This is a genomic window from Donghicola sp. (assembly GCF_025210255.1).
Classification (GTDB): domain Bacteria; phylum Pseudomonadota; class Alphaproteobacteria; order Rhodobacterales; family Rhodobacteraceae; genus Donghicola; species Donghicola eburneus.
In genome coordinates this window covers 1-112955 of record NZ_JAOARZ010000015.1, presented here as the reverse complement: position 1 = coordinate 112955, position 112955 = coordinate 1, and the positions used below count along the sequence as shown (strand labels likewise).

Annotated in this window: 110 protein-coding genes and 1 tRNA gene (1 of these 111 running past the window's edge); 67 read left to right on the top strand and 44 right to left on the bottom strand. The window is 58.4% G+C overall.

The genetic code is table 11. From position 1 onward, the window contains the following. Positions 1 to 93, bottom strand: partial view of an Hpt domain-containing protein gene (locus tag N4A58_RS05315; protein ID WP_293708265.1) — the 5' end (the start) only. Its footprint begins 240 nt before the window's first position; the window shows 93 of its 333 coding nt (coding positions 1–93); the start codon lies at positions 91 to 93; its stop codon lies beyond the left edge, outside the window. 152 nt (positions 94 to 245) lie between these two features. Here N4A58_RS05315 and N4A58_RS05310 point away from each other — a divergent pair, with 152 nt between their 5' ends. After that, the gene (locus N4A58_RS05310) at positions 246 to 1559 is read left to right on the top strand and encodes a PP2C family protein-serine/threonine phosphatase (RefSeq protein WP_293708264.1); all 1314 of its coding nucleotides are present in this window, start codon (positions 246 to 248) and stop codon (positions 1557 to 1559) included. Here the strand turns inward: N4A58_RS05310 and N4A58_RS05305 are convergent. After that, positions 1503 to 1943: an NUDIX hydrolase gene (locus N4A58_RS05305; RefSeq protein ID WP_293708263.1), complete on the bottom strand. Its 441-nt coding sequence runs from the start codon at positions 1941 to 1943 to the stop codon at positions 1503 to 1505. The two genes, N4A58_RS05310 and N4A58_RS05305, sit on opposite strands and share 57 nt — an antisense overlap. A 120-nt stretch (positions 1944 to 2063) precedes the next feature. Here N4A58_RS05305 and N4A58_RS05300 point away from each other — a divergent pair, with 120 nt between their 5' ends. The 5 genes from N4A58_RS05300 to N4A58_RS05280 all read left to right on the top strand — a co-directional run bounded on the left by N4A58_RS05300 (position 2064) and on the right by N4A58_RS05280 (position 8549). Further along, positions 2064 to 3077 carry an Hsp33 family molecular chaperone HslO gene (locus N4A58_RS05300; protein WP_072708890.1) on the top strand — a complete coding sequence of 338 codons (1014 nt, stop codon included), beginning with the start codon at positions 2064 to 2066 and terminating at the stop codon, positions 3075 to 3077. Next, positions 3061 to 3663, top strand: coding sequence for a CoA pyrophosphatase (locus N4A58_RS05295; RefSeq protein ID WP_293708262.1), 603 nt, complete (start codon positions 3061 to 3063; stop codon positions 3661 to 3663). The genes N4A58_RS05300 and N4A58_RS05295 overlap by 17 nt, the downstream gene beginning before the upstream one ends. Further along, positions 3660 to 4811, top strand: a complete 1152-nt coding sequence (locus N4A58_RS05290; protein ID WP_293708261.1) for a CCA tRNA nucleotidyltransferase — start codon at positions 3660 to 3662, stop codon at positions 4809 to 4811. The genes N4A58_RS05295 and N4A58_RS05290 overlap by 4 nt, the downstream gene beginning before the upstream one ends. Positions 4812 to 4872: 61 nt before the next feature. Next, a complete protein-coding gene (locus N4A58_RS05285; RefSeq protein ID WP_293708260.1) occupies positions 4873 to 6726 on the top strand; it encodes an ABC transporter ATP-binding protein in 1854 nt (617 codons plus the stop codon). Beyond that, positions 6723 to 8549: an ABC transporter ATP-binding protein gene (locus tag N4A58_RS05280; protein ID WP_293708308.1), complete on the top strand. Its 1827-nt coding sequence runs from the start codon at positions 6723 to 6725 to the stop codon at positions 8547 to 8549. Before N4A58_RS05285 ends, N4A58_RS05280 begins: the two co-directional genes overlap by 4 nt. A gap of 40 nt (positions 8550 to 8589) precedes the next feature. Here the strand turns inward: N4A58_RS05280 and N4A58_RS05275 are convergent, their stop codons facing one another. Both N4A58_RS05275 and N4A58_RS05270 read right to left on the bottom strand, forming a co-directional pair. After that, a complete protein-coding gene (locus tag N4A58_RS05275) occupies positions 8590 to 9981 on the bottom strand; it encodes an aspartate aminotransferase family protein (RefSeq protein WP_293708259.1) in 1392 nt (463 codons plus the stop codon). An 82-nt stretch (positions 9982 to 10063) separates the two neighbouring features. Continuing rightward, a complete protein-coding gene (locus N4A58_RS05270) occupies positions 10064 to 10744 on the bottom strand; it encodes a GntR family transcriptional regulator (protein WP_293708258.1) in 681 nt (226 codons plus the stop codon). A 161-nt stretch (positions 10745 to 10905) separates the two neighbouring features. Between N4A58_RS05270 and N4A58_RS05265 the strand changes: the two genes are divergently transcribed. The 6 genes from N4A58_RS05265 (at position 10906) to N4A58_RS05240 (ending at position 17123) form a co-directional block, all read left to right on the top strand. Next, the gene (locus N4A58_RS05265) at positions 10906 to 11991 is read left to right on the top strand and encodes a polyamine ABC transporter substrate-binding protein (protein ID WP_293708257.1); all 1086 of its coding nucleotides are present in this window, start codon (positions 10906 to 10908) and stop codon (positions 11989 to 11991) included. A gap of 72 nt (positions 11992 to 12063) precedes the next feature. After that, positions 12064 to 13200: an ABC transporter ATP-binding protein gene (locus N4A58_RS05260; protein ID WP_293708256.1), complete on the top strand. Its 1137-nt coding sequence runs from the start codon at positions 12064 to 12066 to the stop codon at positions 13198 to 13200. Positions 13201 to 13203: 3 nt separating this feature from the next. Next, positions 13204 to 14094, top strand: coding sequence for an ABC transporter permease subunit (locus tag N4A58_RS05255; protein WP_293708255.1), 891 nt, complete (start codon positions 13204 to 13206; stop codon positions 14092 to 14094). Next, positions 14091 to 14906, top strand: coding sequence for an ABC transporter permease (locus tag N4A58_RS05250; RefSeq protein ID WP_293708254.1), 816 nt, complete (start codon positions 14091 to 14093; stop codon positions 14904 to 14906). The genes N4A58_RS05255 and N4A58_RS05250 overlap by 4 nt, the downstream gene beginning before the upstream one ends. Further along, positions 14906 to 16207, top strand: coding sequence for an FAD-binding oxidoreductase (locus N4A58_RS05245; RefSeq protein ID WP_293708253.1), 1302 nt, complete (start codon positions 14906 to 14908; stop codon positions 16205 to 16207). The genes N4A58_RS05250 and N4A58_RS05245 overlap by 1 nt, the downstream gene beginning before the upstream one ends. 94 nt (positions 16208 to 16301) lie before the next feature. Continuing rightward, positions 16302 to 17123, top strand: a complete 822-nt coding sequence (locus N4A58_RS05240) for an alpha/beta hydrolase (protein ID WP_293708307.1) — start codon at positions 16302 to 16304, stop codon at positions 17121 to 17123. On the opposite strand, the gene N4A58_RS05235 is transcribed toward N4A58_RS05240, so the two are convergent. The 6 genes from N4A58_RS05235 to N4A58_RS05210 all read right to left on the bottom strand — a co-directional run bounded on the left by N4A58_RS05235 (position 17080) and on the right by N4A58_RS05210 (position 22900). Beyond that, positions 17080 to 17367 (bottom strand): 4a-hydroxytetrahydrobiopterin dehydratase, encoded by a 288-nt coding sequence (locus N4A58_RS05235; protein ID WP_293708252.1) that lies wholly within the window; start codon positions 17365 to 17367, stop codon positions 17080 to 17082. The two genes, N4A58_RS05240 and N4A58_RS05235, sit on opposite strands and share 44 nt — an antisense overlap. Next, positions 17364 to 18548: a GNAT family N-acetyltransferase gene (locus N4A58_RS05230; protein WP_293708251.1), complete on the bottom strand. Its 1185-nt coding sequence runs from the start codon at positions 18546 to 18548 to the stop codon at positions 17364 to 17366. Before N4A58_RS05230 ends, N4A58_RS05235 begins: the two co-directional genes overlap by 4 nt. A 43-nt stretch (positions 18549 to 18591) precedes the next feature. Then, positions 18592 to 19344, bottom strand: a complete 753-nt coding sequence (locus N4A58_RS05225) for a glycerophosphodiester phosphodiesterase family protein (protein WP_293708250.1) — start codon at positions 19342 to 19344, stop codon at positions 18592 to 18594. Beyond that, complete coding sequence (locus N4A58_RS05220; protein WP_072708859.1) at positions 19341 to 19805, bottom strand: RidA family protein; 465 nt, start codon at positions 19803 to 19805, stop codon at positions 19341 to 19343. Before N4A58_RS05220 ends, N4A58_RS05225 begins: the two co-directional genes overlap by 4 nt. A gap of 66 nt (positions 19806 to 19871) precedes the next feature. After that, positions 19872 to 21170: an HlyD family type I secretion periplasmic adaptor subunit gene (locus N4A58_RS05215; RefSeq protein WP_293708249.1), complete on the bottom strand. Its 1299-nt coding sequence runs from the start codon at positions 21168 to 21170 to the stop codon at positions 19872 to 19874. After that, positions 21167 to 22900, bottom strand: a complete 1734-nt coding sequence (locus N4A58_RS05210; RefSeq protein ID WP_293708248.1) for a type I secretion system permease/ATPase — start codon at positions 22898 to 22900, stop codon at positions 21167 to 21169. Before N4A58_RS05210 ends, N4A58_RS05215 begins: the two co-directional genes overlap by 4 nt. A gap of 158 nt (positions 22901 to 23058) precedes the next feature. Here N4A58_RS05210 and N4A58_RS05205 point away from each other — a divergent pair, with 158 nt between their 5' ends. The 3 genes from N4A58_RS05205 to N4A58_RS05195 are packed head-to-tail and all read left to right on the top strand — an operon-like array spanning position 23059 to position 24963. Beyond that, a complete protein-coding gene (locus N4A58_RS05205; protein ID WP_293708247.1) occupies positions 23059 to 23841 on the top strand; it encodes a VacJ family lipoprotein in 783 nt (260 codons plus the stop codon). Continuing rightward, the gene (locus N4A58_RS05200; RefSeq protein ID WP_072708850.1) at positions 23831 to 24433 is read left to right on the top strand and encodes a phospholipid-binding protein MlaC; all 603 of its coding nucleotides are present in this window, start codon (positions 23831 to 23833) and stop codon (positions 24431 to 24433) included. The genes N4A58_RS05205 and N4A58_RS05200 overlap by 11 nt, the downstream gene beginning before the upstream one ends. Beyond that, positions 24433 to 24963 (top strand): hypothetical protein, encoded by a 531-nt coding sequence (locus N4A58_RS05195; protein WP_293708246.1) that lies wholly within the window; start codon positions 24433 to 24435, stop codon positions 24961 to 24963. Before N4A58_RS05200 ends, N4A58_RS05195 begins: the two co-directional genes overlap by 1 nt. Here N4A58_RS05195 and N4A58_RS05190 read toward each other — a convergent pair. Continuing rightward, positions 24960 to 27137 carry a transglycosylase domain-containing protein gene (locus tag N4A58_RS05190; protein WP_293708245.1) on the bottom strand — a complete coding sequence of 726 codons (2178 nt, stop codon included), beginning with the start codon at positions 27135 to 27137 and terminating at the stop codon, positions 24960 to 24962. The two genes, N4A58_RS05195 and N4A58_RS05190, sit on opposite strands and share 4 nt — an antisense overlap. 250 nt (positions 27138 to 27387) lie before the next feature. Here N4A58_RS05190 and N4A58_RS05185 point away from each other — a divergent pair, with 250 nt between their 5' ends. Both N4A58_RS05185 and N4A58_RS05180 read left to right on the top strand, forming a co-directional pair. Then, positions 27388 to 27726: a P-II family nitrogen regulator gene (locus tag N4A58_RS05185; RefSeq protein WP_072709413.1), complete on the top strand. Its 339-nt coding sequence runs from the start codon at positions 27388 to 27390 to the stop codon at positions 27724 to 27726. A 26-nt stretch (positions 27727 to 27752) separates the two neighbouring features. Further along, complete coding sequence (locus N4A58_RS05180; RefSeq protein WP_293708244.1) at positions 27753 to 29087, top strand: ammonium transporter; 1335 nt, start codon at positions 27753 to 27755, stop codon at positions 29085 to 29087. Between the two features lie 73 nt (positions 29088 to 29160). Here N4A58_RS05180 and N4A58_RS05175 read toward each other — a convergent pair whose 3' ends face one another. The 5 genes from N4A58_RS05175 to smpB all read right to left on the bottom strand — a co-directional run bounded on the left by N4A58_RS05175 (position 29161) and on the right by smpB (position 33181). Next, positions 29161 to 29535, bottom strand: a complete 375-nt coding sequence (locus N4A58_RS05175) for a rhodanese-like domain-containing protein (protein ID WP_293708243.1) — start codon at positions 29533 to 29535, stop codon at positions 29161 to 29163. 13 nt (positions 29536 to 29548) lie between these two features. After that, positions 29549 to 30445, bottom strand: a complete 897-nt coding sequence (locus tag N4A58_RS05170) for an MBL fold metallo-hydrolase (protein WP_293708242.1) — start codon at positions 30443 to 30445, stop codon at positions 29549 to 29551. A 76-nt stretch (positions 30446 to 30521) separates the two neighbouring features. Beyond that, positions 30522 to 31706: an amino acid aminotransferase gene (locus tag N4A58_RS05165; RefSeq protein WP_293708241.1), complete on the bottom strand. Its 1185-nt coding sequence runs from the start codon at positions 31704 to 31706 to the stop codon at positions 30522 to 30524. Then, complete coding sequence (sseA, locus tag N4A58_RS05160) at positions 31706 to 32557, bottom strand: 3-mercaptopyruvate sulfurtransferase (RefSeq protein ID WP_293708240.1); 852 nt, start codon at positions 32555 to 32557, stop codon at positions 31706 to 31708. The genes N4A58_RS05165 and sseA overlap by 1 nt, the downstream gene beginning before the upstream one ends. Positions 32558 to 32698: 141 nt before the next feature. Beyond that, on the bottom strand, positions 32699 to 33181 hold the full coding sequence (gene smpB / locus N4A58_RS05155; protein ID WP_293708239.1) for an SsrA-binding protein SmpB: 483 nt from the start codon (positions 33179 to 33181) through the stop codon (positions 32699 to 32701). Positions 33182 to 33303: 122 nt separating this feature from the next. Here smpB and N4A58_RS05150 point away from each other — a divergent pair, with 122 nt between their 5' ends. Next, on the top strand, positions 33304 to 33867 hold the full coding sequence (locus N4A58_RS05150; RefSeq protein WP_293708238.1) for an rRNA large subunit pseudouridine synthase E: 564 nt from the start codon (positions 33304 to 33306) through the stop codon (positions 33865 to 33867). Here N4A58_RS05150 and dapA read toward each other — a convergent pair. Next, a complete protein-coding gene (gene dapA / locus N4A58_RS05145; protein ID WP_293708237.1) occupies positions 33864 to 34736 on the bottom strand; it encodes a 4-hydroxy-tetrahydrodipicolinate synthase in 873 nt (290 codons plus the stop codon). The genes N4A58_RS05150 and dapA overlap by 4 nt on opposite strands. A gap of 147 nt (positions 34737 to 34883) precedes the next feature. Here dapA and N4A58_RS05140 point away from each other — a divergent pair, with 147 nt between their 5' ends. Beyond that, positions 34884 to 36833: a lytic transglycosylase domain-containing protein gene (locus N4A58_RS05140; RefSeq protein ID WP_293708236.1), complete on the top strand. Its 1950-nt coding sequence runs from the start codon at positions 34884 to 34886 to the stop codon at positions 36831 to 36833. A 76-nt stretch (positions 36834 to 36909) separates the two neighbouring features. On the opposite strand, the gene N4A58_RS05135 is transcribed toward N4A58_RS05140, so the two are convergent. Then, a complete protein-coding gene (locus tag N4A58_RS05135) occupies positions 36910 to 37785 on the bottom strand; it encodes a DMT family transporter (RefSeq protein ID WP_293708235.1) in 876 nt (291 codons plus the stop codon). Further along, positions 37782 to 38459, bottom strand: coding sequence for a tRNA (5-methylaminomethyl-2-thiouridine)(34)-methyltransferase MnmD (gene mnmD, locus N4A58_RS05130; protein WP_293708234.1), 678 nt, complete (start codon positions 38457 to 38459; stop codon positions 37782 to 37784). Before mnmD ends, N4A58_RS05135 begins: the two co-directional genes overlap by 4 nt. Positions 38460 to 38515: 56 nt before the next feature. Here mnmD and N4A58_RS05125 point away from each other — a divergent pair, with 56 nt between their 5' ends. From N4A58_RS05125 to N4A58_RS05115, 3 genes are all read left to right on the top strand, one after another. After that, the gene (locus tag N4A58_RS05125) at positions 38516 to 39556 is read left to right on the top strand and encodes an FAD-binding oxidoreductase (RefSeq protein ID WP_293708233.1); all 1041 of its coding nucleotides are present in this window, start codon (positions 38516 to 38518) and stop codon (positions 39554 to 39556) included. A gap of 223 nt (positions 39557 to 39779) precedes the next feature. Continuing rightward, positions 39780 to 40985, top strand: a complete 1206-nt coding sequence (locus tag N4A58_RS05120; protein ID WP_293708232.1) for a M24 family metallopeptidase — start codon at positions 39780 to 39782, stop codon at positions 40983 to 40985. Between the two features lie 66 nt (positions 40986 to 41051). Continuing rightward, a complete protein-coding gene (locus tag N4A58_RS05115) occupies positions 41052 to 41702 on the top strand; it encodes a DUF1523 family protein (RefSeq protein ID WP_293708231.1) in 651 nt (216 codons plus the stop codon). On the opposite strand, the gene N4A58_RS05110 is transcribed toward N4A58_RS05115, so the two are convergent. The 3 genes from N4A58_RS05110 to N4A58_RS05100 form a co-directional block, all read right to left on the bottom strand. Next, positions 41699 to 42157, bottom strand: coding sequence for an Lrp/AsnC family transcriptional regulator (locus tag N4A58_RS05110; protein ID WP_072708818.1), 459 nt, complete (start codon positions 42155 to 42157; stop codon positions 41699 to 41701). The two genes, N4A58_RS05115 and N4A58_RS05110, sit on opposite strands and share 4 nt — an antisense overlap. A 243-nt stretch (positions 42158 to 42400) precedes the next feature. Beyond that, entirely contained in the window at positions 42401 to 42832 is a 432-nt protein-coding gene (mscL, locus tag N4A58_RS05105; protein ID WP_072708816.1) for a large conductance mechanosensitive channel protein MscL, read from the bottom strand. Positions 42833 to 42917: 85 nt separating this feature from the next. Further along, on the bottom strand, positions 42918 to 43562 hold the full coding sequence (locus N4A58_RS05100; protein WP_293708230.1) for a pyridoxamine 5'-phosphate oxidase family protein: 645 nt from the start codon (positions 43560 to 43562) through the stop codon (positions 42918 to 42920). Positions 43563 to 43616: 54 nt separating this feature from the next. On the opposite strand from N4A58_RS05100, the gene N4A58_RS05095 reads away from it, so the two are divergent. Beyond that, a complete protein-coding gene (locus N4A58_RS05095; protein WP_293708229.1) occupies positions 43617 to 45062 on the top strand; it encodes a PLP-dependent aminotransferase family protein in 1446 nt (481 codons plus the stop codon). 31 nt (positions 45063 to 45093) lie between these two features. On the opposite strand, the gene parC is transcribed toward N4A58_RS05095, so the two are convergent. Then, complete coding sequence (gene parC / locus N4A58_RS05090; protein ID WP_293708228.1) at positions 45094 to 47349, bottom strand: DNA topoisomerase IV subunit A; 2256 nt, start codon at positions 47347 to 47349, stop codon at positions 45094 to 45096. Between the two features lie 167 nt (positions 47350 to 47516). Here parC and N4A58_RS05085 point away from each other — a divergent pair, with 167 nt between their 5' ends. From N4A58_RS05085 to N4A58_RS05055, 7 genes are all read left to right on the top strand, one after another. Further along, positions 47517 to 48050 carry an SH3 domain-containing protein gene (locus N4A58_RS05085; protein WP_293708227.1) on the top strand — a complete coding sequence of 178 codons (534 nt, stop codon included), beginning with the start codon at positions 47517 to 47519 and terminating at the stop codon, positions 48048 to 48050. Positions 48051 to 48110: 60 nt separating this feature from the next. Continuing rightward, complete coding sequence (locus tag N4A58_RS05080; protein WP_293708226.1) at positions 48111 to 48941, top strand: SDR family NAD(P)-dependent oxidoreductase; 831 nt, start codon at positions 48111 to 48113, stop codon at positions 48939 to 48941. Between the two features lie 67 nt (positions 48942 to 49008). Then, positions 49009 to 49221: a twin transmembrane helix small protein gene (locus N4A58_RS05075; protein WP_072708804.1), complete on the top strand. Its 213-nt coding sequence runs from the start codon at positions 49009 to 49011 to the stop codon at positions 49219 to 49221. Further along, positions 49221 to 49793: a cob(I)yrinic acid a,c-diamide adenosyltransferase gene (locus N4A58_RS05070; protein WP_293708225.1), complete on the top strand. Its 573-nt coding sequence runs from the start codon at positions 49221 to 49223 to the stop codon at positions 49791 to 49793. Before N4A58_RS05075 ends, N4A58_RS05070 begins: the two co-directional genes overlap by 1 nt. Positions 49794 to 50058: 265 nt before the next feature. Then, entirely contained in the window at positions 50059 to 50817 is a 759-nt protein-coding gene (locus N4A58_RS05065; protein WP_293708224.1) for an electron transfer flavoprotein subunit beta/FixA family protein, read from the top strand. Next, the gene (locus tag N4A58_RS05060; RefSeq protein WP_293708223.1) at positions 50817 to 51743 is read left to right on the top strand and encodes an FAD-binding protein; all 927 of its coding nucleotides are present in this window, start codon (positions 50817 to 50819) and stop codon (positions 51741 to 51743) included. The genes N4A58_RS05065 and N4A58_RS05060 overlap by 1 nt, the downstream gene beginning before the upstream one ends. A 214-nt stretch (positions 51744 to 51957) precedes the next feature. Next, complete coding sequence (locus N4A58_RS05055; RefSeq protein WP_293708222.1) at positions 51958 to 52833, top strand: 3-hydroxybutyryl-CoA dehydrogenase; 876 nt, start codon at positions 51958 to 51960, stop codon at positions 52831 to 52833. Between the two features lie 60 nt (positions 52834 to 52893). On the opposite strand, the gene N4A58_RS05050 is transcribed toward N4A58_RS05055, so the two are convergent. Next, on the bottom strand, positions 52894 to 53892 hold the full coding sequence (locus tag N4A58_RS05050) for an asparaginase (RefSeq protein ID WP_293708221.1): 999 nt from the start codon (positions 53890 to 53892) through the stop codon (positions 52894 to 52896). A gap of 172 nt (positions 53893 to 54064) precedes the next feature. On the opposite strand from N4A58_RS05050, the gene N4A58_RS05045 reads away from it, so the two are divergent. The 7 genes from N4A58_RS05045 (at position 54065) to N4A58_RS05015 (ending at position 60337) form a co-directional block, all read left to right on the top strand. Beyond that, positions 54065 to 54595 (top strand): invasion associated locus B family protein, encoded by a 531-nt coding sequence (locus tag N4A58_RS05045; protein WP_072708793.1) that lies wholly within the window; start codon positions 54065 to 54067, stop codon positions 54593 to 54595. Positions 54596 to 54707: 112 nt separating this feature from the next. Next, positions 54708 to 55895 carry a 23S rRNA (adenine(2503)-C(2))-methyltransferase RlmN gene (gene rlmN / locus N4A58_RS05040; protein ID WP_293708220.1) on the top strand — a complete coding sequence of 396 codons (1188 nt, stop codon included), beginning with the start codon at positions 54708 to 54710 and terminating at the stop codon, positions 55893 to 55895. A 72-nt stretch (positions 55896 to 55967) separates the two neighbouring features. Next, a complete protein-coding gene (locus N4A58_RS05035) occupies positions 55968 to 56930 on the top strand; it encodes an amidoligase family protein (RefSeq protein ID WP_293708219.1) in 963 nt (320 codons plus the stop codon). An 8-nt stretch (positions 56931 to 56938) separates the two neighbouring features. Further along, the gene (locus N4A58_RS05030; protein ID WP_072708787.1) at positions 56939 to 57664 is read left to right on the top strand and encodes a gamma-glutamyl-gamma-aminobutyrate hydrolase family protein; all 726 of its coding nucleotides are present in this window, start codon (positions 56939 to 56941) and stop codon (positions 57662 to 57664) included. A 78-nt stretch (positions 57665 to 57742) separates the two neighbouring features. Continuing rightward, a complete protein-coding gene (locus N4A58_RS05025) occupies positions 57743 to 58960 on the top strand; it encodes a class I SAM-dependent RNA methyltransferase (protein WP_293708218.1) in 1218 nt (405 codons plus the stop codon). A 24-nt stretch (positions 58961 to 58984) separates the two neighbouring features. Beyond that, positions 58985 to 59758 carry an ion transporter gene (locus N4A58_RS05020; RefSeq protein WP_293708217.1) on the top strand — a complete coding sequence of 258 codons (774 nt, stop codon included), beginning with the start codon at positions 58985 to 58987 and terminating at the stop codon, positions 59756 to 59758. Between the two features lie 84 nt (positions 59759 to 59842). After that, positions 59843 to 60337, top strand: a complete 495-nt coding sequence (locus tag N4A58_RS05015; protein WP_293708216.1) for a L,D-transpeptidase family protein — start codon at positions 59843 to 59845, stop codon at positions 60335 to 60337. Between the two features lie 15 nt (positions 60338 to 60352). Here N4A58_RS05015 and N4A58_RS05010 read toward each other — a convergent pair whose 3' ends face one another. After that, positions 60353 to 60892: a CAP domain-containing protein gene (locus N4A58_RS05010; RefSeq protein WP_072708779.1), complete on the bottom strand. Its 540-nt coding sequence runs from the start codon at positions 60890 to 60892 to the stop codon at positions 60353 to 60355. 167 nt (positions 60893 to 61059) lie between these two features. Here N4A58_RS05010 and N4A58_RS05005 point away from each other — a divergent pair, with 167 nt between their 5' ends. Both N4A58_RS05005 and N4A58_RS05000 read left to right on the top strand, forming a co-directional pair. Next, on the top strand, positions 61060 to 61683 hold the full coding sequence (locus tag N4A58_RS05005) for a L,D-transpeptidase (RefSeq protein WP_293708215.1): 624 nt from the start codon (positions 61060 to 61062) through the stop codon (positions 61681 to 61683). A 149-nt stretch (positions 61684 to 61832) separates the two neighbouring features. Continuing rightward, positions 61833 to 62018 (top strand): hypothetical protein, encoded by a 186-nt coding sequence (locus N4A58_RS05000; protein WP_072708775.1) that lies wholly within the window; start codon positions 61833 to 61835, stop codon positions 62016 to 62018. Positions 62019 to 62164: 146 nt separating this feature from the next. Here N4A58_RS05000 and hemH read toward each other — a convergent pair whose 3' ends face one another. After that, positions 62165 to 63226: a ferrochelatase gene (gene hemH / locus N4A58_RS04995; RefSeq protein ID WP_293708214.1), complete on the bottom strand. Its 1062-nt coding sequence runs from the start codon at positions 63224 to 63226 to the stop codon at positions 62165 to 62167. A gap of 60 nt (positions 63227 to 63286) precedes the next feature. Then, positions 63287 to 64108 (bottom strand): methyltransferase domain-containing protein, encoded by an 822-nt coding sequence (locus N4A58_RS04990; RefSeq protein ID WP_293708213.1) that lies wholly within the window; start codon positions 64106 to 64108, stop codon positions 63287 to 63289. On the opposite strand from N4A58_RS04990, the gene N4A58_RS04985 reads away from it, so the two are divergent. Genes N4A58_RS04985 through N4A58_RS04970 form a run of 4 tightly spaced genes read left to right on the top strand, consistent with a single transcriptional unit; the run spans position 64109 to position 66439 of the window. Beyond that, positions 64109 to 64852, top strand: a complete 744-nt coding sequence (locus N4A58_RS04985) for a ComF family protein (protein WP_293708212.1) — start codon at positions 64109 to 64111, stop codon at positions 64850 to 64852. 32 nt (positions 64853 to 64884) lie between these two features. Beyond that, positions 64885 to 65145, top strand: coding sequence for a glutaredoxin 3 (grxC, locus tag N4A58_RS04980; RefSeq protein WP_072708768.1), 261 nt, complete (start codon positions 64885 to 64887; stop codon positions 65143 to 65145). Then, complete coding sequence (locus N4A58_RS04975; RefSeq protein WP_293708211.1) at positions 65142 to 65978, top strand: carbon-nitrogen hydrolase family protein; 837 nt, start codon at positions 65142 to 65144, stop codon at positions 65976 to 65978. The genes grxC and N4A58_RS04975 overlap by 4 nt, the downstream gene beginning before the upstream one ends. Before the next feature lie 14 nt (positions 65979 to 65992). Then, positions 65993 to 66439 carry a MarR family transcriptional regulator gene (locus N4A58_RS04970; protein WP_177218586.1) on the top strand — a complete coding sequence of 149 codons (447 nt, stop codon included), beginning with the start codon at positions 65993 to 65995 and terminating at the stop codon, positions 66437 to 66439. Between the two features lie 44 nt (positions 66440 to 66483). Here N4A58_RS04970 and ubiG read toward each other — a convergent pair whose 3' ends face one another. Further along, on the bottom strand, positions 66484 to 67230 hold the full coding sequence (gene ubiG, locus N4A58_RS04965; protein ID WP_072708762.1) for a bifunctional 2-polyprenyl-6-hydroxyphenol methylase/3-demethylubiquinol 3-O-methyltransferase UbiG: 747 nt from the start codon (positions 67228 to 67230) through the stop codon (positions 66484 to 66486). A gap of 72 nt (positions 67231 to 67302) precedes the next feature. Here ubiG and pip point away from each other — a divergent pair, with 72 nt between their 5' ends. The 6 genes from pip to infB all read left to right on the top strand — a co-directional run bounded on the left by pip (position 67303) and on the right by infB (position 74905). After that, positions 67303 to 68283 carry a prolyl aminopeptidase gene (pip, locus tag N4A58_RS04960; protein ID WP_293708210.1) on the top strand — a complete coding sequence of 327 codons (981 nt, stop codon included), beginning with the start codon at positions 67303 to 67305 and terminating at the stop codon, positions 68281 to 68283. A 56-nt stretch (positions 68284 to 68339) separates the two neighbouring features. Further along, positions 68340 to 69350, top strand: coding sequence for an SDR family NAD(P)-dependent oxidoreductase (locus N4A58_RS04955; RefSeq protein ID WP_293708209.1), 1011 nt, complete (start codon positions 68340 to 68342; stop codon positions 69348 to 69350). A 135-nt stretch (positions 69351 to 69485) separates the two neighbouring features. Beyond that, a complete protein-coding gene (gene rimP, locus N4A58_RS04950; RefSeq protein ID WP_293708208.1) occupies positions 69486 to 70070 on the top strand; it encodes a ribosome maturation factor RimP in 585 nt (194 codons plus the stop codon). 1 nt (position 70071) lies between these two features. Continuing rightward, positions 70072 to 71688 carry a transcription termination factor NusA gene (gene nusA / locus N4A58_RS04945; protein ID WP_072708750.1) on the top strand — a complete coding sequence of 539 codons (1617 nt, stop codon included), beginning with the start codon at positions 70072 to 70074 and terminating at the stop codon, positions 71686 to 71688. A gap of 25 nt (positions 71689 to 71713) precedes the next feature. Beyond that, entirely contained in the window at positions 71714 to 72334 is a 621-nt protein-coding gene (locus N4A58_RS04940; RefSeq protein WP_072708747.1) for an RNA-binding protein, read from the top strand. 9 nt (positions 72335 to 72343) lie between these two features. Next, a complete protein-coding gene (infB, locus tag N4A58_RS04935; protein ID WP_293708207.1) occupies positions 72344 to 74905 on the top strand; it encodes a translation initiation factor IF-2 in 2562 nt (853 codons plus the stop codon). Positions 74906 to 75030: 125 nt separating this feature from the next. Here infB and N4A58_RS04930 read toward each other — a convergent pair whose 3' ends face one another. From N4A58_RS04930 to N4A58_RS04915, 4 genes are all read right to left on the bottom strand, one after another. Next, positions 75031 to 75162 carry a hypothetical protein gene (locus tag N4A58_RS04930; RefSeq protein WP_092464157.1) on the bottom strand — a complete coding sequence of 44 codons (132 nt, stop codon included), beginning with the start codon at positions 75160 to 75162 and terminating at the stop codon, positions 75031 to 75033. Between the two features lie 195 nt (positions 75163 to 75357). Continuing rightward, positions 75358 to 75762 (bottom strand): (deoxy)nucleoside triphosphate pyrophosphohydrolase, encoded by a 405-nt coding sequence (locus N4A58_RS04925; protein WP_072708742.1) that lies wholly within the window; start codon positions 75760 to 75762, stop codon positions 75358 to 75360. After that, complete coding sequence (argJ, locus tag N4A58_RS04920) at positions 75759 to 76985, bottom strand: bifunctional glutamate N-acetyltransferase/amino-acid acetyltransferase ArgJ (RefSeq protein WP_072708739.1); 1227 nt, start codon at positions 76983 to 76985, stop codon at positions 75759 to 75761. The genes N4A58_RS04925 and argJ overlap by 4 nt, the downstream gene beginning before the upstream one ends. Continuing rightward, complete coding sequence (locus tag N4A58_RS04915) at positions 76986 to 77834, bottom strand: peptidylprolyl isomerase (RefSeq protein WP_072708736.1); 849 nt, start codon at positions 77832 to 77834, stop codon at positions 76986 to 76988. A 171-nt stretch (positions 77835 to 78005) separates the two neighbouring features. Here N4A58_RS04915 and secA point away from each other — a divergent pair, with 171 nt between their 5' ends. The 3 genes from secA (at position 78006) to N4A58_RS04900 (ending at position 83423) form a co-directional block, all read left to right on the top strand. Continuing rightward, positions 78006 to 80708, top strand: a complete 2703-nt coding sequence (gene secA / locus N4A58_RS04910) for a preprotein translocase subunit SecA (protein ID WP_293708206.1) — start codon at positions 78006 to 78008, stop codon at positions 80706 to 80708. A 193-nt stretch (positions 80709 to 80901) separates the two neighbouring features. After that, positions 80902 to 81837 carry a hypothetical protein gene (locus N4A58_RS04905; RefSeq protein ID WP_072708731.1) on the top strand — a complete coding sequence of 312 codons (936 nt, stop codon included), beginning with the start codon at positions 80902 to 80904 and terminating at the stop codon, positions 81835 to 81837. 104 nt (positions 81838 to 81941) lie between these two features. Further along, positions 81942 to 83423: a phosphate ABC transporter substrate-binding/OmpA family protein gene (locus N4A58_RS04900; RefSeq protein ID WP_293708205.1), complete on the top strand. Its 1482-nt coding sequence runs from the start codon at positions 81942 to 81944 to the stop codon at positions 83421 to 83423. Here the strand turns inward: N4A58_RS04900 and radC are convergent. The 3 genes from radC to dnaK form a co-directional block, all read right to left on the bottom strand. Further along, a complete protein-coding gene (radC, locus tag N4A58_RS04895; RefSeq protein ID WP_293708204.1) occupies positions 83395 to 84150 on the bottom strand; it encodes a DNA repair protein RadC in 756 nt (251 codons plus the stop codon). The two genes, N4A58_RS04900 and radC, sit on opposite strands and share 29 nt — an antisense overlap. 83 nt (positions 84151 to 84233) lie before the next feature. Beyond that, complete coding sequence (gene dnaJ, locus N4A58_RS04890) at positions 84234 to 85385, bottom strand: molecular chaperone DnaJ (RefSeq protein ID WP_072708723.1); 1152 nt, start codon at positions 85383 to 85385, stop codon at positions 84234 to 84236. Between the two features lie 76 nt (positions 85386 to 85461). Further along, positions 85462 to 87387 carry a molecular chaperone DnaK gene (gene dnaK, locus N4A58_RS04885; RefSeq protein WP_293708203.1) on the bottom strand — a complete coding sequence of 642 codons (1926 nt, stop codon included), beginning with the start codon at positions 87385 to 87387 and terminating at the stop codon, positions 85462 to 85464. A 188-nt stretch (positions 87388 to 87575) separates the two neighbouring features. On the opposite strand from dnaK, the gene N4A58_RS04880 reads away from it, so the two are divergent. Beyond that, a complete protein-coding gene (locus N4A58_RS04880) occupies positions 87576 to 88187 on the top strand; it encodes an alpha-ketoglutarate-dependent dioxygenase AlkB (protein WP_293708202.1) in 612 nt (203 codons plus the stop codon). On the opposite strand, the gene N4A58_RS04875 is transcribed toward N4A58_RS04880, so the two are convergent. Beyond that, positions 88184 to 89008 (bottom strand): ABC transporter permease, encoded by an 825-nt coding sequence (locus N4A58_RS04875; protein ID WP_177218594.1) that lies wholly within the window; start codon positions 89006 to 89008, stop codon positions 88184 to 88186. The two genes, N4A58_RS04880 and N4A58_RS04875, sit on opposite strands and share 4 nt — an antisense overlap. 123 nt (positions 89009 to 89131) lie before the next feature. Between N4A58_RS04875 and cysQ the strand changes: the two genes are divergently transcribed. From cysQ to N4A58_RS04835, 8 genes are all read left to right on the top strand, one after another. Then, positions 89132 to 89926, top strand: coding sequence for a 3'(2'),5'-bisphosphate nucleotidase CysQ (cysQ, locus tag N4A58_RS04870; RefSeq protein ID WP_293708201.1), 795 nt, complete (start codon positions 89132 to 89134; stop codon positions 89924 to 89926). A 1-nt stretch (position 89927) separates the two neighbouring features. Next, a complete protein-coding gene (locus N4A58_RS04865) occupies positions 89928 to 91178 on the top strand; it encodes a glycosyltransferase (protein ID WP_293708200.1) in 1251 nt (416 codons plus the stop codon). Positions 91179 to 91272: 94 nt separating this feature from the next. Next, complete coding sequence (gene galU / locus N4A58_RS04860; RefSeq protein WP_072708709.1) at positions 91273 to 92166, top strand: UTP--glucose-1-phosphate uridylyltransferase GalU; 894 nt, start codon at positions 91273 to 91275, stop codon at positions 92164 to 92166. 14 nt (positions 92167 to 92180) lie between these two features. Further along, positions 92181 to 93164, top strand: coding sequence for a UDP-glucose 4-epimerase GalE (gene galE / locus N4A58_RS04855; protein ID WP_293708199.1), 984 nt, complete (start codon positions 92181 to 92183; stop codon positions 93162 to 93164). Beyond that, on the top strand, positions 93118 to 94329 hold the full coding sequence (locus N4A58_RS04850; protein ID WP_293708198.1) for a glycosyltransferase family 1 protein: 1212 nt from the start codon (positions 93118 to 93120) through the stop codon (positions 94327 to 94329). The genes galE and N4A58_RS04850 overlap by 47 nt, the downstream gene beginning before the upstream one ends. Positions 94330 to 94362: 33 nt before the next feature. Next, positions 94363 to 95373 carry a glycosyltransferase family 2 protein gene (locus N4A58_RS04845; RefSeq protein ID WP_072708703.1) on the top strand — a complete coding sequence of 337 codons (1011 nt, stop codon included), beginning with the start codon at positions 94363 to 94365 and terminating at the stop codon, positions 95371 to 95373. Next, a complete protein-coding gene (locus N4A58_RS04840) occupies positions 95370 to 97070 on the top strand; it encodes a beta-1,6-N-acetylglucosaminyltransferase (RefSeq protein ID WP_293708197.1) in 1701 nt (566 codons plus the stop codon). Before N4A58_RS04845 ends, N4A58_RS04840 begins: the two co-directional genes overlap by 4 nt. Before the next feature lie 6 nt (positions 97071 to 97076). Then, entirely contained in the window at positions 97077 to 98519 is a 1443-nt protein-coding gene (locus N4A58_RS04835) for a nodulation protein NodH (protein ID WP_293708196.1), read from the top strand. Here N4A58_RS04835 and N4A58_RS04830 read toward each other — a convergent pair. From N4A58_RS04830 to N4A58_RS04800, 7 genes are all read right to left on the bottom strand, one after another. Continuing rightward, entirely contained in the window at positions 98507 to 98971 is a 465-nt protein-coding gene (locus tag N4A58_RS04830) for a PTS sugar transporter subunit IIA (protein WP_072708695.1), read from the bottom strand. The two genes, N4A58_RS04835 and N4A58_RS04830, sit on opposite strands and share 13 nt — an antisense overlap. A 31-nt stretch (positions 98972 to 99002) precedes the next feature. Continuing rightward, positions 99003 to 99584 (bottom strand): ribosome-associated translation inhibitor RaiA, encoded by a 582-nt coding sequence (gene raiA, locus N4A58_RS04825; protein WP_072708692.1) that lies wholly within the window; start codon positions 99582 to 99584, stop codon positions 99003 to 99005. 223 nt (positions 99585 to 99807) lie between these two features. Next, the gene (gene lptB / locus N4A58_RS04820; protein WP_293708195.1) at positions 99808 to 100569 is read right to left on the bottom strand and encodes an LPS export ABC transporter ATP-binding protein; all 762 of its coding nucleotides are present in this window, start codon (positions 100567 to 100569) and stop codon (positions 99808 to 99810) included. Further along, positions 100566 to 101069 (bottom strand): lipopolysaccharide transport periplasmic protein LptA, encoded by a 504-nt coding sequence (gene lptA / locus N4A58_RS04815; RefSeq protein ID WP_293708194.1) that lies wholly within the window; start codon positions 101067 to 101069, stop codon positions 100566 to 100568. The genes lptB and lptA overlap by 4 nt, the downstream gene beginning before the upstream one ends. Then, positions 101069 to 101692: an LPS export ABC transporter periplasmic protein LptC gene (gene lptC, locus N4A58_RS04810; RefSeq protein ID WP_072708684.1), complete on the bottom strand. Its 624-nt coding sequence runs from the start codon at positions 101690 to 101692 to the stop codon at positions 101069 to 101071. The genes lptA and lptC overlap by 1 nt, the downstream gene beginning before the upstream one ends. A 24-nt stretch (positions 101693 to 101716) precedes the next feature. Continuing rightward, positions 101717 to 102328, bottom strand: coding sequence for a ribonuclease D (locus N4A58_RS04805; RefSeq protein ID WP_293708193.1), 612 nt, complete (start codon positions 102326 to 102328; stop codon positions 101717 to 101719). Between the two features lie 31 nt (positions 102329 to 102359). Then, a tRNA-Leu gene (locus tag N4A58_RS04800) sits at positions 102360 to 102446 on the bottom strand. Positions 102447 to 102593: 147 nt separating this feature from the next. On the opposite strand from N4A58_RS04800, the gene N4A58_RS04795 reads away from it, so the two are divergent. Beyond that, positions 102594 to 103571: a complex I NDUFA9 subunit family protein gene (locus tag N4A58_RS04795; protein WP_293708192.1), complete on the top strand. Its 978-nt coding sequence runs from the start codon at positions 102594 to 102596 to the stop codon at positions 103569 to 103571. Between the two features lie 64 nt (positions 103572 to 103635). Here N4A58_RS04795 and N4A58_RS04790 read toward each other — a convergent pair whose 3' ends face one another. Further along, positions 103636 to 104442, bottom strand: a complete 807-nt coding sequence (locus tag N4A58_RS04790; RefSeq protein WP_293708191.1) for an undecaprenyl-diphosphate phosphatase — start codon at positions 104440 to 104442, stop codon at positions 103636 to 103638. A gap of 229 nt (positions 104443 to 104671) precedes the next feature. Between N4A58_RS04790 and N4A58_RS04785 the strand changes: the two genes are divergently transcribed. From N4A58_RS04785 to N4A58_RS04765, 5 genes are all read left to right on the top strand, one after another. Further along, a complete protein-coding gene (locus N4A58_RS04785; RefSeq protein WP_293708190.1) occupies positions 104672 to 106105 on the top strand; it encodes an NAD(P)-dependent oxidoreductase in 1434 nt (477 codons plus the stop codon). Positions 106106 to 106227: 122 nt separating this feature from the next. Further along, positions 106228 to 110760 carry a glutamate synthase large subunit gene (gltB, locus tag N4A58_RS04780; RefSeq protein WP_293708189.1) on the top strand — a complete coding sequence of 1511 codons (4533 nt, stop codon included), beginning with the start codon at positions 106228 to 106230 and terminating at the stop codon, positions 110758 to 110760. 81 nt (positions 110761 to 110841) lie between these two features. After that, positions 110842 to 111318, top strand: coding sequence for a pyridoxamine 5'-phosphate oxidase family protein (locus N4A58_RS04775; protein WP_293708188.1), 477 nt, complete (start codon positions 110842 to 110844; stop codon positions 111316 to 111318). Between the two features lie 95 nt (positions 111319 to 111413). Next, positions 111414 to 112145, top strand: coding sequence for a monofunctional biosynthetic peptidoglycan transglycosylase (gene mtgA, locus N4A58_RS04770; protein ID WP_072708665.1), 732 nt, complete (start codon positions 111414 to 111416; stop codon positions 112143 to 112145). Positions 112146 to 112201: 56 nt separating this feature from the next. Continuing rightward, a complete protein-coding gene (locus N4A58_RS04765) occupies positions 112202 to 112867 on the top strand; it encodes a glutathione S-transferase family protein (RefSeq protein WP_293708187.1) in 666 nt (221 codons plus the stop codon). The last annotated feature ends 88 nt before the right edge of the window (positions 112868 to 112955 follow it).

Genomic DNA, 112955 nt, shown 5'->3' with positions numbered 1-112955 from the left:
ATCTACCTCTGAAACGAACATTTCCGCCACTTCGGCAAAATCCTCGGCTCCGATCTCGTCGCGCAGTTCTTTGATGCGATCCCAATCAATCATTTATAGTTGCCCCTATACACCTGTTCCAAAGCTGGCACGACGTCTCTTACTTTCAAGTAAATAATCGACCCAAACCCGCAGAATTTTACGTTTTACCTCTGATTAAGACGGCTCTGCGAGTGCTGAGTCCTGTGGGTAATGGGACAACCGATATGATTTCAGATGATCGCCCCTTGGGCACATCGCAGGGTAGCATGGGCCGTCCGTTCAAAATCCTTGTGGTGGACGACAGCGCGTTGCAGCGGCGCATCCTGCGAGTGATGCTGACAAAACGCGGATACGAGGTGTCAGAGGCAGAGTGTGGTGCGACCGCGCTACGGATGTGCGCCGCAGACTCGCCGGATATTATTTTGAGTGATTGGATGATGCCAGGCATGGACGGTATCGAGTTTTGCCGCGCGTTTCGGCAGATGTCAGCAGACCGCTACGGATATTTTATTCTGCTGACATCGCGCAGCGAAAAGGGCGCAGTTGCCGAGGGACTGAACTGTGGTGCCGATGACTTTTTGACCAAGCCCGTCAATATCGAGGAGCTGGAGTCGCGTCTTTTGGCCGGAGAGCGCATCTTGCAGATGCAAGAGCAACTGCGGGAGAACAATTCTCGTCTGTGCTCTGCGCTAAGTGAGCTTAAGGGGCTCTATGAAGCGCAAGAGCAGGAACTCACTGAGGCGCGCCAGTTGCAGCAGTCACTGGTCCCAGAGAGATTCAAGGACTTTGGGGTTGGACAAATTGCCTTGATGCTGCGGCCTTCGGGGCATGTTGGCGGTGATCTGGTTGGTTTTGTGCCGTCCGGTCCCGAGCAAGTCCTGATGTACGCGATTGATGTTTCGGGGCATGGGATCAGCAGTGCGCTGATGACGGCGCGGCTTGCAGCGTACCTCTCGCCGGGGCATCTGGGGTCAAACGTCGCCTTCGAAAGGACCTCAGAGGGATATCGTCCATGTGCCCCGCACATCGCCGTTGCACGCCTGAATGAGCGTCTGCTCAAGGAAATATGCACGGATCATTACGCTACAATGGTTCTGGCGCATATGGATCTGCGGACCGGTGCCTTGTCGCTCTGTCAGGCTGGACACCCTCATCCCATCGTATTGCGCGCCAGCGGACAAACAGAATTTTTGGGCGAAGGCGGGATGCCCGTTGGGCTCATTTCAGGCGCAGAATACGAGACTGTGGAGACGACCTTGGCGCCCGGCGACCGATTGTGGATTTTGTCTGACGGAATTTCCGAGAGCGAGGATGCCACAGGGGTTATGCTCGGAGAGCAAGAGACAAGCACGATTCTGGGTGACCTAGCGGATCATGGGCCACGGGCGGCGCTTGATGCGCTTATGTGGCATCTCGCCGACCGCACAGGTACCGAAGATTTCGAGGACGATATCTCTGCAATCCTCTGGCACGTCTCGGGATCACAAAGTGGCCAGAACCCGATCGAGGAAGAACCGATCCCCGCTGTTGGCCAGTAGCGCTGGAGCCTCGGCCAAGGGCAGCCAAAACGCGAAATGCCCATCTTCGGTCGGGGGCCCGACGCGTTGGGTTGGACGTGCAACGTAGATCGAGCAGATTTTTTCGGCGTGGATGTCGTAGTCGGGCATGTAGCAGAACCGCTTGTACGTCCCGATTTTCTGAGGGGTCGAGATTTTCCAACCGGTTTCTTCGTAAACTTCGCGGTGTAGGGCAGGGATCGCGGTTTCGCCCGCGTCGATCCCGCCGCCGGGCAGCTGAAATTCTGGCTCTGGGCTTTGTTGAAATGTCAGCAGAATTTGCCCGTCGCGGATCAGGATCGCATAAGCTCCGGGGCGTCTGGTGTAAGCAACAGTCAGGTCGCGGGGCTCGCCAAATCTACGCATTTCAAATCCATGTGTTTTTGCAAATCGGGGATGCATCAGGACCATCCCTCTTGGACAGACGCTTGTAGCCCTTATATGGGCGCGGTATGCCATCCCCCAAGCGCGTAAGGATACCCCGAAATGATTGCAAACAAAATCGCATGGGACGACACGGTATTGCCGTTCCAGTTGGACAACGCTGATGTCCGTGGCCGTGTCGCCCGTTTGGACGGCGTTCTCGATGGCATTCTGAAACAGCACAACTACCCACCTGTGGTCGAAGCCTTGGTCGCGGAGATGGCGTGTCTGACCGCTTTGATCGGCCAGACCATCAAACTGCGCTGGAAACTGTCTCTGCAGGTGCAGTCCAAGGGTCCCGTGCGGATGATCGCGACGGATTATTATGGTCCGACAGAAGAGGGCGAGCCTGCACGCATTCGTGCCTATGCCAGCTATGACGAAGATCGGATCGATAACGCCTTGGCGCCGATTGATCACATCGGGCAGGGCTACTTTGCCGTTCTGATTGACCAAGGCCCCGATATGCAGCCTTACCAAGGCATTGCTCCCTTGAACACGACTTCGCTGTCTGCGGCCGCCGAAGGGTACTTTGCCCAGTCTGAACAGCTGCCGACCCGCTTTTCGATTAACTTTGGCCGTTCGGTCGAACCCGGAGGTCGTGGCGAGTATTGGCGTGCTGGCGGCGTGATGCTGCAGCACATGCCCAAAGCGTCGCCCTTTGCCAGTGGCGAAGGCGGCTCGGGCGAAGGCGGCACCCTGACGGCCAACGATCTGGTCCACGGGGACGACGAAGAGAACTGGAACCGCGCGAACATCCTTCTCGACAGTGTCGAAGAGATGGAACTGATCGGCCCGACTGTTTCGCCCACCGATCTTCTGATCCGACTGTTCCACGAAGAGCAGCCGCGCGTGTTTGACTCTCAGGTCGTGAAGTTTGGGTGCACCTGCTCTGAGGAACGCGTGCGTCAAACCCTGTCGATCTATTCGGCCAAGGATCTGACACACATGCTGACAGACGATGGCCGGATCACTGCGGACTGCCAGTTCTGCGGCGCGCATTACGATCTGGACCCCGCGACAGTCGGCAAGGATGCGGTGCAGCCCGAAGGCGGCTCTGATGAGCAGCAGGACTGATCTGATCACAACATTGACGGCGGCGTTGGCCAAAGAGGCCGCGCCGTCCTCTGATTTCGACCTCAACCCAGAGGTCGTCTTGCCCGAAGGTCGCAAACTGCGCCCCGCCGCCGTTTTGCTCGCGTTCGAGGCGTCTCCTTCGGGTGCACGGCTTTGGCTGACCAAGCGGTCCTCGGCCCTAAAACACCATCCCGGTCAGATCGCAGCCCCTGGGGGCAAGCAGGACGAAACAGATGCCGATCTTGTCGCCACTGCTCTGCGTGAGGCGCACGAAGAAATCGGATTGCCTCGGAACTCTGTCGAGGTTTTGGGCGCGCTGCCCCCGCACGAGACCGTGACAGGGTTTACCATGACGCCAATTATCGGAGTGCTAAGAAGCGGGTTCACTCCGGTGCCCGAACTGGGCGAAGTGGCAGAGGTTTTCCACGTGCCAATGCAGCACGTGACCAATCCCGAGAATTTCATGGTCCATGGTCGACGTTGGCGCGGGTCTCGCCGCTATTACTTTGCCGTACCCTACGGGCCCTATTATATCTGGGGCGCGACAGCGCGCGTTCTGCGCGGCTTGGCGGAGCGTTTCACATGAAACTTTCCGGCGCGTGGCTAGAGCGTCCCGCGACCCAAGCGGTGTGCGCGATGTTGGTTGAGGCCGGCTATCAGGCATGGTTCGTCGGAGGCTGTGTCCGCAACGCTCTGATCAATGCGCCGGTGGATGACATCGACATTTGCACCGATGCGCGACCCGAAACCGTCATGGAACTGGCGCAGAAGGCAGGGCTCAAGCCTGTCCCCACCGGTATTGAACACGGCACCATCACAGTTGTTTCCGATGGGATCGGTCACGAGGTCACGACCTTTCGCCGCGATGTCGAGACCTTTGGCCGTCATGCGGTCGTCGCTTTTGCTGACACAATGGACGATGACGCCGCGCGCCGCGATTTTACGATGAACGCGCTTTATGCGGATCGGAAAGGCGTGATCGCGGACCCCTTGGGCGGATTGCCAGATTTAAAAGCGCGGCACGTTCGGTTCATTGGTGACCCGTATCAGCGCATCCAAGAGGACTACCTGCGCATCTTGCGCTTCTTCCGCTTTACGGCGTGGTACGGGAATCCAGATTTGGGAATCGACCCTGACGGCTTGGCGGCCTGTGCCGAACTGTCTGACGGAATCTTGAAATTGGCGGCGGAGCGGCTTGGCGCTGAGATGCGCAAACTGTTGACGGCAGCGGAGCCGACACGCGCAGTCGCGGCAATGGCGCAATCTGGTGTGCTGATGCAAGTTTTGCCAGGCGCGGATGCGACCGCGTTAGGGCCGCTCGTCCATCTGGAGGCCGAGGCAGGGTTGGCCCCCGATCCGATGCTCCGTCTCGCATCGCTGGGAAATTGCGAGGCGGCCACCCGCTTGCGCTTGTCCAAGGCCGAGGCGCGAGCCCTCGCTGAATTGCGGGACTCCGCGACAGAGGGCGCACCAGCACACGAAATCGGATATCGCTTGGGCGCAGAGCGGGGCCTGCAGACGATGATTTTGCGGGCGGCGCTCATGGGGGTGCCGATGACGGATGGCCCCGCCGTCGCCGCAGGCGCCGCAGCCAAATTCCCTGTCAAAGCGGCTGATTTGATGCCTGCCTATAAGGGCGCACAACTAGGTCTGCGTCTGAAGCAACTTGAAAAACGCTGGATAGAGGCGCAATTTTCGCTCACGCGCGAAGAGCTCTTGAACAGCCCCGAATAATCGACATGTGACCATCAACTTTGGGCGCTACATCCTCGCATAACAGCAAGGCGGTGACCCGATGATGCGGTTTTTTGAAAAACTCGTAGATCCCTATGCTCCGTATACGGAGCCTGACCAGCCCCCACGGAGGGTGCGGGATTACCTGTGGTGGCTGTCTGGGCCGTTTAGGGCGGTGTTCGCATGGGCCGCGCTGACGGCGATCATTGTGGCGGGGGTCGAGGTCTGGCTGATCTATTATATGGGGCATCTCGTAGATGCGCTGTCCGGTGATCCCGCCACGTTTTGGCAGACCCAAGGGCTGCAAGTCTTGGCGGTCGCGGCCTTTATTCTGATCCTTCGGCCCCTGCTTCAGTTTCTGGACGTCGCGCTGCTGAACAATGCGATCCTGCCGAATTTCGGGACTGCCTTTCGGTGGCGGGCGCACAAGCATGTTTTGCGCCAGTCGGTCGGCTGGTTCGAGAATGATTTCGCGGGCCGGATTGCGGGCCGGATCATGCAGGCACCCCCCGCGGCGGGCGAGGCTGTTTTCCAGATCTTTGATGCGATCGCGTTTGCATTGGCATATGTTGTCGGTGCAGCGATCCTGTTGGCTGACAGTGATGGCCGTTTGGTGTTGCCACTTCTGGCGTGGGTCGGGCTGTTTCTGCTACTGGTCCGCTGGGTGATGCGTCGGGTTGCGCCTGCGTCGAAATACTCTGCCGACATGCGCACGCGAATTTCGGGCCGCGTTGTGGACACCTACACAAACATCCAGTCGGTCAAGCTGTTCGCCCATCAGGATCAAGAACTCGACTACGCCAAAGAGGTGATCGAAGAAGGGCGACAAGCGTTTTTCAAAGAAATGCGGCTCTACACGCTCATGGATCTGATGCTGATGACCCTGAATGGCCTGCTGATCGTCGGGGTGGTCGGATGGGCGCTGTATTTATGGACGGTGGGATCCGCCTCGGTCGGGATCGTGGCAGCGGCGACGGCGTTAACCCTGCGGCTCAACGCGATGACGGGTTGGATCATGTGGGCGATCAGTAGTTTCTTCCAGCAACTCGGCGTCGTGGACGAAGGGCTGGAGACGATCGCGCAGCCACTAGCTTTGCGAGATGCGAAGGGTGCGCAGGACCTGCAAATGCACAGTGGCCGGATCGAGGTTCAATCCCTGAGCCATCACTACGGCAAAGGGCAGGGTGGCCTTGACCACGTGTCCCTTCAGATCAAAGCGGGAGAAAAGGTAGGGATCGTCGGCCGTTCGGGTGCGGGCAAATCGACCCTGATCAAGTTGCTCTTGCGGTTCTACGATATCGAAGGGGGGCGCATTCTGATCGACGGTCAGGATATCGCGCAGGTCACCCAAGACAGTCTGCGCCGACAAATCGGGATGGTCACGCAGGACAGCAGCCTGATGCACCGCTCGGTCCGCGACAACATTCTGTACGGGCGCCCCGATGCGACTGAAGAGCAGATGATTACGGCCGCGCAACGGGCCGAGGCGCATGAGTTTATTCTTGGCCTTCAGGATGCCGAAGGCCGCACCGGTTACGACGCCCACGTAGGCGAGCGCGGCGTAAAACTGTCAGGCGGTCAGCGCCAACGCATTGCTCTGGCTCGCGTCATCTTGAAGGATGCGCCGATCCTCGTGCTGGACGAAGCGACAAGCGCCCTAGATAGTGAGGTCGAAGCCGCCATCCAGAGCACGCTGTATCAGCTGATGGATGGCAAGACCGTGATCGCGATCGCACATCGGCTTTCGACAATTGCGCAAATGGACCGGATTATTGTTCTGGATCAGGGGCGTATCCATGAACAAGGCTCGCACGACGCGCTTCTGGCGCAAGGCGGGCTCTATGCCAGCCTCTGGGCGCGCCAATCGGGCGGGTTCCTAGCCAGCGATCCGAAGACAAAGGACAGTGAATGCTGAAATTATCTCAGTGGATCGATTCATTTAAACCCGCGGGTGGGCCGCCTCCCCGAACCTTGGGCGCGTTCATGAAGTGGGCGCTGGCCGGAGCGTGGCCTGCTGTATTCGGTGCGTTTGCGCTGTCCGCTTTGGCGGGCGCAACCGAGGCTGGGTCTGCTCTGGTTCTGGGGATGCTGGTCGACACGGCTGCAGCCTCTGGTGACATCTTCCAGCCGGTTAATTTAGCGGTTATCGCTGGTGCGCTCCTGTTTTTCTTGGCGTTGCGGCCGATCACGTTTGGTCTGTCGGCTGCGGCAAACAGTATTGTCATTCAGCCTAATGTCATGCCCTTGGTGCTCTCGCGCCTGAACCGCTGGGTGCTGGGGCAAGAGGTGTCATTCTTTGATGACGACTTCGCAGGGCGGCTGGCGCAAAAGCAGATGCAGACCGCCCGTGCCACGACCGAAGTGGTGTCAGAGTTTATCAACGTGGTGGCCTTTGCATTGGCATCCCTGTTCGGGTCGGTGGCCTTGTTAGGGGCCATAGACTGGCGCGTTGCCAGCCTGCTGACAGTCTGGCTGATCGGGTACTTTGCCCTGATCCGCTATTTCATCCCGCGCGTGCGGGCCATGTCTAAGGACCGCGCCAATGCGCGCGCGATGGTGACGGGGCAGGTGGTCGACACGATCACCAACGTAAAAACGGTCAAGCTCTTCGCCCACGACCATCACGAAGATCGGGCGGCCCTGTCGGCGATGGAAGTGTTTCGCGGCAAGGCGCTGGATATGGGGTACTTGTCTGCGAAATTCCGGTTGGTCCTGATGTCGTGGGCCGGTGTGCTCCCCGTCCTGCTGATTGGTGCGTCGCTGCTGCTGATGCGGTCGGGGCAGGCTTCGGCGGGGGATATTGCCGCGGCCGGGGCGATTTCACTGCGGATTGCGCAGATGACGGGCTGGGTCAGCTTCACGCTAATGGGCATGTACGGCAACATCGGCGAGGTTGAGGACGGCATTCGCACGCTGACCCCGCACCGCCGGATTGAGGATGCGCCTGACGCGCAAGACCTGTCTGTGACGGGCGGAGAAATCCGCATTGATGGCCTGAAATACGCCTACGGCCGTGAACGAGGCGGGGTGCAGGGAATCGATCTGACCATCAAAGCGGGCGAGAAGATTGGCGTTGTCGGGGCCTCTGGCGCGGGGAAATCAACGCTCGTGTCACTGCTATTGCGGCTTTACCAGCCCGAAGGCGGGCGCATTTTGATCGACGGTCAGGACATCTCGCACGTCACGCAGCAGAGCCTGCGCAGCCAGATCGGGATGGTCACGCAGGACACGGCGATGTTCAACCGGTCTGCCCGCGAGAACATCAAATATGGTCGCCCCGATGCCAGCGACGCTGAGATGAAGCTGGCTGCCGAAGCTGCCGAGGCGGATGGGTTTATTCAGCACCTACAGGACTTCGCAGGGCGCAAGGCCTATGACGCTTACCTTGGCGAGCGCGGGGTGAAGCTGTCGGGTGGTCAGCGCCAGCGAATTGCTCTGGCTCGGGCTATTCTCAAGGACGCGCCGATCCTGATTTTGGATGAGGCGACCAGTGCGCTGGATAGCGAGGTTGAGGCCTCGATCCAGAACGCTCTCGATCACGCGATGGAGGGCAAGACCGTTCTGGCGATTGCCCACCGCTTGTCGACCATCGCACGGATGGACCGGATCATCGTCATGGATGATGGCAAGGTGATCGAGCAAGGCTCCCACTCCGCATTGCTGGCCCGCAACGGGGCCTATGCGCGGCTTTGGGCGCGGCAGTCGGGCGGGTTCTTGGGGCTCGACGCGGCGGAATGAAAAACGCTGGCCTCTTAGCAGGGGCCAGCGTTTTAATGTCTTAGGCGGGTTTGAACAGGCCCTCGTCTTTGACCTGCGCCATGCCCTCGTCCAGCGATTGCCAAGCGCGCGCGATCAGCAGATCCACGTCCTCTTTGCTGATGACCAGCGGCGGAGAGATGATCATCCGGTCGCCCACATGGCGCATGATCAGGTTGTTCGCAAAACAGCGCTCGCGGACCATGTAGCCGACGGTGCCTGCATCCGCGGCAAAGGCGGCGCGGCTTTCCTTGTGCGGGGTCAGCGCGATTGAGCCCATCATGCCAACGATCTTGGCTTCGCCGACCATGGGATGTTCGGTCAGTCCCTCGAACTTTTCCTTCAGGTAGGGCGCGATCTCTTCGCGGGCGCGGGTCACGATGCCCTCTTCGTCCAGAATGCGCAGGTTTTCTAGCGCTACGGCACAGCTGACCGGATGGCCCGCATAGGTGTAGCCGTGGTTGAATTCGTCGCCGCCGACGACCTCGGCCACCTCGTCACAGACGATCGAGCCACCGATGGGCGCGTAGCCCGACGACAGACCTTTGGCGATGGTCATGATGTGAGGCTGGATGCCGACGGTCTCGCTGCCGAACCAGTTGCCGGTGCGGCCAAAGCCGCAGATGACCTCGTCTGCGATCAGCAGGATTTCGTACTTGTCGCAAATGCGCTTCAGCTCGGGCCAGTAGCTGTCTGGCGGCACGATCACGCCACCCGCGCCTTGGATCGGCTCGGCGATAAAGGCCGCGACGCGGTCCTCACCCAGCTCCAGAATGGCTTTTTCCAGCTGTTGTGCGCGTTCGATGCCGAAATCCTCGGGGGACATGTCGCCGCCCTCGGACCACCAGTTGGGTTGGTCGATGTGATGGACGTTCTGCACAACGCCGCCTTGGGCGTGCATCCCGCTCATGCCACCCAGCGACATCGCGCCAAGGGTCGAGCCGTGATACGCGTTCTTGCGGCTGATGATGATGTTCTTATTGGGCTTGCCCTTCTGCGCCCAATAAAAGCGCGCCATGCGGATGTTGGTGTCGTTCGCCTCGGACCCCGAACCGGCATAGAAGACGTGGTTCAGATCACCGGGTGCGAGTTCTGCCAAACGCTGTGACAGGGCAATGACCGGCACGTGTGTCGTTTGGAAGAAGGTGTTGTAGTAGGGCAGTTCCTTCATCTGGCGGTAGGCGGCTTCGGCCAGTTCGTCACGGCCATAGCCGATGTTGACGCACCACAGGCCCGCCATTGCATCCAGAATTTCCGCCCCTTCAGAGTCCCAAAGACGCGTTCCCTTGGCGCGGGTGATGACCCGCGCGCCCTTATCCGCAAAACCCGACTGGGTCGAAAAGGGGTGCATGTGGTGCGCTGCGTCCAGAGCCTGCAATTCGGCTGTGGGCATGTGGTTGGAAATCTCGACCATAACGATCCTCGTCCTTGCAAAGAGGGGAGACGGGCGCCGGAGCGCCGCTGTTAAGATGAGAATATGATCAAATTATTTACTGTCAAATCGAATCAGAGGCACCGAGGCTCTCTGCCAGCTGATTCATGCCTTGTTCAATGTCGTCGCGCATCGCTTGGGCGGCGGCCTCGGCGTCGCCTGCTTCCATAGCAGTCAGCAAAATCTTGTGATTGTCCGGAAGGTTGACGGTGCCGTAGCGGCCACACACCACGCGCAGGGATGGTCCGAAACGTAACCACATACTATCCGCCATGGACGACAGAATGGGCGCATCAGCAAGATCATAGAGCCGGTGATGAAATTGGTAGTTCCCGCGCAGATAGCCCGAGATATCCCCGTGCTGCATGGCCGAATCCAGCTGCTTGTCGATGGTCGCCAAGCTGTCGCGAGCTTCATCATCGGCCTTGGCGCATGCAAGCTCTGCCAGCCGCGGTTCGAGCGCGAGACGTGCAAAAACCAGCTCTTCAACAGAGTTGCAGGTCAATCTGGGCACGCAGACGCGACGGTTTCCTTGCAGGTCTAGCGCCCCTTCGGCGATTAGGCGGCGGATGGCCTCGCGGACCGGCGTCATTCCAGCCCCCAGCTGTTCGGTCAGGCCCAGAATCGTCACTGGCTGCCCTGGGGCGAGCTCTCCGAACAGGACCTTTTCGCGTAAAGATCGGTATGCGATCTCGTGGGCGGGAAGTGGGGCGCTTTTGACGTTCGGGAGGTCAGGGCTGCTCAATTCTTAATCACCTTCCAAATTGTGTTGTGCCGCTTGCGTCGTATCCAGCCTTATGAGTTTACTGGAGATGTGGGAATAATGAAACGTTGCCACATGGGGTAAAACTTGATCAAATTCTCTACAAGGCGCGAAAAGCGTCAGATGCCCAACAGGAGAGTACCATGACATTCAAACTTGCGACCACCACCGCAGTGCTTGCGATCACCGCAGCATCGGCCATGGCCGAAGAGGTCCGCGTCTATAATTGGTCGGATTATATCGACGAAGAATTGCTGACCAAGTTCGAAGAGGAAACTGGCCTCGAGCTGGTGTACGACGTTTTCGACAGCAACGAAGTTCTGGAAACCAAGATGCTGGCCGGTGGTTCGGGCTATGACGTCGTGGTCCCGACTGGCAGCTTCTTGCAGCGTCAAATCATGGCGGGCGCGTTCCAGAAGCTGGACATGTCGCAGCTGCCCAACGCTAAAAACCTGTGGGACGTGATCAAAGACCGCACCGCACAATATGATCCCGGCAACGAGTACTCGATCAACTATATGTGGGGCACCACAGGAATCGGGACAAACACTGGCAAGGTCGCTGAAGTTCTGGGTGATGACGCGCCCATCGATAGCCTGTCGCTGATCTTTGATCCCGCGAACATGGAAAAGCTGGCTGAGTGTGGTGTCTATTTCCTGGACGCTCCGACCGAAGTAATCCCTGCGGCACTGGCTTATCTGGGTGAGAACCCTGATAGCAAGGACGCGGACGTTATCGCCAAGGCCGAAGAGGTCCTGATGGGCGTGCGTCCCTACATTCAGAAGTTCCACTCTTCGGAATACATCAACGCGCTGGCCAACGGTGAAATTTGTGTCGCCTTTGGCTGGTCGGGTGACATTCTTCAGGCCCGCGACCGCGCCGCCGAAGCTGATAACGGCGTTGAGGTGGCCTATCACGCTCCCAAAGAGGGTGCTTTGATGTGGTTCGACCAGATGGCGATCCCTGCCGATGCGCCGAACCCCGAGGGTGCGCACACCTTCCTGAACTTCATTATGGACGCGCAGAACATGGCTGCGGCTTCGAACTATGTGTACTATGCGAACGGCAACAAAGCCTCGCAAGAGTACCTGATCGACGACGTGATCGGCGACACCGCGATCTATCCTGACGAAGCGACGCTGGAAAACCTCTACACCTTCTCGCCCTATGATCCCAAGCTGCAGCGGACCGTGACCCGCATGTGGACCAAGATCAAATCGGGCAACTAAGACCGACGTTCCGGGCGCGCAGGGTTCCTTGCGCGCCCCTCTTTGTTTTTCGACCATTCGCCGAGGTTATTCATGCCCGCCAACGGTGCTCCGATTTTCGCCCCATGGGATGATCCCGATGCCAAGCCGCTGATCCGGTTTGAAAATGTCACCAAACGGTTCGGAGACTTCACCGCAATCGACAACCTGACGCTGGATATCTACGAGCGGGAATTCTTTGCGCTTTTGGGTCCGTCGGGCTGCGGCAAGACCACGATGATGCGGATGCTGGCAGGGTTCGAAACCCCGACCGAGGGCAAGATTTATGTCGGCGGACAGGACATGGGGCCGATCGCCCCGAACCAGCGCCCCGTGAACATGATGTTCCAGAGCTATGCGCTGTTCCCGCACCTGTCAGTCTATGAAAACATCGCGTTTGGCCTGCGCCGCGACGGAAAACCCAAGGACGAAATCCACCACCGCGTCGAAGAGATGCTGCGGATGGTCCGTCTTCAGAAATTCGCGAAACGGAAACCGCACCAGATTTCCGGCGGTCAGCGCCAGCGTGTGGCTTTGGCCCGTTCTTTGGCCAAAGAGCCGAAGCTGCTGCTGCTGGACGAACCCCTTGGCGCGCTCGACGCCAAACTGCGCGAAGACACGCAGTTCGAACTGATGGATATTCAGGAAAACACCGGCACCACTTTCGTCATCGTGACCCACGATCAGGAAGAAGCCATGACCGTCGCCAGCCGGATCGCCGTCATGGACGAAGGCAAGGTGATGCAGGTCTCGACCCCCGACCGCATCTATGAATTCCCCGACAACGCTTATGTGGCGGATTTTATTGGGGACGTGAACTTGATCGAAGGTCGCTCTAGCGCCGCAATCGACGAAACCGTGCAGATTGAATGGGCCGAAGGCCAGCAGGCGATCACCGCGCAGACCTCTCGGGCGATCACGGCAGGGCAGAAAGTGTTCTACGCCATCCGCCCCGAGAAGGTGACGATCAGTCCCGACCGCCCTGCAGATGCCGTGAATGCGGCACAGGGCAAGATCCTTGATATCGCATACTTAGGGAACCTCTCGACCTATCACGTGCAACTGCCGACAGGCCAAGTGATCAAGTCGCAGATGGCCAACACCCGTCGCATCAGCCGCCGTCCCTATACTTGGGAGGATGAGGTCTGGGTCAGCTGGACCAAGACTGGCGGCTCGGTGCTGGAGGGATAATCCATGCGCCGCTACCTTGTCATAGCGCTGCCGTATCTTTGGCTCTTGGGGCTGTTCTTGGTCCCGTTCTTGATTGTGCTAAAGATTTCGTTGTCGGACCTGAACCTATCGATCCCGCCCTATCTTCCGCAGCTTGATCCCAGCGCGGGATGGGAGGGTCTAAAGGATTTCTTTAACCAGCTAGATTTCGAGAACTTCGTCTTTCTGACCGAAGACGACCTGTACTGGAAAGCCTACCTGAGCAGCCTGAAGATCGCGGTTGTCGCGACCTTCTTTACGCTGTGTGTCGGCTATCCGATGGCCTACGGCATGGCCCGTGCGCCATCCGAATGGCGTCCGACCCTGATGATGCTGGTGATCCTGCCGTTCTGGACCAGTTTCCTGATCCGGGTGTACTCGTGGATGGGAATCCTGTCGAACGAAGGGTTCCTGAACCAGTTCCTGCTGTGGACCGGCATCATCTCCGAGCCGCTTGTGATCATGAACACCACGACTGCCGTCTACATCGGGATCGTTTACACATATCTGCCGTTCATGATCCTGCCGATCTATTCCGCGCTCGAAAAGATGGACGATAGCCTGCTCGAAGCGGCCGAAGACCTTGGCTGTTCGCGCCTGCAGGCTTTCTGGCTGGTGACCTTTCCCCTGTCGAAATCCGGCATCATTGCGGGCTGTTTTCTGGTCTTTATCCCGTCGATTGGCGAGTTTGTGATCCCGTCGCTCTTGGGCGGATCGGACACGCTGATGATCGGCAAAGTCCTGTGGGAAGAGTTCTTTAACAACCGCGACTGGCCCGTGGCCTCGGCAGTGGCGGTGATCCTGCTGGCGATCCTTGTGATCCCGATCATTCTGTTCCAACGCAACGAGCAAAAGCAGCGGGAGGCAGACGGATGAGACGTTTCAGCTGGTTCAACCTGACCTCCCTGACGCTGGGCTTCGCGTTCCTGTATCTGCCGATGTTGATCCTCGTGATCTATTCGTTCAACGAATCCAAGCTGGTGACGGTTTGGGCGGGCTTCTCGACCAAGTGGTACGGCGAGCTTATGCAGAACGAGGCGTTTCTGGATGCCGCATGGGTGACTTTGCGTGTCGCCGTGATCAGCTCGACCATCGCGACGGTGCTCGGAACGATGGCGGCACATGTCATGGTGCGCGGCGGTCGCTTCTTTGGCCGGACGCTGTTTTCCGGCATGATCTACGCCCCACTTGTGATGCCCGAAGTAATCACCGGTTTGTCGCTTCTACTCTTGTTTATCGGCATTGGCTTGGACCGCGGAGTGCTAACGATTGTGCTTGCGCACACGACGTTCAGCATGTGCTATGTTAGTGTCGTCGTCAGCTCGCGACTTGTTAGCTTTGACAAGTCGCTGGAAGAGGCCGCACTGGATTTGGGCTGTACTCCGTTCCAAGCATTTCGACTCGTGACCCTGCCGATCATCATGCCTGCTGTGATTTCTGGCTGGCTGCTCGCATTTACACTGTCGCTAGATGATCTGGTGATCGCCAGCTTCACCGCAGGCCCCTCTGCTACAACACTGCCGATCAAGATTTTCAGCTCTGTGCGCTTGGGCGTCAGCCCAGAGATTAATGCGCTATCGACGATCATGATTGGGATCGTGACCGTTGGGGTCATTGGGTTCTCAGTGATCAGCAAACGCAACATCGCTCGCGCCGAAGCCGATGCCCGTGCAGCCGAGCGTACTTGATGCGTCGCGTTTTCGAGGACTACGCGTACACCGACGCGGTGCGAAACGGCTGCTATTGGGATAGCACCGTAGCGCAGCGGTCTTGGCCGGTGTTGCGTGGCACACACCAAGCGGATGTCGTTATTATTGGCGCAGGCTTCGTCGGTCTGAACGCGGCAATCGAGTTGGTACAGGGCGGCGCCTCTGTCATCGTTGTAGATGCCGAATCTCCGGGCTGGGGGGCCTCTGGCAGGAACGGGGGCTTCTGTTGCATGGGCGGGGCCAAGGCCGAAGATGCTACGATTGCTCGCCACTACGGCCCAGAGGCACTAGAGGCGTGGGATGCAGCGCAGGTCGCAGCGATACACCTAGTCGATCAGCGTATCAGCGACTTGGCTCTAGACGTTGAGCGGCATTCCGACGGCGAGATCGTGTTGGCCCATTCCGCCAGAGCGATGAAGCAGTTGGCGGCAGAGAATGAGACGGTTTTCGATGCCGAGGACCTTCGGGCGATGGGGATTGCGGGTCACGGGTTCCATGGCGGGATGCGTACGCCTGTCGGCTTTGGCCTGAATCCGCGCCGCTACGTGGATGGCTTGGCCCGACATGCGGACTCGCTTGGCGTCAGCATCTACGGTCAGACTCCCGTGACAAAGTTGACCAAAGGTGCCAACCGCTGGCATGCCCACACCCCCGAAGGTTGGGTCGAGGCGGATACTGTCCTGATCGCATCCAATGGCTACAGCAGCGATGATTTGCCCGATTGGCTGACCGCACGTTATTTGCCGGCCCAGTCCTCTGTCATGGTCACCCGACCGCTTTCTGAAGCGGAACAGCACGCGCAAGGGTGGACCAGTGACTTGATGGCCTATGACACGCGCACGCTGCTGCATTACTTCCGGCTTATGCCGAATGGACGGTTTCTGTTCGGGATGCGCGGCGGCTTGTCTTCCTCTCCGCGCGCCGAAGCGGCAACACGCCGCCAGATGCGCCAACACTTCGACCGCATGTTTCCCGCGTGGACATCGGTCGAGGCGACGCACATGTGGTCAGGGCTTGTTTGCCTGATGCCGTCGCTCGTTCCCTTTGTGGGCGAGGTGCCTGATATGACCGGCGTATTCGCGGCGATGGGGTGGCATGGTAACGGCGTTGCTATGGGCAGTTATGCTGGGGTGCAGATTGCCGCGCGCATGGCAGGGCGCTCGTCGAACGGGCTCCCGGATTTCGTCAGCTACCCGCCAAAGCGGTTCCCGCTGAACAAAAATCGGCGCGCTTTGTTGCGGTTGGCCTATTTAGGCTACGCTGTTAAGGACGTGATCTAATATTTCCATTTTCAGGACAGTCGGCGCTGGCGTCTCGGCTTCAGGTTGCTAAATATATCGCAAGTTTATTGCAATTTGATTGGCTCGACTTCTCGTGGATCTTCCATTTTTCAGAGACAAAGGCACCGGCAGGCCAATAATCTTCCTTCATGGGTGGACCATGGATGGATCGGTGTTCTCTGGGCAGATGGAACGGTTGTCACCACAATTTCGGTGCATTGCTCCTGACTTACCGGGTCACGGTCAAAGCCGAAACCTGCCTCCAAATATTCCCCGTAGCGCTGAAGCGCTGAATAAACTCATCTTAGACCTCAAACTTGAAGACGTGATTCTGGTTGGCTGGTCGATGGGGGCACTGATTGCATGGCGCTACCTGTCGCGTTTCGGGCAGGACAAGGTAAGCGGGCTGGTGACGGTCGATATGTCACCAAAGATTTCTAACGGGCCAGAGTGGTCCTACGGTTTGTTACGGGAAACACGCCGCGAGGCTGCTGATCCGACCTACAAGACCGACTGGGAGAAGCGCGCAAGTGCTATTGCGCGTGGCATGTTCAGCGGTGCGGCATCGGATAATGATAAGTCCGTGGATGCCGCATTGGAACTGGTTCTTAGTCAGAACCCTGGAATGATGCAGGCAATGTGGGCGTCGATGATGAAGACTGACGAGCGCGCGACCATCCCTCAACTGCGGATCCCTTGGTTAATTTGCTACGGTATGCACAGCCAGATTTATCCCCGTCAGGTTCGCAAATGGATGCTTGAACGGGCTCCGCAAGCGCGTGCGCTTGGTTTCTCTGCAAGTGGCCATAGCCCACATCTTGAGGAACCCGCGACCTTTGCCCAAGCGCTCGTGCGCTTTGCGGATGGTTTGCCTACTGCGACATCTTCCTCGCAAGCTCTAGGTCGAGCGATGTAAGCCCCCCCGCGTCGTGAGTCGTAAGCCGCACATCGACGCGATTGTAGACGTTCGACCATTCAGGATGGTGGTTCATCTTTTCAGCGATGACACCCATGTGGACCATCCACCCCAGAGCCTCGGGGAATGTTTTGAACTTGAATTGCCGCGTCACTGCATTGCCGGACTCTTCGACGGTCCACCCAGCCTCTGACAATTCTTCCAGTGCTTCGGTGCGGTCTGTGCCTTCGAGTAGTTTGCTCATTCTTGTTCCTCCACTTGGGTTTTGCGAAACGGACCGTAATCCGTAAGGATCTCGATCTCTTCATCGACGGCGGCGGCCTCGGCGGCCAGAAACTGAGCCACAGCCTTGCGCAAGCCAGGATCTGTCAGCCAGTGCAAAGAGTGCGTCACCGTTGGCATGTAGCCGCGCGCCAGCTTGTGATCCCCTTGGGCGCCTGCCTCTACGCGGGACAGTCCATGCTCAATGGCCCAGTCGATTGCACGGTAATAGCACAGTTCGAAATGGAGGCAGGGGTGATCCTCAATGCAGCCCCAATAGCGACCGTAGATCACGTCGCGGCCCAGAAAGTTCAACGCACCGGCGACGTAATGCCCATCGCGTTCGGCCAGCATCAGAACAATGTCATCTCGCAAGGTCTCGTGGGCGATGTCAAAGAACGCACGAGTTAGGTAGGGCGTGCCCCACTTCCGTGCCCCCGTATCCTGATAGAACTGCCAAAAGCTGTCCCAGTGCTCGGGCTCGATCTGATCGCCTGTCAGCACGTGAATGTCGCCTCCAAAGGCATTTGCCCTTTCGCGCTCTTTGCGGATGTTCTTGCGTTTGCGCGACGATAGGACCTGAAGAAAGCCGTCAAAGCTGTCGTAGCTTTCGTTGAACCAGTGATATTGCTGGCTCTTGCGCCCCATCAGGCCAAGCAGCTTGCCCGCAGCGACCTCGTCTTCGGTACAGAAGGTCGCGTGGACGCCGGACAGATTGCTCTGCTCTGCAATCTGCATCGCGCCCTGCATTAGCGCGGAACGTGCGCTGTCAGTGAAATTCGGATGTGTCAGAAATCTGCGGCCCGTTGCAGGGGTGAACGGGACAGCGATCTGAAGCTTGGGATAATAGTGGCCACCTGCGCGCTCGTAGGCATGGGCCCAATTATGGTCAAAGATATATTCGCCCTGACTGTGCCCCTTGGCATAAAGAGGCGCGACCCCAATCAGCATGCCGCCGACGGTTGCCGCCAGATAGTGCGGCTCCCAGCCTGTGCCAGTACCAACAGAGCCACTTTGCTCCAGAGCATTCAGGAACCGCCACGTAGTGAACGGATCGAGCGGGCGGCCGCCATCTTGCGCCTCGGGACATGCGCAGGCATCCCATTCGGCCTCGGACAGTTCCGCGACCGACGACAACATGCGGATTTCTATCGTTTCTTCCATGTCGGTACCCCCGACGCCAAAGGTGGTCTCTTACCTGTCAGGATCAAGCGGGGATGTAGTTTTCAAAGGTCACATTTTCCGCAATGCGGCGGGCTTCGACCTCTTGTTGAGCGCTCTTGATGGTCCAGCACAGGATATGGATGCCTTTGTCCTTCAGCGCGGCCACCTGCGGATTGTCCAGATCGGCGCGGTTATGGCTGATAAAACGGCAGTTCAAAGCCTCTACTTCTGACAAGTCGCGCAATTCGGCCAAGCGCGCTTCTTTGATCAGCGGAAAGTCATCCTTGGTGTAGGCGCAGGTTGTGAGGCCGTGCGGAATGTCTGGGCACAGCTCAGCCATTCGGGCTACGGCGTAGGGGTTAAATGACATCAGGGCCACGGGTCCCGTGTATCCTGCCAGCGCCTTCGCGGTGGCTTGCTCAAGCGGCCCGATGTTGCGGCCAAGACCGCCATCCTGATCCTTTATCTCGATCAGCAGGGGGACGCGGCCCGAAACTTGTTCCAGCACCTGCGGCAGAGTGGGAATACCAGTCTCGCCACCGGTTATTTGGATCGCTTGCAATGTGGCTGATGTCTGCTGACGCACAGGACCAGAGGCCGCTGTCAGACGTCGTAGGTCATAGTCGTGAAAGACCATGGCCTGACCGTCCGCGCTGAGTTGCAGGTCGATCTCAATCCCGAACCCAGCTTGGCATGCTGCCTCGATCGCCTCACGGCTGTTTTCCGGGCGCCCCGGACCGTGCAGGGCACGGTGTGCAATGGGACGCCCTAGAAATCGCGGGTCTAGCGCGGTCATTGGATCTGAAAGATCGCTTCGATTTCTACAGCGACACCAAGGGGCAGGCTGGCCGCGGATACGGCAGAGCGCGCATGACGGCCCGCGTCACCCAGAACCTCGACCATGAGGTCAGAGGCACCGTTAACCACTTTGGGCTGTTCGGTGAAGTCTGCAGTCGAGTTCACAAAACCGACCAGTTTGACCAGACGCACAACGCGATCCAAGTCGCCGCCACAGGCCGCCTTGGCTTGGGCCAGCAGGCTCAGCGCGCAGCGGCTGGCGGCGGCGGCACCTGCTGCGGTGTCCAGATCGGCACCCAGTTTGCCTGTGATCAGGCCATTTTCATCACTGCTGATCTGTCCTGAAATGTGGACTAGATCACCGACCTGCACAAATGGGACGTAGTTGGCCGCCGGCGCGGGGGCATCGGGCAAAGTGATGCCAAGTTCCGTGAGACGGGCTTCGATTTTTCCGGTCATGGTGCGCTCCTTGCTAGTGCTTTTGAGCGGACGCTAGCGGGGAACGCACCATCGCGATAGTCCAGATCAGCTCTCTCGGAACGCTTTTGCGAAATAATCCGTCAAAGGTTTCGTGAGGTAGACCAGCGGGGTCCGGTCTGCTGTCCGGATGAAGGTTTCGACGGGCATGCCGGGGATCAAAGACGTCCCCTCGGGAAGCCGCGCGAGCTCTCCGTCGTTCAGCAGAATTTCCGTCCGGTAGTAGCTGGCACGGGTTTGCTCGTCTTCGAAGGCGTCAGCCGAGATCTTGACAACGTGGCCAAAGAGTTCGGGCGTCGTCCTTTGATCCAATGCGGCAAAGCGTAGGGTCACATCCTGACCAAGCAAAAGCTTGTCGATGTGGATGGTTGGTACCTGCGCCGTGATGACCAAGGGACGGTCCTGCGGGATCAGATAGAGCAGTGGATCTGCTGGCCGAATGACCGACCGTTCCGCAAACACCGACATGCCATACACGATCCCCGAAACAGGCGCGCGGATGTCCAGGCGGCTAAGTTGTTCGAGGATCGAACGACGTTGTTCGCGTAGGCTCAGTTCATTGGCGCCAATGTCGCGAAGTTCGCTGATCGCCTCTTCGCGCTGACGGCTGCTGAGCTTCAGGATCTCGATCTCGATCTCGGTGATGCGGCCTTCGGACTGGGCTTGTAGCGCCAGAAGTTCGCCCCGATCACCGGTGAGGCTCGCCGCTTCGCGTTGCAAGGACATTACGCGGGCGGTCTGGGCGAGGCCCTGGTCCAGCAATCGCTGCTGCCCTGACAGTTCCGAGGCGAGCAGTTCTTCTTGGGTGTCGATCGCCGCAATCTGGGCTTCAATGCCAACAAGCTGTTCTTCGGTCTGGATGCGGCGCTTCTTTAGCTGCTCCACTTCGTTCGCAACGGACTCGCGGCGGGCCAGAAACAGGTTCTTTTGGCCGTCCACCAGCTCTTGTACCTCTGGGCGCAGGGCGGCTTGTTCCAGTAGCAGCGGATCAAAGTCGATTTCGTCCGCTTGGTGTTGCTCTGCTTCGAGACGACCACGACGGGCCATCACTTCGAAAAGCTGTCCCTCGATGATCGCCAGTTCCGACTGCAAAAGCGTCGGGTCCAAGCGGATGAGAAGCGCGTCCTTTTCGACCATCTGGCCTTCGTCGACTGCGATTTCGGCAACTACGCCACCGTCAAGGTGCTGAACGACCTGCCGGTTTTGATCCACTTCGATCCGGCCGCTGGCGACAACCGCGCCAGAGAGTTCGGCCAGAGTGGCCCAACTGCCAAAACCAAAAACGAGAATAGCGAGCGCGACAGCGCCAATTGTCATCGGCGTGCGTGCGGAAAATGATTTGCTCATGTGACACCTCCGGGGCGTGCAGAAGCGACATCTTGGTGATTTTGCAAAATGCTACGCAGGACTTCGTCTTTGGGGCCAAAGGCGCGGCGTCCTCCGCCTTCGAGCATGAGGATCAGGTCACATTCCTGAATGGCTGCGGGCCGGTGCGCCATAATCAGCGCGGCTTTGCCTTCGGCTTTCATGCGGCGGATGGCGGCGTTCACAGCCTCTGACCCCTCGTTGTCGAGGTTTGAGTTCGGCTCGTCGAGCACCAGAAGGACGGGATCGCCATAAAGCGCGCGTGCCAGGCCGATGCGCTGAATTTGACCACCGGACAGCCGTCCCCCCAACTGGCTGACACGGGTGTCGTAGCCGTCGGGCAGCTTCAGGATCATGTCGTGCGCGGCAGCGCGTTGCGCGGCTTCGACGACTTGCTTGGGGTCTGGGTTCTCTGACAGGCGCGCGATGTTTTCAGTGATCGTCCCATCAAAGAGTTGGACGCGCTGCGGCAAATAGCCGATCAGCTGACCCAACACGTCCGGATCAAACTGATCCAGAGCAGCGCCATCCAGACGGATTTTACCGCCAGCGGGACGCCAGATGCCGGTCAGCGCACGAGCGAGTGTCGATTTACCTGCGCCCGATGGGCCCACCACGCCAACCGCTTGGCCCGGTTGCAAGTCAAAGCTGACCATGCGCAGGGCGGCTTGCTTTTCTCCGGGGGGAATAACGGTGACCTGATTTACGGACAGAACAGCTTTGGGGCGCGGCAGTGGGGTACGCTCGGCCTCGGGTGGGACAGAGGACAAGAGTTCGGACAGGTTCGACCAGCCCTTCATCCCGCGCTGCACCACGGGCCATTGGCCAATCGCCATCTCGATCGGGGCTAGCGCGCGACCCATCAGGATTGAACCTGCAATCATGGCGCCAGCGGTCAGCTGGTTCTGCAGCACGAGATATGCGCCCAACCCCAGCATGGCTGATTGGAGTAACAGGCGGAATGTTTTGGTAATCGACGAGAAGCTGCCCGAGATGTCGTTTGCACCGACTTGCTGCGCCAGCGCTTCATCCCGAGTGGCCTTCCACCGCTTGAAGCTGGCACCGCGCATCCCGAGGGCTTGCAGCATCTCGGCTTCATTCCGCAGATGGTCCCCTAGAATTTCAGCCTTCTGGCTGGTTTCGATGCTTTTGAGCATCGGGCGGCGCGACATCCGTTGGTTAATCAGGGCCAATGCGACCAGAATTGCCCCACCGCCCAAGGCCAGCAGGCCCAGCGAGTAGTGGAAGATCAGGATGCCTGCCAGAAAAATAGGCGTCCATGGAAGGTCGAACATCGCCATCAAACCGGGCGAAGCAAGCATGCGTTGTACCGCTTCTAAATCGCGAAGACCGGTTTGCGCATTACTGGAGTTGGGGTCGAGCGCGGCGCGGCGAAGACTCGCCTCGTAAACGCGGCGCTCGAGCCGGTTCTGGAAGCGTGCGCCAATACGGGCCATAATACGCCCGCGGCTGACGTCGAGCGCGCCCATGATAATAAAGAGAAAGACGATCAAAAGGGTCAGAGCGAGGAGCGTAGCCTCGGATCTGCTGCCGAGAACACGATCGTACACGAGAAGCATGTAGAGTGGACCGGTGAGCATAAGGAGGTTAGCGAACACGCTAAACAACCCCACTGCCCAGAACAGGGGCCGAAATTCCTGTCGCGCTTTGATCAATTCATCGCGACCAGGGGCGGGTCTTGGCTGTGCCATGGATGGAAAACCGCTAGTTATTAATTTGAGAAACTATGCCATTGAGACTTTGGAATAGTAATCGTTAAAACACAATTTCGAAAGAAACGCCAAGGCTACACTAGGCAATCCTGAATTAATGCGTAGTTGATGCCGAGACTTTATTGACAGGAAGACCCGTGCCAGCTCCTAAGTTCCTTCGTTTTTTTGTTGCGCGCTTCGCGCCTTTGTTTGCTGTTGGTGCGCTCGGATTTCTGGGCGCATGTGCTTCGCCTGAGCCGGGCCAATTAGTTGCGGACCCCTACGAAAAGGTGAACCGCAATCTGCATGAGCTGAACAAGGGTACGGACACCGCGTTCGTGCGCCCTGCTGCGATGACCTATGGCACAATTGTGCCGAACCCTGTGCGCCAAGGCGTCTCTAATGTTGCCGACAACCTGACCCTCCCGTCAGAGGTCCTGAACGGCCTGCTACAGGCTGACGGCAAGTTGGCGCTGAACAACGGGTTCCGCTTTGTCATCAACTCCACCTTTGGTTTGGCAGGGCTACTAGACCCCGCAACCAAGATGGGTTTGCCCGATATGGACACAGATTTCGGTGAAACCTTGCACGTCTGGGGGTTCAAAGAGGGTGCGTACCTGTCTGTCCCCTTGCTTGGCCCATCAACAGAGCGTGATTTCGCGGGCACGGTGGTTGATGCCGCCATCAACCCTGTCACCCTGTTCACGCCCTTGTACTACACAGCCGCCCGTCGCGGTCTGAACGCGGCAGAGCTTTTGGATGATCGTTACCGTTATGATGAAACGATCAGTTCAACTCTTTATGACAGCGCCGACAGTTACGCTCAGAGCCGACTGCTCTATATTCAGAACAGACGTTTCGAGCTGGGCCAAAGTGCCAGCGGCTCGGATTCGCAAGACGATTTCTACTTTGATCCTTACGAGGACCCTTATGCTGAATAATTCTATGACCCGCCGCGGCGTCCTTTTTGGCGCGTCGGCTCTCTCGCTTGCCTCGGCGCTTCCAGCTTTCGCGCTGACCGAGGCGAACGCCACAAAACTGATCAATAGCGTTGTTGGACAAATCAACAGCGTTATTGCCTCGGGGCAGTCTCAATCTGCGATGATTAGCCAGTTTGAGAACATCTTTGTTCGATACTCGGATGTGCCGACCATCGCGCGCTACACGCTTGGGGTTGCGGCCCGCTCGGCAAGCGGCGCGCAGTTGAATGCCTTTACTGACGCATTCACGGGCTACATCTCGCGCAAGTACGGCAAGCGTTTCCAAGAATTCGCGGGTGGTCGCCTCGAAGTGCAGCAGACCAAAGCTGTCAAAAGCTTTTACGAAGTCAAAACGCTGGCCTACTTGCCGAACTCTGCACCCTTTGACGTGACCTTCTTGGTGTCCGACAAATCCGGCAAAGACCTTTTCTTCAACATGTTCATCGAAGGCGTGAACCTTTTGCTGACAGAGCGCGAAGAGATTGGCGCTATGCTGGACCGTCGCGGTGGCGACCTCAACGCCCTGATCGCGGATCTGAAAAAGGCGGGCTGATGCACAATGCTTTTCCTGCGGCCGCCGTCATTCTGATGGCAGCGACCGCAGTTTCAGCTGAATTTGATGGAATTTACCGGCAAGCGGCAGATTCGGACTGCTCGCTTGTTGGTGTTGATGGTGGCGCGCTCAAGATCGAAGAAGATGTCTTCTACGGTGTCGAGTCCACCTGCAACATGACAGACCCTGTGCCTGTCAATGACATGGATGCAGTGCTCTATACGATGCGCTGCTCTAGCGAAGACGGGGCATGGACGGCACGTGCTATGATGGTACATGGCGCTGATGACGGATTGATCATGGTATGGGACGGGTATGCGTTCAAATATGACAGCTGTCCTGATCCGGATGCTTCAAACCCAGTGACAGACTCAATTCCTGTCGAAGCACAAGCTGCGCCCGAAGCCGAGAGCGACATTGTGGAGCCTGCAAAAGCCGTCGTTCCCGATGAAGAAAGCGTCCCGCCCGAAAGCGAGACGCCAGAGGTTCTGACCGAAGAGCCGGAAAAAACCGAATCCGACGCGGGTTAATTGCCCGCGCCGAAGATCGAATTCAGGACGTCCCGCAGCACAGTATCTACCGGATTTTCTGACGTCTGCCGATTGCTCGGGGCAGGCAGTTCGCGGTTTTGCGGAGCAGGCGCCGGAGCAGGACGCAGCATGGGCAGCGGTTTGGCAGGCATTCCGTCGTGCACGCGGGTCATGGTTTCGCGCCAGATCTCGGCGGGCAAGCCGCCACCTGTCACGCCTTTGAGCGGTGTGTTGTCGTCGTAGCCCATCCAGACCCCGGCCACGTAATCCGCAGTGAAGCCTACGAACCACGCATCGCGCGCTGCAGATGTGGTGCCAGTCTTGCCGGCGGCTTCGCGGCCATCAGGCAGCTTTGCACGTCCGCCTGTGCCTTCGCTCACGACCTTCGACATCATATAAATCAATTCGCGCGCAGCCTCTTCGCGGATCACACGCTCGCCAATGCCGCCCTCGGTGCCCATGACAGGCTCGTTATCCTCGAGCAGGCGAAGTTCAGTCAGGCCGTAAGGTTCTACCGACGAGCCGCCGTTCAGAATGCCCGCGTAGGCGCCAGTGACTTCGATCAGAGTAGATTCAGAAGCTCCGAGTGCCAGCGCCGGACCTTCGGCCAGATCGCTGTCGATCCCGAAATCAGAAGCAATTCGGCGAACATTCTCGCGTCCGACAGCCTCTGAAACTTTAACCGCAGGAATGTTTAGAGAGTTGGCCAGCGCATATTCCAGTGTCACACGGCCATAGTGTTTGCGCGTGTAGTTCTCGGGTGACCAAGGACCGCTACCAGGAATGTCGATGGTATAAGGTTCGTCTACCACGGTTGAGTTCCAGTGGTGACCGAGCTCCAGCGCTGTCGCGTAGACAAAGGGTTTGAACGCCGAGCCAGTTTGCCGCTTGGCCGAGGTAGCGCGGTTGAACACGCCGCTCACTTGGGTCTTGCGTCCGCCGACCATAGCGCGCACGGCGCCATCCGCGCTCATGACTACAATGGCTGCCTGCGCTTTAGACCCCTCGCTTACCTTCTCCTCAAAGATCTGCTTCATCGCATCTTCGGCAGCCTTCTGAATGCGCTGGTCAAGGGTGGTCTTGATGATCACATCCTCTGTCGTCTCGCGGGTAAAGAATTCGGGACCGTCAGACATCACCCAGTCAGCAAAGTAGCCTCCGGCCTTGGCCTCGGCCGCTTCGGACAGTTGCGCAGGGTTGGTGCGCGCGGTGCTCGCCTGAGAGGTGGTTAGGTAGCCCTGATCCTCCATCAGACCGACGATGATGCCAGCACGCTGTTGGGAGCGTTCCAGATTGTTCGTCGGAGCATAGCGCGTGGGGGCCTTGAGCAGCCCCGCCAGCATGGCCGATTCGGCAGGCGTGACCGCCGACGCCGATTTGCCGAAATACCGCTGAGAAGCTGCTTCGAACCCACGTGCCCCAGCGCCGAGGAAGGCGCGGTTCATATAAATCGTCAGGATTTCGTCTTTGGAGTACTTGGCCTCCATGGACAAAGCAAAGACAGCCTCCTTGATCTTGCGCCATAGAGTTGTCTGGCGGCAGTCATTCTCGTACTCGGCTTCGGTCATGCCGCCGTTCGGATCGAATGGCACGCCAAGGCAAAGCAATTTGGCCGTTTGCTGAGTGATGGTCGAACCGCCGTGACCGGACAGGGGACCGCGCCCTTCGCTTAAGTTAATCTTCACTGCGCTGGCGATACCTATCGGATCCACGCCGATGTGGTAGTAGAAGCGTTTGTCTTCCGTCGCGACGATGGCGTCCCGCAAATAGGGGGATACGGTGTCTGCCGTGATCATCCCGCCGAACTGATCGCCGCGCCACGCAAAGACAGCCCCGTTGCGGTCCATCAGCGTGACAGAGCCCCGCGCGCGGCCATCCACGAGTTCCGACACCGGAGGCAGTGTCGTATATATATAAAGAACGCCAGCGCCGATAAGCAGGGACACCACCATGCCGATCCGCCAGCCGAATCCCCACAGAACGCGCCAGATCAGCCCGAAAAAGCCAAAGAACATGCCCGAAATCAGACCACGCTTGGGCGCGTTCCGCGCCTTGCGGGCACTTTTCGGCTTTGTTTTCTTCGGGGCGGCTTTCTTTCTGTCAGAAGTCGTCCGAGATTGGGAAGTGCGTTTTTCAGCGACAAGCCTGCCGCTACCGCGAGGGCGATTTACCATGATGGGCTGCTCGTTGGTTCATTTTGCGGCCAATTTATCGCCAAAAGGGTGCCTTGTAGAGACCATCACCTAGGTTTGATCGTTTTTAAATCGCCCAATTAGTGTGCATTGAAAATAAACTGCACAAAAAATAATCATTAAGACTCCAAAAGGACTGACCAAACCTGCCGTCCGACTTGTTGCAATGGCGGATTCCCGCCTTTCTGCCGGAGCAACCCGCAGCAACGTCTGCCAATCAAAGGGGACCAAGGTGAAATTCATCATTGCAACAATTAAACCGTTCAAGCTCGAAGAGGTCCGTGAAGCACTGACTTCGATCGGCGTGCGCGGCATGATGGTAACCGAGATCAAAGGCTTCGGCTCCCAGTCGGGCCATACCGAGATCTACCGTGGTGCAGAATATGCCGTCAATTTCGTGCCGAAGATCAAGCTCGAGATCGCATGTGCAGCTTCGATGGCAGACCAAGTTGTCGAAACCATCCAGAAGACCGCCAAGACCGACAAGATCGGTGACGGCAAAATTTTCGTTCTCGACCTGCAGGCCGCCCTCCGCGTCCGCACCGGCGAAACCAACGAAGACGCTCTGTAAGCGCGTAACTAGGGACCAATAGTCAAATGAAACTGAACAAAATCCTTCCGTTGGCTGCAGCTGCTGCTGTTCTGCCGACTCTGGGTCTGGCTCAGGACGCCACCCCCGGCGTTGATGCCAGCTCTGACTCCATCTTTATCCTGAACTCGCTGCTGTTCCTCGTTGGCGGTTTCCTCGTATTCTTCATGGCTGCCGGCTTTGCGATGCTCGAAGCAGGCCTCGTTCGCTCCAAGAACGTTGCTATGCAGTGTACCAAGAACGTTGCGCTCTTCTCGCTCTCCGCGATCTTCTACTACCTGATCGGTTACAACCTGATGTACCCGCTCGGCACCTGGGCTGTTGACGGCGTTCTGTCCGGCGTCTGGGGCGTTGCGATCCTCGAAGCTGTTGGCATCACCCGCGATGCAGCTGACGACTATGGCTACGCATCGACCGGTTCGGACTTCTTCTTCCAGCTGATGTTCTGTGCCGCAACCGCATCGATCGTTTCGGGCACCCTGGCCGAGCGTATCAAACTGTGGCCCTTCCTGATCTTCACCATCATCCTGACCGGCATCATCTACCCGCTGCAGGCATCGTGGAAATGGGGCGGTGGCTTCCTGGACGCAAACGGCTTCCTCGACTTCGCTGGCTCGACTGTTGTGCACTCGGTAGGTGGTTGGGCTGCTCTGACCGGCGCGCTGATCCTTGGCCCCCGTATCGGCAAATTCTCCAAAGATGGCCGCGTTGTTCCCATGCCCGGTTCGAACCTGACCCTCGCAACTCTGGGTACGTTCATCCTGTGGCTCGGTTGGTTCGGCTTCAACGGCGGTTCGCAGCTGGCAATGGGTACTGTTGGTGACGTAACCGACGTATCGCGCATCTTCTCGAACACCAACGCAGCAGCAGCTGGCGGCGCAATCGCGGCCCTGATCCTGACCCAAGTTCTGTACAAAAAGGTCGACCTGACCATGGTCCTGAACGGCGCACTGGCAGGTCTGGTTTCGATCACTGCAGAGCCCCTGACCCCCACTCTGGGTCTGGCGACCATCATCGGCATGATCGGCGGCGTTATCGTAGTCTTCGCAGTTCCCATGCTGGACAAGCTGAAGATTGACGACGTTGTTGGCGCGATCCCTGTTCACCTGATCTGCGGCATCTGGGGCACCATCGCTGTTGTTCTGTCGAACGGCGACGCAACCATCGGCGCACAGCTCTACGGCATCGTAGTTGTTGGTATCTTCACCGTTGTTGCTTCGGGCGTTGTCTGGTTCATCCTGAACATGATTATGGGCCTGCGCGTCACCGAAGAAGAAGAGATCAACGGTCTCGACAAAGCGGAACTGGGCATGGAAGCCTACCCCGAATTCTCGAAGCTCTAATCAGACCTTCGAAAGTCGGAAAACAGATCGGGCGCCCAAGTGGCGCCCGATTTTTTGTGTCTGGTGGTGTCTGTTAGCCTTTGCGCTGCGGTGCGCCACTGGCCATATCCGTGCCCATGTAGGGCTTCTCGGCGGTCTTCCATGCGCCGAAGCCGCCGCCCATGTGTGCAACTGGGGTCATGCCGGCGTCCAGCGCTGCGCGAGCAACCTTTTCGCTGCGCATGCCAGAGCCGCAATGGAATACGATGCGTTTGCCGTCTTGGGTCGGCAGTTTCTGGGCATCAAAGAAGGCCATCGGCATCAGCAAAGCGCCTTCGACATGTTCAAACATGTATTCCTGCGGGGTCCGTACATCGATCAAAACGATTTCGTTCTTGTCGAACGCGGCTTGCACCTCGTCTACAGTCCACGTTTCGAGCATGCCGTTTACAGTGTTTTCGGTTTGCATGGTCAGTCCTTGCTTAAAAGTAGTTCGCTGGAATTTTGAAGTATTGGCGCCCGTCATCTTCGGGCGGCAGCAGGCGGCCTCCGCGCAGGTTGACTTGCAGAGCGTACATCATCTGGCTCGGCAAGCTGAGCGATGCGTCGCGTTCATCGCGCACCTTCCGGTACTCGGCTTCGGTGACGCCGCCGCTCAGGTGCTTGTTGTTGGCTTTGTGCTCAGCAACCGTCGCTTCCCATGCGGGGTCTTCGCGATCGCCCACGGGCGGGTAGTCATGGCCGATATAAAGGCGCGTGTTGTCTGGCAGCGACAGAATGGCCTGGAGCGAGTCCCACAGGTCTTTGGACGATCCACCGGGGAAGTCTGCACGGCTTGTCCCGCTGTCAGGGTACATGAAGGTGTCATGCACAAAGGCCGCATCGCCCACGATATACGTGATGGACCCCAGCGTATGGCCGGGGGACAGCATGACGCGGACATCCAGATTACCGATCTTGAAGGTGTCGCCATCTGCAAACAGATGGTCAAAGTCCCGCTCGGGCTCAAAGGCATCGGGTAGGTTGTAATACTCGGCCCACAGCTTTGCGATATCTCGGGTTTTCTCGCCGATCGCTGTTTGCACGCCTGTCTGCTCTTTGAGCCAGGCAGAGGCCATTAGGTGGTCGGCGTGTGGGTGTGTATCAAGGATCCACTCCAGCGTCAGGCCGTTCGCTTCGATATAGTCTAGTGCGGTCTGTGCGCTGCTGGTCGAAGTGCGGGCATGGGCGGGGTCGAAATCCAGAACCGTGTCAATCACGGCGCATTTCTTGGTCGCTTCGTCGATACAGATATATTGGACCGAGCCCGTGACCTTTTCGTAAAAGCCGACAACCTTGGGGCTGTTCGGGCCGTTCGACGGACTCTCGCGCGTAAACATGGGAACCTCCTGACATGTGTCTTATGCATTCGGATAATGGAATGCATTTAACAACCAAGAGGTTCCCAATAATTTTTTAGCCGCCGGCTTTGATGATCGCGTCAGCGAGCAGAGGCACGGTGGTTTGGTTCAGGCCCGCGATGTTGATGCGCGAGTCGCCAACCATGTAGATGCCGAAGTCAGCTTTGATCTTCTCGACGATCTCGGGCGACAGGCCCAGACGCGAGAACATGCCGCGGTGACGGGCAATGAAGTCAAAGCGGTCAGAGTTCGACAGACGCTTCAGTTCATTGGCCAGCTGCTCGCGCAGACCCAGCATCGACAGACGGACTTCTTCCAGTTCTGTCTGCCATTCGGTGCGCAGGGCATCGTCGGTCAGAACCATGGTCACCAGACGCGCGCCGTGATCGGGCGGGAAGCTGAAGTTCTGGCGGTTCAGGAAGGCCAGCGTGCCCTGGGTCACAGGAGTCTGAGCCGCATTTTCCGAGATCGCCATCAGGCAGCCGGTGCGCTCGCGGTACACACCGAAGTTCTTGGAGCACGAGGCCGCGATGATGGTTTCGGGGCAGCTTTTGGCAACCAGGCGGGTGGCTGCTGCGTCTTCTTCCAGACCGTCACCAAAGCCCTGATAGGCGATGTCGATCATGGGAACGGCGCCAACTTCGTTCAGTTTGTCCACGACTGTCTGGAACTGGTCCAGAGTCAGGTTCGCACCGGTCGGGTTGTGGCAGCAGCCGTGCAGCAGAACAACGTCGCCCTTTTGCAGCTGGTTCAGGTCTTCCATCATGCCGTCAAAGTTCACGCCGCCCGACTCCTCGTCGAAGTAGCGGTAGGTGACGGTGGGCATCTCGATGAACTTCAGGATGCTCAGGTGGTTCGGCCAAGTGGGGTCCGACACGAAAACGCGGGCGTCGGGGTTCGCAAGACGGATCGCCTCAAAGCCTTGACGAACTGCGCCGGTGCCGCCGGGGGTCGCAACAGCCGCGATACGATCGCGAGCCACAACGCCATCCAGAACCAGATTGATCATCGCATCCGAGAATGCGGGATCGCCAGCCAGACCGGTGTAGCTCTTGGTTGTCTCAACCTCCCACAGTTGTTTCTCGGCGGTCTTGATTGCGCGCATCACGGGGGTGACGCCCTCGGCGTTTTTGTAAACGCCGACGCCAAGGTCGATCTTCTGGTCGCGAGGATCCTCGCGGTACGCTGCCATCAGCGCCAGAATTTTATCTGCGGGTTGGGGTTTGAGGTTGGAAAACATTATGCCTCTCCGGTGGCAATAGGAAGGGTGGGGAATGCGCCCCATTCGGCCCAGGAGCCGTCGTACAGGGCATGATCGGTCTTGCCCATGTGCTCCATCGCGAGGTTCAGGACGGCTGCGGTCACACCCGAACCGCAGCTGGTGATGACAGGCTTGCTTAGGTCAACGCCTGCCTGTTCGAAGACGGATTTCAGCGCGTCCGGCGACTTCATGGTGCCGTCAGCGTTTTGCACGTCCTTGAAAAAGACGTTCCGCGAATTGGGGATGTGGCCAGCGCGCAGGCCGGGACGGGGTTCTTCGACCTCGCCGCGGAAACGGTCGGCGGCGCGGGCATCCACGATAACCCAATCGCCAAGCTTCGCGGCCGAAGATACCTCGGTCACGTCTTTGACCATCTGGTTCTGACGGGTCACGGTCATGTGGCGATCGCGCAGGATCGGGGGCAAGTCTTCGGTTTCGCGGCCTTCGGCGACCCACTTGGGCAGACCGCCGTCCAGAACAGCAACGTCCATCTTGCCCATCAGGCGGAACAGCCACCACACGCGCGCGGCAGAAAACAGGCCCATGCCGTCATAAACTACGACCTGATGGCCGTCGCCTACGCCCATCGCCCGCAGGCGGGACATGAACTTTTCCACGGGCGGCGCCATGTGCGGCAGGTCCGAGCGCTGGTCGCTGATTTCGTCGATGTCAAAGAAGCGGGCGTTCGGGATGTGGCAGGCTTCGTACTCTGCCTTGGGGTCGCGGCCCATGTTGGGCAGGTACCAAGAAGCATCGATAATGCGCAAATCAGGGTCACGCAGGTGCGCAGCCAGCCACTCGGTCGAGACAATCACTTTGGGGTTGTCCATACCTCACCCTCCCTCAGAAGACAGCGATCCTAGAAAATACGGTGTTCTGTAACGCGCAACAGGGGTCTGCTGCAAGCATGGACGGTGGTGTGGGGGGGCGAAAAGGCCCCGTTTTTCCACAGTTTCGCGTGATACGAGGTATCACCCGTTCTGTTTCAGCAGACGGCTCTTCTGGCGATTCCAGTCGCGTTTCGCCTCTGTGGCGCGTTTGTCGACGTTCTTCTTACCCTTGGCGATGCCGATCTTGAGCTTCGCAATGCCGCGGTGGTTGAAGTACATCACCAACGGAACAAGGGTCATGCCCTTGCGCTGGGTCAGGTTCCACAGGTCGGCCATTTCCTTGCGCGAGACCAGCAATTTGCGGCGGCGACGTTCTTCGTGCCCCCAAGTCTTTGCCTGCTCGTAGGGGGCGACATAGCTGTTGATCAACCACAACTCGCCATCTTCGACGCTGGCATAGCTTTCGGCGATGTTGGAGCCGCCTTGGCGCAGGGATTTCACCTCGGACCCATACAGTTGGATGCCGCACTCTATGTCATTCTCGATGGCATAGTCGTAGCGGGCACGCCGGTTTTCGGCGATGACTTTGTAGTTCGGGTCAGATTTGGTTTGTTTATTGGCCATGGTCGCGTTGTGTTACAGGGGTCTTGAGGGGCTGTCCACTCTTGGGAATGGGCATATGGGGCCTAACGCGCGAAATCCAAGAAGCGTTGCATGGCCGCGTTCCCCGCTGTAGGCCAAATTCCATGACGCGCTTGATCCTGTTCAACAAACCCTATGACGTTCTGACCCAATTCACCGATCGCGGAAATGCGGACGGCCCAAGGGCAACGCTGTCCGACTACATCTGCGTGCCGGGGGTGTATCCCGCGGGCCGTCTGGATCGAGATAGCGAAGGGCTGCTCTTGCTGACCAACAACGGCAAGCTGCAGGCGCGGATCAGCAATCCCAAGAACAAGATGCCCAAGACTTATTGGGCCCAGGTCGAAGGCATCCCTGATGCCGCCGCCATCGCTGCCCTGCGCAAAGGGGTTGAGTTGAAGGATGGCCTGACCCGCCCCGCGCAATGCGAGCTGATCGATGAACCCGAAGACCTGTGGGAACGTACTCCGCCGATTCGTGTGCGCAAATCCGTGCCCGATAGCTGGATCGCGCTGACGATCACCGAAGGCAAAAACCGACAGGTCAGACGAATGACAGCCGCAGTGGGGCATCCCACACTGCGGCTGATCAGGGCAAAAGTCGGTGAATGGTCACTGGACGGCCTCGCGCCGGGTGAGTGGCGCGAGGCTGTGGCCCAGAAACGTTAGATCAGTTCGGCGTGTGCCATCGCCATGTCGATCTTGGCGCGGGTTTCACCGCTGATCGGCAGCAGGGGCAGGCGGACTTCTTCGTCACACAGGCCCAGACGCGACATCGCGTATTTCGCGCCCGAAACGCCCGGCTCGATAAAGATCGCTTCGTGTAGCGGCATCAGTTTGTCCTGATAGGCCAACGCCTTGGCGAAATCGCCTGCCAGAGTGGCTTCTTGGAATTCTGCGCAGAGCTTCGGTGCAACGTTCGCGGTGACCGAGATCGCGCCAACGCCGCCATGTGCGTTAAAGCCCAGAGCGGTCGCATCCTCGCCTGACAGCTGACAGAAGTCTGCGCCGCAGGACGCACGCTGCTTGCTGACGCGGCTGATGTCGCCGGTTGCGTCTTTGACACCAATGATGCGCGGCAACTTGGCCAGTTCACCCATGGTCGCGGGGGTCATGTCGATGACCGAACGGCCGGGGATATTGTAGATCACGATCGGCAGCGCGCAGGCTTCGTGCAGCGCGGTGAAGTGCGCGATCATGCCCGCTTGGGTCGGCTTGTTGTAGTAGGGGGTCACAACCAGAACCGCGTCCGCGCCCACCGATTCGGCGTGCTGGACCAGACGAATGCCTTCGCGGGTGTTGTTGCTGCCTGCGCCTGCGATCACAGGGATGCGGCCAGCGGCGGCTTTGACCACCTCTTCGATGACGGTTTCGTGCTCTTCGTGGCTCAGGGTCGGGCTCTCGCCGGTGGTTCCGACGGGCACCAGACCGTGGCTGCCCTGATCAACGTGCCAGTCGACAAGTTTCTTCAAGGTCTCCAGATCCAGCTCGCCGTTCTTGAACGGCGTGACTAGGGCAGGAATAGAACCTTTGAACATGACACGCTCCTTTAGAATAATCGTGCGGACCCACTGCGGGCTGCATCTGTGCAGCGCCCCATACCAAGGCGGCGTGGCCTTGCCAAGTTTGTGAATTGCGAACCAGCCGATCACTGATAGGATTATACGAAAAATTGGCTGAGCAGCATGACCCAAACCTTGAAACGCTGGTGGACCGGCGCCGCTTTTTGCGCGGCACTGATCCCAACTGTTGCGCTGGCGGACCTGCGCCCGCCACACACTATGGACCTTGCTTTGGATGCGGTCCGCGCCAAAGACTGGTCGAGTGCACTGACCCTTGCCCAAAAAGACGGACAGGTCGGGACGGACATCGTTCTGTGGCACTACTTGCGCTCTGGTGAGGGCAACGCGGATCTGGTGCTGGACTTTCTGGGGCGCCGATCCGATTGGCCGGGCATTCCCCTGCTGAAAAAGCGCACGGAAGAGATCATTTCTGATCAGGCTGATGCTGCGCAAACCTTGCAGTTTTTTCAATCACATACGCCCGATACAGGGATGGGTGCGCTCGCCTACGCGGCTGCTCTGACCGCGTCTGGGGATAGCGCGTCGGCGGATGCCGTGCTGGTGCGTGCTTGGCTCACGCTGGATATGGATGCAGAGGCGCATGAGGCATTTCTAGAGCGGTATGCAGAGCTCTTGGGGCAATATCACACGGCACGGATGAACATGCTTCTGTGGGCGGGCGCCTACCCCGAAGCAGGCCGGATGATGGCGCTGGTGTCCGAGGATTGGCGCGCTCTCGCGGCGGCGCGGATCGCGCTGCAGACGGACAAAGGGGACGTGGATGCCCTGATTGCAGCAGTGCCCAACCGGTTAGGTGGAGATGCCGGTTTGAGTCACGATCGTTTCAAATGGCGATTCGATAAGAATTACACCGACAGTGCCCGCGACCTGTTGCTCGAGCGGTCAGAGCGAGTCGAACTGCTGGGGCAGCCTGAAAACTGGGCCTATCTGCGCCGCGTTCTTGTGCGCCGCGAATTGCGCGAGGGGACTCCCTCCGTCGCGTATCGGCTCGCAGCCAGCCACCATCTGACTGGTGGCTCGAATTGGGCGGATCTGGAGTGGCTCGCGGGGTATATCGCTCTGCGCTACCTGCAGGATCCCGCCAAGGCACTCGAGCACTTCAAAGCGCTAGCTATGAATGTCGATAGCCCGATTTCCAAGGGACGGGCAGGTTACTGGATTGGCCGCGCCTACGAGGCGCTGGGGGATATGACTGCCGCGCAGCTCGCTTTCGAAACGGCGGGCACACAGCAAACGAGTTTCTACGGATTGTTGGCGGCGGAGCGCGCGGGTTTGCCGTTTGATGAAGCTTTGGCCGGTGGTCCGATTGATCCTAACTGGACCAGCTCGGCCTTTGTTGGCTCGTCTCTATTCGAGGCAGCGAGTGTTTTGATCGCGGCGAACGAGCGGTCTTTGGCCGAGCGGTTCGTGATTCAGATGGCCGAGACACTGTCCGAGCAGGAGCTGGTCGCTCTTGGGGATGCGATGCTCACAATGAACGAGCCCCATCTGGCTGTGATGGCGGGCAAAGAGGCAGCGTCGCGCGGGATCGTGCTGCCGCGGGCCTATTATGCGCTGCACCCGATAGCGAAGCGATCGCTGGATATCTCACCCGAGTGGGCGTTGGCGATTGCACGGCGCGAGAGCGAGTTTGATCCTTGGGTGGTCAGCCCTGTGGGCGCGCGCGGTTTGATGCAGTTGATGCCGCGCACTGCACAGGCCATGGCAGAGGTCAAAGGCGTGCCCTTCCGCGAGCGCGCGCTGCTGTCCGAGCCTAATTATAACGCGACGCTGGGGGCTGCTTATTTGGCAAAGCTGTCACGGGAATTCGGCAATAATCCGATGTTCATGGCGGCGGGCTATAACGCAGGCCCAAGTCGTCCGGCTCGGTGGATCGAGCAATTCGGGGACCCCCGAACCGGTGCTATCGATGTGGTGGACTGGGTAGAGATGATCCCCTTCAACGAGACGCGGAACTACGTGATGCGCGTGACCGAGAGCTTGCCGATCTATCGCGCGCGGTTGGGCAAAGAGCCTTTGCCGATCCCGTTCAGTCAGGAACTGGCGCAATAGTTGGAAAAAGGAGAGCGGCCTGAGGGCCGCTCACGTGATTTTCTGGTATCGGTATTTAGAGAAAAAAGAAGCGTTTTTAGCTCTCTTGCGCTTTTTGTTGCGCCCGCCAGAGCGTGAAGAGTCCTGCGCAGAGGATGATTGCGACGCCGATAGCGACGTTCAGGCGGATGGTTTCGCCGAACACCAGAATGCCGAGCGTCGAGGCAAAGACGAGTTGCAGGTAGGCAAAGGGCTGGACCGAGCTTGCTTCGGCGACCTCGTAGACTTTGATCAGAGTATAGTGGCCTGCTGCCCCTGTTAGGCAAAGCGTGATCATCCAGCCCCAATCTGGCGCCGTCATCGGCTCCCAGAACCAGATGCCGATCGCGGTCATTGCAACCGCGCCAGTCGTGCCAGTCCAGAAAAAGCTGGTCGCAGAACTGTCTTTGCGCGCGACATAGCGGGTCAGCAGACCATACAGCGCGAACATCAAGGCAGCGGCCAGAGGGATGAGAGCGTAAGGAGAGAAAACGCCGAAGCCGGGCTCTAGAATGATGAGAACGCCGATAAACCCGATGGCGATGGCCAACCAGCGGCGCCATCCGACGGATTCTCCTAATACGGGGCCAGAGAGAGCCGCGACCAGAAGGGGATAGGTTGCAAAGACCGCGTGGCTTTCGACAAGACCAAGGTAGACGAAGCCGGTCACCATGACGCAGATTTCGAACGCGAGGAGAAGACCGCGGAAGCCTTGAACCAGAGGCTGGCTCGTTGCGGCAGCGGCCCGCAGGCCGCCCGCTTTGCGTGTCGCGATCGTGATCACGAAGGCGGCAAAGAACCAGTAGCGGATCATAACGACCATGAAGACGCTGTAGTTTTCCGCTAAGTGGCGCGACAGGCCATCCTGCACCGCAAAGATAAAGGTGGTCAGGACCATCAGTGCGATCCCGAGGCGGGTGTTTTGCTGTGTCATTTGGCCTCTGGGATGTGGGCGACGGTCATGTGCCGTTTGCGGCCGTACCCGGGGATACGTTCGACGGTAAAGCCTGCTTCGGTCAGGTTGCGGCGGACAAAGCCTGCGGCAGTGTAGGTGGCTGCGGTTCCGCCAGCTGCAGTGTGTTGCGCGACTGCGGTCATCAGTGATGCTTCCCACAGTTCCGGGTTTTTGGCGGGCGAGAACCCGTCAAGAAACCACGCATCTGCTGCCCCGTCCCACGTCGGCAGGGTTTCACGGGCATCGCCTTGGACCATCGTAAACGACAGATCGGCGGTCTCGAACCGAGGCGTACCTAAGTGATCTGAGAGTTCTTCGGCCAAGGGCATGATATCGGGGAATGCAGCCAGCGCCCGCATCATATCGGGCTGGGCCACTGGAAAGGCTTCGAAGGTGGTGAAATGCAGGCGGCCCGTTTGTCCCGACCGCCGCCAGAGGGACAGTGCCATCAGCAGATTCAAACCCGTGCCAAACCCCAGTTCGGCGATATGGAAGTCAGGCCGAAAGCGATCCGGCAGACCGTTGCCTTGCAAGAACACATAGGCTGTCTCGGCCATGCCGTTCTCGATCGAAAAATAGGGATCGTCGAACTGGCGGGACACTGGGATTGTGCCATCGCGCCAATCCAGCTCGGCAGCATTCTGGCTCTGCATGGAAAAATCCTTTAGCGAAGGGGGCAATAGCCGAGAATTGGCGGGAAGTCGGAGTTTTGGCAATGGCCGAAATCACAGTGTACGGGGCGGGGGCCTTTGGTTTGGCGATCGCATGGGAATGCGTGCGGCGCGGGGCCAAAGTGCGGGTCATTGATCCTTTTGGGCCGGGGGCTGGGAGTTCGGGTGGAATTGTAGGGGCGCTCGCGCCGCATACGCCAGAGAACTGGAATGCAAAAAAGGACTTTCAGTTTCGTTCACTGCTTGCTGCGGGAGCGTTTTGGGCAGAGGTCCAAGAGGCAGGTGGCTTGTCTGCCGGCCATGCGCGCGACGGGCGTTTGCAACCGATTGCGGATGACCGTGCCTTGGCATTGGCCAAAGCGCGTGAGGTGTCTGCCGGCGAGTTGTGGGAGGGCGAAGCCGTGTGGCGCGTGATTCCAAGGGCCGAAGCGGGGGACTGGGCGCCAGTGTCTGCGACGGGCTACTTGATCCACGACACATTAAGCGGGCGGATGCATCCGCGGCAGGCCTGCGATGCCCTTGTCGCTGCGATTGAGGCCAAGGGCGGAGAAATCGTGACCGAGGGACCCGAAGAGGGCGCTGTGATCCATGCGACGGGTTGGTGGGGTCTGAAAGCTCTGTCCGAGAAGTACGGCAAGACGGTCGGGAATGGGGTCAAAGGGCAGGCGGCCTTGTTCGATCTGGACCGGAGCGGTCTGCCGCAACTCTACGCAGATAGTTTGCATATCGTACCGCATGCGGATGGGACCGTAGCGGTCGGATCAACCAGCGAGCGGGAGTTTGACGCGCCTGATACCGTGGATGGGCAGCTAGAGGCGGTGATTGAACGCGCTCGGGCCGCTTTGCCCGAGCTAGCAGATGCCTCCGTTTTGGCGCGTTGGGCTGGGGTGCGCCCGCGGGCCAAGAGCCGTGCGCCGATGCTGGGCGCGTTGCCCGATGCGGATGGTCAGTTCATCGCGAATGGCGGGTTCAAGATCGGGTTTGGCATGGCGCCGGGCGTGGCGCGGGTTATGGCAGATCTGGTGTTGGAAGGACGCGATGGCATCCCGCAAGGCTTCCGTGTCGAGGATAATCTCTGAGGTGGCTGTCGCGCCACTGAGTATTTCTTGCAAAAAGATGCCGCACGGTGCGCAGGCAAAGTGAACGGGCTGCGAAAATCTGTGTGGGGCGGTGTTTGAGGGCTTGTCAGGATGCGGAAATCTGGCAATCTCCGGCGTAACGCGGGGCGATGGCGTCGCCCACCAAAACGCGTTTGTTCGTCCTGTACGCCGGGACCTTCTTTTGAGGAAAAGGAGGTCTGAATTGGACCGTCCCGAAAATTACCGCTTTCACAACGGCACCGAAGCCGTTCTTCCCTTTGCAGGTGAAGAGTACGAGGCCCGTCTAACTGGCCTACGCCGGATCATGGCTGATCTGGGGGTCGATGTGGCTGTGTTCACCTCGATGCACTCGATCGCATATTATTCTGGATTTTTGTACTGTGCCTTTGGCCGACCCTACGGGTTGGTCGTCACGCCCGAAACGAGCGTGACTGTCAGTGCAGGGATTGATGCCGGTCAGCCGTGGCGCCGCTGCTATGGCGACAACATCACTTACACCGACTGGCAGCGCGATAACTTCTGGCGCACGATTGCGCAGTTGTCTGGCTCGGGCAAGGCAATTGGCTATGAAGAAGATCACCTGACACTGCAGGGCATGGAGAAACTGAAGGGCTTCTTGTCGCCCGCGTCAGTCGTCCCGATTGCTGCCGCCGTGATGAAGCAGCGGTTCCACAAGTCGCCAGCAGAGATCGCTTTGATACGGCATGGGGCGCAGGTGGCAGACGTGGGTGGCTATGCCATCCGTGATGCGATCAAGGCAGGTGTGCGCGAGATTGATGTCGCAATGGCGGGCCGCGATGCCATGGAGCTGGAGATTGCGAAACGCTTTCCCGATGCCGAGTATCGCGACACTTGGGTCTGGTTCCAATCCGGCATTAACACCGATGGGGCGCATAACCCTGTAACAGGTCGCGTGCTAGAGCGCGGCGACATCCTGTCGCTGAACACGTTCCCTATGATTTCTGGTTACTACACCGCGCTGGAACGGACCTTGTTCGTCCAAGAGGTCGATCCTGCCAGCCTGAAGATATGGGAGGCCAACGTGGCTGCCCACGAATACGGTATGTCTTTGCTAAAGCCGGGCGTGAGCTGCGCTGAGGTCACGCACAAGATTAATGCCTTCTTTGCTGAGAGAGACCTGCTGCAGTACCGGACCTTTGGCTACGGGCACTCTTTCGGGGTTCTGTCGCACTACTATGGACGCGAGGCAGGTTTGGAGTTGCGAGAAGATATCGACACCGTTCTGGAGCCTGGCATGGTGATCAGCATGGAGCCGATGCTGACGATCCCGAACGACCAGCCGGGCGCGGGTGGATATCGCGAGCATGATATCCTGGTCATCAACGAGGATGGCGCGGAAAACATCACCGGCTATCCCTATGGTCCCGAGACCAACGTGGTGGGCTAACCCCACTGGACTTTGGCGCCCCTGACCGTCAGTGTGGCGCCAAAGACATTTCCGGAGGCTCTGACATTGGCCTACATTCGTTGGACGATTACCATTTTATTCTGGGTGCTTGTGGCCGGGTTCCTGCACTACACGCTGCCACAGACGGACATTGTTCGGATCACCGACACCTATGAAAAGCGGCAGGACTTCACCAATGTGAACCAGTACTTCTGGGCCTCGCCAGAGACCGAGCAGCAGGCGCTGTCGGCTTCGCGCGATGTGTTCTTTATTCAGGCCTTCCGCGAGGATGGCGAGCCGATGATCTATCGCAACGAGGATACCGGCTGGGGCTGGCCGCCTTACTTCAAGTTCGACACTGCGAACCTGCAGGCGCGGGCAAGTGACCTGATTTCCAAGAGCAATGAGGCGAACCCTACTTGGGTCGCGATCCGCCACTACGGTTGGCGCAATGAGTTCATCTCGATCTACCCGAACGCCACCAGCCTCAAGGTCGTCGCGGGGCCTGATGTCCGCATCATCCCGTGGACCTCAATCATTATCCTGATCGTTTTGGCTGTGCTGTTCCTAGCAATCTTTGCCCGCTGGCGTCGGTTCAAGGCGCGCCGTTTGGACCCTGTCTTTGACAGCGAAGAAGATCAGATGCAGCCCGTAGACACTTATTCCAACGGCATCGGCGCACGTCTGCGCCGCTGGTGGCGCGGCAAGGGTGATTAAACCGGCAGGGCGGTGGTCTTGAACACCGTCCGCAGGGCAAACGAGCTCTGCATCTGTGCCACGCCGGGTAGGCGGGTCAGGTACTGGCGGTGGATGCGGGCGAAATCCTCGGTGTTTTCGGCAACGACTTTCAGGATGTAGTCCGCTTTGCCCGCCATCAGGTGGCATTCCAGCACTTCAGGAACGCGGCTGACGGCGGTCTCAAAGGCCTCTAGCACGTCGTCGGCCTGTGTCTGCAAGGTGATCTCAACGAATACGGTCGCTGGCACGCCCATTTTGCGTGCGTCCAGAAGGGCGACGTAGTCTTTGATGTAGCCGTCTTCTTCCAGCCTTTGCACGCGGCGGTGACAGGCCGAGGCCGACAGGTGGATCGCATCGGCGAGTTCGGCATTTGAAATGCGCCCGCGGCGTTGCAGGGTATGAAGGATGCGGCGATCTGTCGGGTCGAGGGTCATCTGATCCAGATTCTTGCGTGTAAGTTCAAATCTAACGAAGAAACTGCATCAAAACGGCGTTGCGGTACAGTGAATTCGAACCGATCCGCGCGGGCCCTTTGGTAGAATACCGACGCTGGCAAGGTGGGTTCCGGTTGCAGACCCGTACAAGCCTTGCCGCAGCAAGATGTTCACCGAACTCTGGACGGTCCTCCCGATCGCTCCAAAAGACTAGGGCCGGTTCAATAAACCGGCCCCTTTTCTTCATTTCTTCAGCAGATCGCGAATTTCTGTCAGCAGCTCAATATCCGGCGGTGTGACGGGTTTTTTCTCGGGGACGGGCGCTTCTTCTTCTTTTTGGACGGCGGCCTCTTTGATCCGGTTCACGCCTTTCACCATCATGAACACGGCGAATGCGATAATCAGAAAGTTGATCACAGCCATGACGAAGCGGCCAATCGCAAAGACAGGTGCGCCTGCTTCTTTGGCTGCGTCGATCGAGGCGTAGTCATTACCATCAAGTGCATAGAACCAACCCGAGAAGTCGATGCCGCCAGTGAAAATGGCGATGATCGGGTTCATCAGATCAGCAACAATCGATTGAACAATGCCAGTAAATGCCGCGCCAACGATGATACCGACTGCCATGTCCATCACGTTGCCGCGGGCAATAAAGTCGCGGAATTCTTTAAACATCTCACACGTTCCTTCTTGGGGCTATGCTAGCCCGTGTGACTGGGTAACGAATCCATTGTGCCAGATGTTTCAACAAAAATCACTTTCACGTTCGATCGGGCGTGAAATTGAGGATGTGATCCGGTGCTGTTAGGTCAGGCAAGTTGCGTGGATCCGCGATCGGAGCGCCTACCGCTTGGGTCATCGGGATAATACCGGCCCAGATCGGCAGGTCATAATCGGCGTCATCGTCGACCGGCGGACCCGAGCGGGCCTTGGCGCTGGCTTCTGTGATTTCGAGACCGAGGATAGTGGTGGCCTTGATTTCTTGCGGTTGCATGGGGCGTAGAACCTCGGTCCGGCCGGGCCACAGGTGTTCGACAAAGGCGTCAAGACGCGCGGCCTTCTCCTCCTCGGGCACTTTGAACGCGCGGCCAAACAGGGTCGCAGACCGATAGTTGGCCGAGTGGTGGAACGCGGAGCGCGCCATGACATAGCCGTCAATAATCTGAACGCTTAGGCATACCTCGGTATCAGCTGCCTTGCGGAGCATGCGGCTGGCTGAGCTGCCGTGCCAGTATACATGCTTACCTTCGCGCCAGTGGAAGGTGGGCGTGACATAGGGTTTGCCATCAATAGTGTACCCAACGCTGCATTGGGCCGTTGCGTCTAAAATGTCGTAGATGGACTGCGGGTCGTAGCTGCCGCGCTGGTGCTCACGGCGCAGGCGGGTGCGATCTGTCGGGGTCATAGGTCTATTCCTGTCTTGTTGCTCGACGAGTAGCGCGATATTGGACCTACCGAAATGACCAATAAATCCGCACGTAGCATATCCAATTTTCAGGCCGCCCTGTTTGCGTTGTCTCTGGACCGCGAGGCCACAACGCCTTTGCACGTCCAGTTGGCCGAGGCGCTGCGCGACATGATCCAGCAAGGCAAAGCCGCCCCGGGTGCGCGCCTGCCAGCGAGCCGGATGCTGGCGGCAGAACTGTCGATCTCGCGGATCACGGTGCTGACGGCGGTCGATCAGTTGATTGCAGAGGGGTATCTGGAAACGCGGCGCGGTGCGGGAACTTATGTGGTAGATGATCTGCCTGACATGCCCGCGTTGCCGCCGGAGCAGTTGAAGACGCCGCCTGCACCGCCGCCGCCGCCCTTGCGACCGTTCCAGCCTGCTTTGCCGGATCTAGAGAGCTTCCCCCATGTCGAGTGGGCACGGCACCTAGAGCGAACATGGCGCTATCCCCACCCTGCGCTGACGGGAGTGCCGGACCCAATGGGTTGGATGCCCTTGCGCGCACAGATTGCGGCGCATCTGTCCGCTTGGCGTGGTATTCAGGCGCGGCCTGAACAGGTCGTCATTACCTCTGGCGCGACCGAGGGATTTGAATTGATCACGCGCGCTTTCTTGGCGGCAGGTGATCCTGTGGTGATCGAAGACCCGTGCTTTGCCCCCATGCGCGCCGCTCTGATCCGTGCTGGAATGAAGGTTCGAGCCTGCCCTGTTGATGGCGAGGGGCTGGATATCGCAAATGCCCCGACCGAGGGCGCGAAGCTGGCCGTTTTGACCCCGTCTCGGCAGTACCCGACTGGTGCGACCCTGCCTTTGGCAAGGCGCGCGGCGGCGCTGGAGTGGGCCAGCCAGTCAAACGCATGGATCATTGAGGACGACTATGACGGCGAATTCCGGTATCGCGGGCAGCCCTTACCGGCTCTGGCAAGTCTAGATCGGGGAGGGCGCGTGTTCTATCTGGGCAGTTTTTCGAAACTGTTGAGCCCTGCTTTGCGCTTGGGGTATCTGGTGGCGCCGGAACACACTTTGCCGGGTCTGTTCCGCGCGATGGCAGAGACGGGAGCGCGGGCCTCTGTCGTGCCACAGCCCGCTTTGGCAGGGTTCATGGAGAGCGGAGGGTTCTCGACCCACCTGCGTAGGATGCGCCGGACCTATGCCAAACGCCAAGAGGTTCTGCGGAACGCTTTGGCCGGCCACGAAGACTGGATCATTGCCCATGCCGAGGATGCAGGGATGCACCTGTGCTGCACTCTGGGGCCTCGGATGAGGGGCGTGCATGACACGGTGATCGCTGCGGCGGGGGCCAAAGTGGGGCTGACCTTGCGAGCTTTGTCAGCTTACAGCACTCAGCCAGAGCCGCGGCAGGGGCTCGTTTTGGGCTACACCGCCTTTGCGCCAGAGGTTCTGGAAGAGGGGGCAAAGACCTTGATTGCGATGCTGCAAGAACTCGGTCGCTGAAACGAAAACGGCGCCCGAAGGCGCCGCATCATCAAGTGAAAGTATTGTCGCGGGGGAAGCCGCGCGGTGCCATCCGCCCAGCGGTCGCACGTTTGCCGATCCATTCGGCTAGGTCGATTTCTGTGCGCGTGCGACCAGCGGGGTCCTTCCACGACAGTCCGTTTGCCAGTGTAAAGGTGGTGGCATCTGACAGCCCGCCATCCTTGTACTTCTGCAGACGGACACCTTTGCCGCGGGACATTTCGGGCAGCTCTTCGATTGCAAAGACCAGAACCTTGCGGTTCTCTCCGACGACCGCCACGTGGTCGCCATCGACGGTTTTGCAGACCTTGGCGCGGACATCGCCTTTGACGTTCAGAACCTGTTTGCCGCTGCGGGTTTGCGCGACCAGATCATCCTCGGGCGCGATGAAGCCATCACCCGCGCTAGAGGCCAGCAGCAGTTTGCGACCGGGCTTGTGGATGAACAGGTCCACGATCTCCACGTCGTTCGGCAAGTCCACCATCAGACGCAGGGGCTCGCCCATGCCTCGTCCGCCAGGCAGGTTCGCCGCCGAAACAGTGTAGAAGCGGCCATTGGTTCCCAGAACCAACAGGCGATCGGTGGTTTCCGCGTGGAACACGAAACGCCCTTCGTCGCCGTCTTTGAACTTCAGCTTCGAATCCAGCGCCACGTGACCCTTCATCGCGCGGATCCAGCCCATTTTGGAGCAGACGACGGTGATCGGCTCGCGGTCGATCATCATCTCCAGCGGGACTTCTTCGATCTCGGTCGCTTCGGCGAACTGGGTGCGGCGCGCGCCGAGGGCGGTCTTCTTGCCGAATTCCTTGCGCACGTCGCGCAGCTGTTCGGCAATGAGAGCCCACTGCAGTTCGTCACTCCCAAGCAGTTCGACCAGACCTTCGCGTTCGAGACGCAGATCGTCACGCTCTTTGCGAAGCTCCATTTCCTCGAGCTTGCGCAAGCTGCGCAGACGCATGTTGAGGATCGCTTCGACCTGATTTTCGTTCAGGAAGACGCCGCCGCCCCAATCTTCGGCAAGCATGACTGCTTTGGGGTCGTCCTCGGTCCGGATGATCTGGATCACGCGATCAAGGTTGAGGAAGGCAATGATGTAGCCTTCCAAAACTTCCAAACGCTTGTCGATCTGGGCCAGACGGTGACGCGAGCGGCGTTGCAGCACGTCGCGGCGGTGATCCAGAAACGCGCGCAGAACTTCCTTGAGCGAGCAGACCTTGGGCGTCACGCCATCGATCAGCACGTTCATGTTCAGGCTGAACCGGATTTCCAGATCGCTGTTGCGATACATCATGCCCATGAGCATTTCCGGATCGACGTTCTTGGACCGTGGTTCAAGGATCAGGCGGATGTCATCAGCCGACTCGTCACGCACATCAGCCAAGAGCGGAACCTTCTTGGTCTGGATAACTTCGGCGATCTTTTCGATGAGCTTGGACTTGGCGACCTGATAAGGAATTTCGGTAACAACGATCTGCCAAGTGCCGCGCCCCAGATCCTCAACTTCCCATTTGCACCGCAGGCGGAAGGATCCACGGCCAGTCTCGTAAGCCTTGAGGATGTTCTCTTTGGGCTCAACGATGATGCCACCAGTCGGGAAGTCCGGTCCGGGCACATAGTTCAGCAGAGTCTCGTCCCGTACATCCGGCGTCTTGATCAGGTGCAACGATGCAGCGACCAGCTCGTCGATGTTATGGGGCGGAATGTTGGTCGCCATGCCCACCGCGATGCCGCTAGCGCCGTTGGCCAGCAGGTTCGGGAAAGCCGCAGGCAGCACAACAGGTTCCTGCAGTGTGCCATCATAGTTGTCGCGGTAATCGACGGCGTCCTCGTTCAGCCCTTCAAGCAGGGCTTCGGCAGCGGCGGTAAGACGGGCTTCGGTGTATCGGCTGGCCGCCGGGTTGTCCCCGTCGATGTTGCCAAAGTTGCCCTGACCGTCGACCAGCGGGTAGCGGACGTTAAAATCCTGCGCCAGTCGGGCCATCGCGTCATAAATCGCGCCATCCCCGTGGGGGTGGTAGTTGCCCATCACGTCGCCCGAAATCTTGGATGATTTGCGGAAACGTCCGTTCGGGCTGAGCCGCAGTTCCCGCATCGCATACAGGATGCGGCGGTGCACAGGCTTTAGTCCATCACGCGCGTCGGGCAGGGCCCGGTGCATGATAGTGGACAGCGCATATTGCAGGTACCGCGACCCCAGCGCCCGGCGCAAAGGCTCGGTCGAGGAACGGGGCTGCTCTGGTGTTGTGTCGTCGTCGATCTCGCTCATGGCTGATGTAGTACAGCGCCGCCGAGGGGCGGTAAAGCGCGTAGAATTCGGTAGAGGTCAGGAATACGCGAAGTGAATTCGTAAAAATTATCTGCGAGTAAAATGGAACCATTTCCGGTAGTCTGTGTTTAATTTTCGTAATTCATTTAAATCTAGGTAATATGACAATGTGGCGCTTAATCGTCGTGACTTTTGCATTTTTGGCATTTGCTCTTTACGAGTTAAGTGGTGGAAGTAATTTCCAGCCACAGGTGGCCGAAGCCGAAGTGCAGCACCTGACCCCGATGAAGACGGCTCGAGCTGAAACCGTCATTCCGGACCTTCCGGCGATGGGAATTCGTAAGGCGGAGCCTCAGAAACAAGTCGATATCACGCTCGCGAGTATGGAGATTCCGACGCAAACCCCTGCGATGTTGCAGGAAGTGACCGCCGTTGACGCGACCGTGATGCCCGCTGTGGCTGTCGATACCGCTACCACAGAAATGCAGGCCCCCATCGCCGATATTCGTAAGGTGACCGGACGTCGTGTGAATATGCGCCAAGGGCCCGGGACACAGTTCAGTGTTGTATCAAGCTTGGGTGCCGGTGATGAGGTCGAGGTTTTGCAGACGCCTGGAAATGGCTGGCTCAAATTGCAGGTTGTATCTACAGGTCGCATCGGCTGGATGGCGGATTGGCTTGTTAGCGAAGCTGCGCAGTAATTCCGCACATTGATTCCCTCGGTTCGTGCCGTCATGTTGCCGCAAGCTTGCGGAGGTTACATGGCGGCGCGTTCTATTTTAATCACAGGCAGTTCCAGCGGCATCGGTTACGCCGCCGCGCATGATTTAAAGTCGCGAGGATGGCGAGTGTTCGCGTCCTGCCGCAAGCCCGAAGATTGCGAAGGTCTGAAGGCCGAGGGCTTTGACTCTCCCCAACTGGACTATGCTGATCCGACATCGATCCGCAGCGCGCTGGCAGAAGTGCTTGAGGCGACAGGCGGCACATTGGACGCGCTCTATAACAATGGAGCCTTCGCGCTGCCCGGCGCAGTCGAGGATCTACCGCGCGGCGGGCTAGAAGAGTTGTTCCAGACCAATCTCTTTGGACCCCATGACCTGACGCAACTAGTGCTGCCCATCATGCGCAAGCAAGGACACGGGCGGATCGTGAACTGCTCTTCGGTACTTGGGCTGGTCGCGATGCCATGGCGCGGAGCTTATGTCAGCAGCAAGTTCGCGATGGAGGGTCTGACGGATGTGCTGCGTCTGGAGATGCGTGGCACCGGCATTCATGTGATCCTGATAGAGCCCGGTCCGATCACCTCTCGAATCCGGCAGAACGCCATCCCAAACTTCGAAAAATGGATCGACTGGGAAAATTCCCCACGTGCGGATCAGTACCGCAGTCAGTTGCGCAAGCGCCTCTATGAGGACCGAGGCCCCGACAAGTTCGAATTGCCCGCCAGCGCGGTGACCAAGAAGCTGATCCATGCCCTCGAGGCGGAAAACCCGCACCCGCGCTATTTCGTGACCACTCCGACCTATATCGGAAACATCCTTAGGCGTATCTTGCCCACGCGACTTTTGGACAGGGTGACCGCAGGAGGCTGAGGCAAAATGCGTGTTCGCTTTTTGACGCGAACCGCCTATCTGCGTGGAAACATCAAAGGAACCTATTATGGCCAATGATCCACTGTTTTACGTCGTCGCGATCGCGTGCTTGATCGTTCTGGGCATCCTGATGTTCGGCATCGGAAGCTTCGCCAAGGGCGGCGACTTTAACCGCAAGCACGCCAACCGCATCATGCGCTATCGCGTGGCAGCGCAGTTCGTAGCGGTGATTCTGATCGTCGGCTTCGTTTACATCCGTCAGAAATTCGGAGGGCAGTGATGGTTGTTCTGAACAAAATCTACACAAAGACCGGGGATGCGGGCGAAACCGCGCTCGGCAATGGCAGCCGCGTGGCCAAGCATTCGCTGCGTGTGACGGCGTATGGCACCTCGGATGAGCTGAACGCCGTGATCGGTGTCGCGCGTTTGAATGCCGAGGGGATCATGGACGAGCGCCTCATGCGCATCCAGAATGACCTGTTCGATTTGGGCGCAGATCTGTGCCGCCCTGATATGGCCAAGGACGCAGAGTCTGAATACCCGCCGCTGCGAATGGTCGATGCTCAAGTCGCGCGTCTGGAGTCGGAAATCGACGAGATGAACGCTGATCTGGCGCCTTTGCGCAGTTTTGTTCTGCCGGGCGGCAGTGCTCTGGCGGCGCACCTGCACGTATGCCGCACCGTTGCGCGGCGTGCAGAGCGCTTGGCCGTCGAACTGTCCGGCGTCGAAGAGGTGAACCCTGCTGCGGTCAAATATCTGAATCGCCTGAGCGACTGGTTCTTTGTTGCCTCGCGCGCGGCAAACCAGAATGGCGCTGGCGATGTCTTGTGGGTGCCGGGCGCCAATCGGTAGGCGCACCGTGTGCGGCGCGTTCTGAGCTGACGAGTATTTGGACAAATCAGAAAGCGAAAAACTGGGCAGAATCGTCGCATGGGACCATGGGACGACTCGCCATGTTCATTGGGGCGCAGCATAAATCATTCAAAACGCGGCGTCCGATGGCGCTAACGTGACGTTTTTGCTCTGTTTCGGCCCGACCTGAATCGTTATCAAGGCCGAGACGAACGGGATAAGGGCACGGTTGAGTGTCCGTGAACTCAATGGGAGAGACACGCAAATGAAGGTTTTGGTGCCTGTCAAACGCGTGATCGACTACAACGTGAAGGTTCGCGTAAAAGCGGACGGTTCGGGTGTCGATCTCGCCAACGTAAAGATGTCGATGAACCCCTTCGACGAGATTGCCGTCGAAGAGGCCATCCGTCTGAAGGAAGCCGGCAAAGCTGACGAGATCGTTGTTGTCTCGATCGGTGTGAAGCAGAGCCAGGAAACCCTGCGCACAGCTCTGGCGATGGGCGCGGATCGCGCGATCCTCGTGACCGCAGCAGATGATGTCCACACCGACATCGAGCCGCTGGCCGTCGCAAAAATCCTCGCGAAAATCGTCGAGGAAGAAGCACCGGGTCTGGTGATCTGCGGTAAGCAGGCCATCGACAATGACATGAACGCAACTGGCCAGATGCTGTCGGCTCTGCTGGGATGGGGTCAGGCGACCTTTGCATCCGAAGTGGATCTGGACGGCGACGCAGCCAAGGTTACCCGCGAAGTGGATGGCGGTCTGCAGACCATCAGCGTCAAGCTGCCCGCAGTCATCACCGCAGACCTGCGTCTGAACGAGCCGCGCTACGCGTCGCTGCCCAACATCATGAAGGCAAAGAAGAAGCCTTTGGATGAAAAGACAGCCGCAGACTACGGCGTCGATACCGCCCCCCGCCTGACCATCGTGAAAACCGGTGAGCCTGCGGCGCGTGAAGCCGGCATCAAGGTTGGTTCGGTTGACGAGCTGGTGGCGAAACTCAAAGAAGCAGGAGCTGTATAATGGCTGTTCTTCTGATCGCAGAAGTTGCGGGCGGCGCACTGGCCGTTGACGCAACCGCAAAAGCCCTGACCGCCGCCAAGGCGATGGGCGATGTGACCATTCTGGTGGCTGGCGAAGGTGTTGCCGATGCAGGCGCAGCGGCGGCCACTCTGGACGGCGCGGCCAAGGTTCTGGTGGCTGACGACGCGGCCTATGGCCACGATCTGGCTGAAAACCTGGCGGATCTGGTGCTGTCGATGGCTGGCGATTATAGCCACATCGTTGCGCCTTCGACCGCGACCGCGAAGAACGCGATGCCCCGCATTGCCGCGCTTCTGGACGTTATGATCCTGAGCGACGTGAGCGGTGTTGTGGACGCGGACACGTTCGAGCGTCCGATCTACGCGGGCAACGCGATCCAGACCGTGAAATCTGGCGACGCGACCAAAGTCATCACCATCCGGACCTCGACCTTTGACGCAGCAGGTCAAGGCGGTTCGGCAGCGGTCGAGACCATCTCGGGCGCAGGCGACAAGGGCCTGTCCTCTTGGGTCGAAGACAAGCTGGCCGAGAGCGATCGTCCCGAGCTGACCTCGGCTGGCATCGTTGTGTCGGGTGGCCGCGGTGTAGGCTCCGAAGAGAACTTCGCCATGATCGAGAAGCTGGCAGACAAGCTGAACGCCGCTGTTGGCGCCTCGCGCGCCGCCGTGGACTCGGGCTTTGCACCGAACGACTGGCAGGTCGGCCAGACCGGCAAGGTCGTTGCGCCCGAACTCTACGTCGCCGTCGGCATCTCGGGTGCGATCCAGCACCTTGCGGGTATGAAAGACTCCAAGGTCATCGTCGCGATCAACAAAGACGAAGAAGCGCCGATCTTCCAAGTCGCAGACTACGGTCTGGTCGCTGACCTCTTCGAAGCCGTCCCAGAGCTGACTGAAAAGCTCTGATTGCTTCGGCTTTGAGAAACAGATCAAAGGCTCGCCATTTGGCGGGCCTTTTTCCTTGTCTCAAAGCTTTGCCCTGCTTGGCCGCGCAAGAAAAAATCGTGATCGGCATAGTTGCGGTAATGAAAAAATCTATGTGTCGGGCGGGGAGCGAACCGCCCTTGCATGGGCGTCGGGGGCGGTCCATCCTCTGGCGGAAACCACAGGAGACTCTTCTATGGAAGTGAAAAAAATCGGTATTGTCGGTGCAGGCCAAATGGGGAACGGCATCGCCCACGTATGCGCGCTTGCGGGCTACGAGGTGCTGGTGAACGACATTTCCCAGGAAGCGTTGGACCGTGGCATTGCGACCGTGCGCAAGAATCTGGACCGTCAGGTCAGTCGTGAGAAGATCAGCGAAGCTGAACGCGACGAAGCGATGGGCCGAATTGCGACAACTCTTCAGTTGAAGGACTTGGGGCAAACCGATCTGGTGATCGAAGCGGCGACCGAGCGCGAGACCGTGAAGGTTGCAATTTTCGAGGATTTGGTGCCGCATTTGCAGCCGCACACGATCCTGACGTCGAACACCTCTTCGATCTCTATCACTCGATTGGCGAGTCGAACTGACCGCCCTGAGAAGTTCATGGGTTTCCACTTTATGAACCCCGTGCCGATCATGCAGCTGGTCGAATTGATCCGCGGCATCGCGACGGACGAAGAGACCTATAAATCCTGTCTGCAGGTGGTGGACAATCTGGGTAAGACTGCGGCGAGCGCCGAAGATTTCCCAGCGTTCATCGTGAACCGCATCCTGATGCCGATGATCAACGAGGCTGTTTACACCCTTTACGAAGGGGTTGGGAATGTGCGGTCCATCGACGAGTCGATGAAGTTGGGAGCTAACCACCCGATGGGGCCGCTGGAACTGGCGGACTTTATCGGTTTGGACACATGTCTGGCGATCATGAACGTGCTGCACGATGGACTCGCGGATACTAAGTACCGTCCTTGTCCGCTGCTGACCAAGTATGTCGAGGCCGGATGGCTGGGTCGCAAGAGCCAGCGGGGCTTCTATGATTATCGAGGCGAGACGCCCGTCCCGACGCGATGATTTAAGGGGCCTGAACGGCCCTTTTTTGCCTCCGGCGGGGGTACTTTGCCAAGGAGAAGATCAGACGAGCAGACCTTTGGCCGGTTGGATGACCGCTGCGTCGATTCCGCGCCAGTTCTTCTGGATTTTGTTCAGGCGGCTTTGGGCGAGCGGGTGGTTCGTGTCCAGGACGCCTAGTCGCGCCAAGAGCGCAGCGATTGCGCATTCAGAGCCGCGCGTGCCGCCGTCCATGACTTTGAGCGCGATGCCGAGGCCTTGGTTTGGGAGCATTGCGACAAAGACCGCTTCTGCGCCAGTTTTGATGGCGACGGGCGCGGTCACCGCAGACATGAGTTCTGTGCAGGCGCGGCCCGTACCAGCGACGAGTTCCGGATGTTTGAACATGGCGTCGCGCAGACGGGCTTGGGCCTTGCTGCGGGTGTCGCTGCGATTGTGAGCAGTCGCGAAACTGGCCATCGCGCGCGCCAGACCGTGGACCGAGGTTGCGAAGTTGGGCGCAGAGCATCCGTCGATCCCGTAACCCAGACTTTCCATCTGCGTAACCTCTTCGAACGCGTCTTTGCAGGCAGCTTGAACGGGGTGGTCCGGGTCGATGTATTCACTGTGCCCCCCCAAGTGCTGGTTTAAGGTTAGAAAGCCCGTGTGCTTGCCCGAGCAGTTGTTGTGAAGCTGGCAGGCCGTCTTGCCAGAGTCGCGCAGGCGATGTCGCGTTTCGGTATCAGAGGGCGGCTGCACACCGCAGCGCAGGTCAGGTTCGCCGTGCCCGATTGTATCGAGCCACGCTGCGACTCGGTCTGTGTGCTGCGATTGTCCTTGGTGAGAGGCGCAGGCCAGAGCGAGTTGTTCGGTGCCGAGACCAACCGCGTCGGCTGCCCCTGATTCCATAAGGGGCAGCGCTTGTATCATCTTGGCTGAACTGCGGGGGTAGATGATCGTTTCGGGGTCGCCCCAGGCCTCGGTAATTTGGCCAGTTCCGTCGCAAATGACCGCATGGCCGTAGTGCACACTTTCCAGAATTCCGTTGCGCCAGAGTTCTGCCAAAGGGGCGGGATTGTTCATATTCACGACTCCGTTTGGTGATGGCGGAAAGCCGCCATGGGGGCTTTATCCTTTAGGATGTTTTAAGCTACAGTCCGGTCGTCGAGATGCAAACGGTTCGCGCGCAAAAGCATCCGCTTCTTGCGCAACATAGACCGAAAAGAAGAGGCAAGTCAGCTTGGAGGCTGGACGTATGAAATCATTATTCGCGCGTGGTGTTGTCGGGGCGCTTTTTGCTGTCTGCGCTGCGGGTGCGACGGCTCAGCAGGTTTCGAATAATCAGGTGGCCGCCAAAGAAGACTGGTACGTCTATACCGGAGAAAATCCCACCGAATGTTGGGCTGTGTCGATTCCCAAGTCGATCGTAAACACGCGCGACGGCCGCGAAGTGAATGCGACTCGTGGTGAAATCCAGCTGATGGTGTTCTTCCGACCCGCGCAGAGTGTGAGCCAACAAGTGGCGTTCTCTGGCGGTTACCCCTTCCGCGACGGCTCGACCGTGACCGTCGATATCGGCGGAACCAAGTTCGAGATGTTCACACAGGGCGAATGGGCATGGCTGCCCAACCAGTCCGAAGACGACAAGATCGTCAACGCTATGAAGCGCGGTGCGACCGCCACTGTGGTCGGCGTTTCATCCCGCGGGACGACTACGACAGATACCTTCTCGCTGACCGGCTTTACTGCCGCAGTCGAGGATGCGGCGACGCGCTGTAACCAATAAACGCGCCGCGCATAACTGCCATGACAAGGGCCGGACACCCACGTGTTCGGTTCCTTTTGTGTTTTTGTAACGAATCCGCTAAAAGGCGCGCTCAGCCCAAAGGATTAGCGCAATGACGGCCTCTGCACCGATCACTCAAGACGTAATGACCATTCCCCGCAAGCTGCCCGAGGGCGGCAAAGTCAACATCGTGGGGCAGACACGGGATCAGCTGCGCGAGTCGCTGCTGTCGATTGGCACGCCTGAGAAGCAGGCCAAGATGCGTGTGAACCAGATTTGGCAGTGGGTCTATCAGTGGGGCGTGCGTGACTTTGGGGCGATGACCAATCTGGCTAAGGCCTATCGCCAGCAGCTTGACGACAATTTCGTCATCGAAATCCCAGAGATGGTCAGCAAGCAGGTGTCCTTGGATGGCACCCGCAAATATCTGGTGCGGATCGCCGGCGGTCACGAGGTTGAGGTGGTCTACATCCCCGAAACCGATCGCGGCACGCTGTGCGTCAGCTCTCAGGTCGGTTGCACTCTGACCTGCTCGTTCTGTCACACTGGCACGCAAAAGTTGGTTCGGAACCTGACGGCGGGCGAAATCGTGGGTCAGATCATGATGGCGCGCGATGACCTGGACGAATGGCCCCAGCCCGGTGTCGGCACGGGCGACGCAGGCCCGCGTCTGTTGTCCAACGTCGTTCTGATGGGCATGGGCGAGCCGCTGTACAACTTCGATAACGTGCGTGACGCGATGAAGATCGCGATGGACGGCGAAGGCATCAGCCTGTCGCGCCGCCGCATCACCTTGTCCACCAGCGGCGTCGTTCCCGAGATCGCAAAATGCGCCGAAGAGATCGGCTGCATGCTGGCCGTTAGCTTCCACGCGACCGAGGACGAGACCCGCAACAAGCTGGTTCCGATCAACAAGCGTTGGAACATCACCGAACTGCTGGACGCCCTACGCGCCTATCCCAAGCTGTCAAACTCTGAGCGGATCACCTTTGAATACGTGATGCTCAAGGACGTGAATGACACCGACGCGGATGCGCGTCGTCTGGTCAAACTGATCAAGGGCATCCCTGCCAAGATTAACCTGATCCCGTTTAACGAATGGCCCGGTTCGCCCTATCAGCGCTCTGATTGGGAGCGCATTGAGGCGTTCGCCGACATCATTTACAAAGCCGGCTATGCCAGCCCGATCCGGACGCCGCGTGGCGAGGATATCATGGCAGCATGTGGTCAGTTGAAGTCCGCGACAGAGCGCCAACGCAAGTCGCGCGCGCAAATCGAAGCAGAAACCCAAAACGGGTAACCCTGCGACAGACTGTCATGGAACAAATTCGGTCCCTCGCATGTTGGTTAGGTCAATAAGCGAGGGCGAAATATGACATTACACTTTCAAGAGCTGCCTGCGCCTGTAACGGTAGATGGTGCGGAACGACACATCGGCGTTGAAGTCGAGTTTGCGGACCTGAACGAAGAGCAGGCTGCACACATTCTCTCAGAGACTCTTGGAGGCACCGCTGAGCGCGTCAAAGACAACGATTGGAAGGTCACCGGGTCTAGCCTTGGCGACATCCAAGTTTATCTCGATACCGTTTACCGCACTGCTGACAAATCGGTTCTGCGCGACCTTGGCCTGAAACTGGGCCGAGAAGTGATTCCTGTCGAACTGGTCACCGACCCGCTGTCTTTGGGGCAGCTCGGCGAGTTGAACTGTGCGCTCGGGGCTTTGAAAGAAGCAGGCGCAAAAGGGAGCGGTGATGGTTGGTACTATGGGTTCGGTGTTCACCTAAACGTTCAGATCGTCGAAGAGACGCCAGCTGCTGTGCTCAAGCCGCTGCTCGCCTACGCCTTGATCGAGGATTGGATGCGCGAGGCGCGCCCTATCGAAGCGACGCGCACCGTGCTGCCTTGGACAGACGCATACCCCACCGCACTTGTTGAAGAGTTGATCCTGCTCGGGACCGAGCCGTCAGACCGAGCGTTGGTTGAAACTTACACCCGCCATTGCCCTGACCGGAACCGTGGGCTGGATATGCTGCCGATCTTTAAGGCGCTCTGGCCCGACATTCTGGTCGACTCGATCGGCGCGGACAAAGTGGATGGCATTTCTGGTCGCCCGACCTATCACTTCCGCCTGCCCGACAGCCGGATCGACGAAGATGCATGGTCGCTGGAAACCGAATGGAACCGCTGGCTGTTGGTCGAGCAGGTCGCCGCCAAGGACGATCTTCTGACCGAGCTGTCGGATGCATGGCTCGAAAAGCATGGTGCGATCACGCTGTCGCGCCAGCCTTGGGCCGAACGGTCCGGCGACATTCTCTCCAAGCATGGACTGGCGTGAGGTGACGTATGACACGCCCTATTATCGCTGTAACAACGTCCAATCGTTCGGGCTGGAGGATCTTTCCTCTGGTTGCTCTGAACGTCTGGTTTGCCGGAGGTAAAGCTGTGCGCTGGGGTGCTGGCCGTCCCGCTGATCTCGACAAGGTGGATGGCGTCATCATTGGTGGCGGGGATGATATCTCTCCCGACATCTATGGCGGCCAACTTGTGACGTCTGCCCGCTTGGACCACGACCGGGACGCCCTAGAACGCCAAATCGTCGAAGATACAAACGCGCGCGGCATGCCTGTATTGGGGATTTGCCGTGGCAGCCAGATGATCAACGTGGCCCGTGGGGGCACTCTGCATCAGGACGCGTATGGCGTTTACACCAGCAGCAAGAAGCGCTGGACGATTTTGCCGCGCAAGGAAATCTGGGTCGATGACAATACGCGTCTGTCACGGATCGCAGGTCTGCAGCCCATGACCGTAAACTCACTGCACTCCCAAGCTGTCGACAAGGTTGGCGACGGCCTGCGCGTGGCCGCGCGAGACACGGGCGGTATGATCCAAGCTATTGAAAGCATTAAAGAGCCTTTTGCCCTAGGCGTTCAGTGGCACCCCGAGCATCTGATATATGCGCGGCGCCAGCGCCGTATTTTTAGGTCTCTTGTCATGGCCGCGCGGGCTTATCGCAAAGACCTCAAGCAGCTTCAGGCGGTCGATACCCACGTGCGTTTGGACCCCGCATAAAGCGCGGGGCCTCTTGGCCTGAGGCGGCGAAGCGGGTAGGTGCCTGCAAACAGCCAGCCACACGACAGGAGCGCGCCCGTGACCGAGATTGTCATTGAACGTTTGGGACTTCATGGCGACGGCATTGCCGCCGGCCCGATCTACGCGCCCCTGACACTGCCCGGCGAGCGCGTCGAAGGCGAAATCACCGGCGAGCGGATGGAAACCCCGCGTATCGTTGAGCCCAGTTCCGACCGCGTCAAAGCCCCTTGCCCCCGCTTCAAGCGATGTGGCGGATGCAGCTTGCAGCACGCCAGTGACGAGTTTGTCGCCAAGTGGAAAATCGGCGTGGTCGAGACCGCCATGCGCGCTCAGGGACTCGAGGCTCCGATTCGCGGGATTGAGACGTCGCCCGCCGCATCGCGCCGCCGCGCTGTCTTTTCTGCGCGCCGCACCAAATCGGGTGCTCAGGTCGGGTTCCACGTTCGTGGCTCTGACCAGATCGTCGAGATTGATGGCTGCACGCTTCTGGACCCTGAATTGCTGGCCGCCCGCCCCATTGTGGCAGAGTTGGCCAAGGTGGGTGGCAGCCGCAAGGGTGAGCTGAGCGTCACGATCACTCTGACCAAGAACAAGTTGGATGTGCTGGTCACGGGCGGGAAACCTTTGGACGACAAGCTACGCATGGAATTGGGGCCGCTGGCCGAAAAACTCGGTCTGTCCCGTCTGGCTTGGGAAGATGAGACCGTCGCTCTGCGCCACCCGCCCGCACAAGATTTCGACGGCATTCTGGTGACGCCGCCCGCAGGCTCTTTCCTACAGGCGACCCGCCATGGCGAGGATGTCTTGCGTGCCGCCGTGCTGGAGGCTGTTGGTGACGCAGGCTACGTCGCTGACTTTTTCGCGGGCTGCGGGACGTTCAGCCTGCCGCTCGCGCGGAAGACCGAGGTTTGGGCGCTGGAAGGTGTGCGTGAGATGATCCAAGCGCTTGATCTGGGCTGGCGCAACGCCAAGGGCCTGAAAAAGATGAAGGCTCAGGTGCAGGACCTGTTCCGCAACCCTGTGATCGCCGCTGATATGCAAAAGTTGGATGCCGTTGTACTTGACCCGCCGCGTGCGGGCGCTCAGGCGCAGGTGGCCGAAATCGCGCAGACCAAAATCCCCGTGATTGCCTATGTCAGCTGTAACCCCGTTACATTTGCGCGCGACGCAGCCGTTCTTGTGAAGGCAGGTTATCGCCTGAATTGGGTGCAAGTCGTTGACCAGTTCCGTTGGTCTTCCCATGTGGAACTGGCGGCGCGCTTCGATCGCGCCTAAAAGCAACGAAAACGGGACAGGCCTATGAGAGACACGTTGGCAAACTGGCTGGCGCACCCTGCAGTGCGCAACGGAATTATCGGGGTGATCCTGATCAATGCCGTGGTGCTGGGACTGGAAACCTCTGAAACCGTCATGTCGAATATCGGGTGGCTGGTGCGATTGGTTGACTGGATTTGCCTGACGATCTTTGTGCTTGAGCTTGCGGCGAAGTTTTATGCCCACGGCACCCGCTTTTTCCGAAATGGCTGGAATATTTTTGATGCGATCATCGTGGGCAGCGCCCTCATCCCTGGCGGGCACTCGGTGTCGGCCTTGCGGGCGCTACGTATTCTGCGGGTTTTGCGCGTGATCTCTGCTGCCCCCCGTCTTCGCCGTGTGGTTGAAGGGTTGGTTTCTGCCCTGCCGAGCATGGGCAGCGTGTTTCTGTTGATGGCGATCATCTTCTATATTGGTGCTGTTATCTCGACGACACTTTTCGGAGAGTCGTTCCCCGATTGGTTTGGAACGCTCGCTCTCAGCGCATATTCCTTGTTTCAGATCATGACCTTGGAAAGCTGGTCCATGGGTATCGTCCGCCCCGTGATGGAGGTGTATCCTTACGCTTGGGTGTTCTTTGTCCCCTTCATCCTGCTGACGACCTTTGCGGTAGTGAACCTGTTGGTCGGTCTGATCGTGAACTCGATGCAGGACGCTCACTCCGAGGACAAAACTCGTGCCACTGATGATCACCGCGAAGCGGTTTTGGCGCGGCTCGAGGCGATCGAAAAGAAACTCGACAAACTAAGTTCACAATAAGCCTGAGTCAGGTCTGGCCTACTACTGAAGCTGGCATGAATCGTGTATGCCCGAATGCAGAAACAAGCATAAGGGCAGTGAGACATGCGTTTTTTGAAGCTGGCGCTTTGCGCGCTGCTTTTGTTAGGTGCGGCCGCCTGCAGCAGTAAGTTCAAGACCTACAACGGGCCAGAGGTCACACGTGTCGTCGTCTACAAAGAGGCGCGCAGAATGTACCTGTTGCATCACACGCAGGTCCTCAAGACCTACGAGATTCACTTGGGTAACACGCCAAGGGGGCACAAGCAGTTCGAAGGGGACGGCAAGACGCCAGAGGGCCACTACCTCATTGATCGCCGGAATCCGAACAGCAAGTTTCACCTATCGCTCGGGATCGATTATCCGAACGAAGCAGACAGGGCATATGCGAAGTCTCAGGGGAAGGGGCCGGGTGGAGACATCTTTATCCACGGGCGTCCCAAACTTTATCGCAGCTGGGGCGATGACTGGACCGCTGGGTGTATCGCGGTCACAGACAAGGAGATCGAGGACATCTACGCCATGGTGCGCGACGGCACCCCGATCTCGATTTATCCGTAAACAGCTTGGCGCCGCTTATTGCAGGGCCATAATCGGCGCCGAAGCACCAAGCTCCATGGTCCACCAGATCTTGCCGTTGTTCTCTTGGAACCACGCAAAACCCAATTGGTCAGCATCGTCAGACATCAGAACCTTGCGCGTGATGGGGTCTTCTGCCCACGCAGCGAGGGTTTCTGTCTCGGTCTCGTAGGTTTCAGAAATCAGCTCACCCACAAAGTGGCCCGTGTAGCCAACGCGGCGGACGCGGTCGATCGGCGAGGAGCCGTCAGAGCCAAAGTGCCAAGGACGGTTTTGGACTGCCATGTCACGGGCATGAGTCGCGGCAGCGGCGTTCAAGCGCGGCTCGAGCGCGAGTGATCGTTTGCCTGCCGCATTCCTCAGAGCGTTCACCGAATCAAGAATGCCGTACTGAATGCGCGCTTCGTCAGCAGAGCTGATCCGGTAAAGGCGTGGCAGCGGTTTGCCGTCCGGACCCATACGGGGCGGGGTGGGCGCCGGAGAACAGGCGGACAAAGCGACAAGAAAACTAAGAAGTATTGGAAGTAGGCGGAACATGCGGGCCCCTCGGTTGTTTGGCCAAGCCTTACCCGTTGGGGTATGCGGTTTCAAACCCACAGTAGGCCAATCTCTGCGAGTTTACCGTGGTTTGATTTGCGACTGCGGCTTTTCCACCATAGAAAAGTAGCAAATTACCAAGAAATCTGATCATCCGGAGGTAGAGCATGGCTGATCGTAAGGGAACAGGACTGTCTCGGCGCGCCTTTCTGTCGAGCGGGATCGCTGGCGGGCTGACTGCAATGGCAGTACCCGCACTGGCGCAAAGCACTGGCGGCTTCAACGGCGCGGCCACGGTCGAGTTGGAAGGTGCCATCGAACAAGGCGTGCGTCGCAACATCTCGAGCTTCCGCACACTTGAATGGCAGCCTTACTTCAGCAGCCTTCGGAACGGCGCAATTTTGGTCGATGTGGACAGCCGCGCGCTGCACTATTGGTCCGAGGACGAGAGCACCTACAGGTTGTTCCCCACCAGCGTCCCTCTGACCGAAGATTTGACCCGTCGCGGGCGTACTGAAATCACCCGAAAAGTCGAAGGCCCCAGCTGGGCTCCGACCCCCGCGATGAAGGAGCGGAACCCGGAATGGCCTGATTTTGTTGGCCCCGGCCCCGAAAACCCCCTAGGAACCCACGCCCTGTACCTGAGCTGGACTTACTACCGGATCCATGGAACCCATGACACCCGCAAGATCGGGCGCAGATCATCGAACGGATGCATCGGTTTGTACAACGAGCATATCGCGCAACTGTTCGAACTGACCAAGGTCGGTACCCAAGTGTTGCTAATTTGACGACATCAGGGCGAACTCATTGAATCCTCCCACAAGTTAAGTTTGCATTTGGCCAAGATAGCTGGTTAGAAAATTCATACGAGGTAAGTCTTGGGTGCTTGTCGCTGTCCTCAATGAAACGCGGCGGCAAGCTTATACTGGAGGATACTATGAAGAAACTCGTTCTGGCAGCCGCTCTGGCAACCACCGCTTCGACTGCATTTGCTGGCTCGATGGCTGAGCCCGTAATCGAAGCACCCGTAGTCGTGGAAGAAGCAACCACCTCGTCGTCGTCGGCAGGTCTGGTTGTTCCGCTGATCCTGGTTGCTGTTCTGGTTGCAGCTGCTTCGAAGTAATTTCGAACAGATCACTGAAAAAGAAAAAGGCGGTGGGTTTTCCTACCGCCTTTTTCATTTGGTGGTTTTATAGAGGGGCGTTGCCCCTCTCTTGGGGCGGAGCCCCAATTCACTCCCCAGAGTATTTTGGCAAAGATGAAAGGGGCTTAGAGCCAGCCCCCAAGGTTTTCGCGGATGACGGTGGTCAGCGCTTTGATATGCGCAGGATCATCGTTGAGGCAGGGGATGTAAGTGAACTCCTCACCACCTGCGTGTTCAAAGGACTCGCGAATCTCTTCGTTGATCTCTTCGAGTGTTTCAATGCAGTCAGCCGAGAAGGCGGGGGCGCAGACTGCGATGTTCTTTTTGCCTGCTTCGGCAAGGCGCGCGACCTCTTCGACAGTGTAAGGCTGAAGCCATTCTTCGGGACCAAAACGTGACTGGAAGGTCGTGGTAATTTCGGTATCCGCCCAACCAAGACGCTCTTTTAGCAGGCGCGTGGTTTTGGTGCACTGGCAGTGATAGGGATCACCCTCTTTGACCAGGTAGCGCTTGGGCAGGCCGTGATAGGAGCAGACCAGAACGTCGGGTTTTTTGTCGAGCTTGGCGTAGGCCGTCTCGATCGATTGGGCGAGCGCTTCGATGTATTCGGGGTGCTCGAAATAGGGGTCCACGACACGAGCAGTGGGCTGCCATTTTTCCTTCATCAGCGCGCGGAAGAACTGGTCGTTTGCCGTGGCCGAGGTTGCGCCCGCGTATTGCGGGTAGAGCGGGAAGAACAGGATTTTGTGACATCCAGCTTCGACCATCTTGCGGACCACTGACTGGGTCGAGGGGTTGCCGTAGCGCATGCAAAACTCGACCATGATGTTGTCGCCGTATTCAGCCTCTAGGTCGGCCTTGATCGCGGCGGTCTGGTCTTTGGTGATGGTCATCAGGGGCGACTCGTTCGCCTCGTTGTTCCAGATCGAGGCGTAGGCCGCGCCGGACTTCGACGGGCGAGTCGACAGGATCACCAATTGGAGCAGCGGCTGCCAGAGGAATGGCGAGTAGTCGATGACGCGGCGGTCGGACAGGAATTCGTTCAGGTAGCGGCGCATGGACCAGTAGTCGGTGCCATCCGGTGTCCCAAGATTGGCCAGGAGGATGCCGACTTTGGGCTTCTGGACCTTGGGGTGGTCTGCGGGGGCATGCGCGGGGCACTTGGCGGTCGCTTGGGCGTCCAACATGGCGTCGTTCCAATCGTTGTTATTGCTTTGCGGTTGGAGATAAGGGGCCAACCCCTTGGGTCAATCGTTCAGCTTCGTTTCTGTCGTGTTCAGGGCGTCGGCAAGTCTGGCGGCCGCACTGCCGGGACGCAGGGGCTGTGGCTGGCTGCTGTCGGGCGCCCATCCTGTTAGAATGCAGAATTCGAAGGTCGCGGGGATGCGACCATCTGCATCGGCAAAGTTTTCGGCGTAGATGCGCGCCGCTTCGAACAGGACATCGCGGCGCGTCGGGTGGCGCAGGCGCTCGGTCAGAGCGTTTCCTTCGCCCATCATCCGCAGCTCGCGCATCAGGGCGATCGCATTGTCGTAGCGGACCTTGATCCGGAAGGTGTCGCTGACAGGCAGAGCAAAGCCTGCACGCTGCAGCAGGCCCCCGAGGTCGCGGATATCCCCCATGGGCAGCACACGCGGGGACAGACCGCCTGTGACCCGCGATTCGGCTTCGCTGAGAGCCATGCGCAGTTCATTTAGCGTCTGACCACCAAAGAGCGACGCGATGAGCATGCCGTCGGGGCGCAGCGCGCGGCGTAGCTGGATCAGTTGTCCCACCGGATCTTCGGCCCAGTGCAGGTTCAGGGCGTGGATCGCCAGATCGACGCTATCTTCTGCGACATCCAATGTCTCAGTGGGCTTGATCACGCGCGCGTCCGGCAGACGATCTGCCCACAACTGGGGCCAATCACTGACAATCACAGTGTCCTGAAACGACCTGTTAACGATCATCAGGCGATCCTGCATGTCGTCAGCGGCGGTCTCTTGCAAGAAGAGCAGCGGGTTTTGGGCGGCGCGGGCAAGTTGGCGCTGACGCGCCGGCCCGTCGATGAGGGATCTGGGGTTCGACATATGCAAGGTTCTAGTCTGCTGCAGGGGACAATTCAAACGGCGCTTCGAGTTGTGTATCCGCCGCGCTGTCTGGGGTGTAGTGATCCGGTCGGGCAGGACTTTGCGCTCTGTGGTACATGCCGGAGAGAGATACATGTGATCGGCGGGCTGGTCTGCGAGACATGCGGGGTTCCCTTGCCCGGAGAGGAGGGTTTTGGCGCCCATTGCGACAACTGCCTAACGTCCTCGCCGCCGTGGACCGCAGGGCGGGCTGCCATTCTTTACGAGGGGATTGGCCGATCCATCGTGCTTCGGCTGAAGCATGCAGACAGGACGGATATGGCGCGAGGCGTGGCAGGCCTTCTGGCGCAGGCCGCGCGCGAGCTTTTGCACCCTGATACGGTGGTCGTGCCCGTACCCCTGCATTGGCGGCGCCTGGCCATGCGCCAGTACAATCAGGCCGCTCTTCTGGCACAGGAGCTGTCCCGCAAAACCGGTCTCACGTGTGTTCCAGACGCCTTGACGCGCAGCGGTCGGCACGAATCCCTTGATGGTTTGGGGCGGGCGGACCGCTTTGCCGCGCTACAGGGTGCCATCCGCGTGAACCCCAGTCGCGCCGCTCAGATTAAGGATCGTCCTGTGATACTGGTTGATGATGTCATGACCTCTGGTGCGACGTGCGCTGCCTGTACGCAGGCGCTATATTCCTCACAGGTCCGAGAAGTTTCGGTCGTGACCCTCGCACGCGTTGCGCATTCACCCTAAATGAGTTTCAAATTCTGGAAAAGGAACGCGTCATGAAGCCCATCGAAATTTACACCTCGCCTCTCTGCGGCTTCTGCCACGCCGCCAAGCGCCTTCTGGACAAGAAGGGCGCGTCCTATAGTGAAATCAATCTGTTCGAAGAACCGGATCGCCGGTCAGAGATGATGGATCGCGCGCATGGCCGCCATACAGTGCCCCAGATTTTCGTGGGCGAGACCCATGTTGGAGGCTGCGATGAGCTATATGAGCTTGAACGCGCAGGCAAACTTGATCCTCTCTTGGCCAGCGAATGAAGGCGGCGCTGCTCCAGATCACATCTTCGGATGATCCGGCTGCCAATGCAGAGATGCTCCAGCGCCGGATCGCCGAGGCTGCCTCGAACGGAGCAGATTTTGTTCTGACACCGGAGGTCAGCAATTGTGTGTCGACCTCGCGCGATCACCAAATAGCCGTTCTGCGGCACCAAGAGGATGATCCCACGCTGGCGCGTTTGCGCGCCGCAGCGGCAGAGCACGGCATTTGGCTTCTGATCGGATCGCTCGCGCTTAAAACCCACGATGCGGATGGCCGCTTTGCAAACCGGTCGTTTCTGATCAATCCGCAGGGTGATATCGTTGCACAGTACGACAAAATCCACATGTTTGATGTTCAGGTGTCCGAAACCGAGAGCTACCGCGAATCTGCAGGCTACCGTCCAGGGGACCGCGCCGTTCTGGCAGAAACACCCTTTGGCATTGTGGGTCTCACCATTTGCTACGATGTGCGCTTTCCTCATCTGTACCGCGATCTGGCCAAGGCAGGAGCGGGCATCATCTGCGTCCCCGCCGCGTTTTCTCCGGTCACGGGCGCAGCGCACTGGGAAACACTTTTACGCGCCAGAGCCATAGAATGCGGCGCATATGTGCTGGCGCCGGCCCAATGTGGTACCCACCCTTCGAGCGGTGCAAAGGCGCGTTCGACCTACGGGCATAGCCTTGCGGTGGACCCTTGGGGCAAAATTGTCGCATCGGCGGGGGATTTACCGACCATCACCTATGTTGAACTCTGCCTAAAGGAAGTGGCAGAAAGCCGAGCACGCATCTTTGCGCTGGACCATGACCGCCCGTATAGCGGTCCCTTAGACTAAACGCGAAAGACCGGATGGCGATTGAAAAGAACAACGCGCTCGCAGTGACCCTGTTCAGCGAGATACTGACCGTGGACCAGTTGGCCCGCAACCGGCTGTCGCGTGTTCTGCCAAAGGGCATGGAAATCTCGCACTTCTCGGTCCTGAACCACTTGGCGTTCTCGGGCGAAGAGCGTACTCCGGCGCAACTGGCAAAGTCGTTTCACGTCACGCGCGGTGCCATGACCAATACGCTGAACCGTTTAGAATGGGCGGGCTACGTGCACATCCGGCCCGACTGGGACGACGCGCGCCGCAAAATGGTGGCGATCAGCCCTGCTGGCAAACGCGCTCGCGATCTGGCGCTCGAGGCGATCACACCTATGATTCAGGAAGTGGTCAGCGCCCTTGGTGACGAAAAAGTCCGCGCGGCCCTACCGACCCTGCGCGAACTCCGTCTTAGGTTAGAAGAAAACCAGTAGGCTTCTTTTTGCCCTAAATACTCAAAATCCAATCCGTGCCACCCTCACGCGGGCTTGGTGCTCGCGGTGACATAGTTCACGCTCAGATCCCGCGAAGACAGGCTCCAGCCCCACGTGATCGGGTTGAACACAAAGCCCGTGCGATCCACTGGGTTCAGGCCAGCCTTCGAAATCAGCGCACACAGCTCGTCCGGGGTGATGAACTTGTTCCACTCGTGGGTGCCCTTGGGCAGCCAGCGCATCACATATTCTGCGCCGACAATCGCCATGGCAAAGCTCTTGGCGTTTCGGTTGATCGTCGAGCAAATCATCAGCCCGCCGGGCTTCAGCAATTGCTGGCAGGCGTCCAAGTAGGCCTGCGGATCGGCCACGTGCTCGACCACTTCCATGTTCAGCACCACGTCGAACTGTTCGCCCGCAGCAGCCATCGCCTCGGCTGTGGTAAAGCGGTAGTCGATGTCCAAACCGGATTGTTCGGCGTGAATGCGCGCCACGGGCAAGTTTCGCTCGGCAGCATCCGCTCCGACCACGGTTGCACCAAGGCGCGCCATGGGTTCGGACAATAGGCCGCCGCCACAGCCGATATCCAGCAAACGCAGTCCTTCAAACGGCTTTGCGGCCGACCGATCCCGCCCAAACTCACCGGCGATTTGGCTGGTAATATATTCCAGACGGCAGGGGTTGAGCATGTGCAGGGGCTTGAATTTACCGTTCGGGTCCCACCACTCTGCGGCCATTGCTTCGAATTTTGCAACTTCGCTGGCGTCTACGGTGGTCTGCTGCGCTTGCATTCTGATCTCCCTGTTGGTCTTCTGGGCCTCTACGCCTCATATAGACCTTTCAACAGAAAATTCTCGGCCCAAATGCGCGCAGCTCAATTCCTATATCCAAGCCTGGCTCCCTTTGACCAGCGCATGCTCGACGTCGGTGACGGCCATACGGTCTATGTCGAACAATGCGGCAACCCAGACGGCATTCCTGTACTGGTGCTTCATGGCGGCCCCGGTGGTGGCTGTAGCCCAACGATGCGCCGCTACTTTGATCCCGAAGTCTATCGCGTTGTCTTGTTCGACCAGCGGGGGTGTGGTCGTTCTAGGCCTGCCGCGTCGGTCGAGGCGAACACCACATGGCATCTGGTGGCCGACATTGAGCTGATCCGCGAGACGTTGGGGATCGAGAAGTGGGTCGTCTTTGGGGGTAGCTGGGGCGCCACGTTGTCTCTGATCTATGCGGAAACCCACCCCGAACGGGCGATGCATCTGGTGTTGCGCGGCGTGTTCCTGATGACGCAGAGCGAACTCGACTGGTTCTATGGCGGCGGGGCAGGGCGCTTCTGGCCGGATGTATGGAACCGCTTTGTTGCACTAGTGCCAGAGGATGAACGCGGCGACCTCATCGGGGCCTACCATAAACGCCTGTTCGGCGAGGATACGCCAGAGCAAATCAAGTTTGCCCGCGAGTGGACCGCTTGGGAAAATGCGCTCGCATCTGTCGCGTCGAATGGCCCCAGCTTTTATGACACGCCTGCCGACTACGCGCGGGTCTTTGCGCGGCTCGAGAACCACTATTTCGTCAATGCGGGCTTCCTGAAGACGGACGGTCAGATCCTGACAGACTTGCCCAAGCTCAAGGGTATCGGCGCGACAATCGTTCAGGGACGCTTTGATATGATCTGTCCCCCCGAAGGCGCGTGGAAGCTCAAAGAGGCGTGGCCAGATGATCTGTGCGACTTGCGTATGATCCCCACGGCGGGTCACGCGCTCTCAGAACCGGGCATTTCGTCTGAATTAGTGCGCGTAATGGACATGCTGCACAGTGTTCGCCTGCGATCGTTGCTGGGTTGATTGACTTGGCGGCCTCAATGGCGCAGGCATGGAAACAGTTTGTTCAGGAGAGCCATATGAAAAAGGCGCTGGTCACAGGTTCCGCAGGGTTTATTGGGTTTCATCTTAGCCAGAAGCTCTTGCAAGAGGGCTTCGAGGTTATCGGCTTTGATAGCCATAACGACTACTACGACGTCGCACTGAAAGAGGGCCGCGAGCAGATCCTCAAGCAGTCGCCCTCGTTCAAGCCGGTCCGCGAAAAGCTGGAAACGCCGAACGCGCTGCGCACCCTGATCGGGGACGAGAAGCCGGACGTGATTGTCCATCTCGCGGGTCAGGCAGGTGTGCGCTACTCGATCGATAACCCCCAGAGCTATGTCGAGGCCAACCTGATCGGCGTCTTCAATCTGCTCGAGGCGGTTCGCGCGACCCCCTGTCAGCACCTTCTGATGGCGTCCACCAGTTCGGCCTATGGCGCGAACTCCAAGATGCCGTACGTGGAGACTGTGAAAGCCGACCACCAGATGTCCTTCTACGCCGCGACCAAGAAGGCGAACGAGGCGATGGCGCATTCCTATGCCCACCTCTACGACATGCCGATCACTATGTTCCGGTTCTTTACCGTGTATGGTCCGTGGGGCCGCCCCGACATGGCGCTGTTCAAATTCACCAAGGCGATGCTGAACGGCGATCCGATCGACATCTATAACCACGGCAAGATGATGCGGGACTTCTCGTATATCGACGATCTGGTGCAGGGGATTCGCTTGCTGATCGACGCGGTTCCGCAGCGCCCTGCGTCCGAAGCCGACATCGCCGAGCACGACAGCCTGAGCCCTGTGGCCCCGTGGCGCGTGGTGAATATCGGGAACGCCTCGCCGGTGCAGCTGATGGACTTCATCACCGCACTAGAGGATGCCTTGGGCGTTGAAGCGAAAAAGAATTTGATGCCGATGCAGGCCGGTGACGTGCCCGCGACTTGGGCCGACACCACCCTCCTTAGCAGCCTAACGGGCTATGCCCCGAGTACGCCGGTGAAAGAAGGGGTTAAGCGTTTCGTCGAGTGGTACCGCGAGTTCTACACCTAAGAATCAAGGCCCCTCTTGCTTTTCTGCGCAGAGGGGCCTATATCGCGCTCAACAGCGGCGCGTTGGGAACAACGTTCCACCGGGAAAGATCAACGGGCCGCGAGCCCGTTTTTTTGTGCCCGGAGGCACGCTGATATGACCAACGATCTGATCGCAAAGACTGCCATTGACCGGCGTCTCGCTGAAATCGTCGGCCCCGTTATCGAAGATATGGGGTTCGAACTGGTGCGCATCCGTCTGCAAGGCGGGAACACCCCGCTGCTGCAAATCATGGCTGACAAGCCCGATGGCGGCATCGAAGTGGACGATTGTGCTGATATTTCGACCGCCGTGTCCGCTGTGATGGATGTTGAGGACCCGATCGTCGAAGCTTACACTTTGGAAGTGTCGAGCCCCGGCATCGACCGTCCTTTGACCCGTCTCAAGGACTTCGAGAATTTCGAGGGCTACGAGGCCAAGGTCGAGACCAGTGAACTCATCGATGGCCGCCGCCGCTTCAAAGGCACTTTGGCGGGTGTCGAAGAGGATGAAGTGCTGATTACCATTTCCGAGGGTACCATCGGTCTGAAATTTGACTGGCTGAGCGATGCGAAGCTGGTCCTGACCGACGACCTGATCCGCGATATGCTGCGTGCCCGCAAAGCCGCCGGTGTCGTAGACGAAAACGAATTTGACCTGATCGAAGAAGAGACAGCCGAGTCCGGCTCTGAGGAGAACTGAGATGGCAATCACGTCCGCAAACCAGCTGGAACTGCTGCAAACCGCCGAGGCTGTGGCCCGCGAAAAGATGATCGACCCCGGTCTGGTCGTCGAAGCGATGGAAGAGTCGCTCGCGCGTGCGGCAAAGTCCCGTTACGGCGCCGAGATGGACATCCGTGTGAGCATCGACCGTAAGACCGGCCGTGCTACCTTTACCCGTATTCGTACCGTGGTCGAGGATGAAGAGCTCGAGAACTATCAGGCAGAGCTGACCGTTGCGCAAGCCAAGCAGTACATGGCCGATCCCCAAGTGGGCGACGAGATTGTCGACGAAATTCCCCCTGTGGAACTGGGCCGTATCGCTGCGCAGTCGGCCAAGCAGGTCATTTTGCAGAAGGTCCGCGAAGCAGAGCGTGATCGTCAGTACGATGAATTCATCGACCGCAAGGGCACCATCATCAATGGCGTCGTGAAGCGTGAAGAATACGGCAACGTCATCGTCGATATCGGCCGTGGCGAAGGCGTCCTGCGCCGCAACGAAAAGATCGGCCGCGAGAGCTATCGCCCGAACGACCGTGTGCGCTGCTTTATCAAAGACGTGCGCCGCGAAGCGCGTGGTCCGCAGATTTTCCTGTCGCGCACCGCACCCGAGTTCATGGCAGAGCTGTTCAAGATGGAAGTGCCCGAAATCTACGACGGTATCATCGAGATCAAAGCTGTGGCTCGTGACCCTGGTTCGCGTGCGAAAATTGCGGTCGTCAGCAATGATGGCTCGATTGACCCCGTCGGTGCCTGCGTTGGTATGCGCGGTAGCCGCGTGCAGGCCGTTGTAAACGAATTGCAGGGCGAAAAGATCGACATCATTCCGTGGAACGAGGACATGCCGACCTTCCTCGTGAACGCGCTGCAGCCTGCAGAAGTGTCGAAAGTGGTTCTGGACGAAGATGCAGAGCGCATCGAAGTTGTTGTGCCTGACGAGCAGCTTTCGCTGGCGATCGGTCGCCGCGGTCAGAACGTGCGTCTGGCCAGCCAGTTGACCGCTCTGGACATCGACATCATGACCGAGAGCGACGATTCGGCGCGCCGCCAGAAAGAGTTCGAAGAGCGCACACAGCTGTTCATGGACACTCTGGATTTGGACGAGTTCTTTGCCCAGTTGCTGGTCTCCGAAGGCTTCACCAATCTCGAAGAGGTTGCGTATGTCGAAGTGGACGAACTGCTGGTCATCGACGGTGTGGACGAAAGCACCGCGGAAGAGCTTCAGGCCCGTGCCCGCGACTATCTGGAAGCTCAGAACGCCAAGGCTCTGGACGCCGCTCGCGCACTGGGTGTCGACGAGGGACTGGTTGAATTTGATGGCCTGAGCCCCCAAATGGTGGAAGCGCTCGCGAATGATGGCGTTCTGACGCTTGAAGATTTCGCAACTTGTGCCGACTGGGAACTGGCGGGTGGTTGGACCACCGTCGACGGCCAGCGCGTCAAGGATGATGGCATCCTCGAGAAGTTCGACGTCTCGCTCGCCGAAGCTCAGGATCTGGTGATGACCGCTCGCGTGATGCTGGGTTGGGTCGATCCAGAAGAGCTGGTGGGTGACTCTGCCGAAGAAACTGAAACTGAAGAGAGCGAAGCAGAGGAATAATCCTCTGCCGCTGGAGTAGACCTGAATGAGCCGTGGTGGTGCAGACAAAGACCGAGAGAACGGTCCAGAACGCAAGTGCATTGCGACCGGAGAGGTTGGGTCTACTGAAACGATGATCCGCTTCGTGGTCGGACCGGACAACCAGATCGTCCCCGATGTGCTGGGAAAGCTTCCCGGTCGGGGAATCTGGGTAAGTTCGACCCGAGAAGCGCTGGACAAGGCCGCAACCAAGGGTCTGTTCAGCCGCGCTGCAAAAACCAAGGTCACGGTCCCCGAGGGCCTGACCGAAACGGTCGAGCAGCAGATTTCGCGGCGGGTGGTCGATCTGATCTCGCTGGCCCGCAAAGGCGGACTGGCGGTCGCTGGCTATGAAAAGGTTAAGGATCTCTTGATCAAAGAGGACGCCTACGTCCTGCTTCAGGCCTGCGACGGATCTACACGAGGGAAGTCCAAACTCTCGACCCCGCATAGGGGAAAATACATTGGATGGCTGACCGCAGACGAGTTGGGGGCAGCCTTTGGTAGGGAAACTGTGATTCATAGCGCGCTTGGGTATGGCGGACTCAGCAACCGTGTTGTAGAGGAAGCCACAAGATTGAAAGGCCTGCGCGCGCAAGACGGCGGAATGGGCCGCCGGGAAGGGTAAAACAGCTAGATGAGCGACAACAATAACGACGGCAAGAAGACTCTGGGTGTTCGCGGTGGCGGAGCGGGTGGACGCTCTGGCAATGTGAAGCAGAGCTTTAGCCACGGTCGCACCAAGAATGTGGTGGTGGAAACCAAGCGGAAACGCGTGGTCACCCCCAAACCCGGTGCTGGAAAGTCCGGTGGCGCAAACCCCAAACTTGGCGATCCGTCCAAGCGTCCCGCCGGTATCTCCGACGCGGAAATGGAGCGTCGCCTGAAGGCATTGCAGGCTGCGAAGGCCCGCGAAGCCGAAGATCAGAAAGCTCGGGAAGACGAGGAGAAGCGCCGCGCCGAAGAGCGTGAGCGTCGCCGCGCCGAGATCGAAGCCAAAGAGCGCGAAGAGCGTGAGCGCGAAGAAGCGGCCAAACGTAAGGCCGAAGAAGAAGAGCGCGAGCGCAAAGAAGCGGAAGAGGCCAAGAAAGCTGCTGAAAAAGCCGCTGCCGACGCCAAAAAAGCCGCTGCCGCGAAGCGTAACGAGCCCGCTCCTGCCACGCCTGCCGATGCTCAGGCAGCTGGTCAGAACGCCGACAACCGCCGTGGTGGCGCGCCGAAGCCGGCTGCAACCCCTTCGCGCAAGAAAGAGGGCGGTCGCGAAGACGACAACCGTCGCAACAAAGGTGGTCGCAACGACGGACGCCGTTCTGGCAAGCTGACCCTGAACCAGGCGCTGTCTGGTGGTGAAGGCGGCCGTCAGAAATCCTTGGCTTCGATGAAGCGCAAGCAAGAGCGCATGCGTCAGAAGGCCATGGGCAACCAAGAGCGCGAAAAGATCGTCCGTGACGTTCAGCTGCCCGAAGCCATTGTGGTTTCGGAACTGGCGAACCGTATGGCCGAGCGAGTGGCTGATGTTGTTAAAGAGCTCATGAAAATGGGCATGATGGTGACACAAAACCAGACCATCGACGCAGATACCGCTGAACTGATCATCGAAGAATTCGGCCACAAAGTGGTGCGCGTTTCCGATGCTGACGTTGAAGACGTGATCACCTCGTTCGAAGACAAAGTAGAAGATCTGCAGTCGCGTCCCCCGGTCATTACGATTATGGGCCACGTTGACCATGGTAAAACTTCGCTTTTGGACGCGATCCGTAATGCGAACGTGACCTCTGGCGAAGCCGGCGGCATCACTCAGCATATCGGTGCGTATCAGGTGACCACCGATAACGGCGCGGTTCTGTCGTTCCTCGATACACCCGGTCACGCGGCCTTTACCTCGATGCGCTCGCGTGGTGCTCAGGTAACTGACATCGTGGTTCTGGTTGTTGCAGCGGATGACTCGGTTATGCCGCAGACCATCGAAGCGATTAACCACGCCAAAGCGGCGGGCGTTCCGATGATCGTCGCGATCAACAAGTGCGATAAGCCCGAAGCCGATGCCATGAAGGTGCGGACCGAGCTCTTGCAGCACGAAGTTGTCGTTGAGGCGATGTCCGGTGAAGTCCAAGATGTTGAAGTCTCGGCGAAAACTGGCTTGGGTCTAGATCAACTGCTGGACGCAATCGCGCTGCAGGCGGAAATTTTGGAACTCAAGGCGAACCCCGATCGCGCGGCCGAAGGTGCTGTGATCGAGGCGAAGCTGGACGTCGGTCGCGGTCCCGTTGCCACCGTTCTGGTGCAGAAGGGTACTCTGAAGCGTGGTGACATCTTCGTTGTGGGTGAGCAGTGGGGTAAAGTCCGCGCGCTGATCAACGACAAAGGCGACCGTGTTGATGAGGCAGGCCCCTCTGTTCCGGTCGAGGTTTTGGGTCTGAACGGCACGCCCGAAGCGGGTGACGTTCTGAACGTTGTGGAAACTGAAGCTCAGGCACGCGAGATTGCGGAATACCGCGAGAACGCAGCGAAAGAGAAGCGCGCCGCCGCTGGCGCCGCGACCACTCTCGAGCAGCTGATGGCCAAGGCAAAGGCTGATGAGAACGTCAGCGAACTGCCGATCTTGGTCAAAGCAGACGTGCAGGGCTCGGCCGAAGCTATCGTTCAGGCGATGGAAAAGATCGGCAACGACGAAGTACGTGTTCGTGTTCTGCACTCTGGCGTGGGCGCGATCACCGAGACCGACATCGGCCTGGCAGAAGCCAGCGGCGCGCCGGTCTTTGGCTTCAACGTGCGTGCGAATGCGTCGGCTCGGAATAGCGCCAACCAAAAGGGTGTTGAGATTCGCTACTACAGCGTGATCTACGATCTCGTGGACGACGTGAAAGCAGCTGCGAGTGGCCTTCTGTCGGCCGAGATCCGCGAAAACTTCATCGGCTACGCCGAGATCAAAGAAGTCTTCAAGGTTACCGGCGTGGGCAAGGTTGCTGGCTGTCTGGTCACCGAAGGTGTGGCACGTCGTTCGGCGGGTGTGCGCTTGCTGCGTGACAACGTGGTTATCCACGAAGGGACGCTCAAGACGCTCAAGCGCTTCAAGGACGAAGTCAAAGAAGTGCTGTCCGGTCAGGAATGCGGTATGGCGTTCGAAAACTACGACGACATTCGCCCGCAGGACGTCATCGAAATCTTCGAGCGCGAAGAAGTCGAACGTACGCTCTGATCGTACGACAGTTAGGAAATTCGAGCGGCCCTTCGGGGCCGCTTTTCTTTTGTCTTGTAGGAATTTGGCACAAAAAAAGAGGTCCCCAGGGACCTCTTTGTAGTGTGAGTGGTGGGTAAGTCTTCTTATTTGATAGTCGCGGGACGACCGGCAATCTCACGGTTGTCCACGCGGACGAGAATGCGGCCGTCTGCCAGATCTCGTACGTAAAGTCCTTGCACGGAAACCGAGGTCCCGAAAGTGATAGTGCGCATCATGTCATCATCCTCCGCCAGACATTGCGTACCTATAATATACGCGAGCACGCCTGAAAAAGCATCATAAAAACGTCATGTTTGGGACTAAGGCCCTATCGAATTAGGATAACGCTTGACTAGCCTTTTTGCCGCATACTGATATATCGGCCTCGGAATTACACAGCCAGTTTGAGAGGCAAATGGTTAATAAATAGTTTACAGCCAGTCTCTCAGAACGGGTATCAGCGGAATATCAGCCGGAGGCATGGGGTAATTGCGCAAATCCCGTGCATGTGCCCATGCAAGTTGCTGGCCTTCGCGGGGTACGGGGACGCCCTCCCATTTCCGACATGCGAACAATGGCATTAACAAATGAAAACTGTCGTAAGCATGTGACGCAAATGTGAGGGGAGCGAGGCAGCTGTTCCACGTCTCGATCCCCAGTTCTTCGTGCAACTCGCGCACGAGAGCATCCTCGGGTGATTCGCCTTCTTCGACCTTGCCGCCGGGGAATTCCCACAGACCAGCCATTGATTTGCCCTCGGGGCGCTGTGCGAGCAAAACGCGCCCATCGGGATCGATGAGCGCGACGGCAGAAACCAGAACAATCTTGTTGGTCACGAGCGATAGTCCGCGTTGATTTCGATGTAGGTATGGGTGAGGTCGCAAGTCCAGACGGTTGAGGACCCATCAGCGAGTCCAAGATCGACGTTGATCGTGATCTCTTGCTCTTTCATGACGGCTGCGCCTTGCTCTTCTTTGTAGTCTGGGCTGACCCAACCTTTTTCCGCCACGAGGATATCGCCAAAGCGGATAGTCAACAGATCACGGTCTGCTTCGGCGCCGGACTTGCCGATGGCCATGACGACGCGACCCCAGTTTGGATCCTCGCCTGCGATGGCGGTTTTCACCAGAGGTGAGTTTGCTATGGCCATCGCGTGCACTTTGGCCTGCGCATTGTTGCGTGCGCCCGTGACGTTAATGGTCACGAATTTCTGTGCGCCTTCGCCGTCGCGCACCACTTGGTGCGACAGGTCCAGCATCACGTCATGCAGAGCATCGCGGAACGCTTTGGTGTCGTGGCTCACAGTCGCGCCAGAGGCACCTGTCGCGGCCATCAGAAGCGTGTCAGAGGTCGAGGTGTCGCTGTCTACTGTAATGCAGTTAAAGGTGCTGTCTGTGAACGCGCTGACGAGCGACTGCAAATCGGCTTGTTCAATTTTGGCATCGGTAAAGATGTAGACGAGCATCGTCGCCATGTCAGGGGCAATCATGCCCGAGCCTTTGGCGATGCCCGCGATGTTCACCGTTTTGCCGTCGACCTCGAAGGTCGCGCAGGCGCCTTTGGGGTAGGTGTCGGTGGTCATGATCGCGTGGGCGGCGTCTTCGATCCCGTTCTCGTCAAGCTTGCCTTTGAGCGTGTCTAATGCTGCGATGATCCGCTCGTGCTTCATTGGCTCGCCAATTACACCAGTCGAGGACGTGAAAACGCGGGGAATCGGGGTCTCCATGATCTCTGAGACAGAGGTGGTGATTGCACGGACGGACTCAACGCCTGCCTTGCCGGTAAAGGCGTTGGAGTTGCCTGCGTTCACCAGAATGACGGCGCCCTCTTCGGGGGCACCGCCGATTTTGTCCTGGCAGTCCAAGACCGGAGCTGATCGTGTGGATGATTTCGTAAAGACGCCAGCAATGCTGCTACCTGCGTCCAATGCAACCATCATCACGTCGGTTCGGCCTTGGTACTTTACGCCCGCTGCGTGGCTCGCGAAGCGCGCACCCTTGATGACGGGCAGTTCGGGAAAGGCCTCGGGGGCCAGAGGCGAACGGGCGTATTTGGCCATTTATTGCTCCAAAAGATCCATTTGGTTGATGACCGCAGGATCAAAGTCCTCTGCGGTGTTGCGCTCAACATCCGCTTTATCGGTGAGCGCTGCAACCTGCTCTTCAACTGCGGCGGCCTGAATTTCGGCAGTCAGCTCTTCACGGACTTCGTCCAGCGACGGTGCTTCTTTCTCGCGGGTCTCGTTCAGCTTGATGACATGCCAGCCAAACTGGGTTTGCACAGGCTCTGCCGAGATGGCGCCAGCCTCTAGGTCCATGACCGCATTTTCGAATTCCGGCACCATCATGCCCGCGCCAAACCAGCCCAGAGAGCCGCCGTTGGGGCCCGAAGGACCTGTCGACTTTTCTTTGGCAACTTCTTCAAAGTCCGCGCCGCCGTTGATCTCTTCGATAATGGCTTTGGCTTCGTCTTCGCTCTCGACCAGAATGTGGTTCGCGTTGAATTCAGTTTCGCCGCCTGCATTCGTATACTTGGCGTCATACGCCTCTTGCAGCTTGGCGTCGGTGACCGCCTCCATAGCGATGTTTTCGATGACCTCAGCCGCAGTCAGAGCGCGGGCTTCGTTCTCGAGAGCCAGTTCAAGGCCGCGAGGCTTCTCAGTCAGGGTGTCCGACAGAACCTGCTGTTGGATCAGCTGATCCATCAGGCCGTTAAACAGCACTTCGGGGGGCAATTGTTGATACTGCTGGGGCAGCGTCGTCCGCGCGACCAGCAGGTGACCCAGCGTAATCTCTTTGCCGTTGACGGTTGCGAGTACGGTATCAGCGGTCGGAGCGTCCTGCGCTGAGGCGGACAGGCCGATGCCCATCGCAAAGACAGCGGCAGACAGAGTTTTGAGTGAACGCATGAAAATAGGGTCCTTCGGGTTAACTGCGCTGGTGCGCAACGTTGACACTGTGGGTACAGCCACTTACATCGCCTTGGGGCCTGTAGCGGCTGCCGCGTCATCTTTTTAGGGATTAGGTCCCAGCGCAGCAAGCGGATGCCTCGCACGAAAACGTTAGGAAGCGGGGAAAGTATGCTCGGTATCGGAACTCTGGCCAAAAAAGTCTTTGGCACCCCGAACGACCGAAAGATCAAGGCAACGCGTCCGGTTATAAACCAGATCAACGCCCTGGCCGACGAATATCAGGCCCTCAGCGATGCACAGCTGATCGAGAAAACCGCGAGCCTGAAGGAACGCGTCGCAGGCGGTGAAAGCCTCGATGATGTCCTACCCGAAGCATTTGCCAACTGCCGCGAGGCCGCGCGCCGCGCTCTGGGTCTGTGGGCCCATGATGTGCAGCTTATGGGCGGGATGTTCCTGCACCAAGGTAACATTGCAGAGATGAAAACGGGTGAAGGTAAGACGCTGGTCGCGACCTTCCCTGCCTATCTGAACGCGCTGGTCGGGCGCGGTGTTCACGTTGTGACGGTCAACGATTATTTGGCCCGCCGCGACGCTGCGTGGATGAGCAAGGTGTTCGCAGCCTTGGGCATGACCACTGGTGTCGTCTACCCGCAGCAGCCCGAGCCCGAAAAGCGCGAGGCTTATGCCTGCGACGTCACATACGCGACGAACAACGAGCTTGGTTTCGACTATCTGCGCGACAACATGAAGTCCGAGTTGAACCAGATCGCGCAGCGAGACCACTATTTCGCGATTGTGGACGAAGTTGACTCGATCCTAATCGACGAAGCGCGGACGCCTCTGATCATCTCTGGTCCCGCGCAGGACCGCAGCGATATGTACCTGTCGCTGGACAAGGTGATCCCCGAGCTGACCGAAGAGCACTATTCGCTCGACGAAAAGACCCGCAACGTCACCTATACCGACGAGGGCAACGAATTCCTTGAACAGCGTCTGCTTCAAATGGGCCTGCTGCCCGAAGGCCAGTCGCTGTACGATCCCGAAAGCACCACCATCGTCCACCACGTGAACCAGGGCCTGCGCGCGCACAAGCTGTTCACCAAGGACAAAGACTACATCGTCCGCAATGGCGAAGTCGTTTTGATCGACGAATTCACCGGCCGTATGATGGCGGGTCGCCGTCTGTCTGACGGTCTGCACCAAGCGATTGAGGCGAAGGAAGGCTGCAAGATCCAGCCCGAGAACGTCACTTTGGCCAGCGTGACCTTCCAGAACTACTTCCGTCTCTATGACAAGCTCGGCGGCATGACCGGTACCGCGCTGACCGAAGCGGACGAATTCATGGAGATCTATAACTTGGGTGTGGTTGAAGTGCCGACCAACCGCCCCATCGCCCGTATTGACGAGGACGACGCGGTCTACCGCACCGCCCAAGAGAAATACGCCGCGATTGTCGAAGAGATACAGAAAGCCCACGAGGGCGGTCAGCCCGTTCTGGTCGGCACCACATCGATTGAGAAGTCGGAAATGCTGTCGGCGCTGCTGCAGCAGGCAGGTGTCCCGCACAACGTTCTGAACGCGCGCCAGCATGAGCAGGAAGCACAGATCGTCGCGGATGCCGGTAAGCTGGGGGCCGTGACCATCGCGACCAACATGGCCGGCCGCGGGACCGACATCAAATTGGGCGGCAACGTCGAGATCAAGATCATGGAAGCCATTGAGGCCAATCCTGATGCTGACCCCGATGCTCTGCGCACTCAGATCGAAGAAAGCCACAAGGCTGATGAAGAGGCTGTGAAAGCCGCAGGCGGTCTGTTCGTTCTAGCGACCGAGCGCCATGAAAGCCGCCGCATCGATAACCAGCTACGTGGCCGTTCGGGCCGTCAGGGTGACCCGGGCCGCTCGGCGTTCTTCCTGTCGCTCGAAGATGACCTGATGCGCATCTTCGGCTCTGAACGTCTGGACAAGGTTCTGTCGACCCTTGGCATGAAAGAGGGCGAGGCGATCGTGCACCCTTGGGTGAACAAGTCGCTGGAGCGTGCTCAGGCAAAGGTTGAAGGTCGCAATTTCGACATCCGCAAGCAGCTGCTGAAATTTGACGACGTGATGAACGACCAGCGGAAAGTTATCTTCTCGCAGCGTCGCGAAATCATGGAGGCGCAAGATCTGTCTGAGATCGTGCAGGACATGCGCTATCAGGTCATCGAAGATCTGGTCGAAGAGTTCATGCCGCCGAAATCCTATGCGGATCAGTGGAACACCGAAGGGCTGCAGGCCGCGATCATCGAAACCTTGAATCAGGACATGCCGATCGTGGCATGGGCGGATGAAGAGGGCGTCGACAACGACGACATCGAAGAGCGCATCCAGAACACCAGCGACGAGTACATGGCAGAGAAGGGCGCTTCTTTTGGTCCCGAAGCCATGCGCCAAATCGAAAAGCAGGTTCTGCTGCAAACCATCGATACCAAATGGCGCGAGCACTTGCTGACGCTGGAACACCTGCGGTCGGTTGTCGGATTCCGAGGCTACGCTCAGCGTGATCCGCTGAACGAGTACAAGACCGAAGCGTTCCAGCTGTTCGAAGGCTTGCTGGACTCGCTGAGGACCGAGGTGACGAAAACCCTCGCCCGTATCCAGCCCCTGTCCAAAGAACAGCAAGAAATGCTACTCAAGCAGATGCAGGCACAACGCGAGGCGCTGGACGCTCCGGTACAGAAAGCGCAGGAAGAAGCCGAATCGCCTGCAGCCACGCCGTTGGTCGCAGGGTTCGAGGAAAACGATCCGTCGACTTGGGGCAATCCCGGTCGGAACGATCCATGTCCCTGCGGTTCGGGCGAGAAGTTCAAGCACTGCCACGGCCGCTTCTGAATTTATCCAAGCCAGTGAACAATTTGCCCGGTGCACCTAAAGTGGTGCGCCGGTTTTTTTTATGTTAACATTCAGGATATCAAACTTGTATTTACACAAACGGGCCGAAGAGACTCCGCTATTCAGCCACATCTCTGCCCTGTTTTGCAGGCATCATGATTGCAGAACGCAGTAAGGACATCGGGGAAACGACATGACGGGTTCGACATCACGTTACATGTTTGCAGCAGCTCTTGGCGCCGTGGCGCTGGGGATTGGCGGCGTCATGCAGTATGGCCCTATCAAGATGCTATCTACATCGGCTGATGCTGAAATGCCTAACTTGCCGATTGATCCCGAGTATGTGCAGCTGGCAGCGATCCCGCTTGAAGTTCTCCATGACGTGACAGAACTGTCCTCTCAGCCTGAGCCGACCGTCGTGCCTCAGGCGATGGCGCAGCCCGTCAATGAGTGTGAGATTTCCATGACAGCAGACCCAGCCGCTGCGGCAATGGTCTCTGTCTCGATTAAGGCGCCGTGTCACGCGGACACCCCGGTCACGCTGCACCATAATGGCTTGATGTTCACGGAATCGACTGACGATCGTGGCAACCTGCGTCTGGATGTCCCCGCGCTGGCAGAGAACGCTCTGTTCATGGCGGATTTTGGCGGCACGGACGTGGCCGTCGCCGCAACTGATGTCAGCAGCTTTATTTTTTACGACCGCGCTGTGGTGCAGTGGCAGGGGCAGTCCGGTCTGGAACTGCACGCCCGCGAATTTTCCGAAGAGTATAGCGGTCCGAGCCACGTCTGGCGCGAAGCTGCGCGCAACACAAACGTCGCTGCGACGGGCAAGGGCGGTATGCTGATCCGTCTTGGCAACGCGAACCTGCCCCATGCGCGCTTGGCCGAGATCTACACTTATCCCTCGCTGACCTCTGACAATGCGGGCGATGTCCTGCTGAGCGTTGAGGCGCAGGTGACTACTGGCAATTGCGCCCAAGACGTGAATGCCCAGATTTTGCAAACCAACGGCTCTGATCGTGTGCGCGTTCAGGACGTTCTGATCTCTGTCCCGGAATGCGACGCCGTGGGCGAGCTTCTGGTGTTGCAAAATGTGTTAGATGATCTGAAAATTGCCGCAAGGTAACAGTCAGGCGGTCCTCAGAAATGTTGGTTTTTAGACGTGCGGCGATTTTCGCCGCGCATCTGTTTTTACTCGGTTCATCTGTAACTGCTCAGGACATTTCGTTGGTGTCTCACGATAAAGCGATTCGTCTTGATGGCACGTTCTTGGGCTATGATGGTGAATTTTACCGTATCGATACGGCATACGGAGAGCTGACGGTCGATAGCTCTGGGGTCCTGTGCGAGGGGCCAGCTTGTCCGAATCTGACAGATTATGTCGCCGACCTGCGTATCGCTGGAGCAGCCGATGCACTGGGATCGCTATGGCCGTCCTTGCTGCAGGGCTTCGCGGCGCAAAACGACCTGGCTATTGAATTGGGCGAATCCGGCGCAACGTTATCCGACGCAACGGGCCGAATACTTGTGCGTTTCCACATGACACCAGGGACGACTGGAGAGGGTCTAACCCGCATGCTGGATGGCGGGGCAGACATGGTCCTCGCTACACGCGCGATGACACGCCAAGAAATTGCTCTGGCACAGACTGCGGGCTTGGGGGATTTGACGAACGGGCGCTATGGGCAGGTGATTGCCTTGGATGCGATCGTGCCGATCACCGCCATCGGATCGCCAGTGCGGAGCCTCTCGATGCCCCAAATCAAAGGCATCCTGTCGGGCAAAATCACAGATTGGTCTCAGGTCGGCGGGCCAGAGGCGCGGATTTCTTTGCACTTGCCATCACCGACAACGGGCTTTGGGCAAGCGATCGCAGCACTGATGCCCAAAGGGCCTGCGGCGGCAGCCTTTCACCCTTCGGTAGAAGCCCTGCGGCAGGCGGTCAAAACCGACCCCTTTGCGCTGGGCTTTGCAGCTTTGTCCGACGACCATCGGGCGCAGCCCCTTGCTATTCGGGGTGGGTGTGGCGTGTCCCTGAAAGCGGACCGCCAGAGCGTCAAGGCAGAGGACTATCCGCTAACGGCACCTGTGTTCCTATATCGTCCCGCACGGCGGCTGCCCAAAATCGGGCGTGAGTTGGTGGCCTATTTGGCGAGCCAAGACGTACAGCGAGTCGTGCGCAGCGCAGGCTATATCGATCAAGAGCCAGAGACAGTGAGCCTCGCGACCCAAGGGGAACGCTTGGTGAATGCCATCCTACATGCGGGCGACGGCGTTGCGCTTCAGGACCTCAAAGAAATGGTCTCGACGTTGGACGCACGGGATCGTCTGACTGTATCGTTCCGTTTCGAAGCTGGATCTTCCAGGCTGGATGCGCATTCTCGGTCAAATGTTGCCCTTCTCGCGCAGGCAATCGCGGGGGGCGACTTTGATGGTCAGAGTCTGATGTTTGTCGGCTTTAGTGATGGACAGGGTCCGGCCGAGGCGAACAGAGCGCTATCTGAGAAACGCGCGCGGGTTGTTATGGATGCGGTGCTTTCTGCCACTGAGGACGGAGGGGAGCACGCGCACCTGACCTCGCTCGGCTATGGTGAGGCGATGCCCTTGGCTTGTGACAGTAGCGAATGGGGACGGTTCGTGAATCGCCGTGTCGAAGTGTGGGTGCGTCCCGACGTTGGTGACGTCACAGATACCCCTCGGATCGGAAACTAAGCTCGCAGCTTTTGCCGATGATAATGTGATCGTGGAGGGTGAGGCCAAGTGTCTGCGCGCTGCGATCAATTTGCTCTGTCATTCGTAGATCAGATTCACTTGGTGAGGGGTCGCCGGACGGATGGTTATGTACCAAGATTAGCGCACTGGCGTTCAGCTGGAGCGCGCGCTTCATCACCTCTCGGGGATACACGGGGACATGGTCAACGGTACCCTTGGCTTGTTCTTCATCCGCGATGAGAACGTTCTTTCGATCCAAATAAAGCACGCGAAACTGCTCGGTTTCCCTATGCGCCATGGCGGTGTGGCAATAGTCGATCAACGCCTGCCAACTGCTCAGGATTGGTCGCTGGATCACTCGCGACTTGGCGAGGCGGTGGGCTGCTGCTTCGACGATTTTCAGCTCAAGCACCACGGCGTCGCCGACGCCCTTGGTCTCCTTTAGATGCTCTGCGGGGGCCGAAATCACATGATTGAAGTCACCGAAGCGATCAAGAAGTTTGCGCGCGAGTGGTTTCACATCCTGCCGCGGGATTGCCCGAAACAGCACCAGCTCCAACATCTCGTAGTCGGGCAATGCATCGGCGCCGCCTGCCAAAAACCGGTCCCGAAGGCGCCGCCGGTGATCCCGCAGATATGACGGTTGCGGGGTACCCTTAGGGGGGCTGACCGCCTCGTCGGGATCAAATAGAGCCATCGATTCTTGAAATGCATTTTGCTGAACCATGGCGCTAGTCTGGCGAGAGGCAGGTTAACACAGCCATAACGTGGAAATAAAAACGCCCGCCGGGATGGGCGGGCGGTGCTGGATCAGCCTTTCATGCTGTCCCAGAAGTCTTTCACAGAACCGAAGAAGCTCTTTGATTCCGGGTTGTTATCCTCGGATAGCTTCTCAAATTCCCGCAGCAGGTCTTTCTGCTTCGACGTAAGATTGACCGGCGTTTCGACGGCCAATTCGATGAACATATCGCCGTGACCCGAACCACGCAGGGGCGGCATGCCCTTGCCTCGCAAGCGCATTTGACGGCCTGATTGGCTGCCCGCAGGGATTTTGACTCGGCTGCGGCCACCGTCAATGGTCGGGACTTCGATATCGCCACCAAGAGCAGCAGAGGTCATAGACACAGGCACGCGGCAGTGCAGGTTCACGGACTCGCGCTGGAAAATCGGGTGCTCTTGCACATCAATGAAGATGTACAGATCCCCCGCAGGTCCACCGCGCATGCCGGCTTCGCCTTCGCCTGCAAGACGGATGCGTGTTCCGGTTTCCACGCCTGACGGAATATTCACCGATAAAGACCGCTCGCGTTCGGTTCGTCCAGACCCACCGCACTTCTTGCAGGGGTTCTTGATGATCTGGCCTAGGCCGCCACAGGTCGGACAAGTGCGTTCGACAGTGAAGAAGCCTTGTTGAGCGCGGACCTTGCCCATGCCCGAACAGGTTGGACAGGTGGTCGGCTCTGCGCCGCCTTCTGCCCCCGATCCGTCACAGCCGTCGCACTGCACTGAAGAGGGTACGTTGATGGTTTTCGCCATCCCCGCATAAGCCTCTTCCAGTGTGATGCGCAGGTTGTAGCGCAGGTCGGCACCACGAGCTGCCCGAGACCGGCCACCGCCGCCCCCGCGTCCGCCCATGAAGTCGCCGAATAGGTCGTCAAACACATCCGAGAAGGCCGAGGCAAAATCGCCTTGTCCCTGATAGCCTGCGCCGCCCCCACGAGGGCCGCCCATGCCACCATCAAAGGCGGCGTGGCCATAACGGTCATAGGCTGCTTTCTTTTCGGGGTCTTTGAGGCAGTCATACGCCTCATTGACCTCTTTGAATTGGGACTCGGCGTTAGGATTGTCAGAGTTCCGGTCCGGGTGCAGCTCTTTGGCTTTGGTCCGATATGCTTTTTTCAGCTCGTCGGCCGAAGCGCCTTTCGAGACACCGAGGACTTCGTAGTAATCTCGTTTCGCCATGGGATATTCCCCTTTCTGGAACGTGCAAGGCCGGCCCGTCGACGGACCGGCCCCAGAGGTTCCGTAACTTCAGACCTTACGAACGCTTGTCGTTGCCAAGGTCCTCGAAGTCGGCGTCAACGATGCCATCGTCATCCGAGTTGTTCGAGTTGGACTCGCCGCCGTCAAAGTCAGCAGACTCACCTTCGCCGCCTTCTTGGCTGGCTTTGTAGATGGCCTCACCCAGACGCATGGACGCTTCGGTCACGTTCTGGATGCCCGACTTGATCTTGCCAGCGTCTTCCTTATCCAACTCGTCCTTCAGAGCTGCGATCGCCAGTTCGATGGCTTCGACAGTCGAAGGATCAACCTTGTCGCCGTGCTCTTCGACGGCTTTCTCAGTCGAGTGGATCAGGCTCTCAGCCTGGTTTTTGGCGTCGACCAGTTCACGGCGCTGCTTGTCGGCCTCGGCATTTTCCTCGGCTTCCTTGACCATGCGCTCGATCTCGGAGTCGTCCAGACCGCCCGAAGCTTGGATGGTGATCTTCTGCTCTTTGCCGGTGCCTTTGTCCGATGCGCCCACCGACACGATGCCGTTGGCGTCGATGTCGAAGGTCACTTCGATCTGGGGCAGACCGCGGGGTGCGGGCGGGATCTCTTCGAGGTTGAATTGACCCAGCATCTTGTTGTCCGCAGCCATTTCGCGCTCTCCTTGGAAGACGCGGATGGTCACGGCCGACTGGTTGTCCTCTGCAGTCGAGAAGATCTGCGACTTCTTGGTCGGGATGGTGGTGTTACGGTCGATCAGGCGCGTGAATACGCCACCCAGAGTCTCGATACCCAGCGACAGCGGGGTCACGTCCAGCAGAACCACGTCTTTGACGTCGCCTTGCAGAACGCCTGCCTGAATGGCGGCACCCATCGCAACCACTTCGTCAGGGTTCACACCCTTGTGGGGCTCTTTGCCGAAGAACTTGGTTACTTCTTCAAAGACCTTGGGCATACGGGTCTGACCACCAACCAGAACAACTTCGTCGATGTCGTTCACGGTCAGGCCAGCGTCTTTCAGAGCTGCAGCACAGGGCTTCAGCGAACCTTTGACCAGATCGCCAACCAGTGATTCCAGCTTGGCACGGGTCAGTTTCATGACCATGTGCAGGGGCTGACCGTTCGAACCCATCGAGATGAACGGCTGGTTGATTTCAGTTTGGGTCGAGCTCGACAGTTCGATCTTGGCTTTTTCCGCAGCTTCTTTCAGACGCTGCAGGGCCATCTTGTCCGACGTCAGGTCAACGCCGTGCTCTTTTTTGAACTCGTCGGCCAGGTAGGACACGATACGCATGTCGAAGTCTTCACCACCGAGGAAGGTGTCGCCGTTGGTCGACTTCACTTCGAACAGGCCATCGTCGATTTCCAGAATGGTAACGTCGAAGGTACCACCACCAAGGTCATATACCGCGATGGTTTTGCTGTCTTTCTTGTCCAGACCGTAGGCCAGAGCAGCGGCGGTCGGTTCGTTGATAATGCGCAGAACCTCAAGGCCAGCGATCTTGCCGGCGTCTTTTGTCGCCTGACGCTGAGCGTCGTTGAAGTACGCAGGCACGGTGATCACGGCCTTGGTCACTTCATCACCCAGATAACCTTCGGCAGTTTCCTTCATCTTCTTCAGGATCAGAGCCGAAATTTGCGCGGGGCTGAATTTCTCACCGCGGGCTTCGACCCACGCGTCGCCGTTGCCGCCGTTCACAACGTTGTACGGCAGGTTTTTCTTGTCCTTTGCGATGTCCGCGTCGTCGAACCGGCGACCGATGAGACGCTTGACGGCAAAGATGGTGTTGTCAGGGTTGGTGACGGCCTGACGCTTGGCAGGCTGGCCGACCAGACGCTCGTCTTCCGCAAATGCGACGATCGACGGCGTGGTGCGTGCACCTTCGGAGTTTTCGATAACGCGGGGCTGCTGGCCGTCCATGATTGCGACGCAGCTGTTGGTGGTCCCGAGGTCGATCCCGATGACTTTCGACATGTTTGTATCCCTCATAACTTAGGCGATGTTCCAGGCTCAGGCCCTTTGTGGCACCCTTGCCCGATGTCAGGAGCAGGCTCGCCCGCTCCGGTTCTCGGCGTATATAAGTAGCGCATTCGAACGCTGCAAGCATTGCGCAAGCGCTTTGTGTGACAAATTTGCCTCAAGGAAGAAAGGCTGCCCAAAGAATGGGAATTTTGCAGGAACTCGACCTGAACGGCGTGCGCATCATCCAAGAGGCTTTGAGCCCAGAGGCGCAAGTCGCCTTGTTGAAAGAGGTCCGAGGGATTTTGCGCGCGGCGCCCCTGATTCAGCCCGTTACGCCATCTGGCCGACCGCTGTCTGTCCGGATGAGTGCTGCGGGCGACTATGGATGGATCACGGACCGTGGGGGGTATAGATACGAGGCGCGGCATCCAAATGGTGCACCGTGGCCCCCGATCCCCGACTGCCTGCTTCAGCTTTGGAAGCTCTACGCGGAAGCGAGCCGACTGCCAGAAAGTTGCCTAGTAAACTGGTATGCACCAGACGCCAGAATGGGTCTGCACCAAGACAATGACGAGGCGGATTTTTCCCAGCCAGTTCTGTCCATCTCTCTCGGGGATGAAGCGCGATTCCGCGTGGGTGGCATAAACCGCAGCGACCCTACGCGGTCAGTCTGGCTCAAGTCCGGAGACATCGCAATTCTGCAAGGAAAGGCACGACTGGCTTTCCACGGCATCGATAAACTAAGGCCCAATTCCAGCCGTTTAATGCCAAGCGGGGGGCGTATTAATCTGACTCTGCGTGTGGTGACTTAACGGCGCGCACTCCAGCTGGCGGATGCGTGTTTGCGAGTGAAAAACTCGCCCATAAGGCCGATGATCAACAGCACCAGCGCCACGACGATCGGGTAGGTGATCGAGCTATTGTGTGGATTGTAGTTGATAAAAACGAAACCACGCGCCTGGTCGATACAGTGGAACAGGGGGTTCCAGTCGAACATACTGAGCATGAACGGAGGTAGGGAGTTGGCAACAAACATCTTGCCTGACGCGATCATATTGGCGCGTTGATAGATTTGGGTCAAAATGCTTGCGAACTGGGGCGCCCATGGCTTCAACGCCACAAAACACATGCCGACCGCCGCGCCGCTAAAAAAGGCAATACCCATCATCGCCATGGCTCCGACCGGATCCTGCACCTCGATCGGATTCATCAGCACGTGGTACAAAAATAATATTGTCAGAAGCGATATCAGTTGGATGTAGAAAGCCCCGAGCAATGACGCGAGTATCGAGATAATCGTCGTCATCGGAGCATGCTTCATCATTGGAGAGGCGGGTCCTTCGGATCCCGTCACCGCGCTCACCGCCTTGATGTGACACATAAAGAGAAAAATACCTGACATCATATACAGTAGGAAGTCGCCACGGATCGCGGCCTGTCTTATGCCGAGAATGACAAAGAACAGATAGAAAGATGCCACCATCACAACAAGCTGTAGCATGTTGATCAAAATAGCGAATAACGCATTGCTATGGGACTTACGCACATCGCGTACGGCGGTGTGGTAAATGACGTCTGCCATAGACAGGGCTTTGCGCCAGGAGCTCTGTTGTCGTTGCGTTTGCCCGATCATGTCGCGGTCTTTCAAATGATGCGCGAAGGAATAGCAGGGAAATCTTGATGCTCCCTTTCCATGCAGGATAAGAGAATGCCAGTGATTGAACAACTCTGCCATGTGGTTAAAGGAAATATCTCTATGGATTACGCACAATTGACTTCTGTAATGCGGAAACTGGCGCTCGAAGCCGGTGACAAGATCATGGAGATTTATAATTCCGACGATTTCGAGGTGAAGTCCAAGAGTGACGAAAGCCCCGTAACTGCAGCTGACGAAGCGGCGGACGAGCTGATCTCGGCGGGCTTGCGGGCGACATTTCCTGAGATTGCTCTGGTCACCGAAGAACAGTCGGATAGCCACAATCTTGACGTCGACACATTCTTGATCGTTGATCCTTTGGACGGCACCAAAGAGTTTATCAATCGCCGTGGCGACTTCACCGTCAACATCGCACTGGTTGAAAATGGTGTGCCCACCCGAGGCGTGGTCTACGCTCCGGCGCGAGACCGCATGTTCTTTACCCTGGCAGATGGCGCAACCGTCGAAGAGATGGGCCCGTTCGACAAAGATACCGTGGGTGAAACCAAGTCGCTGTCAGTCGCTGACTCGGACAATTCAGCGTTGATGGTCGTCGCTTCGAAATCGCACCGCGATCAGGCGACCGACGACTACATCAATAAATACAGTGTCAAAGACTCCAAGAGCGCCGGCAGTTCGCTGAAATTCTGCCTCGTCGCAACCGGCGAAGCCGATTTGTACCCGCGCCTTGGGCGTACCATGGAATGGGATACTGCCGCTGGTCAGGCTGTTCTTCATGGCGCGGGCGGCAAGGTTGTGGTCTTTGATACCCACGAACCTTTGCGGTATGGCAAGGCGGGCTTCGGCAACCCCTTCTTCATCGCCTACGCTCCGGCGGTCGAACTGAAAGCCTAAGGTGGTGCAGCCTTCGGCCAGCGTTGTTGTTGTCAGTCAGGGTCGAGAGGCCCTGCTGGCCCGCTGTCTAAAGGCGCTATCTCAGCAGCAGAAAGTTGCAATGGAGGTCGTTGTCGTCACAAGCGACAGTGCCATTCAGCATCTGACCGAACTGGGGTGGGCGGAACGGGTGAAGCTCGTCCGAATGAACGAAGAGAATATCGCGGTGGCACGAAACCGCGGTATCTGTGCTGCCGCGGGCGAGATCGTCGCTTTTATTGATGATGACGCGGTGCCAGAGCCCGCTTGGCTCTACTTGCTTCTTCAGGCGTTCGAGCAACCTGAAATCGCCGCAGCGACTGGCTTCACGCTTGGGCGCAACGGCATCTCCTATCAATGGAAAGCAGAGACGATTGATGCATCAGGGATAAGCCACGCATTAGGTGTGCCCGATGATCAGATCAGCGTGTTCCAGTCGAGCGCAAAGCGCGCAATCAAGCTGATCGGCACTAACATGGCATTTCGCCGGTCGGTATTGGTCGAAATGAACGGCTTTGACCCGCGTTATCGATTTTACCTCGACGACAGCGATCTCAGTATGCGGCTTGCTTTGGCCGGGCGTCGGGTCGCGATCGTGCCGATGGCGCGCGTTCACCACGCCTATGCAGAGAGCGGTCGGCGTTCTGGCACACGTGTTCCTAAAACGCTCTATGAAATCGGCGCGAGCCAAGCGGTGTTTGTAGGGCTCTATTGCCACCCCACAGACATTCTCAATTCGGAACAGATTTTCAGAAAGACGCAACGGACCAGACTGCTGCGCCACATGCAATCTGGCGCAATCGGGCCCGAGGAAGTGGGCTTTCTGACTGTTACGATGAATGACGGATTGTCGGATGGAAAGTCCCGTCGCGCGACCACTCGAACCATTCCTGAAAAGCCGGAAAGTGCGTTTCGAGCTCTGACCGAATCACTGATTTGCGAAGTTTTTCACCTGAGTTGCCGCTTTTTTGAGCGGAAACTGGTCGCGCAACAAGCGATTGATGCTGCAAGTGCGAATAAAATCGCGATTGTCATAGAGCTTTCACCAACAGCGCTCTACCATCGGTTTCGCTATGATGATGCAGGATATTGGATACAGAGCGGGGGCATATGGGGTCGAAGCCTTAGGTCACAGCCCCTCTTCACAGTTTGCTCTTTTTCAGCAAGAGTTCGCGCGGAAATTCGCCGGATATCGGATGAATTCTGGCTTGATGCCACCGATGCGGGAACCTAGGCTCGTTTTATTATGTTAGATATTTGAGCCGCGGCGCGGCACTGCTATAGTTTTTAAAAGTCGATCCTCCTCGACAAACAGAAGGCCTATTTACATGAGCAACAAAGTTACCAAAGCTGTATTTCCTGTCGCCGGTCTGGGTACGCGGTTTCTGCCCGCAACCAAATCCGTGCCGAAAGAGATCATGACTCTGGTTGACCGCCCCTTGATCCAGTACGCGATCGACGAGGCGCGCGCCGCGGGCATCGAGGAGTTTATCTTCGTAACGTCGCGCGGGAAAAGCGCTCTCGAAGACTATTTTGATCGCGCGCCCGAGCTGGAAGCAAACCTGAAGGCAAAAAACAAAACCGACCTGATGAAGGTGCTGGACAGCACCAACATGGATAGCGGTGCGATTGCCTACGTGCGTCAGAACCAAGCTCTCGGCCTCGGTCATGCCGTCTGGTGCGCTCGCCGCCTGCTAGGGAACGAGCCCTTTGCGGTCCTTCTGCCCGACGATGTGATCCAAGCGGATAAGCCTTGCCTTCAGCAGATGGTTGAAGCCTATCAGGAAACTGGTGGCAACATGGTTGCGGCGATGGAGGTTCCCCAGGATCGCGTTTCGTCCTACGGCGTTCTGGATTTGAAAGAAGACATGGGTAACATCGTGTCGGTCAAAGGCATGGTCGAAAAGCCCAAGCTCGAAGATGCGCCGTCGAACCTTGCTGTGATCGGTCGTTATATCCTCAGCCCCAAGGTGCTGCAGAACATCGATAACATGGAAACAGGTGCTGGCGGCGAATTGCAGCTGACCGATGCGATCGCAAAAGAGATCACCGACAGCGACAACGTCTATGGGTACCGCTTCAAGGGTGAACGCTACGACTGCGGCTCGAAGTCGGGATTCCTGCAAGCGACCGTTGCCTTTGGTCTGGCGCGCCCCGACCTGCGTGACGATCTGGAGCACTACCTCGAAGACGTGATGGCCGCGCGTAAAGCTGCTCAGTAATCGGAAATCAAAACGTGACGAATGTTCTTGTGACCGGGGGTGCGGGCTATATCGGCTCGCATGCCTGCAAAGTTTTGAAGCAGGCCGGTTTCACGCCGGTCACATTCGACAATATCTCGACCGGTTGGGAAGACGCTGTAAAGTTTGGTCCTTTAGAAAAAGGTGACCTGCTCGACCGCGCTCGAGTCGACGAAGTTTTCGAGAAATATAAGCCTGTTGCTGTCATGCACTTTGCCGCCTTTAGTCAGGTTGGCGAGAGCATGAAAGACCCGGGCATGTACTGGCGTAATAACGTTCAGGGTTCACTTACCCTGATTGAAGCCGCCGCAGCCGCGGGTTGCCTCAACTTCGTGTTCAGTTCGACTTGTGCCACCTATGGTGAGCAAGACGGTGTCATGCTTGACGAGGATTGCGCGCAGTATCCGATCAACTCGTATGGGGCGTCGAAGCGCGCGATCGAAGATATTCTGGCGAATTTTGACGATGCGTATGGCATGAAGAGCGTGATTTTCCGCTACTTTAACGTTGCTGGTGCAGACCCAGAGGCCGAAGTCGGTGAATTCCACCAGCCCGAAACGCACCTGATCCCAGTCATGCTGGATGCGATCGCGGGCAAGCGCCCTGCACTGACGATCCATGGCACCGACTACGATACGCCTGACGGAACATGCGTGCGCGACTATGTGCACGTCATCGATCTGGTCGAAGCGCATGTTTTGGGGGTGAAGTGGCTTTTGGATGGCAAGGGGAGCCGCGTGTTCAACCTTGGCACCGGCTCTGGTTTCTCGGTCCGTGAGGTGATTGATCATTCGCGCGCTGTCACCAACCAAGAAGTACCCTACGAAGAAGGGCCGCGCCGCCCCGGAGATTGTGTAAAGCTTGTATCCGGTTCCAAACGGGCGTTGGATGAACTTGGGTGGGAGCCCAAGCTTTCTACGCTGGAGCAGATGATTGGCGACGCATGGCGCTGGCACCAAACGGGCCACTACGACAAATAAGGCTGCACGCCTTCTGGACCTGTCGCGGCTCACCAGCCGCGCGGGTCGTACACTAACCGGCGTTGACCGTGTTGAGCGTGCGTATCTCTGTGCATTTCTAGATAGCGATGTTCCCTGTTACGGTCTGGTGCGAACTCAGCTCGGCTATATCCTGTTGGGTCGGCAGGGGATGGAAGCATTACGAGCGGCGTCTGTCGATGGCCGGATGGTGGCTGGTATTCTGCCAATTTTGCGCAAGCGGGCCGTGGGGCGCCAACCCAAGGCGCTGCTGTCGAAAATGCTCCGCAAGTATTTGCCATCGGGTACGACTTACGTGAACACGGGGCACAGCAATCTGTCCAAGCGCGTTGTGAAGGCGCTTGGAAAACTGCCCGAGGCGCGGATTGCAGTGTTGATCCACGATACGATACCGCTCGATTTTCCGGAGTATCAGGCAGACGGCGCAACTGAACGGTTCGCCAAGTTCCTGAAACGTGCCTGCGACTCTGCCGACCTCCTGATTTATAATTCCAAGCAGACTGAGCAACACGTCCAGCGCCATGCCTCAGGCGTATTACCCAGAGGCATTGTTGCCCATTTAGGGATAGATTTCGCAACAGCTGAGCCTGGAGAATTGCCCGAAGGTCTGCCGCCCAAGCAGCCATTTTTCCTGACGGTCGGGACCATTGAGCCACGCAAGGCTCATGGCGTCCTCTTGGATGTGTGGGAGGTGCTGGAAGAAGAGCTTGGGAATGAAACACCGACGTTGTTGATTTGCGGATCACGGGGCTGGAAAAACGAATCTGTATTCCGGCGCCTTGATGCACTGGACCGCAGCAGTCATGTCCAAGAGGTCGCAGGCCTGTCCGATGGAGCAGTTGCCTGTCTGATGGACGAAGCGACTGCGCTATTGTTTCCTAGCTATGCAGAGGGCTTTGGACTCCCTGCGGCAGAAGCAGCACATCACAATACGCCTATTGTATGTAATGACTTACCGATTTATCGAGAATTTCTAGGCAATATACCCGTTTACGCGTCCTCGGGTGATGCTAAGCTCTGGTATCAGTGTGTTATGAATGCTTACAGGACCGCCCTTGAGAAACAGGGGGGCGTAGAGACTGAAGCAAGACGGTGGTCGCCTCCGACGTGGGAGGCTCATTTCGAGAGGGTACTACCCCTGATCTAAGGTCGGGCCAGCCCTCTTGTACAAGGGGGAAGATTGGGAGCGATCCAATCATACGGACTGCGGCTGGAACGCAAACGCTGGCGCTATCGCGCCATGCGCAAGAGCCGTGAACTCTCTCCTTTAGTAAATCGAACGGCCTATATCCGCGAAGCGGACCTTTTGGTGTTTTGCACTCTGCGGAACGAGGCAAAACGTTTGCCATACTTCCTAGAGTACTACCGAAACCTCGGCATCAACCATTTCCTTTTCGTGGACAATGACAGCACCGATGGCTCGGCCGATTACTTGGCCGAACAGCCGGATTCTTCCGTGTGGCGTACCAATGCCAGCTACAAGCGGTCGCGCTTTGGCATGGACTGGATCAACTGGCTGCTGATGAAATACGGGAACGGGCACTGGTGCCTGACCGTCGATCCTGATGAATTTCTGATCTATCCGTTTTGCGATACGCGGCCGCTGCGGGCGCTGACCGACTGGCTCGACGCGTCGTCGATCAAATCCTTCGGGGCGATGCTGTTAGATATGTACCCCAAGGGTCCGATCGGCACACAGCCCTACCGGGCGGGACAAGACCCGCTGGAAATCGCGATGTGGTTCGACAGCGGCAACTACACGATCGAACGAAACCACAAATACGGTAACCTCTGGATTCAGGGCGGCCCGCGTGCGCGCGTCTTCTTCCCTGATGAGCCCTATCATGCGCCTGCGTTGAACAAAGTGCCGCTGGTGAAATGGGACGACCGCTATGCTTATATTAGCTCGACTCACTCGCTGCTGCCGCGTGGTTTGAACCTGATCTATGATGAATGGGGCGGCGAGAAATCCTCGGGCGTTCTGCTGCACACTAAATTCCTCGACACATTTACACACAAGGCAGAAGAGGAGTTGCAACGCGGCGAACATTATGCGGGCAGCCGAGAATACAAAATGTACGCCGAGCGCGGGCAAGTGAGCCCAGATCTGTGGTGTACGTGGTCGGAAAAGTACATCAACTGGCGCCAACTCGAAATTTTGGGGCTCATGTCCAAGGGGAACTGGGCATGAGTTTGGGTGTCATCCTCTTGATCCACAACGCGCTGGATCGTGTCGAGCAAGTGGCGCGGCATTGGGCGACGCACGGCGTTCCGGTCGTCATCCACGCGGACTCGCGCATGCCGAACTCGCGCTATCAAATGCTGATCAAGGGGCTTTCTGATCTAGAGAATATTCGCTTCAGTGCGCGTCATAAATGTGAATGGGGGACGTGGGGACTGGTGGCCGCGTCGCAATCCGCAGCAGAGGTTATGCTGCAGGAATTTCCATCTGTGCGGCACGTGTATCTGGCGTCCGGCTCTTGTTTGCCCCTGCGTCCCGTCGAAGAATTGGTGCAATATCTGGCAGAGCGTCCGAACACCGACTTCATCGAATCTGCAACGCTTGCAGACGTGCCTTGGACTATTGGCGGACTCGACCACGAACGTTTTACGTTGCGCTTCCCATTTTCATGGAAGCGAAACCGCAGGCTCTTTGATCTGTGTGTCGATTTCCAGCGGCGTTTCCGGATGCACCGTCAGATGCCCGACGGCTTGATCCCGCACATGGGCAGCCAGTGGTGGTGCCTGACACGTCAAACCCTTACAGCGATTTTGCAAGACCCGCGACGGGGAATTTACGAGCGGTTCTTCCGCCAAGTCTGGATTCCGGATGAGTCCTATTTTCAGACACTGGTGCGCTTGTATTCCCGCGACATCCAGAGCCGGTCTCTCACCCTGTCGAAGTTCGACTTCCAAGGGAAGCCACACATCTTTTACGATGATCACCTGCAGCTTTTGCGGCGTTCGGACTGTTTTGTTGCGCGGAAAATATGGCCCTATGCGGATCGTTTATACAACGCATTTCTGACGCCACAGCCTGATGCCTTGAACCGGACAGAGCCGAACCCCGGCAAGATTGACCGCATTTTCGCCAAAGCGGTCGAGCGACGTACCCAAGGCCGGACCGGCCTGTATATGCAGAGCCGTTTTCCGAACCCTGACTGGGAAAACGGCTTCACAGCATCTGAATATTCGATGTTCGAAGGGTTTTCCGAACTTTTTGAAGATTTCGAAAGCTGGCTCGGGCGACTAACGGGTGCCCGCGTGCATGGTCATCTCTTTGCGCCCGAACGCGTCAACTACGAGGGCGGGGTCAAAGTGATCAATGGCGCGCTCTCAGACTCAGCCGCGCTTAGGGATCGCAATCCTCGGGCGTTTTTGACGAACATGATCTGGAACACGCGCGGTGAGCGGCAGTGTTTCCAAGTTGGCCCTGCCGACCACATCCAAGAGGTCGAATGGGATATCGCCAAAGACCCGAATGCGCAGATTTGCGTGATTACGGGCGCTTGGGCGGTTCCGCTGTTCAGATCGAACTTGGATTTTTCGGAAATTCGCCGCACCGCCGCCGAACTCCAGCGCCGCGAAAGCCGGCATTTGGATGTGCTGCGTTCGCCCTACGCCAAGGCGCGCATCCATATCTGGAGCCTTGCCGAATTCGTTGAGGCACCGATGGAGCCGCTTCAGGCCATAATTGGCGAAATCGGGCAAACCGATAAACGACGCCTGACAGAGGCACCGAAGATGGTGAACCTGACGGGCTTTGCACAATTCCTACAGAATTTGAAAAATCAGGGCATGCACCCCTATCTAACCGGCGATTTTCCGAACACACTCGAAGAGCGGGAGAAGCCGCGCAAACCGCGTAAACCCTATTTAGTAAAGTAAATTTCTATGTCGTCAAAATTCGATTTGTTTGTTGTTCTGGCTGAAATGCGAACAGGCAGCAACTTTCTCGAGGCGAACCTGAACGCTCTGGACGGCGTCAGATGTCACGGAGAGGCATTCAATCCGTTCTTTATCGGCTACCCGAATGCCGATGATGTTCTGGGCATCACGCAGGACAAGCGCGAGGCCAATCCCGATCACTTGCTAGATACGGTGCGGAGTGCCGAGGGCCTAAACGGCTTTCGCTATTTCCACGATCACGACCCGCGTGTGATTGATGGTCTTCTGGCCGACCCGCGATGCGCTAAAATTATTCTGACCCGCAATCCGGTCGAAAGCTATGTGTCTTGGAAGATAGCGCAGGCGACCGGGCAGTGGAAACTGACGGATGCCAAGAACCGCCGTGAGGGGCAGGCGGAATTTAAAGGCGACGAGTTCATTAGCCATATCGAGACGCTGCAAGCCTTTCAAAAGAAGGTGCTGCGTGCGCTGCAAACCACTGGGCAAACGGCGTTCTATGTCGCCTACGAGGATTTACAGGACGTCGATGTGATGAACGGGATGGCTGCGTTTCTGGGTGTCGATGCACGCCTGCCAGCGCTGGATAAGAAGCTGAAAAAGCAGAACCCAGCGCCTCTCTCTTCGAAAGTGGCGAACTTCGAGGAGATGGAGAGCGCGTTATCGCGGCTTGATCGTTTTGATCTGACGCGCACCCCGAATTTCGAGCCACGCCGGAATGCCATGGTCCCGACCTATGTAGCTGCAGCCGAGGCGCCCCTGATGTACCTGCCCCTCCGTTCAGGGACAGAGAATGCGGTTTGCGAATGGATGGCCGCCTTAGATGGCGCTGACTTAGATGCACTGCAGTGCGATTTCACTCAGAAGCCATTGCGTAAGTGGAAGCGCGCGAACCGCGGACATCGCACTTTTACAGTGGTCACGCATCCGCTGACCCGCGCGCATCGTGTCTTTTGCGAGCGTATTCTGGGGACAGGCCCCGGCGCATTTGGCGAGATTCGCGAAGTTCTACGCAAACGCTACAAGCTGCCGATCCCCAAGAAGGGCGCGGGAGAGGCGTACGATGCTGCCGCGCACCGGCTGGCGTTTCTGGGATTTTTGCAGTGGCTCAAGGGCAATTTGGCAGGGCAGACCAGTCTTCGGGTCGATCCTGGTTGGGCATCGCAGTCGCAAATGATCCAAGGCTTTGCCGAATTCAATTTGCCTGACCTGATTGTCAGGGAAGAACAGATCGAACTAGGCCTGTCGCAGGTATGCCAGCAGATCGGCCGGGATATGCCCGCGTTTTTGGGCGTATCCGAGCCGGACTGCCCAGTGCCGCTAGCCGAGATCTACGACGACGAAATAGAAAGCGCGTGCAAGGAAGCTTACGCGCGCGACTATATGATGTTGGGTTATGGCCCTTGGGATAAAAGGGGTCAGGCCGCCTGATTGGCCTGATCTTCGGTCAACACGGCGTGCAGCGTGACCGCTTCGTTATTGGCGCGCAGCTTGGTGCGCATGGCCTGATCTTTTAGCGTCCGTGACACGACGGCTAAAGCTTTGAGGTGTTCGACCCCTGCATCTTCGGGCGCGAACAGCGCAAAGACGAGATCTACGGGCTTGCGATCCACCGAACCGAAATCAACGGGCTTTTCCAGACGCAGGAACACGCCTTGGACGCGGTCAATCTCGGCGAGACGGGCATGAGGTAGGGCAACGCCATGTCCCACACCTGTCGGGCCAAGGCTTTCGCGTTCCACCAGCGCCTCGACGGCGCGGGCGCTGGGGATGCCCAAAGCTGCCTCAGTCAGGTCTCCGATATCCTGAAACAGACGTTTTTTACTAGAACAACCAATAAGGGTCTTCACCGCCTGCGGCGACAGAATATCTGAGATTTGCATGAGTTAGCTTTTGCCTAGGGCTTTCGCGGCGTTATTGCCCGGTACTACGGGGATCGATCCAACCGATATTCCCGTCATCTCGGCGATGTACAACGTTTACGCCACCATGTTTCTCGTTTCGGAAGACCAGCATCTGAGAGCCAGCCAGTTCCATCTGCATTACCGCCTCGCCAACTGACAGCGAGGGAACTTTCGTCTCCATTTCGGCGACGATAATCGGCTGCAGGCTTTCTGGCTCGATCGCCTCGTCGTCCTGCGCATCTGCGGCGAGGATATACGAGGAAGCACCGATAGTTTCAACAGGGCTTGTGCGATCCTTGTGGTGGTCCTTCAGGCGGCGTTTATAGCGGCGCAGCTGCTTGTCCATTTTCTCTGCGCAGTCTTCGAAGGTTGCATAGATTTCGGTGCCATGGGCCCGTGCTGCCGCGTTCAAACCGGTCGACAGATGCACGGTGCATTCGCAGACAAATTCGTGCCCCGACTTCGAGAAAGTGACCTGCGCATCGGTTGGGCGTTGCGAGTACTTTTCCAGTACCTCACCCAGTCGATCTTTAACGTGGGTGGTCAGTGCTTCGCCAACGTCGATCTGTTTTCCGGTGATTTGATACCGCATGGTCTTTTCCTTCTTATGTGCAAGGACGGACCGCCCGCGCGGGGTACTTGGTCCGTACAGTTGCGTGGGGATATTGAGCGACCTGTCCCTGACCCGAGTGCTCGGGAAGGCTATGCAGGATTGACCTCATATGGCGACAGGTCTGGCTCATATGACCATTTGGTGACAGTCCGAGGGGAACTGTCAATCGTTTCTCGCAAAAGAATTTTGTGAATGGCGTGGACTAGCTGATACGAAAATCGCGGCCCAGATAGACGCGGCGCACGTTTTCGTCTTTGACCACCTGCTCGGGGGTACCGGACATCAGAACGCGCCCATCATGAAGAATGTAAGCGCGATCAACGATTTCCAAGGTTTCGCGTACATTGTGGTCCGTGATCAGAACGCCGATTCCCCGCTTTTTGAGGTCGGCAACCAGATGACGGATGTCCCCGACCGAGATCGGGTCCACACCAGCAAATGGTTCGTCTAGTAACAAATACTTGGGATTCGCTGCAAGGCAGCGTGCGATCTCGACCCGGCGACGTTCACCACCAGATAGGGCCAGCGCGGGGGCGCGGCGCAGGTGCTCGATCGAGAAATCGCTCAGCAATTCTTCGAGCCGTTCTCGGCGGGTGTGGGGGTCGGATTCGGCAATTTCCAGAATCGCGGCGATGTTGTCCTCGACGCTTAGGCCGCGGAAAATCGACATCTCTTGAGGCAGATAGCCGATACCCAGCTTGGCACGGCGGTACATTGGGAAGCGCGTGACTTCGGCGCCATCAATGGTCACACGCCCGCCTTCGGGCGCGACCAGACCAGCAATAGCGTAGAAGCTGGTCGTCTTGCCCGAACCGTTGGGCCCCAACAGGGCCACGACCTCTCCGCGATGCAAAGACATGCTGACATCACGGATGACAACGCGCTTGCGGTAACTCTTGCGGAGGTTCTGGATCTGAAGGCCCGCGGAGCCTTCGGACACGGTCAGTTCGGGCGAAGAGCTCATTGGCTTGAGCCTGGATTGATGATCGTGCGCACGCGGCCCGTCATCTGAGCCGTGTTGTCCGACAGATTGATTCGGGCCTCATTGCCACTCAAGACGTTCCGGCCTTGGGTCAGCAGAACGCTGCCGGACAGAATTACGTAGTCGCTCTCGACGTTGTATTCGGCGGTTTCGCCCTCGGCGGCGTCTTCGCCAGACGTCATGGTCACGCCGCCCGTGGCCAAGACCTTGGCAATGCCGTCTTCGACCTCGGGGGTTGCGGCGTTATCCTCGCGATATGTGACTTCGACGCGGGGCGCGGTCATGCGCATCTTGTCCTGCACAATCTCGACATTCCCAACAAAGACGGCGGTATTCGCAGTGTCATTCACCTCTAGCGAATCTGCGACAACCTCAATCGGGGCATCGGTATTTTGGTCGGATGCGCCAAATGCGGTTTGCATCCCTTGTGCCAAAACCGGCAGAGGCAGCATCACACACAGGGCCATTACCTTGCGAAACATTATTGTTGCTCCTCTGATCCTTTGGAATTTCCTGTGTATATCAGGCGAACCCCGTCTTCGAAAACAGCTAGAATGCCGTCCTGATTTTCCGGCACCGTAAGGTGCATGCGTCCCGCTTGCAAATCGCCGAACGGACCGGTGCCCGTGATTGGGCCGGGACTGGTGATGTCTGTGCGGTTCATCGCCGAGATCATTTCATCAGACCGCAGGGTGTATCCGTCAGACGTATCAATCGCCACATTTCCAGACAGCGTCAGGGTTTTCGTCCCTTCGATCCGCCCCGAATCAGAGGTCATGTCGATAGTCGTACCGTCGATCCGCTTGAGCCGCGCGACGATGTTTTCGGCAGTGCCACCGTCCCCGTCCAGAACAGGCGCGGCCGACTCGGCTACAATGGTTAGGGCAGAGCCGTCCTCGGTCGTGGTGGCGTAGTTGGGTTTGCTGAGGCGCTGTTCGCGCAGGCGCTCTTCTAGATCAATATCGGCAAAGGGGATCGCAGCCTCTGGGTCGATCTGACGGGAAAACAGGAACACGGTCGACAATAGACCAAGGGCCACCATCGGGAGGATGATCTTGGCCCAAGAGACGATGACCGAATAGGTATTGCGCTGTGAGCCTGCCATCACCCGAACCGCGAAAATAAAGACTTAGTGCGAGAAGATGTCGACGTCCGACCAGCCCGCGAGGTCTAATTGGGCGCGCGTGGGTAGAAAATCAAAGCATTTTTGCGCGATCTCTGCGCGACCTTCGCGTTCCAACATGCGGTCTAGCTCTTTCTTTAGCTTGTGCAGGTGTAGAACGTCGGACGCGGCATAATCCGTCTGTGCTTTGGTCAATTCGGGGGCACCCCAGTCGCTGGATTGCTGCGCCTTGGAGATGTCGGTGCTGAGGAGGTCCTGCAGTAGGTTCCGCAGGCCGTGGCGGTCCGTATAGGTGCGGACCAGTTTGCTGGCGATTTTCGTGCAATAGACAGGAGCGGCGAGAGCCCCAAAAGTGTTGTACATCGATGCAATGTCGAAGCGACCGTAATGGAACAGCTTCAGCACATCTGGATTTTCCAAGAGACGACACAGGTTGGGGGCTTCGGTCTGTCCTTTTTCTATCTGGACCAGATGGGCGTTCCCGTCACCAGAGGACAATTGCACAACACATAGGCGATCCCGATGCGGCACTAACCCCATGGTTTCGCAATCAATTGCGACTGCCGGACCAAGGTCGAGGGCATCTGGTAGATCTTGTTTGTACAGAAAGTTTGCCACGTGTTCCTCCAGTCGTTAAACTAGGAGGAAATGGTGCCCAGGAGAGGACTCGAACCTCCACGTCCATACGGACACTAGCACCTGAAGCTAGCGCGTCTACCAATTCCGCCACCTGGGCAGGTGTCGTGGGGCGGCTTCTACGCCCAGTGCCTAGGGGCGTCAACAGCTTTTTTCGGGGAAAATGCAAATTGTTTGAATGCGCTTGTTTGACCTCCTGCGCGGCGCTACTAAAGACCCCAACGAATATTGGCCGGAGGCTATGACAATGGCGCAGCTCGTCACCATTTTTGGCGGATCAGGTTTTGTGGGGCGCTACATCGCCCGTCGTATGGCTCAGCAGGGGTACCGCGTGCGCGTGGCGGTACGTCGCCCGAACGAGGCCGGCTTTGTACGCACCTATGGTGTTGTCGGTCAGGTCGAGCCCATTCTGTGCAACATCCGTGATGATGCCAGTGTTGCGGCGGCGGTTGCGGGTGCAGATGCAGTCGTGAACTGCGTTGGTATTCTGGCGGAAAGCGGCAAGAACCAGTTCGACACCGTTCAAACCGAAGGTGCCGCGCGTGTGGCGCGTCTGGCAGCCGAAGCTGGCATCAGCCGTATGGTCCAGATCTCTGCGATCGGCGCGGACGAAAACAGCCCCAGCGAATATGCTCGCACCAAGGCGGCAGGCGAAGCGGCGGTTCAAGAGCACATGCCAAGCGCTGTGATTCTGCGTCCCTCGATCATCTTTGGCAACGAAGACGAGTTCTTTAACCGCTTTGCTGGCATGATCGGTCCGGTCATTCCCGTCGTGGGCGGCAGCACCAAGTTCCAGCCGGTCTATGTGGACGATGTGGCCGCGGCCGCAGTCAAAGCGATCAACGGCGATGTGCCCGCTGGTGTCTATGAGCTGGGTGGTCCGGACGTCCGTACGTTCCGCGAGCTGATGCAGGACATGCTGGGTGTGATTCACCGCCGCAAGATGATCATTGGTGTTCCGTTCTTTGCGGCGTCGATCATGGGCAGCGTTCTGGATTTCGTGCAGACCATTACCTTGGGCCTGTTCACCAACGGCATCCTGACCAAAGATCAGGTTCAGAACCTGAAGTCGGACAACGTGGTGTCCGAAGATGCCAAGGGCTTTGAGGCGTTCGGCATCGTTCCGACCAACTATCACGCTGTTCTGCCGGACTATCTGTGGAAGTTCCGTCCTTCGGGCCAGTACGATGCGATCAAGGCGTCGGCCAAGAACATGCGCGGCTAAACTGAGCTGCACCAAATAAGACAAAGGGGCCCGCGAGGCCCCTTTTTGTGGGCTGGTTTCGGGGTTAGCCCGTATGAGCCCAGATCAGCAGGCCGATTCCAAAGACGAAGCGGTAGATGACATAGGGCGTGAAGCTGACGCTGCGCAGAAGGCGCATCATGAGGGTCAGCGCGAGCAGGGCCGAGACAAAGGCAAAGACCGCAGCGATGGCCCCGTCCTTGGCGGCAGAGGCGTCTGCGGTTGCAACAACCTCGATTCCCAAGAGCGCAGCCGAGGCGAGAATCGTGGGAATCGACATCAGCATCGATATTTTTGCCGCGTCATGGCGATTATAGCCCATAAAACGGGCACCCGTGATTGTGATGCCGGACCGTGATGTGCCTGGAATCAGGGCGACGGCCTGCCAAAACCCCAGCATGAGCGCGTCGCGTGTGCCCCATTCGCGGGCTTCTTTGGTCTCTGGCCCCTTTTGGTCGGCCCAATACAGGACAATGCCGAACAAAAGCATCGTCCAGCCAATGACTTTGACCGACCGCATCGCATCATCAAGGCCGGTGACTTTGAGTGCGAGGCCCAATAAAATAACGGGAATCGTCGCGATAATCAGGCTGAAGGCCAGTCGGTCGCCGTCGCTGTTGATCCGTCCGCGCAGGGCGTTCGGCAGGCCGATCAGGCCCGCTTTGACATCGGACCAGAAGAACAGAACGACGGCGAAAAGGGTGCCGAAATGCACCGCGACATCGATGACTTGGCCCTGATCCTCCATGCCGGAGAGGGCGGGTAATAGAATGAGGTGGCCGGAGGAGGAAATGGGCAGAAATTCCGTGATCCCTTGGATCACGGCGACTAGAAATAAATGAAAGAGGGTCATGCTGCGTCCGCAATGGAAATAAATACTGCCGCTGCAGCATAGGGGGTGCTGATATCTTTGGCGAATATTTCCTTTAGGTCCGGATCGGACTTAAAAAACGCGCTCAAACCGCAAATTTCTGCGCTGCAAAGCTATAAATCAGAATTTAGGTCAGTACTTATGACTTTTCATCTGATCCAGACTGTTTTAATAGGCGCTCAACAGAGAAACCTTTAGGGAGCTGACCACCATGGCGAAGCAACCCATGCTCAAGTTCGTTAAAGTCGAACGCGACATGCCGACGAAGCGGACTGCAGAAGACCGCAAACAGGACTTCAACGAGATTTATGCCGAGTTCGCAGCCGCCAAGGCGAACGAACAGGCCAGCCGTTGCAGCCAGTGCGGCGTCCCTTACTGCCAGAACCACTGCCCGTTGCATAACAACATTCCCGACTGGCTGAACATGACAGCAACCGGTCGTTTGGAAGAAGCGTATGCGATCAGCCAGTCCACCAACACCTTCCCCGAGATCTGCGGCCGTATCTGCCCGCAGGACCGTCTGTGCGAAGGCAACTGTGTGATCGAACAGTCCGGCCACGGCACTGTCACCATTGGCGCAGTCGAAAAGTACATCACCGACACCGCGTGGGATAACGGCTGGGTGAAGCCCATCGTTCCCGACGCAGAGCGCACCGAAAGCGTTGGCATCATCGGCGCAGGCCCCGGCGGTCTGGCGGCGGCGGATATGCTGCGCCGCGCTGGTGTTCAGGTCACCATCTATGACCGCTACGACCGCGCAGGCGGCCTGCTGACCTACGGCATCCCCGGCTTCAAGCTGGAGAAAGACGTTGTGATGCGCCGCAACAAGCTGCTCGAAGATGGCGGCGTGCGCTTTGTGCTGAACTGCAACATCGGCGAGGACCTGTCGTTCGACGAGATCCGCGAACAGCATGATGCCGTGATCATCGCGACCGGCGTATACAAAACCCGTGATTTGCAAGGCCCCGGCGCTGGCGCCAAGGGTATCGTTCGCGCGATCGATTACCTGACCGCAAGCAACAAGGCATCGTTCGGTGACGAAGTGGCTGAACTGGTCGACGGCACGCTGAACGCCGAAGGCAAGTCGGTTGTTGTCATCGGTGGTGGCGACACCGCGATGGACTGTGTGCGGACCGCGATCCGTCAGGGTGCGACCTCGGTCAAGTGTCTGTACCGCCGTGACCGCGCCAACATGCCCGGCTCGCAGCGCGAAGTGCAGAACGCCGAGGAAGAAGGCGCAGAATTTGTCTGGCTGGCCGCGCCCAAGGCGTTTGCCGGTGACCCCGTCACCAGCGTGAAGGTTCAGCAGATGCGTCTGGGCGCCCCCGATGCGTCGGGCCGTCAGAGCCCCGAAGTGATCGAAGGCGCGGATTTCGACGAATCTGCCGATCTGGTCATCAAGGCGCTGGGCTTCGAGCCCGAGGACCTGCCCAAGCTTTGGGGCACCGATGGTCTGGAAGTGACCCGTTGGGGCACCGTAAAGGCGAACTTTGGCACCGGTGAGACCAGCCTCGATGGCGTCTATGCAGTGGGCGATATCGTCCGCGGCGCGTCGCTGGTGGTCTGGGCGATCCGTGATGGCCGCGATACCGCGCAAGCCATCCTGGAAAAGTTTAACGCCAAGGCAGCCATCGCCGCCGAATAAGGGTCTGGCCCACGTATGGTTCGGGTATGGCACACGTCATGACGTTGTGCCTGCCGCGCCAAGCCAGTGAGATTTGATTAGGGCAACAGCCCTGACCCACCAGCGAAGGAAGGGTTAAAGCAATGCAAAAGTTTGATGAGAACTGGGTCCGCGCCGAGGAAGAAAAGCGCAAGTGGATGGACGAGAACAGCCTCTACCGTGAAGAGGCAGAGCATTCGTCCTGTGGCGTTGGTCTGGTCGTCAGCATCGACGGTAAATCCAGCCGCAAGGTTGTTGAAGCCGGTATCGACGCGCTGAAGGCGATCTGGCACCGCGGTGCCGTGGACGCAGACGGCAAAACCGGTGACGGCGCGGGTATCCACGTTCAGATCCCTGTACCGTTCTTCTACGAGCAGATCCGCCGCACGGGCCACGAGCCCAAGAAAGATCAACTGCTGGCCGTTGGTCAGGTGTTCCTGCCCCGCACCGATTTCGGCGCACAGGAAACCTGCCGGACCATCGTGGAAACCGAAGTCCTGCGCATGGGCTACGGCATCTACGGCTGGCGCCACGTGCCCGTCGATGTGACTTGCTTGGGTGACAAGGCGAACGCGACCCGCCCCGAGATCGAGCAGATCCTGATCTCGAACTCCAAGGGTGCGGACGAAGAGACCTTTGAGCGCGAACTGTATGTCATTCGCCGCCGCATCGAGAAGGCCGCGTCGGCTGCACAGATCAACGGTCTGTACATCGCGTCGCTGTCCTGCCGCTCGATCATCTACAAAGGCATGATGCTGGCCGAGCAGGTTGCGGTGTTCTACCCCGACCTGATGGACGAGCGTTTTGAATCGTCCTTTGCGATCTACCACCAGCGTTACTCGACCAACACCTTCCCGCAGTGGTGGCTGGCGCAGCCGTTCCGCATGCTGGCGCACAACGGCGAGATCAACACCATCAAGGGCAACACCAACTGGATGAAGAGCCACGAGATCCGTATGGCCTCTTCGACCTTTGGTGACATGGCCGAGGACATCAAGCCGATCATCGCGAACGGTGCGTCGGACTCGGCGGCGTTGGACGCTGTGTTCGAAGTTCTGGTCCGTGCGGGTCGCAACGCGCCTATGGCGAAAACCATGCTGGTCCCCGAATCGTGGTCCAAGCAGGCGGTTGAGCTGCCCGAATCGTGGCGCGACATGTACGCCTACTGCAACGCCGTGATGGAGCCGTGGGACGGCCCCGCCGCGCTGGCCATGACCGACGGTCGTTGGGTCTGCGGTGGTCTGGACCGGAACGGTCTGCGCCCCATGCGCTATGTTGTGACAGGCGATGGCCTGCTGATCGCAGGGTCCGAGGCGGGCATGGTGCCCACCGACGAAGCCACTGTTGTGGAAAAGGGTGCCTTGGGCCCCGGTCAGCTGATCGGCGTCGATATGAAAGAGGGCAAGCTCTACCACGACACCGAGATCAAGGACGCTCTGGCAGGCAGCCAGCCGTTCGGTGAGTGGGTCGGCAAGATCAACGATCTGGACGAAGCGCTGGGTCAGGTGACCGAGAAGCCGATGTTCGACGGTGCCGAACTGCGCAAGCGTCAGATCGCGGCTGGTTTCAGCCTCGAAGAGCTGGAGCAGATTCTGGCCCCGATGGCCGAAGACGGCAAAGAAGCACTGGCGTCCATGGGCGACGATACTCCTTCGGCTGTTCTGTCGGCCAAGTATCGCCCCCTGAGCCACTACTTCCGCCAGAACTTCAGCCAGGTGACCAACCCGCCGATCGACTCGCTGCGCGAATTCCGCGTGATGTCGCTGAAGACCCGTTTCGGCAATCTGAAGAATGTTCTGGACGAGTCCTCGTCGCAGACCGAGATTCTGGTGCTGGACAGCCCCTTTGTCGGCAACGCGCAGTGGACTGAACTGCAGAACCACTTCAACGCGACGCTGGTCGAGATCGACTGTACCTTTGCTCCCGGCGCAGACCTGCGCGGCGAGCTGGAGCGTATTCGCGCCGAAGCCGAGGACGCGGTACGTTCGGGTGCAGGCCACATCATCCTGACCGACCACAAGCTGAGCGCAGATAAAGTCGGCATGCCGATGATTCTGGCGACCAGCGCGGTGCACAGCCACCTGACGCGCAAGGGTCTGCGGACCTTCTGCAGCCTGAACGTGCGTTCGGCCGAGTGTGTGGACCCCCACTACTTTGCCGTGCTGGTGGGCTGTGGTGCGACCACTGTGAACCCCTATCTGGCCGAAGATTCGCTGGCCGACCGTATCGAGCGTGGCCTGCTGGAAGGCAGCCTGACCGAGAACGTCAGCCGTTACCGCGACGCCATCGATCAGGGTCTGCTCAAGATCATGGCAAAGATGGGTATCTCGGTGATTTCGTCCTACCGTGGTGGTCTGAACTTCGAAGCTGTGGGTCTGTCGCGCGCCATGTGTGCCGAATACTTCCCCGGCCTGATCAGCCGCATTTCGGGTATCGGTGTCTCTGGCATCCAGAAAAAGGCCGAAGACGTGCACGCGGCGGGCTTCAAGTCGAACCGCGACGTGCTGCCGATCGGTGGTTTCTACAAGTCGCGTCGTCAGGGCGAGACCCACGCTTGGGGTGCAAACAACATGCACCTGCTGCAGTCGGCCTGTGACCGTGGCTCGTTCGAACTGTGGAAGCAGTACTCGGCGCTGATGAAAGCGAACCCGCCGATCCACCTGCGCGACCTGTTGGACATCAAGCCCTTGGGCAAAGCGATCCCGCTGGAAGAGGTTGAATCGATCACCTCGATCCGCAAGCGTTTCGTGACCCCCGGAATGTCGCTGGGCGCTCTGTCGCCCGAGGCGCACAAGACCCTGAACGTTGCGATGAACCGCATCGGCGCGAAGTCGGATTCGGGTGAGGGCGGCGAAGATCCCGCACACTTCCACCCCGAGCCCAACGGCGACAACCCGTCGGCCAAGATCAAGCAGGTAGCGTCGGGCCGTTTCGGTGTGACCGCTGAATACCTGAACCAGTGTGAAGAGCTGGAGATCAAGGTCGCTCAGGGCGCGAAGCCCGGTGAAGGTGGTCAGTTGCCCGGCATGAAGGTCACGGACCTGATCGCCCGTCTGCGCCACTCGACCAAGGGTGTGACCCTGATTTCGCCGCCGCCGCACCACGACATCTACTCGATCGAGGACCTTGCGCAGCTGATCTACGACCTGAAGCAGATCAACCCGCGTTGTAAGGTCACCGTGAAGCTGGTGGCGTCGTCGGGCGTTGGCACCATCGCCGCTGGTGTTGCCAAGGCGAAGGCGGACGTGATCCTGATTTCGGGCCACAACGGTGGTACCGGTGCATCGCCTGCGACCTCGATCAAGTACTGCGGCCTGCCGTGGGAAATGGGTCTGACCGAAGCGCATCAGGTTCTGGCAATGAACCACCTGCGTGGTCGCGTGACCCTGCGGACCGATGGTGGTCTGCGTACCGGTCGTGACATCGTCATGGCTGCGATGATGGGTGCCGAAGAGTACGGCATCGGCACCGCGGCTCTGATTGCGATGGGCTGTATCATGGTGCGTCAGTGTCAGTCGAACACCTGCCCCGTTGGTGTCTGTACTCAGGACGAAGACCTGCGTGCGAAGTTCACCGGCAACGCGGACAAGGTTGTGAACCTGATCACCTTCTACGCTCAGGAAGTTCGCGAAATTCTGGCATCGATCGGTGCCCGTTCGCTGGACGACGTGATCGGCCGCGCGGACCTGCTGAGCCAGGTCAGCCGTGGTTCGGCGCACCTGGATGATCTGGACCTGAACCCGCTGCTCATCACTGTCGATGGCTCGGAGCAGATCGAGTACGACCGCAACCGTCCGCGCAACGCTGTGCCGGATACTCTGGACGCGGAAATCGTCAAGGACGCGGCACGCTTCCTTGAGGATGGCGAGAAAATGCAGCTGAGCTACGCGGTGCAGAACACGCACCGTACCGTCGGCACCCGCACCTCGAGCCACATCGTGCGCCGCTTTGGCATGCGCAACAGCCTGCAGGCGGACCACCTGACCGTGAAACTGCGCGGTTCGGCGGGTCAGGCCTTGGGTGCGTTCGCAGCGCCCGGTCTGAAGATCGAAGTGTCTGGCGATGCCAACGACTATGTCGGCAAGGGTCTGTCGGGCGGTACCGTTGTGGTCCGTCCCCCGATGGAAAGCCCGCTGGTCGCAGCAGACAACACCATCATCGGCAACACCGTGCTGTACGGTGCGACCGACGGTTACCTGTACGCGGCTGGTCGCGCAGGCGAGCGTTTCGCCGTCCGTAACTCGGGTGCGAAAGTGGTGATCGAGGGCTGCGGCAGCAACGGTTGTGAATACATGACCGGCGGTGTGGCTGTGATCCTTGGGTCGATCGGCGCGAACTTTGGCGCGGGTATGACCGGCGGCATGGCCTATCTGTGGGATCCCGAAGGTGTGGCTGAAAACCACATGAACATGGAGACCTTGGTCACCTGCACGCCGGCGAACCCGCATTGGGTCGCGCAGCTGAAGGATCTGGTCGAGCGTCACTACGCAGAGACCGGCAGCCGCAAGGCAGGCGAGATATTGCAGAACTGGGAAGAGAACCTGCCCAAGTTCCTGCAGGTCTGCCCCAAGGAAATGCTGAACAAGATGGCGCATCCGCTGACCGCTGATGGCCAAGAGGCAATCCCCGCCGAGTAAGGCACTGCACACTTGAGATAATGAACCCCGCCGCGATACCGTTGGCGGGGTTTTTTTATGCATTTGAAACAGGAGACTTGGATGACTGCCGGACTTCTGACGCCCGACGTGGCTGCCGAGATTGATGGGGCTGTGCTGTGCTGGATGGCGACATCCGATGACGCGGGGCGGCCCAACGTCTCGCCCAAGGAGATGTTTCTGGTGTATGACGCCGAACGCCTGCTGATCGCCGAGATCGCCTCGCCGCGCAGTATGCGGAACGTCCGGCAGAATGCGCAGGTTTGCGTCAGCGTCTTGGACATCTTTCTGCAGCGGGGGCACAAGATGGAGGGGACCTGCCGGATCGTGAGCCCCGAGGATGCGGATTTCGAAGAGCTGTCCGCGCCGCTGCAAGAGATGGCAGGCAGTTTCGAGGTGCGCCATGTGTTTGAAGTGACCGTGATCCGCCTGACGCCCATTCTGGCCCCGAGCTATGTGAAGCATCCCGAGAGGACCGAGGACTATTTCCGAGAGAATGCCTATCAGGCGTACGGGGTGCGGCCAGTGGACGGGCAATGAGTCCGGCGCAGGCGTTTGGTCCGGCGCGTGCTATCACTTTGATGCGGGTGGGCGTAGGGCCTTGACCGTTCTGGCGGGGCGGGCTTACTGACCTTATGGCAAAGAGCACCAAGAAAAAACCCGCAAAGAGGAAGACAACGCGCAAGACCAAGGTCAGCCTTGGGCAACGGGTGCGGCGGTGGCTGCGCTATGGCGTGTTTGCCGTGATCGGGTTGGTGGCTCTGGCTGTGATCCTGCCGTCGTTTTTGCCCGTGCCGCAGGGGTTCTATATGCGGTCCGAGGCGCGGCGGTTGGGGGACATTCAGCGGGTCTGGACCCCGATGGACGAGATTGCCCCCGTGATGGCGCGCTCTGTCGTGGCTGCCGAGGATGCGAATTTCTGCAACCACTGGGGCTTTGACATGTCGGCCATCCGCGATGCGATTGAGGATGGCGGCAATCGCGGAGCCTCGACCCTGAGCCAGCAGGTGGTCAAGAATGTCTACCTGTGGCAGGGGCGTAACTGGACGCGCAAGGCCCTAGAGGCGCTGATGACCCCGCTGGTCGAGGCGGCGTGGAGCAAACGCCGGATTGTCGAGGTCTACCTGAACGTGGCCGAGTTCGACGAAGGTATCTTTGGCGTTGAGGCAGCCGCCCGCACATATTTCGGCACCACGCCAGAGGATTTGACCGCGCGCGAGGCCGCTTTGCTGGCTGCGCTCTTGCCGAATCCCAAAGAGCGGGACGCCGCCAATCCCAGCCAGTTTGTTGCCCGCCGGGCTTCACAAATTGCGGATGGAGCGGCGACTATCGCAAGAGACGGCCGTGCCGCCTGTTTCGAGGATTGAAAACGGTCCACGAGACAGGCATTGAAGGTGAACTCCCAACAAGATCGAAGGACGCTATGAATCGCCTCTATCATGTTCCGCTCTCGCCGTTCTGCCGCAAGGTCCGTCTGGTGCTGGCCGAAAAGCGGATTGAGGTCGAGCTGGTCGAAGAGCGCTATTGGGAAATGGACACCGATTTCCTGCGCCGCAATCCGGCGGGCAAGGTGCCTGTGCTGCGCTTGAACGGCAAAATCCTGTCCGAGAGCATGGCCATCTGCGAGTATATCGAAGAGGTCTACCCTGACCCCGCCTTGATGCCCTATTCGCCCGAAGAGCGCTACGAAGTGCGCCGGTTGGTCAGCTGGTTCGACGACAAGTTCCATTCCGAGGTCACGCAGAACCTGCTGTACGAGCGGGTGAACAAGAAGCTGATGAAATCGGGCTATCCGGACAGCAAAGCGGTCAAGATGGGCGCGCAGAAGATCAAGTACCACTTGGACTATATGGCGTGGCTCTTGGATCATCGCCGTTGGCTGGCCGGGGACCGCATGACCTTGGCCGATTTCGCGGCGGCGGCGCATCTGAGCTCGCTGGACTATATCAGTGATGTGGATTGGCACCGGTGCGAGGTCGTCAAAGACTGGTACGCCAAGATCAAATCGCGTCCGGCGTTCCGCAGTATTCTGGCGGATCAGATTCCGGGCTTCCCGCCGCCAGCCCATTACGCGGATCTGGATTTCTGATCTGTGGTGAAGCGGGGGCCGGCCCCCGCCCCCCCGGGGGTATTGGGCCCAGATGTATGGCTGGCGGGGTGAAAGCCCGGGTGGGGGG

Coding starts and splice junctions, on each gene's coding strand:
- N4A58_RS05140 (WP_293708236.1), top strand. CDS start 34,884: ATGACCCAAACCTTGAAACGCTGGTGGACCGGCGCCGCTTTTTGCGCG.
- cysQ (WP_293708201.1), top strand. CDS start 89,132: ATGGATTACGCACAATTGACTTCTGTAATGCGGAAACTGGCGCTCGAA.
- N4A58_RS05045 (WP_072708793.1), top strand. CDS start 54,065: ATGAAATCATTATTCGCGCGTGGTGTTGTCGGGGCGCTTTTTGCTGTC.
- N4A58_RS05305 (WP_293708263.1), bottom strand. CDS start 1,943: ATGCGTAGATTTGGCGAGCCCCGCGACCTGACTGTTGCTTACACCAGA.
- N4A58_RS05060 (WP_293708223.1), top strand. CDS start 50,817: ATGGCTGTTCTTCTGATCGCAGAAGTTGCGGGCGGCGCACTGGCCGTT.
- N4A58_RS05260 (WP_293708256.1), top strand. CDS start 12,064: ATGCCCGCCAACGGTGCTCCGATTTTCGCCCCATGGGATGATCCCGAT.
- N4A58_RS04985 (WP_293708212.1), top strand. CDS start 64,109: ATGCAAGGTTCTAGTCTGCTGCAGGGGACAATTCAAACGGCGCTTCGA.
- ubiG (WP_072708762.1), bottom strand. CDS start 67,230: ATGCAAGCGCAGCAGACCACCGTAGACGCCAGCGAAGTTGCAAAATTC.
- lptC (WP_072708684.1), bottom strand. CDS start 101,692: ATGGCAGGCTCACAGCGCAATACCTATTCGGTCATCGTCTCTTGGGCC.
- N4A58_RS04880 (WP_293708202.1), top strand. CDS start 87,576: ATGGGAATTTTGCAGGAACTCGACCTGAACGGCGTGCGCATCATCCAA.
- N4A58_RS04840 (WP_293708197.1), top strand. CDS start 95,370: ATGAGTTTGGGTGTCATCCTCTTGATCCACAACGCGCTGGATCGTGTC.
- N4A58_RS05255 (WP_293708255.1), top strand. CDS start 13,204: ATGCGCCGCTACCTTGTCATAGCGCTGCCGTATCTTTGGCTCTTGGGG.
- N4A58_RS05170 (WP_293708242.1), bottom strand. CDS start 30,445: ATGTTTACGCGCGAGAGTCCGTCGAACGGCCCGAACAGCCCCAAGGTT.
- N4A58_RS05165 (WP_293708241.1), bottom strand. CDS start 31,706: ATGTTTTCCAACCTCAAACCCCAACCCGCAGATAAAATTCTGGCGCTG.
- N4A58_RS05285 (WP_293708260.1), top strand. CDS start 4,873: ATGATGCGGTTTTTTGAAAAACTCGTAGATCCCTATGCTCCGTATACG.
- mscL (WP_072708816.1), bottom strand. CDS start 42,832: ATGTTTAAAGAATTCCGCGACTTTATTGCCCGCGGCAACGTGATGGAC.
- N4A58_RS05265 (WP_293708257.1), top strand. CDS start 10,906: ATGACATTCAAACTTGCGACCACCACCGCAGTGCTTGCGATCACCGCA.
- N4A58_RS04835 (WP_293708196.1), top strand. CDS start 97,077: ATGTCGTCAAAATTCGATTTGTTTGTTGTTCTGGCTGAAATGCGAACA.
- N4A58_RS05005 (WP_293708215.1), top strand. CDS start 61,060: ATGGCTGATCGTAAGGGAACAGGACTGTCTCGGCGCGCCTTTCTGTCG.
- N4A58_RS05290 (WP_293708261.1), top strand. CDS start 3,660: ATGAAACTTTCCGGCGCGTGGCTAGAGCGTCCCGCGACCCAAGCGGTG.
- N4A58_RS04905 (WP_072708731.1), top strand. CDS start 80,902: ATGACGGGTTCGACATCACGTTACATGTTTGCAGCAGCTCTTGGCGCC.
- N4A58_RS05135 (WP_293708235.1), bottom strand. CDS start 37,785: ATGACACAGCAAAACACCCGCCTCGGGATCGCACTGATGGTCCTGACC.
- N4A58_RS05220 (WP_072708859.1), bottom strand. CDS start 19,805: ATGACCGGAAAAATCGAAGCCCGTCTCACGGAACTTGGCATCACTTTG.
- N4A58_RS05050 (WP_293708221.1), bottom strand. CDS start 53,892: ATGAACAATCCCGCCCCTTTGGCAGAACTCTGGCGCAACGGAATTCTG.
- N4A58_RS04990 (WP_293708213.1), bottom strand. CDS start 64,108: ATGTCGAACCCCAGATCCCTCATCGACGGGCCGGCGCGTCAGCGCCAA.
- N4A58_RS05015 (WP_293708216.1), top strand. CDS start 59,843: ATGCGTTTTTTGAAGCTGGCGCTTTGCGCGCTGCTTTTGTTAGGTGCG.
- N4A58_RS05200 (WP_072708850.1), top strand. CDS start 23,831: ATGCTGAATAATTCTATGACCCGCCGCGGCGTCCTTTTTGGCGCGTCG.
- N4A58_RS04955 (WP_293708209.1), top strand. CDS start 68,340: ATGAAAAAGGCGCTGGTCACAGGTTCCGCAGGGTTTATTGGGTTTCAT.
- dnaK (WP_293708203.1), bottom strand. CDS start 87,387: ATGTCGAAAGTCATCGGGATCGACCTCGGGACCACCAACAGCTGCGTC.
- sseA (WP_293708240.1), bottom strand. CDS start 32,557: ATGGACAACCCCAAAGTGATTGTCTCGACCGAGTGGCTGGCTGCGCAC.
- radC (WP_293708204.1), bottom strand. CDS start 84,150: ATGGTTCAGCAAAATGCATTTCAAGAATCGATGGCTCTATTTGATCCC.
- N4A58_RS05010 (WP_072708779.1), bottom strand. CDS start 60,892: ATGTTCCGCCTACTTCCAATACTTCTTAGTTTTCTTGTCGCTTTGTCC.
- N4A58_RS05110 (WP_072708818.1), bottom strand. CDS start 42,157: ATGACCCTCGACCCGACAGATCGCCGCATCCTTCATACCCTGCAACGC.
- N4A58_RS05295 (WP_293708262.1), top strand. CDS start 3,061: ATGAGCAGCAGGACTGATCTGATCACAACATTGACGGCGGCGTTGGCC.
- N4A58_RS05070 (WP_293708225.1), top strand. CDS start 49,221: ATGGTTGTTCTGAACAAAATCTACACAAAGACCGGGGATGCGGGCGAA.
- N4A58_RS04795 (WP_293708192.1), top strand. CDS start 102,594: ATGGCGCAGCTCGTCACCATTTTTGGCGGATCAGGTTTTGTGGGGCGC.
- N4A58_RS04915 (WP_072708736.1), bottom strand. CDS start 77,834: ATGCGTTCACTCAAAACTCTGTCTGCCGCTGTCTTTGCGATGGGCATC.
- N4A58_RS05030 (WP_072708787.1), top strand. CDS start 56,939: ATGACACGCCCTATTATCGCTGTAACAACGTCCAATCGTTCGGGCTGG.
- N4A58_RS05310 (WP_293708264.1), top strand. CDS start 246: ATGATTTCAGATGATCGCCCCTTGGGCACATCGCAGGGTAGCATGGGC.
- mnmD (WP_293708234.1), bottom strand. CDS start 38,459: ATGCAGAGCCAGAATGCTGCCGAGCTGGATTGGCGCGATGGCACAATC.
- gltB (WP_293708189.1), top strand. CDS start 106,228: ATGCAAAAGTTTGATGAGAACTGGGTCCGCGCCGAGGAAGAAAAGCGC.
- nusA (WP_072708750.1), top strand. CDS start 70,072: ATGGCAATCACGTCCGCAAACCAGCTGGAACTGCTGCAAACCGCCGAG.
- N4A58_RS04775 (WP_293708188.1), top strand. CDS start 110,842: ATGACTGCCGGACTTCTGACGCCCGACGTGGCTGCCGAGATTGATGGG.
- secA (WP_293708206.1), top strand. CDS start 78,006: ATGCTCGGTATCGGAACTCTGGCCAAAAAAGTCTTTGGCACCCCGAAC.
- raiA (WP_072708692.1), bottom strand. CDS start 99,584: ATGCGGTATCAAATCACCGGAAAACAGATCGACGTTGGCGAAGCACTG.
- N4A58_RS05195 (WP_293708246.1), top strand. CDS start 24,433: ATGCACAATGCTTTTCCTGCGGCCGCCGTCATTCTGATGGCAGCGACC.
- galU (WP_072708709.1), top strand. CDS start 91,273: ATGAGCAACAAAGTTACCAAAGCTGTATTTCCTGTCGCCGGTCTGGGT.
- hemH (WP_293708214.1), bottom strand. CDS start 63,226: ATGTTGGACGCCCAAGCGACCGCCAAGTGCCCCGCGCATGCCCCCGCA.
- N4A58_RS05065 (WP_293708224.1), top strand. CDS start 50,059: ATGAAGGTTTTGGTGCCTGTCAAACGCGTGATCGACTACAACGTGAAG.
- N4A58_RS05100 (WP_293708230.1), bottom strand. CDS start 43,562: ATGACCCCGACAGATCGCACCCGCCTGCGCCGTGAGCACCAGCGCGGC.
- N4A58_RS04790 (WP_293708191.1), bottom strand. CDS start 104,442: ATGACCCTCTTTCATTTATTTCTAGTCGCCGTGATCCAAGGGATCACG.
- N4A58_RS05230 (WP_293708251.1), bottom strand. CDS start 18,548: ATGGAAGAAACGATAGAAATCCGCATGTTGTCGTCGGTCGCGGAACTG.
- N4A58_RS05085 (WP_293708227.1), top strand. CDS start 47,517: ATGTGGCGCTTAATCGTCGTGACTTTTGCATTTTTGGCATTTGCTCTT.
- N4A58_RS04830 (WP_072708695.1), bottom strand. CDS start 98,971: ATGCAAATCTCAGATATTCTGTCGCCGCAGGCGGTGAAGACCCTTATT.
- N4A58_RS05000 (WP_072708775.1), top strand. CDS start 61,833: ATGAAGAAACTCGTTCTGGCAGCCGCTCTGGCAACCACCGCTTCGACT.
- N4A58_RS05235 (WP_293708252.1), bottom strand. CDS start 17,367: ATGAGCAAACTACTCGAAGGCACAGACCGCACCGAAGCACTGGAAGAA.
- N4A58_RS05210 (WP_293708248.1), bottom strand. CDS start 22,900: ATGGCACAGCCAAGACCCGCCCCTGGTCGCGATGAATTGATCAAAGCG.
- N4A58_RS04975 (WP_293708211.1), top strand. CDS start 65,142: ATGAAGGCGGCGCTGCTCCAGATCACATCTTCGGATGATCCGGCTGCC.
- N4A58_RS04875 (WP_177218594.1), bottom strand. CDS start 89,008: ATGATCGGGCAAACGCAACGACAACAGAGCTCCTGGCGCAAAGCCCTG.
- N4A58_RS05020 (WP_293708217.1), top strand. CDS start 58,985: ATGAGAGACACGTTGGCAAACTGGCTGGCGCACCCTGCAGTGCGCAAC.
- lptA (WP_293708194.1), bottom strand. CDS start 101,069: ATGTTTCGCAAGGTAATGGCCCTGTGTGTGATGCTGCCTCTGCCGGTT.
- lptB (WP_293708195.1), bottom strand. CDS start 100,569: ATGAGCTCTTCGCCCGAACTGACCGTGTCCGAAGGCTCCGCGGGCCTT.
- rlmN (WP_293708220.1), top strand. CDS start 54,708: ATGACGGCCTCTGCACCGATCACTCAAGACGTAATGACCATTCCCCGC.
- N4A58_RS05300 (WP_072708890.1), top strand. CDS start 2,064: ATGATTGCAAACAAAATCGCATGGGACGACACGGTATTGCCGTTCCAG.
- N4A58_RS05190 (WP_293708245.1), bottom strand. CDS start 27,137: ATGGTAAATCGCCCTCGCGGTAGCGGCAGGCTTGTCGCTGAAAAACGC.
- N4A58_RS05035 (WP_293708219.1), top strand. CDS start 55,968: ATGACATTACACTTTCAAGAGCTGCCTGCGCCTGTAACGGTAGATGGT.
- N4A58_RS05075 (WP_072708804.1), top strand. CDS start 49,009: ATGGCCAATGATCCACTGTTTTACGTCGTCGCGATCGCGTGCTTGATC.
- argJ (WP_072708739.1), bottom strand. CDS start 76,985: ATGGCCAAATACGCCCGTTCGCCTCTGGCCCCCGAGGCCTTTCCCGAA.
- N4A58_RS04785 (WP_293708190.1), top strand. CDS start 104,672: ATGGCGAAGCAACCCATGCTCAAGTTCGTTAAAGTCGAACGCGACATG.
- N4A58_RS05150 (WP_293708238.1), top strand. CDS start 33,304: ATGACGCGCTTGATCCTGTTCAACAAACCCTATGACGTTCTGACCCAA.
- N4A58_RS05250 (WP_293708254.1), top strand. CDS start 14,091: ATGAGACGTTTCAGCTGGTTCAACCTGACCTCCCTGACGCTGGGCTTC.
- parC (WP_293708228.1), bottom strand. CDS start 47,349: ATGAGCGAGATCGACGACGACACAACACCAGAGCAGCCCCGTTCCTCG.
- N4A58_RS04765 (WP_293708187.1), top strand. CDS start 112,202: ATGAATCGCCTCTATCATGTTCCGCTCTCGCCGTTCTGCCGCAAGGTC.
- grxC (WP_072708768.1), top strand. CDS start 64,885: ATGAAGCCCATCGAAATTTACACCTCGCCTCTCTGCGGCTTCTGCCAC.
- N4A58_RS05245 (WP_293708253.1), top strand. CDS start 14,906: ATGCGTCGCGTTTTCGAGGACTACGCGTACACCGACGCGGTGCGAAAC.
- N4A58_RS04970 (WP_177218586.1), top strand. CDS start 65,993: ATGGCGATTGAAAAGAACAACGCGCTCGCAGTGACCCTGTTCAGCGAG.
- dnaJ (WP_072708723.1), bottom strand. CDS start 85,385: ATGGCGAAACGAGATTACTACGAAGTCCTCGGTGTCTCGAAAGGCGCT.
- N4A58_RS05055 (WP_293708222.1), top strand. CDS start 51,958: ATGGAAGTGAAAAAAATCGGTATTGTCGGTGCAGGCCAAATGGGGAAC.
- rimP (WP_293708208.1), top strand. CDS start 69,486: ATGACCAACGATCTGATCGCAAAGACTGCCATTGACCGGCGTCTCGCT.
- mtgA (WP_072708665.1), top strand. CDS start 111,414: ATGGCAAAGAGCACCAAGAAAAAACCCGCAAAGAGGAAGACAACGCGC.
- N4A58_RS05180 (WP_293708244.1), top strand. CDS start 27,753: ATGAAACTGAACAAAATCCTTCCGTTGGCTGCAGCTGCTGCTGTTCTG.
- N4A58_RS04940 (WP_072708747.1), top strand. CDS start 71,714: ATGAGCCGTGGTGGTGCAGACAAAGACCGAGAGAACGGTCCAGAACGC.
- infB (WP_293708207.1), top strand. CDS start 72,344: ATGAGCGACAACAATAACGACGGCAAGAAGACTCTGGGTGTTCGCGGT.
- N4A58_RS05215 (WP_293708249.1), bottom strand. CDS start 21,170: ATGAGCAAATCATTTTCCGCACGCACGCCGATGACAATTGGCGCTGTC.
- N4A58_RS04930 (WP_092464157.1), bottom strand. CDS start 75,162: ATGATGCGCACTATCACTTTCGGGACCTCGGTTTCCGTGCAAGGACTT.
- smpB (WP_293708239.1), bottom strand. CDS start 33,181: ATGGCCAATAAACAAACCAAATCTGACCCGAACTACAAAGTCATCGCC.
- N4A58_RS05225 (WP_293708250.1), bottom strand. CDS start 19,344: ATGACCGCGCTAGACCCGCGATTTCTAGGGCGTCCCATTGCACACCGT.
- N4A58_RS05275 (WP_293708259.1), bottom strand. CDS start 9,981: ATGGTCGAGATTTCCAACCACATGCCCACAGCCGAATTGCAGGCTCTG.
- dapA (WP_293708237.1), bottom strand. CDS start 34,736: ATGTTCAAAGGTTCTATTCCTGCCCTAGTCACGCCGTTCAAGAACGGC.
- N4A58_RS05095 (WP_293708229.1), top strand. CDS start 43,617: ATGACCAATAAATCCGCACGTAGCATATCCAATTTTCAGGCCGCCCTG.
- N4A58_RS05175 (WP_293708243.1), bottom strand. CDS start 29,535: ATGCAAACCGAAAACACTGTAAACGGCATGCTCGAAACGTGGACTGTA.
- N4A58_RS05080 (WP_293708226.1), top strand. CDS start 48,111: ATGGCGGCGCGTTCTATTTTAATCACAGGCAGTTCCAGCGGCATCGGT.
- pip (WP_293708210.1), top strand. CDS start 67,303: ATGCGCGCAGCTCAATTCCTATATCCAAGCCTGGCTCCCTTTGACCAG.